This window comes from Paenibacillus sp. PastM-3 (genome assembly GCF_029893965.1).
Lineage (GTDB): Bacteria > Bacillota > Bacilli > Paenibacillales > Paenibacillaceae > Paenibacillus_AQ.
Genome location: NZ_JARXXP010000012.1, coordinates 1 through 115,343 on the forward strand (window position 1 = coordinate 1; position 115,343 = coordinate 115,343).

The following is a 115,343-nucleotide window of genomic DNA, read 5'->3' on the forward strand; positions in this document are numbered from 1 at the left end:
AAGACCCCTTGAAGACGACGAGGTAGATAGGTTGGAGGTGGAAGTGCAGCAATGCATGGAGCTGACCAATACTAATCGGTCGAGGGCTTATCCAACAAACTACCCCAAAAAGTGAAGAAGAGGCTGACGAAGCCGAATCCGAATACTTTCCGGGGGCCCCGTAACAAGGGCAAACGCATCTTCGTTTCGGATTCAGTTTTCAGGTGATCAAGCCTGTAACGCAACGACATTTATTCGCACTTCTGGTGTTGAACCAAATGTCTAGCGGCAGCGTCTGTTTCACAGACGCATGTTTGGTGGCGATAGCGGAAGGGTTCCACGCGTACCCATCCCGAACACGACCGTTAAGCCTTCCAGCGCCGATGGTACTTGGACCGAAGGGTCCTGGGAGAGTAGGACGCCGCCAAGCACGAAAAAAGCATCCCTTAATGGGATGCTTTTTTGTTTTTCCCGAAGATGTCTACAATAGCATAACTCTCTCATTCACTTACTACTTACCTGCCGGGATCTCTAGACGGTTCAAGATTGAGACTTACTGCATTAGGCATTACAAAAACCGGGGATCTCTCCCCGGCTGAATGCTACACTTTGAATTTATTGATCTGTTCCTGCAGCTCTTCTGCCATCTTGGACAATGCGCCTGCAGATGTGGAAATCTCTTCCATGGAGGCCAGCTGTTCTTCTGTTGCAGCAGATACATTGTGTACTCCGCTTGATGATTCCTCAGCAATCATGGAGATCTCACTCATATACCGGACCGATTCATCCGTAGAAGCTGTCATTTCTTCCGAGCCGGCGGATACTTCTTGAATTTCACCAGCAACTTTGTTTACTACTTCTGAGATTTGCTCGAAGGCTTGACCTGCTGCAGTTACCATCTCAATTCCCGCTTCCGTTTCACTGCTGTTCACTTGTACAGCCTCTACAGCCTGGTCCGTGTCACTTTGAATGAGTTGTACCAGATCAGTGATTTTCTGTGCAGACAATGAGGATTCCTCGGCCAGTTTACGTACTTCTCCGGCCACAACCGCGAATCCCCGGCCATGCTCACCCGCACGTGCAGCTTCGATGGCCGCATTCAAGGCAAGCAGATTGGTCTGACGGGCAATATTATTAATGACCCCGGTGATACTGCCAATCTCTGCAGAGCGTTCTCCCAGCCCGGTTACCAGCTCTGTCAGTGATGCTATGGATGTACGAATAGATCCCATTTGTTCTACAGCCTGACGGACAATCCGGTTACCCTCCGCCGATTGGTTCGCTGCATCCACAGCAGAGACAGATACGCTTTGGGCCAGCTGGGCAATTTGTTCAGAACCAAGGGACATCTCGTTCATCGCCTGGGAGGAACGTTTCACTATGTTCACCTGCTCCGTTGTACCGGCCGCCAGCAGCTCGACTGTTTCAGAGATTTGCTCGGATGCTTTGGTATTCTGCTCTGCACTCGCCAGCAGCTCTTCCGAGGAAGCGGCTACCTGTTCGGAAGTCGTGGAAACAGACTGTATCATCGCACGCAGGTTGCCAGTCATGGTATTGAAGGAGGCCGCCAGTGTGCCCAGCTCATCCTTATTTTTAAGCGTAATGGTTTCACCGGTCAAATCCCCGTTTGCAATCAGCATCGCCGATGTATTCAGCTTCTGGATGGGTCTGGAGATGATGCCTGCAATGAAGAAGGCGATAAATACAGCAAGCAGCAAGGAAATAACCGTTACAGCCAATATAATATTAAAGGCTCGTTCTGCGGATACCAATGAATCAGTAGTCGCCTGCTTTGATAGCTCATTGACTAGTGTGATCAGCTGGGAAATGTTATCGTTGGCAGTAAACCATAATGGATAGGACTCCGCGTGCAGCTTGCTGGCTCCGCTGAAATCGTTAGCCATACCACGTTCGATAAATGCAGGCTTCTTAGCCAGGTAGGCATCATAATTCGTGCTGAAGGTATCGTATAAGGCCAATGCTTCAGTGTTGCCCTCAAGAAGCGAAATCAGCTGTTTGCGTTCCCCCTCAATTTTGACTTCAAGCTGCTGTAAAGACTCATTCATCTTTGCAATCTCATTAGTATCTGTTTCGACAATTATGCCAAGAGCCAGACGTTCTATGTCCGAGATATCACCGTTCATCATCCCCAGCAGGCTGACACTGGGCATTCGGCTCTGGTCAATTTCTTCCGCACTTTTGGACATATCCTGAATCTGGGATAGGGCAAACATGCTTACGAAGGCAAGCAGTGCTCCTACGACCAGAAACCCGGCCAGCAATTTCATCCGGATGGTAAGCTTCATTCTTCCCGTTACATTTCCCCATCTGTCTCTCATTTCCCCACTCCTCAACTTTGTGCAAAAAATTAATGTCTGTATAGTATATCGACACCTTTCCCTATGAATTGTAGCTATGTAAAATTGATATATTTAAATTTATTTATGACAGAATGATTTGACATTCCATCAAGCTATCAAGCATTGTATAAAAGGACATGTGCGGGAAGGCAAGTTTGAGACCCGGATTCAAATCCGCAGCAGGGATGAGCTGGGTTTATGACCGCCGTGGTCAATGCCCGTGCCAAGAACCTGGAAGCCATTATGGAATATATTGATTCTCTGGTTAAACCGGAGACCGGACGAACCTTCCGCTACGGTATTGAAGGCGTGCACTAGTGACTTCTACGAGATTTTTGAACAGCAGCAGGCAGCGTTAAAAGCTTTTTTTCTTTTCTTTCATTACGGTAGGCTCGATTTTTACAAATGCAGAGCTCTTTTATCTATTCATGGCCGGGGTCTGGCGTGATACTATTTTTTTGTTCCGTTATTCTGAAGCGATGCGAGTGGAGAGCTAATACCATGCTGAAAACCAATTTCTACGGAACCCCTTTTGAGATGGGGGAAATCCCGGAGCGGTCTTTCACGGAGGGCTTGTGATCGGCAGCGGAATGTCCGGCGGAGTCCGGAATGTGTATGCCCATAACTGCACCATCACGGGCAAGTATCGAATTTGTGAATGTGGAGCATTTGCGGGTGGAGGGCTTTAGCGTAGATTGATGCGTCTAACAAGAAGGTTCCTTTAATAGATGTTACAGTGCCCATGCCTATACGGTATGGGCTTATATATTTGAATCCTATACAAGCCGGATGAATTGTGATTGTACATAGGATGACGAATAATGGGAAATAGAGGTAAACTAAACGGGGAGCAGTTAATGTGGTATTGATATTATAATTTTAAGGAGATCAATCAAATGGCTAACTTATTTCATTTTGCAACAAAGGAATTAGCACAGGATGCCTTTCTATGCTGGGTTTTCAGGCATGCGGATAGTGAGGCTGAATCATCTGTCAGAACGATTTCAAGAAAGCTGTTGGACCAGATCATACAAAACTATAGAGAATTGAATAAGAACGATTTCGCCGCTGAATCATGGGACAGCTATACGCTTACTATTCAGCAGCAACTCAAGAATATTGATATTTTACTTACTTTTACATCTAAAATAACCGGCGGGCAGTTTCAAGTGTTGATTGAAGACAAAACCTGGAGCGACGAGAACCGGTTTGAACAGCTAGAGCACTATCTGGCAAAGCTTAAGGATATACATTCCGAAATGATAGTGATCCCGGTGTTTTTCAAAACAGGATATGTTTCGGACAAGAAACTTAACGAGCTACGTAACCGTAAAATTGTCACTGTTGTTCATCGGGATATTTGCACTCTTCTGAAGGATCATATTGATCCGCAGAATCAGATATTAGTTTCATGGTGGGAATATTTTCAGGAAACATTCTATTTGCCCATTCAGGAAGCGATTGATGTTCCTCTACAAAACGTTTTAGGATCGCCAGCACAGTGGAGATCAAACCGGCTTGCCAAAGAAATATTATTTGACCGGATAACTGACTATATTTTTAGCGGCTCAATAACAGGGCTTCTAACACAGCGGAATGTCGAGAACAAAAAGGCAGGCATCCTGCACGAATACATCCTCTATGTACCTGAATGGCGCAGACCGGAGAGGGAATTTGATATCGGTATATATTTTTCATGGGGAAACGACTTATCTTTGGATATAAAAACGATCCCATCCCCTTATCTGGTGGAAAAGAAAATGCCGGATATCCGTTTGTCCAGTTATAGAAATGCTCAAACGAACGTTAAACAGAAATTAGTTCTTCCCGAAAATTGGTCGTTAAGTCATACTTATCTTCAAATAGCTAAACTGAAGAAGAGAGAGATATCTTCATTGTCTTTAAAGGAGCTAAAGTCTAAAGTCCTGTCCGATCTATCACTAGTCACAGAGAAAATAAACCATGCCTTGGCTTCAGAAATCTAGGATTTTACTTATAGAGCATCAATGGGTAGGCCTGGCTCAAAACATCTGAGACAGGCCTATTATTTATATACCGATTTTATATAGTCAAAACTATCTATGGAGAAAAGAACATACATTCCCTGGCAAATAAGTGACTCACTGCTATGATTTAATATATACAAGAAGAAACCAACAAAAGGAGATCAACTATGGCCACAGAAGCTCAAGAAAACGTTGAAGAAACAATTGATTCAGAGGTTTGGCTGGAAATGATCTATAAGCTGCTGAGTGAAAATGAAGTGCGCCGGATGGCTGCAATCGTGCAGCCGCCAATACAAGGCTTCAAAAATCCGGTAAAGGCCCCGCCAGCCATGCTGCGCAAAAAAACAGTGGAGAAAATAAAGAAATTTACCAATCCGGTTTCCTGGATGGAGAAATGGTATGACCCCAATATAACGAAGGTAAAGGAAGCGAAAATAGATTTTGAAGAATTTTGTCATACATACAGGATCGGGGATACCGTTACTCCCGCAGAAGCTGTTGCAGTAACCGGCATATTATTCCCGGCGCTCTTTAATGAGAGTGTGGTCAAAATGCAGCAGAACATAGAAGAAAAGAAGCATCCCCTGGAAGAGCTGGGGACAAAAAAGCTGGCCTTCAAGAGGCAGCTGCAAATAAAAGCTCTGGCCTGGGAAGATCCTCCGGCATCAGATGCCGTCCGTTTTCTTATGGAAGAAGCGCTGAATCTGAATCCGGAAATAGAGGGCAGTTTGAAGGAGTGGCTCCAGGAAAAGGGCTCAGTTGAGAGCGGCGAAATTGCCTTGCTAGCTTCTACTAAAATGGGCGAAATCAGCAAATGGACGGAAGGTGAGAAGGCCGCCTTTTTTCAGATGGCTTTTCATGACAGCCAGAAGGCAGTCTGGAAAATAATGACCGACCTGCTGAAGGAAAAGGGTGATCTGGAAAGGGAAGACAAGGCCAAGGAGCGCAGGCTCAAAAGGCTGGAAAAGCTGAACACAGACAGAGAAGAGGCTGATGCTGCGCTAAAAAAGGAGATTGGCGGGCTTGAGGGCAAGCTGGCAGCTGCTGAAGCTGAACTGGAAAAGACGCGCACGTCAATGCAGGCGGAAAAGGATTCACTCATGCAGCAGCACATCTCCTTAACGCAGGCTGCCGCTGCCCGGGAATCGGATGATTTCCGGCTTGTCAAAGAGTCGGATTTTGTACTGATTACCCGTTCTGACCGGGAGGACTACGCTAACCTGCTCCCTGCAGAGCAGATTATTACGATCCGGGATACGCAGGATTTGCTGGAGCATCAACTGGAATCCGGCATTAAATATATATTTGTTCATTCCGACAGCTTTTCGTCAAAAGAGCAATTTTACCTGGATGAGCTTATAGAAGCTTATGATCGTCCCTTTAAATCGGTAAGCGGCGGCGTAAGCGCGGTAACAAGACAAATCATCTATTATTTCGAAGGAGCAATGATAAATGAAATTAACACGTGAGCTTACAAGTGACATTGATGCACGCTTGAAGAAGGCTGTTTTTGTCGGAAGATTAACAACAGAAGAAGAGCTGGCTTATTCCATGCTGGAGCCGGTGAAGGTGGACAGTTATGATTTTATTACTTTTCATCTTAAATGCCTGTCGGATCTTCCGGATGAGATTGCCCAATATTTTGCCTACCAGAACAGAATCTTCCGCGGCAGCACCCGAAGCCCCAACAATCTGCAGAAAATAAAGTCTCAGCTCGTCAACCATTTCAGCAATTTGAATCCGGAGGACCAGAGGAAAAAGCTGCAGCAAAGCCTGGAGAACAAGCTGGTGCTTTTCTCGCTGTATTCAAGCAGTACGAACCTGTTTCTGGATATTCTGAAGGTTGAAGAGGCTGATGAGCAGGCAGCAGATGAAAAATATGAAATCATCCCGGGCCCCTTATTAGGAGTGAATGAAAGAGGCGGAGACTTTGAAGAGCGTCTGAAGCAAGGAAGACCTTTTGTATTGCCGCACCACCCTGATCTTTTACGAGGCCCCTCCTTCCTTTATCTCGACAAGGTGCTGTACAGCAATCTGAAACTGAGAACATCGGGCAATCCTACTACATACTATTTGCAAAATCCGGATGAGGTCCGCTGCCTGGAGGTCTCCCATGAGTTCTTTAATAACGTGCTGATCAGACAGGCAGATCAGGCATACATTGTGACCTCCGGATATCTTGCCAGTCTGCAGAGAGAAATGAACGCTAATAGTTTCTCCTTGCATGAGGCTAAGGACAAGCGGCTTGAGCGGAAGAAAAAACAACTGCTAACAGGCACAATTGAGACGATGAATATAGAGCATGCTCCGGTAGTGAATGAACCTGCTGACGAGCCGGCTCATGTACTGACCCATGATGCGGTACAGAACTTAACGGCAGTGCGGGAAGTCAGTGAAGCTGAATTTTTAGATCACTTGGCAGATAACGCAATCTCCGAGGGGCTGTATTTTGACCAGGCGGACCTTATAAATTTACATTTGAGCTTAAAAACAAACATGCTGACGATTATCGGCGGAATGTCCGGCACTGGAAAATCACAGCTGGCGTTGTTGTATGGGGAGACGCTTGGTCTTGAGTACGGTAAGAATCTGAAAATGCTGCCGATTTCGCCCTCTTATCATGAGCCCGGGGATATATTGGGGTTCTTGAATCCGGCTACAGGTGAATACCTGGAGAGTGAAACGGGGCTTGTCAGCCTGCTGATGGAAGCAGAGGCTAATCCTGAGCAAATGTATATGTTTATTTTTGACGAGATGAATCTGGCGCAGGTTGAGCACTGGTTCAGCCCGTTTATCTCATTACTCGAAGTAGAAGCAAGCAAACGTCTGCTTCGTTTGTATCATTCGCAGAAGCAGTGTACTAATGCTTATCCGCCTGAAGTAAAGATCGCCGATAATGTCATCTTTGTGGGTACGGTGAATTTTGATGAGACGACCAAAGCCTTTTCTCACCGGCTGCTCGACCGGGCCAATATCATTACACCGCGGAAACTAAGCTTCAGAGAGGTGCACAGCATGCAGCAGGATCAAACCGCCGCTCCATATACGGCAGCTCCTGTTTCCAGAACGGTGTTCCGGGAGGGATGGATGAGGAGTCTTGACGGAAACATCTCTGATTTGACGGATGATGAGATCTCACTGATGGACGAAATTCATGAAACGATGCAGCAGGCTGACAGCCAGCTGGGAATATCCTTCAGGGTAGTCTGTGCCATTGCCCATTACATCAGTAATATTCCTGTTTTGGCTGACGGCTCGTTAGCAATAAGTAGGGAGACGGCTTTGGATATCCAGTTTAAGCAGCGGGTCTTATCCAAGATTTCCGGAATGGAAGCAACAATCGGCAGACTGGTCGGGGAATTTCATGGCGATGTTTACCAGGAAGGCGAACTGGTTCGTATTCTTCAAGCGCTGTCCAGCCAGAAAAGCTCGGCATTTGAGCAATCGCTTCAATTGTTGAAGAAAAAAGCGAAAGAGCTGACGGTACATGGTTATGCCAACTGATTTGCCGTTTCTTCTGACTTTATGGGAAGGGGAAGGTGCATCCGTCAAACGGATTCCCCTGGATAATCTTATGCTGCAGCCGGCAGACATTAGCCCTGTTCGGGTTACCGAAAATCTGCAGCTAAGTGTGGAGCTGACGAATGGCCGGGAAGATGATGAAGTTATTCTCCTGTGGGATCAATTAGTCGAACGAAATGAATCTGCGGCGGAACAACCGGTTATTTTGTCCAGGGAGCATAACAGGCATCTGTTGAACCGCAGTACTGAGGAATATCCTTGGCGTTGCGGATTATATCAGTACCGGGTTATCCATCAGGGGCTTACGTATTATGGAACCTTCGAGGTCCGGCCCAGAAACGTTGATGAAGCACAGCTGATCTCGATGCATGATACGTTGAACCAGACACTGGAAGGCCTGATCCAGGACTATCTTAAGATGAAACGGGCTGTTGCAGATACAGAAGTGCTGAAGCAATATGCGTCATGGAGATATTTTACCTGGTATGAGGGGGTCGAGAAGCAGCTGCTTCAGGCTCTGAAGGTAATTGAACTGAATCATGAAGCGGAACTGAAACAAATCTATCTGGTCGAGTCGGCCCAGCGCAGGCAAACGTTAAAGAGTGTACGCTGGGGCGCGGCAGGTCATGGAGCAAAATATGAGGGCGTTAAGACCTTAAACCGGCGTATGGAGCTGCATGCAGATTCGGAATCTAACCGTCTGATTAAATACTGGGTGCGGTCGATCCTGGCTACGATGGGACAAGTCATCACTGCGCTGCATGCAGACTACCATCTCCTTTCCTTACAGCATGACCGGCTGGAGAATATCATTGAGCAGGAGGAAAGAAGCCTCCAGGAGCTGAGACAGCGTAAAGTGGTAGCGAGGAATCATCTGGATCAAACCGCTAATACGCTTTACGGAAAAAAACAGAATCTGGCCCTACTAGCCAAGCAGCTGAGTGAACTGCAAAAGTTTGAAGAGAAGTGCAAGTATAATTACAGTACATTACGAAAAACGGTTCTATCGGTATTTTGGCGGGGAATCCAGGATCAGGCACCCCGCCGGCTGCTGCTGGGCCATCATCATGCTTATGGTGTTATTTATGAAATCTGGAAGGGTTCCGCTTCATGGAATAAGTCAGAAGGGCGTCAGGGCAAAGAGTTGCTCGTTCCTGTTGTTAAACCTACATCCCTGCTTTACGAATATTATGTGCTTTTTAAGACGATCGAAAGCTTTGGTTATCTTGGATATGAGCCTTATCATGATACGATCACTGAGCAGTTACAGCAAAATTATTATATGGGCGGCCTGCAGGAGGGGACAGCAGTGAGGCTGAAAAAGGGCAGCAGTCTCATCGTCATTACGTATGACCAGCAGGTAGAAGATGTTGACCAGATGGCCTTAACGAAACAGACCCATTTCTTTAGTTCGGATACCAGACGCAAACCGGATATCCGTATTGATTTATTTGCAGATCATTCAGCAACCAATGAAACACGTTTTGTGTCTTCTATGATCCTGGAGGTAAAGTACCGTCCTGTCCGGAATATTTATGCAGATCAGAGTTATACCGATACTATGCTGCAGATGTCGGGATACTTTATGTTCAGATATGTAAGCATGGAGCAGGGCAGAAAAAGATACGAACGGACCCCTGTGCATAATGTCCTTTGTATCTATCCTGGAGATGAGCAGCATGAGCCGCTGATGGAAACTGGCTGCGGAACGTTTCTGCAGCTATATCCGGGAGAGCATAGCAATACGGTTGGATTGGATTTGTTAGTTTATACTTTCCGGAACTGGATAACTGCAAAATGAGAAAAAAACGATCTGGACACTTATTGGGTGCTTAGATCGTTTTTTGTTTTTACGATGATTTGGCCTTCCGGGCTTAACTCAAAATATTCTGCGGATTTCTCCAGTGCTGCTCTAATGTCACTTCCAGAGACCCGCAGCACCTTCAGCGTGTTGGGATAGCATTGAGTATTTCTCTAACCGGGTCCGTGCGAAGCTGGTTAAGGGATAATGCAGCAAGCCCGGCGCTAATCCGCCGGGCTTGTCTTTTTTTGCACATTGCGCGTGATTCCCTTCGCCTTCACAAACCGCTCCAGCACCCGGAAATCCTCGGTCACTGTCTTGAACGGCAAAGCCTCAAGTACTTTGGAACGGTAGTCCTTCCGGGCGGCAGCGGACAGGCGGGAGTCAATGATGCTGAGCACACCCAGATCGGTTTCACTGCGGATCAGCCGTCCCGTACCCTGTCTCAGGCGGAGCAGCATGTCCGGTACGAAGACCTCTTTTAAAGCGTTACCGGCCATGGATGCCTTGTATTCGTATACGGGATCGGCCGGAACTGGGAAGGGCAGGCGGAACACGATCACCTGCGACAGGTCGGAGCCCTCGATATTGATCCCTTCCCAGAAGACGCCGGTGCTGAGCAGAACACCTTTGCTGGCCCGGAACTCGGCGATTACGCCATCCTGGGAGGAGCCTTCCTTCTGCATATGCAGCGCCCAGTTCAGCTTCTCCGACCGCAGCTTCTCATGCACGTACTTCATATCCTCTTTGGCCGAAAACAGCACCAGTGTCCGCCCTTCCGTTACATTGCATAGCCGGAGCATTTCCTTGTAAGCTGCTTCCAGATAATCCTTGCGGTTCTCGTGGTTGTAGTAGGGAACACTGCCCGAAATGTACATCATCGTGTGGCTGTCGTAATCAAAAGGGGAGGGCTGGCGCTCCATATAATCTCCACGGTAGCCAAGGGATTGGGTCAGATAAGCGTATTGCTCCTCCAGCGTATCGCCGCCCTGGCACATGGTTGCAGAGGTCAGGATTACGGAGGTTTTAGCATTAAATAAGGTGTGTTTGAGGAACTGGCTGATGTTTTTGGGGCAGATGCTGACTGTGGCTTCCCGCTTGTTTTTGCTTGCCCAGATCAGGTAGTTATCCTCCGCGCCGGACAGGACATCCAAAAGAGCAATGAGCCCGTTCACCGCTTCAAAAGCATTATCAATCTCCCGCTCATGCCGTGACGTTAACACCGAAAGGCTTAGACTGAATTCCTTCAGCACCTGCACTGCCCGGCTAAACGGAACCCCTTGGATCTGAGATACTTTTACCCGGTCCGTATCCTGTTTGGCGGTACGCAGCAAATCCGTTTCAACCTGCTTGAAAATGCTGCTCAGGCAGCCTTTGATAACTTTCACTTGCGTCATCAGGCTCTTATCCCTGGATTGCTTAAAAAGAATCTGCAGCGTATCATCCAGCACACGGCCGGCTCCCCGGAAGGTGAATTCGAGTGTCATGGCATCCCGGACCTTGGCCTCCAGATTATGCGCCTCGTCGATGATGATCAGGGCCGGCCGTTCGGTGATGAGCCCTTTTGTGCCTTCCTTTTTCTTGATCAGATCGCGGATCAGCAGGTCCTGGTTAACGATGATGAAGTCCATATCGCCGGCTCTGGCGTTAATTTTGGCTCTCATCTCATAGAAGGTGCATGTGCTTTTGTAGCGGCATTGTTCAAATTTACAGTCATTCACGCATACTTCAGACCATACAGCATCGCTGATGCCGCCCTGAATATCTGCCCGTTCATCTATTTCATAGTTTAGAATCTGCTCTACCAGCTTCGGCAGAGGGGAGTTTGCATCTTCAGGCTTGTTCAAGCCCCCGGCCCTGTAGCGGCAGGCGTATTGGCCCATGCCTTTGCCGACTACGGAACGCACCGTGGTAAATCCGAGCCGGCTCCCGATCACCCGCAGATCCTTATGAATCTGTTCGGAGAGCTGAATGGAGGAGGTGGCGATAATGACCGGCTGCTGCGAGATATGGTTAATCAGCAGACCGGGTATAAGGTAGGCAAAAGATTTACCGATGCCAACCCCGGCCTCGATCATCGCATTGCGTCCGCCCATATAAGCCTCCGCGATATCCAGCGACATATCCTGCTGCCCGGTCCGTTCCCTCAGGCCGATTCTGGGAAAACGGTCATACATCCGGAAAATGGCATTGACCAGAGCGGGTTCGATGTCCTTCTTCTGCTCCCGTTTCTGTAATTTATAAAGATCACTTAACCAGCTGATGACAATCGCCCCTTCTCTGTTTCAATGCGCCTCTGCCGGCAGCTTGATTATTTGGGTCAAACTGTAATTATCTCTGATAGGGGCTTGGGAGTCAAGGCTAATTCAGGAATGAGAAGACCATTTGCCGCCGTTGCTGATGCTGTATCCCCATGAATGTCCTGCATATTCCGCTGATAGGATACCCTCTGAAAGAACCCACGTTATACCTTCATACTGATCCTGTTTATGATCCAGAAATGGCTTCCAGGTGCTCCCGCCGTCACTAGTAATGTATAGCAGAGAATGAGCTTCGTCTTCAGGACGGGCGGGTAAAATTCCTAGCTTCTCTGTAAAAAATAACGGGGGATACACATAGATTTGAGAGGACTCCAAAATAGACGGAACTTCCAGCCGCTCTTCAGACCAGGTAACCCCGCCATCGGTAGTAATGAACAATCCTACCTTGCCTTCCCACGGTGCATTTGCTGTGAACCAGCCCTTCTGATCATCCACAAAAGTTAATCCCGATTTGACCCCGCCGGGCAATGTGCTGCCTTCCTGGCTGCTGTCAGCAATCTTGATCCAGGTACTGCCGCCATCCGTCGTTTTGAATAGCTCCGTATCCTCGCTGAACATTCCTTTATAGCGGTAGACAGACTTCCATCCGATCGCAGTGCTGATAAAAACGGTATCTTCCCTCACTGTTCCTTCTGAAGCATCAGACGCGGGGATATTGGTACTTCCTTCGGACACTTGGGGAGCTGCTGTATGCCTCTCTGGTGACGGTCCTGAGCATCCTGAGAAAACGAACACTATGGCTAATAACGCTGAAATGAGTTTTTTCAAGTGATAGCCCCTTTGTATAAGAATTGAGAATAACCATATTCCATGTTAACCCTTTTATTGTAGAGCTGTATTCGTCAAAATAAATTACCGCAGGAAACCACTTTGGTAAAGTGGCTTCCTGTGCCCGCCAGTTGAAATGGTCCCTCCAATACGCTATAAGATTCCTCCATCCTACCAGTTGTATTTTACGAATATAGTAAACTTTATTGCCTTGATATGTATTATTATGGAATAAAAAAAGAAAAAATCATACCGTAATATATAACCTGGGGGGAAGCCGCCTTGATTAAGCATGCAGAGAGAGTGGTTGTCTCCTATCCGATTGCGGAGCCGGTAATGGAGTTCATCAGGCATAACGAGAATATGACCTTTAAGGTAACCGATGCATCCAGCGGCTGGAGTGGTTTGAAGGCTCGGTACTGACTGGTAATGAAGAAAATATCGGGTTGATCGCGTATGCGCTGGGCGAGACTTTGTGTACTGGGCCAATAAATACAAGGATACCCCGCTGAAAATTAACACGGTGCATCCCGGACTGGTAAAAACTCGGATGGGCGGGGACAAGGCCGAGCTGACGCCGGAGGATGGCGCCAAGACAGCCTTCCGTTACGCCACTCTGCCGGCGGATGGGCCAACCGGAGGTTTCTTCTATATGGAAGACCGGCTGCCCTGGTAAGCCGGGGGCCGAATATTATTTCATTATAAGCCGGGCAGCTACAATAATCAGGAAGACCGACAGCAGCCGCAGGAGCAGCTTGGCCGGCAGGCGTTTGGCAAGCCGGGCGCCGAGCTGGCCGCCGATAATGGCGCCGGGAGCCAGGCACAGCACCATGATCCACTCGATATTGTGCAGATAGGCATGTGTAGAGGTGCTGACGATTGCCGACAGAAAGATCTGCAGCATTGAGGTGGCGACGGCAATATGCGTGGAGAAGCCGAGCAGCAGCGTCATTGTCGGCACCATAAGGCTGCCGCCGCCTACACCAAACAGGCTGGCCAGGAACCCGACAAAAAAGCTGATTGTAACGCCGGTAGGCATATGATAAGCATATTCAAACCGGCTGCCCCCGGCATCCGTAAAGCTCCGCTTGATCGTTGGATGAAACGGCAGGGTCAGGGGCTTTTTGGGCTTGAATAGAAGCAGCAGCGCAATCAGGATCAGAAAAATGCCGAAGCTGACAAAAAAGGCTCTGCCCTCCACCTGTTCAGAGAACAGTGCCCCGATTACCGAACCCGGAATGGAGGCGGCTGCGAACCAGAGCGCTGCCTGATAATCGATTCTTTTTTGCCTGGCGTATACGTAAGTGCTGGAAATGGAATTGAACAGCAGCATGGCCATTGAAGTCCCGGCCAAATGGGCGGTTGGCATATCCGGATACATAAAGGCTAATGCAGGCACGACGATAAATCCGCCGCCAAGCCCGACCAGCGAGCCGGAAATGCCGGCAGCAAGTCCGAGAAGGAATAGAAGCAGGTAAGTTAGCACTTGGCAGTTCCCTTTCTTTTGTGAAGATAATCATTATTATACTTCCCGGATTTCCGCGAAAGTAATGAATATTCTTTTGTACCCATTTTGACGCGGGAAGAATACTCAGACCGGTAATGCCCGAAAGGGCAGCCCTTTTGTACAGTACGCCGTCTGCCGGACAAGATATGATAAATAGAGTAAAGTGCTTATAATAGACCGTGGGAGGGTAGCATGTGTGAAACGGAAACGGGAGAAGCAAGTGAAGAAGGACGGAATGCTGTTAATTAATGAACTATTCGAATCCAGGCTGACGGTTTTGATCTGGGTATCGATTGTATATGTATCGGCGGTCATGATGCAGTTTATCCATGATCCGCAAATTCTGACCAGCGCGGTGTTTACAGGCGTCTTTACGGTTCATGTGCTGCTGCACTGGAATTTTTACCGGGTTCCGAACAGGCACTTCTGGCTGCATTTTGCCGTGCAGGGCATTCTGATCTATCTGTGTGCAATTCTGATGCCCCGGGGTTATCAGGCTGTGCTCATTGGACTGCTTCCGGTACTGGTTGCGCAGAGTCTGGCCTTTTCGTACCGGATCCGAAATGTTGTGATTGTTGCGGTGGTCTGCCTGATAATCTTTTTTGATGCGGCACTGACTTTAAGCGACACGGAAGAGGTGCTTTTTATTCTGCCCTTTTTCGCACTGATGCTGATCGTCGTCGTGGCTTACGCGCTGCTGTTCTTCCAGCAGGTGGAGGAGCGGCTGCGGATTCAGACCTTTCTGCGTGATCTCTCGGAAGCGCATACGAAGGTCGAGGAGCTTACGCTGGCCAATGAGCGCCAGCGGATGGCCCGTGATCTGCATGATACGCTGGCCCAGGGCGTGGCCGGGCTGATCATGCAGCTGGAAGCGGCGGATGCGCATCTGTCGCAGGGTCGTACCGAGAAGGCGCAGGAGATTACCAGAATGTCGATGACACAAGCCCGCCGGACACTGGCGGAGGCCAGGCTGGCTATTGACAATCTGCGGCTCAGGTCCGCCCCGGAGCTGGATTTCAAGGAAGCGGTGCAGGTGGAGCTGCAGCATTTCCAGGACGCGACGGGGATCGAAGCGGTTACCCGGCTTAACCTTACAAGACGGTTGTCCAGAATGATTATGGAGCACAGCCTGCATATGGTCAAGGAATGTCTGACGAATATTGCCAGGCATGCCCGGGCCGGCAAGGTATGGGTAGAGCTGTCCGATGCAGACGGACGGCTGTTCATGGAAATCCGTGACAACGGGGTTGGCTTCAGCATGAATACAATCGGCAGGGAGCCGGGCCATTACGGTCTGCTGGGCCTGCAGGAGCGGGTAAGGCTGATCGGCGGAACGATGACGGTGGACAGCAGTCCGGCAGGTACACGGATAACCATCGAAGCAGAAGTTACCGGAGGAGAGTAGACAGCAATGAATCCATATCAAATTCTGATCGTTGACGATCATTTTGTAGTCCGTCAGGGCCTGAGGCTGATCCTGGAGACCAGCGAGCAGTTTCAGATTGCCGGGGAGGCGGAGAACGGCCAGCAGGCGCTGAGCCTGGTCGATGAGCTGCAGCCGGATGTGATTCTGATGGATCTGAATATGCCGGTGATGAGCGGGCTGGAAGCGATGCAGATACTGAAAGACCGGAACAGCCGGGTGCCGGTTCTCATTCTGACGACTTACAACGAGGATGAGCTAATGGTGAAGGGTCTTGCGTTAGGGGCAAGGGGGTATCTGCTCAAGGATACGAGCCGGGAAAATCTGTTCCGGGGCATTGAATCCGCCATACGGGGAGAAACACTGCTGTCGGCGGAGATCATGGCCAAAGTGATCGCTGCAGGGGAGCAGGCCTCAACTCCGGTACCTGGCAAGGGTGAGGGCTCTCTGCTGAGCGACAAGGAGCTTCAGATTCTGAGAAGCGTCGCCCGGGGCTTCAAGAGCAAGGAAATTGCCTTTGATATGGGAATGGCCGAACGGACGGTAAAAGCGCATCTGACGAGCATTTACAATAAGCTTGGCGTGGATTCCCGGTCACAGGCGGTGGCAACGGCGCTTGAGCGCGGCATTTTATAGCCCCGGGTACCTGATTGTTTGTATAGTTTTCCGTTCCTGCGGGTAATAACTAACAGCGCAACTATCCATGAACGGCGGGAAAGGAGCTGGTTCACCGTGAAACGGAAACTGCTTGTAACAGGAGCATCAGGCAGGATAGGCAATACAATTTATCAAGGACTCAGGGAAGACGGACGGTATGACGTTATTGGAGCGGATATTGAGGAGGATGCTGAACAGGGCATTGTTCAGATGGATATTGCCGATGAAGCACGGATAGCGGAGCTGACGCGGGGTATTGATACGGTACTTCACTTTGCCTGGATCAAGGATGAAGAGGATTTCCTCGGCAAGGTGCTGCAGGGGAACGTGGCCGGAGCGTACAAGCTGTTTGAGGCTGCGGTGCAGAGCGGCGTAAAGCGGATTATCTTTGCCAGCTCCAATCATGCAACCGGATTCTATAAGACGGACGAGCAGGTTGAACCGTCTGACCCTTACCGGCCGGACAGCTTCTATGGCTTGAGTAAATGTTATATTGAGCTGCTCGGCAGGCTATACGCCGATCAGGGCAAGATTTCCTCCTTCAACATCCGCATCGGCAACTTTCCGGGTGATGACCGGCCTCATTCGGAGCGTGCGGGCCATATCTGGATTTCCGAACGCGATATGCTTCAGCTGGTTATCTGCTGCATTGAGGCGAAGGAAGAAATGCAGTATCTGAACCTGTACGGAACGTCTGCCAATAGCGATAACTATTATGATATCGCTTACCTGGAAGAGCTGATCGGGTACAAGCCGAAGGATGACGGAGCCGAGTTGCTCGGGCAGGCCAGGGCGCAGGGCCGGGAGATACGCCAGGACGAAACCGTCTACCAGGGAGGGCAAAAGGAATAAAGCAGGCATAAAGGGAAGGGGCTCCGCATGGCGGGGCCTCTTTTTTGCCGTGCCCGGCGGGCTGCCCGAAAGGGCAGGCAGACTCCGCCCCTTTGGACGATGGCGGAAGGCTGCCTGTTCTATAGGATAAGGTCATAGAGAATGATTTAGCAAAGAGGAGACGATACTGATGGCAAAATGGTTATACCGGCTGGGATTCTGGTCGGCAAAAAACCGGATCAAGGTTTTGGCCGGAAGCTTTACTCTGCTCATCGCAGCGGCTATTGTGGCCCTGTCGATGGGCGTCCATTTCGGGGAGGAGACCACGATTCCCGGACTTGCCTCACAGCAGACGCTGGAGGTCATGGAAAAGGAATTCCCCAATCCGCAGGGAGCTGCCGCCAAGACTCAGCTGGTGTTGCGGGCTCCGGAGAATAAGACGTTAACCTCGGAACCTGTACAGCAGCTGGTTAATACCAAGCTCAAGGAATTGACCGCTGATGCGGAGGTTGCTTCGGTTATAAGCCCGTATGACAACCATTCCCTGAATGCGGACAGCACGATCGGCTATGCTACCATTGCTTATAAAGTGGCGGGTGATGAGGTTACCGCTGATTCGAAGAATATGGTGGAGTGGGCTGCTGACAGCCTGCGTGACGCAGGCCTGCAGGCCGAGCTGATCGGGGACGGCTACGTGCAGATGGCTACAAGCAGTCCGACCGAAGCGCTCGGTGTGCTGCTGGCACTGGTTATCCTGGCAGTAGCATTGGGCTCAATCCTTACCGGTGTGCTGCCGGTACTGACAGCAGCCCTCGGGCTGGGCTTCGGCATTATGCTGATTATTATCGGAACGAGCCTGTTCGATGTTCCTTCGTTCGCACTATCGCTGGCCGGAATGCTGGGTCTGGCTGTAGGCATTGATTATGCCCTGTTCATTATCGCCAGATACCGCCAGCAGCTTGGCGAAGGCTATGAGAGAAGGGAAGCTATTGCTATTGCGAACGGAACAGCCGGAAGTGCGGTCGTGTTCGCCGGAGTGACGGTCATTATTGCGCTTGTAGGGTTCTCCTTTGTCGGCGTACCGTTTCTGACCGCGATGGGCATCGCAGGAGCGCTTTGTGTATTTACCGCCATCCTGATGACTATTTTCGTAGTACCGGCCATTCTGGAGCTGCTGGGCAGCCGGATTAAGCCGCCTGCGAAACGTGTCAAAGCTGCAGCAGACAAGCAAAAGGCAAAACGCGGCAATCTGTGGGGCAGATTTGTTACCGGCCGCCCTCTGGTAGCTGTAGTCCTGGGTGTAGCATTGCTGGCAACCGTTGCCCTGCCGTTCTTCCACATGGAAACCGGGCTTGGCAATGACGGGCATAAATCGCCGGATAAAACCGAGCGCCGTGCCTATGACCTTCTGTCCGAGGCTTACGGTGACGGCTACCACGGACCGCTGGTCCTTCTGGCTGAAACGGACGGCGGAGCTGAAGCGGCAGGCAATTTGAATAAAGTAATGGAAGAAGTGAAAACTTACCCTAACGTCGTTGCAGTCAACCCGCCGGTAACCGGACCGTCCGGCACCATCTCACTGATTACCGTAATGCCGGCAACAGGACCCAATGATTCGCAGACGATCGATCTGGTTCACCTGATCCGGGACAAGGCTCCGGAAATAGAGCGGCAGGATCAGGTGAAGATTGGCGTAACCGGCAGCACAGCCGTCAATATCGACATCACGCAGAAGCTTAACCAGGCTTTGCCCAAGTTTTGCCTGATCATTGTCGGCCTGGCCTTTGTTCTGCTGATGCTGGTGTTCCGCTCGATTCTGGTGCCGGTCAAAGCCGTGCTCGGATTCATCCTGTCACTCGGCGCAACCTTGGGGTTCGTTACCTATGTTGTTCAGGATGGACATTTCCAGAAGCTGTTCGGATTCCATGCAGAGGCGCCGGTATTCAATTTCCTGCCGATTATCGTAGTCGGTGTGCTGTTCGGTCTGGCGATGGATTATGAGGTTTTTCTGGTCAGCCGGATGCGTGAGGAGTTCAAGAAAAGCGGCGATGCCCGCAAATCCGTACTTGCCGGTATCCGCCACAGCGGCGGAGTGGTAACGGCAGCCGGGCTGATCATGGTCGCCGTCTTCACCGGCTTCATTCTGGCCGAGGAGCCTATGGTCAAGGTGATGGGGCTGGCGCTGGCCTTCGGGGTGCTCTTTGACGCTTTTGTCGTCCGGATGCTCATTGTCCCCGGGGTGATGACCCTGCTCGGCAAGTCTGCCTGGTATTTCCCGAAATGGCTGGACCGGCTGCTGCCCAACCTCGATGTGGAAGGTGAGGAAGTAATGAAGCAAGTGGAAATGAAGCGGCTGGAGGCAGCGGGGGAGACCCGGATTAGACGTCTTGGCTGAAAAATGGAGGTGATGCCTGTGGTCTGTCTGTCGGTTGTCGTACCGGTCTATAACGAAGAGAGAAACATACAGGAGCTCTACCTGAACGTTACCGAAGCGTTGCGGGAAAAAGTCGAAAGCTATGAGCTGGTGCTGGTGAATGACGGCAGCAAGGACCGGAGCTCCTTATTGCTGAATGAGCTGGCCCTGCTGGACCCGGCGGTAAAGGTCGTTCATTTCAAGCGGAATTACGGGCAGACTGCCGCAATCTCAGCCGGAATCAAACATTCACAGGGCGAATTAATCGCCCTGCTGGATGCCGGCCTGCAGACAGATCCCCGGGATATTTTCAGGCTGATGCCTTTTATCGGAAAAATTGATTTTGTAAACGGAAGACGCACGGGCCGTACGGGTCCAAGGCTGAAAAGAATAGCTTCGCGGCTCGAAAACGGGATCTGCAACTGGATTACCGGCGAAGCGATTGCGGATACAGGCTGCCCCCTGAAGCTGTTTACCCGGGAGGTGGCCGACAGTCTGCATTTATATAACGGGATGCACCGTTTTTTGCCTGCTCTGGCCAGGATGAACGGATTCTCGGTTGTGGAAGTCACAGTAACGCATCAGAAAAGAAAACACGGCATCTCCTTATACATTGTCCTAAGGAAATGCTTCACCGGTCTTATGGATGCCATGCTCATCGGCTGGCTCAAGAAAAGAGGAATCATGAATCACATCAAAGAAGGACGCTGAGCAGGCGATGTTCTGGTATTATAAATTTCAAGGGGAAAGTCTTGACTTTAAGATAAAAAGAGAGTAAATTGAAATCAAGGAATTATCTTAACTTAAAGATAATTTTCCGGAATATATCTTAAAGTTAAGAATCTTTAAATCATAATATCGTATGAAAATGAACCTCTGAAATCACACTATCCTAAAAGGAGTCGGTTATAATGACTAATGTAGCAGCAAAGCAAACAATGGGGATTCACCATATTACAGCGATTGTCGGTCATCCTCAGGAGAACATGGATTTTTATGCGGGCGTGCTGAGCTTGCGTCTGGTTAAGCAGACAGTCAACTTTGATGATCCGGGCACGTATCATTTCTACTTCGGCAATGACGGCGGGAAGCCGGGGACAATCATTACTTTCTTCCCTTGGCCTGGAGCTTACAAAGGTAAAATCGGCGGCGGACAGGTTGGTGTAACAACTTACATTATCCCGGTAGGGGCGATGAGCTTCTGGAAAGAAAGACTGGCAAAGTTCAAGGTTGCTTTTACGGAGCTGGAACGGTTCGGGGAGCAGGTGCTTGAATTCGATGATCCGCACGGGCTGCATCTGGAGCTGGTGGAACGCGAAGCCGGGGAGCCGAATAACTGGACCTTCGGAGGCGTTACTCCTGAAGTGGCAATCAAAGGCTTCGGCGGGGCCACGCTGCTGTCCACTGATCCGGAAGCAACGGCTGAACTGCTGGAGCAGGTGCTGGGTCTTACCTTTACCGGCCGGGAAAATGACATCGCACGCTATCGTTCTTTGGCTGACCTCGGCAATGTCATTGATCTCAAAATGACCGCTGTACAGCGCGGTGAAATGGGTGTCGGCACAGTGCATCATATCGCCTGGAGAGCAAAGGATGACCAGGATCAGCTGGATTGGCAGAGCTATGTGCATGATCACGGATATGGGGTAACCCCCGTGCAGGACCGGAATTATTTTAACGCGATTTATTTCAGGGAGCATGGGGAGATTCTGTTTGAGATTGCTACAGATCCTCCGGGTTTTGCCCACGATGAAACACCTGAAACCATGGGCACGGAGCTGAAGCTGCCTGCCCAGTATGAGCCGCACAGAGGACAGATTGAGCAGGTTCTGCTGCCGTTCCAGATCAGAGAGCTTGACTAAATTTAATTATGGAAAGGGATGAACGGTGTGCTGAATATAGACCCGGCAGACAATACGGAGAGGGATAATTATAAGCTGCTTGTTGGCAGCATCATTCCGCGGCCGATTGCATTTGTAACGACGTTATCCCTGGGCGGGGTGCTGAACGGTGCGCCTTTCAGCTATTTCAATATCGTATCGTCGAATCCGCCGATGATCTCCTTATCCATCCAGCATGCGGCAGGCAAACCGAAGGATACGGCACGGAACATTATGGAACGTCAGGAGTTTGTCGTGCATATTGTGGACCGGGACAATGTGGAGCAGGTTAATATGACTGCAGCTCCCCTTGCGCCGGATCAGAGCGAGGTTTCGCTCGCCGGACTCACGCCTGTGCCAAGCTCGGTGGTCTCCGTGCCGGGTGTCAGGGAAGCGAAGATAAGAATGGAATGCGTGCTGGAACGCACAGTAGAATTCCCGGGCTTCGAGCTGCTGATCGGCAGAGTCGTCCGGGTTCATATTGCCGAAGACATCTATGAGCAGGGCAGAATTGATCCGCTCAAGCTTGGGGCGGTCAGCCGTCTGGCCGGTAATCATTATGCCGGGATCGGGGAGATTTTTGAGATTGAGCGGCCTGTCTGAATCATAGGTTAAACCGAAAAAGCCGGTTGATTCCCGGCTTTTTTCGTATAAAAGCAAAGCGTTTTGGGTTTAGCTACTCCATAATATATCGCGGCAGCTCAACAATCACTGAGGTTCCTATCGTGAACTCACTCTCTATCTTGATCCGGCCACCGTGCAGCCCGATGATTTCCTTGCAGATCGCCAGCCCCAGACCGCTGCCGGACTGGCGTGAGCGGCCCTTGAAGAATTTGGTGCCGAGCTTCTCCAGGTCAGCCGCTTCAATGCCTTCTCCGGTGTCCGTTACCGTGACAATGATCAGCTCCTCCTGCAAAGCGGCGGTAATGCTTACCGCCCCCTCGGCCGGAGTGAACTTGAAGGCATTATCCAGCAGATTGACGAACACCTGCTTCAGCCGGTTGAAATCACCGTTAACCGGCAGCGGCTGGTCGGGAATATCGGCGTAGAGCCGGATCTGCTTCGTCTGGCCACGGTACCGGAACTGCAGCAGCAGGTCCTCCAGCAGCCCTCTGAGATCATACGGCTGCAGATCAACCGTAATCTCCCCGGCCTGGAATTTGGAGAAATCAAGCAGATCCTCCACCAGCCCGATCAGCCGGTCCGTTTCGCCGGTCATCACCTCGAGACCCTGCAGGGTCTCTTTTTTATCGGACAAATCACCCATAAGCAGCGTCTCGCCCCAGCCTTTGATTGAGGTCAGGGGAGTGCGCAGCTCATGCGTGACGGAAGAGATGAAGTCGTATTTGATTTTTTCGCTCTTGAGGATTTCCTCGGACATATAATTGAGCGTAACGGCAAGCGTTCCGATCTCGTCGTTATGCTGCTTCGCCGCCTTAGCCGAGAAATTTCCCGTCGCCATCTCTTTGGCAACCGAGGTCAGCTGCTGAATCGGCCCGACAATCCGTTTGGCAATAATCAGGCTGAGCACAAAGCCGAACAGGATGACGAGCAGCCCGACCCACACCGCGTTCAGCACAATCGTGATGATGACATCGTACAGCGGCTCTGCTGATACGGAATACCGCAGCACACCGATGTTGGCACCGGCCTCCTTGATCGGAACGGAGACAGCCATAATCCGTTCTCCGCCCACCGGGGTTAGACTCTGGTAAATCCCCTTGCCGCTGCTCAGTGCAGTCCTCACATCCGGTGTATCAATTCTCTCCGAGCTGGAGAAGCCGAACGAGTTGATAATGACATTCCCTTCAGTGTTAAGAACTTCGACCTTGCTGCTCTCTTCCGTTGAGAGGTTCTCCAGAATGTATCTTGCCCGCTCGTTGATCGAATAGCCCCCCAGATACTTGTTGAAAAAGGTAGCGGAGGTCGTGGCCCGTGAAGATAGGGTCTCCATTGCACTGCCCAGGTAATAATAGTGGACAGCTACAATAAACACCCCCTCCAGCAGCAGGACGATCAGGAGCAGGACAAGTGTTATATAGGTAATGAGCCGTGCCCTGATCCCTCTCAGCAATGTTGTACCCTCCATAAATATCCGAATCCCCACACCGTTTCCAGATATTGCGGCCCCGTGGCGTCCTGGCCGATTTTTTGGCGGATCCGGCTAATATTTACATCCACGATTTTGAGCTCCCCCATAAAATACTGCCCCCAGACCGAAGTCAGAATGTCATCACGGTTAACCGCCTTATTGGGCTGCTAGCGGCTGCGGTGTTCCGGCCAGCCGCCGGACCTCTTCCAGGGGCAGCTTGAGCTGGTTATACTCCTGCAGCCCGGTGCCGCTCAGCTTGCCGGCTGCATCTGCCGGAGGCAGCACAGCAACAAGCACGGTGGGAGCCGCAGCATCCTCTGTATTTTGCAGCTCATAGAGCACGGTATAAATGCGGTTCTCCGCCTTCAGCTTCGCTTCTGCGCTTTGCCATTCCTGCCTGGTCAGCAGCCGCAGCTCAAGCAGCGCTGCCCGGGAACCTGAGCCGGCTTCCTTATAGCTGAACCGGATGTTTTTCCAGGGCTCGGGAGATTCCTCTGCAATTTCAAGCGCATATCTACCCTTCCAGCTCTGCGGAATATGGAAGTTGAAGCCCCATCTGTCAAACTGCTCTGCCGTAAATTTCAGGCCGGACTGTCCGTCCCATTGATAATATTTGGTAATGAACGGAGTGGCCAGCGGGGCCATGCTCTCCGTACCTGCAGGAGGCACCAGGAAGCCGATTTCCACTATGCCGTCGCCATTCACATCTGTGCTGTGCAGCGGATAATCCTTGATCGCCATATTGCTCCCGCCAAGCTTGCTGTCAGCTTGGGGATTCAGGGGCGTGAGCGTAATATCCCGGCTGTCCGCAAGCTCCCTGTGATGATAATCATCTGCTGCAAGTATATCAATAAATTGGTCATTTTCCCAAGTCAGAAGGGAGGTATAGGAAGAATGTGCGCCGATTGCCACATCTACGAACAGAGCGCTGGTGCCCGGAGCCGCCTTGGCGAACTGGGCCTGAATGATGGCCCCGTCAAAAGTCTGGTCGGACAGGCTTTGCTGCTGCCCGCCCGCCAGCCGGAATAGCTGCAGCCTTGCACTTGGCTGCATATCGGTAGTAAAGGTAGTCTGGAACAGAGCGACATCACTTTGCCCGCTGCCGGTCAGGTCACCTACGGCCAGATGATCATAAGACTGCTTGAGGATTTCCGACATGGTACCATCCTTCAGACTATAGACCGCCAGCTCTTTGCTCAGGCCTTTGCCGCCGCTGAAGCCCAGCAGCACATCCAACTGCCCGTCTGCTGTGACGTCAACGAACTGCACGTAATCCAGCTCGCTGCCGACACCGGTAATAGCAGTCAGCTTGTTCCATTCGCCGCTGGACTGTGACAGGACAAGGGTGTTGACTTCAAAATCGGTTTTGTCCGTTTTATAAAAAGCGAGAATTTCATCGTGGCCGTCCTTATCCAGGTCCTGAAGCTGAATGGCGCTTCCTGACTCGGAATGAACGGGGACGGTCAGATGGGAGCCAGCCGGAAGGAAGGATTTTACGATGCTGGTAATGGTTCCGTCGGCATTGCCCTGGGAAGGGGCGCGGAGCAGATCACTGGGCGTCTTGGGCGCGCCGCAGCCTGCTGTTATCAGGGTTAATAATAGTACGGCGCCGATGCTTAAGCCGGGTTTATTCATAAGATATAATCTCCTTTGCTGTCTCTGAGGCTAGTATATCCCAACCTTCAGGCAAAGTAGTTGCAAAATGGTAAAGGTTGCGTTGTCTGCCAGGCGGAAGGCTTGGTATGATTAAAGAATATAACAGTTGTGCGGGTTAAAAAGGACAGAGGGGGAAAAGGATGCGGAAATTTTTCATGACTGATATTCATGGGGATCTGGAGGGACTGAAGCTGCTGCTCAAAAAAGCGGAGGTGAAGCCTGGCCGGGATCAGCTGGTATTCGGGGGAGATATGATCAACCGGGGAGCGGATTCAGCCGGTGTTGTTAAGCTGATTAGACATCTGATGGAGCTGTATCCGGAGCATGTCCATGCAGTGATTGGCAATCACGAGGAAATGATGGGCGATTATATGGTGCGCGGGGACAAGCTGTGGCTGAGCCACGGCGGCAGGGAGACGCTGAAAGGCTTCGCTTCCGTGTTTCCGGATGAAGACATCCGGCAGGAGCATATGGTGTGGGCCTGTTCTTTACCTTTGTATTATGAGGACGACGAATATGTATATACCCATGCCGGACTGAATCCCGGTCAGCCGCTGGATCAGCAGGACCGGGATATCCTGTGGATGAATGAGCATGATTTCTATCATCAGCCGCGGGCGGAGCTGCTTGCCTTAACAGGCGGAAAGCCCGTCATACACGGGCATACTCCGGTAGAGCGGATTTATTCGGACGGAGCCAGAATGAATTGCGATCTGGGCTCGAATACATACTCCGTGCTGGATGAACGGGCGCTCGGACTAATAAATCTGACGGAAATGACGTATCTGGTCTACAAGCAGGCCGGGAAGAAGCTGGAGGAGCGGCGGGTTGGGCGGTATTAGGCCGATTTATTGCTTAAATTCCGGCGTCGATTCTCTGATAACAGGTCTGGTATTGATATGGGTGACCTGATAGGGCTGCTGCGGACTTTCGATCCGCGAGAGCAGCATTTCGGCGGCCTTGATCCCCATTTCCGTGCTGTAAATATGGACCGTGGTCAGATGAGGCTCGATGATCCACGCCTCAGGACCGTCATCGAACCCGCAGACGGCAACATCCCCGGGAATGGAATAGTTCGACTGCTTCAGGGCCTTCATCATATTAACGGCGATATAGTCATTGGCACAGATAAAGGCCGAGGGAAGCTCCGGCATGGCCTGTAATTTCGCGGCTGCCCATTCAGGTGTTGCGAAGAACAGGCGGTCATCATCCAGGATACAGTGCTCCGCCTGAAGAGGAATTCCCGCCGCCGTAAGGGCACGGTTGAAGCCTGCCCACCGTTCATTAAAGCTCATGCAATGATTGTAATCACCAATAAACCCGAGGGTTGTGTAACCGCCATCAATTAGCTTTTTGGTAAGATGATAAGTGCTGTGTTCGTTCTCCATCAGCAGAATATCCGCCTGGAATTCAGGGTAGCAGACATGTGCGGAGCAGTCGATGAAGATCGTCGGAACGCCGAGGTCCGTGATCAGCCTGCTGTATTCCAGATTGAACAGCTCGATACAAATGATACCGTCTACATTATCCACATCAAAATTGTTAGGGAGCGTCAGAGACTTCTGCTCGATTTCCCGAATGATGTGAATGGACAAATTGTAGCCCTCTGCACTGATGTGCTTCTCCAGGCCGCTAATCAGGGTTGAACCGAAGTGGGAGGTATTAGGCAGATTCTCCGTTAACAGCGCAATATTCCGGGAGCTCTTTGGCAGGACATTCTCCGGCTCCATCAATGAGAACTGTTTATACTTTAACTCAATCGCCTTCTTGATGACCTTGTTTCTGGTTTCTTCGGGCAGGCCTTCTGTGCCGTTCAAGGCTTTGGAGGCCGTATTTCTGGAGATGCCCAGCGCATCGGCGATATCCTGGATCGTTACTTTTCCCCGTGCCATATATGTAAGTTCACCTCTATATTAATGATTCTCTTCGTCTACTCCATTAAATGTATAATAGTTTTAGCAAAATAGCAAATTAAATTTTACAAATGCACAAATTAGTTTACAAAATAAATAGAGTGGCTTAAGCGATATTTTGATTTATTCTGTATTAATGCTGTTTTTCGGCTTAAAAGCGGAGTTTTTATAAAAAAAATCAGCTTTTCTTGATTTTTGTCAAAAGAAACAGGGCAATAAAGAACAAAATAGTAGTCAAATGAACAAATTTATTTTTACAAAATGTATTGACTGATGGTTTTTCATTTGATAAATTGTAAAGGAACCAGAGGGCATTTGCACTGAAAAATGTAAGCCTTTCAACAGTGTCCCCGGAGCTTTGAACTATAAAACCATGTACATGAATGGAGGTAAAGGCATTGCATAATTCAATAGAAGCGGATCCCCGGCGCGTGACAGCGGTGAGGAGGAGCTCCTTCCCGGAATATTTGAAGAAGCATTATTTCCTGTATCTCATGCTGGCACCGGCGCTGATCCTGACCCTGATCTTTAAATACGGTCCTATGTATGGTGCGGTTATCGCCTTTAAGGATTTCAGCCCGATCAAAGGGATTCTGGGCAGTGAATGGGTGGGACTTTACAACTTTGAGAAATTTCTGTCTTCCCCAAACTTCGAGGTCATTTTTATGAATACGCTTAAATTGAGTTTTTTCGGCCTGATTCTGAGCTTTCCTGTGCCGATTCTGCTCGCCCTGATGCTTAATCAGGTCCGCCGCGCCGGGGTTAAAAAGAACATCCAGCTTTTCCTCTATGCCCCTAACTTTATATCGGTAGTGGTGGTTGTAGGGATGCTGTTCATTTTCCTGTCTCCGACAGGGCCGGTTAACCAGCTGTTCAGCTGGATTAACGGTGAGCCGGTGATGTTCATGTCCCGTCCTGAGTATTTCCGCTGGATCTATATCCTGTCCGACATCTGGACGGGGGCGGGCTGGGCTTCCATTATCTACGTGGCGGCGCTCGCCAATGTGGACCCTGAGCTGCATAACGCGGCCAACCTGGACGGTGCCAATCTGCTGCAAAGAATCCGGCATATCGATCTGCCGACCATCAGGCCGATTATGGCGATTGTCTTCATTCTTGCCGCAGGCGGCATCATGTCCATCGGCTTCGAGAAGGCTTATCTGATGCAGACGGCCACGAACCTGCCGACCTCTGAAATTATTCCAACCTATGTATACAAAATCGGCCTGCAGTCGGGCGACTATGCTTACTCAGCCGCAGTGGGGCTGTTCAACTCGGTTATCAACGTCATTCTGCTGATTACTGTGAACTTCACCGTGAAGAAGCTGAATGAGGGCGAAGGCCTTTATTAGGAAAGGAGCAACCATTCATGTTCGTAAAACATTCCCGGCTGGACCGCCTGATGCTCGCGCTGAACGCTGCCTTTTTGACACTGGCCGTGCTGGTGGTCATTCTTCCGCTCATCTATGTCGTAATTGCCTCCTTCATGGACCCGTCCGTTCTGCTGAGCCGGGGGATCTCGTTCCGGATAACCGACTGGTCTGTTGAAGGCTATAAGATGATCCTTACCAATCCTGCGATGCTGCGGGGATTTGCAAACGCTGTTTTTTATGCCTCCGCCTTTGCGCTGCTGACCGTTACGGTTTCAGTATGTGCCGGGTATGCCTTGTCGGATGACCGCTTGAAAGGGAAGGGCTTGTTTATGACGGTGTTCCTGTTCACGATGTTCTTCGGCGGCGGCCTTGTCCCGACTTATCTGCTGGTCAAAAATCTGGGGCTGCTGGATACGGTCTGGGCTGTCATTATCCCCGGAGCGGTCAATGTATGGAATATTATTTTGTCCAGAACCTTCTTCAAAGGGGTGCCGAAGGAGCTGAAGGAGGCGTCCAATGTGGACGGGGCCTCGGAGATGAGGATTTTCTTCAGCATCGTATTGCCGCTCTCCAAACCGATCATTTTCGTGCTGGCGCTGTATGCCTTTGTCGGCCAGTGGAATTCGTACTTCGACGCTATGATCTATCTCGATAATCCCGCTCTTCACCCGCTGCAGCTTGTGCTGCGTTCGATCCTGATCCAGAACCAGGTGGACCCGGGCATGATCAGTGACCAGCTGGCTGCGGCGGAAATGAAGCGTCTGTCTGAAATCATCAAATACGCGGCGATCGTAATCTCCAGCCTGCCGCTGATCATTATGTATCCGTTCTTCCAGAAATATTTTGAAAAAGGTGTCATGGTCGGCTCCATTAAATAGGAAGCAGGCTGCACATAGATAGGTTCTTTTCATTCATTTTACTTTGGAGGTCATATCCGATGAAAAGCTCAACACGTTCAAAAGGTTTGTCAAAAGCAGCATCAGCCTCTGTCCTAGCTTCCTTCATGTTCCTGGCTGCCTGCAGCGGCGGAGGCGGGGGAGGAAGTGCTGCCAGTGAACAGCAGGACCCAAGCGGCAAGGTTACCTTAAACTTCATTACGCAAAGCTCTGCCCTGGCCCCGGCCGATCCGAACGATAAGCTGATCAATAAACGTCTTGAAGAAAAAACGAATGTGCATATCAACTGGAAGAACTTCACGAGTGATGTATTTGTAGAAAAAAGAAATCTGGCTGTAGCCAGCGGCGATCTTCCGGATGCTATTTTTAACGCGGATTACAGTGACTATGAGCTGTTGAAGCTGGCCAAGGACGGCACGATCATTCCGCTGAATGATCTGATCGAGCAGAATATGCCCAACTTTAAAAAGGTGCTTGAGGAAGCTCCTGAGTACAGAAGCATGATCACAGCGCCTGACGGCAATATCTACGCATTCCCCTGGATTGAAGAGCTGGGGAACGGCAAGGAAAGAATTCAGGCAGTGGACAGTATGCCGTGGATCAATGTGGAATGGCTGAAAAATCTGGGCCTCGACATGCCGACGACTACCGAAGAATTGAAGCAGGTGCTGATTGCTTTTAAGACTCAGGACCCGAATGGCAACGGCCAGGCCGATGAAATTCCGCTTTCCTTCATTAATAAGCCTGGTGCGGAGGATCTGGTGTTCCTGTTCGGATCATTCGGACTCGGGGAGAATCCCGACCATGCGGTGGTAAGCAATGACGGCAAAGTGGTCTTTACCGCTGCCGAAGAAGGCTACAAAGCTGCCGTGAAGTTTATCAATGAGCTGTACAAAGAAAAACTGATTGATATTGAAGCCTATACCCAGGACTGGAGCACTTATCTGGCCAAAGGGAAGGATCAGAAGTACGGCCTTTATTTCTCCTGGGATAAGGCGAATATTTCCGGTGCCAACGATGCCTATGAGGTGATGCCGCCGCTGGCCGGACCGGACGGTGAAGTGAATGTAACCCGGACGAACGCCCTGGGACTGGGCCGCGGAAAAATGGTCGTAACCAGTGCCAACAAAAACCTGGAAACCACGGCGAAATGGGTCGATCAGCTGTATGATCCGATCCAGTCTGTACAGAACAACTGGGGAACCTACGGGGATGACACTCAGCAGAACATCTTTGAATTCGATGAAGCCGCAGGGATGCTGAAGCATCTGCCGCTGGAAGGCACCGCTCCGGTTGAGCTCCGTGAGAAAACAAGCATCGGCGGACCGCTGGCGATTCTGGATTCTTATTATGGCAAGTACACCACCATGCCGGATGATGCCAAGGGCAGAATGGATATCGTCAAGAACATCATGGCTCCGAACATGAAAGCGGAAAATGTTATGCCAAGCGTGTTCCATTCCATCGACGAGCTGGACCGGCTGACGACCATTGAAACCGACCTGTTCGCCTATGTGCTCAGAATGCGTACTGAATGGTACCAGAACGGCAAAATTGATGCCGAGTGGAATGACTATCTCAAGGAGCTGGACCGCCTTGGCCTGCAGGAATGGCTGGAGATCAAGCAGGGCGGATATGACAGAGCGACGGGAAAGTAATATAAAAATAAAAATAAAGATTGAACGGGAATCTTGAGAAAAGGGAGCAGAGCAGCGGAGGATGAGGCTGGAACTGAAGACTGGCATCGGAAGGATAGGCTAATTGGATTGAACTTGGATATAGTTACAGGGGGGAGTGGCGGAGGAGAAGTTTGGAGCTGTAGGAACGATAGTGTCCGCCTGAAAGCTTTCCGTAGGAAAGCTAGCATCGGAAGCATAGGCAGTGTCCGGATTTCAACCGCGATCAGCGGACTAAATTCAAGAAATCTGGACACAACAGCGGCCGGAGGCCCAAACATTCTCTGCAGCTACGGCTAATCCCCGAAACAAATCACTAGTACAGTCTAAATCCAATCCTTACAGCTGGCGAAATCCAAGCCTAGCCCACAGCGGAGCCAGACCCTTTCTCTGAATTCCCGGTTCAATCTATCCGGGAGAAAAGGAGAAATCATATATGTCAGCAATCACAGAGCAAAACTACCGGGGTGCCTATCACTTTTCACCCCAGAAGAATTGGATGAACGATCCGAACGGGCTCGTATATTTCGAGGGAGAATATCACTTGTTCTTTCAGCATCACCCGGACGGTATGAGTATGGGCGAGATGCACTGGGGCCATGCCGTCAGCAAGGACCTGATCAACTGGGAAGAGCTGCCGGTTGCGCTGGTTCCGGATGAGCTGGGTATGATTTTCTCGGGCAGCGCCGTTGTGGACTGGAAGAATACAACGGGCTTTTTCGGGGAAAAGCCGGGCCTGGTGGCCATCTTTACGCATCACCTGAATAGGCCGGAAGGACAGCCTGCTGTTCAGTATCAGAGCATTGCGTACAGCAAGGACAACGGCAGAACCTGGACGAAATATGCCGGGAATCCGGTGCTGACCCATGACAGCTTTATTGACTTCCGTGATCCGAAGGTGTTCTGGGATAAAGAGCGGAGTCGCTGGGTCATGATCGTGGCCTGCGGCCAGACAGTATGCCTGTATCACTCGCCTGACCTGATTCACTGGACCCTTGCCAGCGAATTCGGTGCCGGGATCGGCTCGCATGATGGTGTATGGGAATGCCCGGATCTCTTCCCGCTGCCGGTTGATGGTAACAAGGATAACGTTAAATGGGTGGTGCTTGTGAGCATCGGCGCAGATCCGGCCTTTGAGGAAGGCTCCAGAACACAGTATTTCACAGGCAGCTTCGACGGGGCCGTATTCACGCCTGACGAAGCCTCGCAGCGCATCCGCTGGATCGATTATGGAAGGGATAATTATGCCGGGGTGAGCTGGTCCGATCTTCCCGAGGAAGATGGAAGACGCCTGTTTATCGGCTGGATGAGCAACTGGATGTATGCACAGCAGACACCGACGGAAGGCTTCCGCGGAGCGATGACGATTCCCCGTGAGCTATCACTGGAAACGAGAAACGGGGAAGCGACGCTCATCCAGAAGCCTGCCAAAGAGCTGGAAGCAGCGCGTATCCCGGTCCTGTCCCTTAAGAATGCTTCGGTGCAAGAAATTAATGCGGCCTGCGCCGGGCTTGAGCTGGACGCCTACCTCATAGAGGCGAAGCTTCCGCGCGGTACATCTGCCGGCTTCCGCTTAAAAGCAGGTGCCCAGGAGCAAACGGTTGCCGGGATTAATGCGCAGACGGAACAATTGTATGTGGACCGCAGCGCTTCCGGGAAGGCAGATTTCCACAGCCTGTTTCCGGGGGTTCATTCTGCGAAGCTTGCGGCACCGGCTGAAGTCTGTGATCTGAGTATTTATGTAGACCGTTCCTCGGTGGAGGTGTTCGCGGGCGGCGGTCAGGCGGTTATTACGGATCTTATTTTCCCTGGGCCTGCTTCCGCCGGTCTGGCTGCCTTTACAGAACAGGAAGAGCAGGTATTCCTGTCGCTGGAACTTTATGAGCTGAATTCATCTGCTGCAGCCGGCGGCAGAAAGTAAGCGGAGGTGCAGCCTACATGCGTATAGGAGCTATAGAAGCAGGCGGAACGAAATTTATCTGCGGCATTGGGGACGAGCACGGACGGATTGAGGATCAGATCAGCTTCTCAACCGGTCATCCGGATCTGACGATGCCCCAAGTGATTGAATATTTCCGGGGCAAAGGGGTGGAAGCCATCGGGATCGGGTCCTTTGGTCCGATAGATATCCGCCCGGATAGCCCGGCCTATGGTTACATTACGACCACGCCCAAGCCGGGATGGGCAAATTATGATCTGCTCGGGACCCTGAGGCAAGCTTTTCAGGTTCCGCTGGGCTGGGATACCGATGTTAATGCTGCAGCCTATGGCGAGGTGAAATGGGGGGCGGCACAGGGACTGTCCGGCTGCCTGTACATCACCGTGGGTACGGGGATCGGTGTCGGTGTCTATGCTGAGGGCCGGCTGGTACACGGTCTTGTGCATCCTGAGGGCGGGCATGTTCCGACGAGACGGCATCCGGAGGATCATTATCCGGGAAGATGCCCCTATCACGGGGACTGCCTCGAAGGAATGGCGGCAGGGCCGGCCATCGAAGCCAGATGGGGAAAGAAGGGTCATGAGCTTCCTGCCGGGCACCAGGCATGGGAGATGGAAGCCTTCTATATTGCCGAGTCCGTAACCCAGGCGGTCCTGCTGCTCTCCCCGGAGAAAGTCATACTCGGCGGCGGCGTAATGCAGCAGTCCCAGCTGTTCCCGCTGATCCGTGAGGCTGTGCGCCGGAACCTGAACGGCTATGTCAGTGCGGATGCTATTCTCACGCAAATGGATGAGTATATTGTGGCTCCGGGTCTCGGACAGCAAGCCGGATTATGCGGTGCGCTGGCCCTGGGTCTTGCAGCAATGGACAAAGTCTGGAAGTAGTTCAATCTATTATTGATTTAACAGCATACAAGGCCGGAGTGATGCAGATGCAGCAAGCCGGCCTTGTGTTTCAATATGGACTATTATTTAGAGGAAAAGAGGTTGAAGGATGAACCGTAAAGCGAAATTTGGGCTGAATATTCTGTTGGCCGCAGGAATCATATTCACTTCAGCAGGGATAACACCATTTCATTCTGAGGCAGGCCGGGCTGCAGCGGCAGATTTGACGGCAGGCCAAGGACCCGAGGGGGAGATAAAGATTTTTGAAACCGCTACCAATCTAAATAGCAATTTGACGGGATGGTACACAGCCGGAAAAGGCAGACAGGAGAATACGGCGGAAGGACTTTTGCTGACCTCGGACCTGCGGGAAAATGTGCTGGCTCTATCGCAGACATCTGCGGAGGATCTGATCTATGAAGCGGATGTGATGATCAAGGAGGGACAGCCCGATGCGTCCCTGCTGTTCCGCTCAAGCAGGGACGGGAAACAGGCCTATATGCTGCAGATAGTACCGCAAGCCGGTGTGATCCGTCTGAGGGATGCGGCAGACGGGGCCGGCAGCCTGCAGGAGGAGCGTCAGGTTCCTCTGGCTCAGGGCGAAATCTATCATCTGAAGGTGAAGGCTCAGGGCTCCTCTCTGAAGGTATACTGGGGGAATCAATACAAGCCGGTAATTGATATTGAGGACCATACCTATACCTCCGGCCAGCTCGGACTCCACGTCTGGGATGGGGCTGCATTGTTCCAGAACATCCTGGTGAGTGACCTGCAGGGGAATCTCGGGACTGTAATAACCAGTAAAGGCCATTGGCAGCCGGATCTGAACGGTAAAAAAGGCTCCTCCGGCAATCAGGGCAAAGCGCTGCTGCTCTATGACAGGCCGGCTGCCGATTTCGTATATGAAGGCCAGATATCCCTTCCTTCGGATGGAAATGCGGGCCTTGCTTTCCGGTCGGCTGCCGACGGCACGGGCGGATATGAAGCGGCTTTGGTCAAGACAGGCAATCAGCTCCGTGTCCGGTTAACCAAGGCGGATGGTAAGGTCATTGCTACCTCAAGCCGTACTTATCCTGGTGTAGCCGGGGCAAAACATGCGGTGGAGGTGCAGGCGAAGGGGAGCCGGATTCAGATTTTTGTGGATGGCTATACTCCGGCGGCCATTGATGTCACTGACAGCTCTTACGTGTCCGGGAGTACGGGGCTCGTCGTAAACAGCGGAACCGCCTATTTTCAGAAGACTTATGTTACGGATGCCGCCAGCTATAATAATGAAAAATACCGGCCGCAGTACCATTACACCCCGATGCGCGGTTCCGTAAGTGATCCGAACGGGATGGTCTATTTTAACGGAGAATATCATCTGTTCCATCAGGACGGCGGTACCTGGGCACACGCAGTCAGTACAGACATGCTGAGCTGGAAGCGGCTCCCGATTGCCCTCCCGTGGAATGATTACGGGCATGTCTGGTCCGGGTCTGCCGTAGCCGATTTAAATAACACCTCGGGTTTGTTCGGGGATTCAGGCGGCCAGGGGCTGCTCGCCTACTATACGTCCTATAATCCGGATGCCCCTAACGGCAACCAGCGGATTGGTCTGGCTTACAGCAAGGATCAGGGGCGTACCTGGGTGTATTCCAAAGAACGTCCAATAGTGATAGAGAATCCCGGGAAAAACGGGGAGGACCCCGGAGGCTGGGATTTCCGCGACCCCAAGGTAGTGCGCGATGAGGCCAATAACCGCTGGGTAATGGTTGTATCGGGCGGAGACCATATCCGTTTTTTTACCTCAACCAATCTGCTCGACTGGACGCTAACCGATAATTGGGGATACGGGAGCTATGTCCGCGGCGGGGTGTGGGAATGTCCCGATCTATTCCCGCTTACGGTGCAGGGAACCTCAGAGAAGAAGTGGGTGCTGATGATCAGCACAGGAGCGAATCCGGCAACGGGCGGATCGGATGCGGAATATTTTGTCGGGAATCTGACGGCTGAGGGAAAATTCGTGAATGATAATCCGCCCGGAACTGTGCTGAGAACCGATTTTGGCAAGGAGTTCTATGCTTCCATGTCCTTTTCGGATATGCAGGATGGACGGAGAGTGCTGCTGGCGTGGATGTCGAACTGGGATTATCCGTTTGCCTTTCCGACAACGGGCTGGAAGGGGGAGCTGACGGTTCCGAGAGAAGTTACACTGGTCAAGACAGTTGACGGGTTCCGGCTAACCCAGAGCCCGGTTAAAGAGCTGGAATCGCTGCGCAGCCTGCTTTATTCGGCATCAGGGAGGACAGTATCCCCTTCTTCGCAGAATCTGCTGAAGGGCATCACGGCCGGAGCGTACGAGCTGGAAGCCGAGGTGGAGATTCCCGCCGGCAGCAGTGTGTCGGAATTCGGATTTAATGTGCGTGAGGGGAATGGCGGAAAGACGGTTGTTGGTTACAAGGCGGCTGCGGGCACAGTGTTTGTGGACCGTTCCCTTTCCGGAGCGACGGATTTCTCCAGCCTGTTCAGCACCAGACATGAGACACAGGCGGCAGCGGAGAACGGCCGGATCAAGCTGCGCATTCTGGTAGATGAATCCTCGGTCGAGGTGTTTGTGAACGGCGGGAAGGCTGTGTTCTCGGATGTCATTTTCCCGGACCCGGCCAGCCGGGGAATGAGCTTCTACACCAAGGGCGGCAATGTAAAGGTGGTTTCACTAAAGGCCTACAAGCTGGCTTCCGTATGGAATACCGGGGCTGGTCTCTCCACCCAGATCATGATGGATATCAGCGAACGTGAGCTGAGTGCAGGTCAAAGTGTGACCCTGCAGGCAGCGGTAGAAAATGGGCCCGGCAACGGAACAAATCCGCTGAAGTGGACATCCAGTCATCCCGAGATTGTTACGATACAGCAGGCCGGTAATTCCGGGGCGGTGATTAAGGCGGTAAAAGCAGGCACAGCTGTTATTACGGCAGCTACCCCAAATGGAAAGGCGGCTGCAAGTGTCCATGTGCAAGTCTTTGGAGGGGAATTCCGGACCAGCCTCAGCGGCTGGACGAAGGATCTGTCCATGGCCTCTTGGCTGGCTGGTGAAGACGGCATTCGCGGAAGCTACTCCGGCGATGCCCAGTATATCGCCGCAGAACAGGCGGGAGACTTCACCTATGAAGCTGACATGAAGCTTGGCACAGCCGGGGGAGCAGGCTCTCTTCTGTTCAGGGCAAGCGCGGACGGGCGCAGCGGTTATTATCTAAATCTGGACCCGAATATGAAGTCGGTCCGCTTGTTTTACAAGATCGGCGGGCGCTTTGAAGAACGGCAGGTGCTGGCAAAGGTGCCGGCCTTCATTCAGCCGGACCGGATTTACCAGCTGAAGGTACAGGCGGACGGCCCTCATATTTCAGTGTACCTGGACGGGCAGAAACTAATGGATGTGCAGGACGGTACCTTTGCCGAAGGGCATTTTGGGCTGCATGTATTCGGGGGAACTGCTTCGTATCAGAACGTAAATGTAAGCGGGGCTGCACCGGCGAAGCTGCAGGCTTCAAGCCTGGTAAACGAAGCGTCCCGTAAATCCCTTTATACGGGCAGCCAGATTAATGGTGAACCGGTAACAGTTAAAGCGGCGGATGCAGCGTCAGACCAGAAATGGATATTTGTGCCGACCGGAGATGAAGCAGGCTCTTATTCAATCCGTACAGCCTCCGGCCAGGCTCTTGACCTGAATACAGGACAGAATGTAATCCAGCTCTATTCCTATCTGGGTTATAACAATCAGCGCTGGATTATACAAAGGAATGAGGATGGCTCTGCAGCTATTCTCTCTGTTCACAATCATCTGGCGCTGACGGTTTCCGTAGCCGGATCAGGTGTAAGTCTTGCAGCTCCGCAGACTGATGCTGCAGACCAGAAATGGCGCTTGGGCTTCTGAACCGCTAATAACTAGCTCATTGCCGCCGAACCTTTATAGAAATAAAGCAGTTCCGGTGTAGTTTCATTGCACCGGGACTGCTTGTATGTTGAGGCTGTGCTTACAAAATTTCTGTATACCTTTAAATTTTCCGCCCGTCCTCACTCTTAATTTCCTTGCGGAGCAGCAGGGCTTCGGCATAAGTTACCATGGCCTGCAGGAAGATAAGCAGGATCCGGTTAAGCAGGCTTATCTCGGAGGCGATAATAATAGCCAGTGAGATAAAGCCGGCCACAAGCGCCAGCAGGATCAGCCCTTTGGATGCAGAGCGGTTCGCCCTCATCCGGAAGACATTCACCAGGGTAATAAAGACGCCTTGGGCAAGAAAACAATTCGTAAGTAAAGTGAACCTGGCCCACATCATGGAATCCAGCTCAGCGCCGAATATATTAATGAGTACAAGAGCTGCGATTAGAACGAAGAGAGAAATACCATCCTTTTTGCTAAGCATGGCACACATCCTTTCATAGCAGTTTGATATCCATTATTACCCAATGTCCAGCGGAATCAAGCAGCAGTTATGCGCTCTGTACAGACGGTGTTACCGGAAACATTCTGGTGAAAAGCAAGCGGGTCAGCGGACCGACAACCAGCAGCTGCAGCGGCAGTGCACAGATGAAATTAAGGCCCAGAATGGACAGATAATGGCGGAGGAAGTTGTCTCCGAAACCATAGTGTGCTAGTGTGCCATATAGGGACATGCAGATGACCATACCGCAGACCATGAAGATGGAAATGGTCATGACTTTTTTGATCATGGGATCGGAGGGCTTAACGATTTTGAAGGCCAGTCCCTTGGCAATCCGGCTGACGACGACAATGTCGAGGAACAGTGCAACAACCAGTGCCGGCAGCAAGCCGATGGCAACCTGAATGAATACCTCGCTGTTTGCACCGTTAAATAGGAGTACATTATAAAAGCTCATGCCGACGACCATCATGAAGCACATCATACTGGTGAAGACCAGTGCTTCTTTTTTGTTTCTGCCCATTGTTCAAGCTCCCTTAACATTAAGTTTTTTTGCTTCACTCATATTAGCAGTGGGTCGGAATATTGTCAACTTAGTTGACGATATTCCTGATAAACGTTCAAACTGAATTTGGAACCTGATAACGGGAGGCCTTTTGATGAAGGATTATATCCGCGGCTTGAATCTGATTGACCTGGTCAGTGAAAAACATAAAGTATTGCGTGAAAAGGTAAGTGCGGGCAGCGGTGATCCGCTTAACCATACAGAGACGCATATTCTGGCTAAGCTTGAGCTGCACGGAAGGCTGTCCATCTCGGACATTAGCCGGAGGATCAGCATATCCCGCCAGGGGGCGCAGAAAGTGGTCAATTCCCTGCTGGAGCAGGGCTATGTCGAAACCGTCCAGGTGGAGGGGAACAGCCGTGACAAATACATCTCCCTGACCGCCGATGGGCTGGAGGTGTGCCGCAGAATGCTGGAGATCAAGCAAAAGATCGAGCAGGAGATTGCTGCCAAAATCGGCGCGGAACAGGTGAAGCTGCTGAAGCAACTGCTGGCGGAGGACTGGCTGTAGGGGGACCTGAAAGGTACAGGTGTCAAAAGAAAATAAAGTATTGGACTGACAAGGTATTATTAATTATGATACGCTTCACGCCTTAAAAGGCGAAAAGAGCCCTGTTCAACCAGGACTCCGCTTCCCCTTAAGTCATTAAGAAAAACAACCGCATAGAAGAGCGAACACCTTAGGTGTGTCCGCCCAAGGATAAGTTGTGTATTGGTGCCCAATTTACACCAGAGGATGCGGTACATAAAGTTCCTCTAAACTCGAGATTTCTTCAGGTGTCAATTTAACCGACAATGCCGAAACCGCATCCTCGAGATGGCTGATCTTGGTCGACCCGATAATTGGTGCTGTGACCTCTTCTTTTTGTAATAACCACGCAAGTGCAATTTGTGCACGTGGAAGACCTCGGTTTGCGGCAACTTCCGCAACTCTTTCCACAACTTTGCGATCAGCTTCTTCCGTTCTTGAAAATAACGCCTTTGCTACCTGGTCAATCTCGGATCGCGAGGTCTGCTCATTCCAATCTCGGGTTAACCGGCCTGCAGCCAAAGGCAAGTACGGAGTGATGCCAACTCCCTCATCTTTGCAAAGAGGAAGCATTTCCCTTTCTTCTTCCCTATAGAGTAAGTTAAGTCTATTTTCCATGGAAACGAACCGTGTCCAACCATTGCGCTCCGCGACATGCTGAGCTTTCGCAAACTGCCATGCCAGCATGGAGGATGCTCCGATGTATCTGACCTTGCCTGCCTTAACCAAATCGTGAAGAGCCTCCATGGTCTCCTCAATTGGCGTATTAGGATCCCAGCGATGGATCTGGTACAAATCGATGTAGTCCGTTCCAAGCCGTTTTAGACTGTTATCAATTTCGGCCATGATGGCTTTACGGGAAAGTCCCATCGCATTCGGACCTTTGCGCATCGGAACAAATACCTTTGTAGCAATGACGACTTCGTCACGACGAGCGAAGTCCTTTAAGGCGCGTCCGAGAATTTCTTCGCTTGTTCCATCGGAATACATATTGGCGGTACTGAAAAAGTTGATGCCCAATTCCTGTGCTTTTTTAATGATCGGTCTGCTTTGCTCTTCATTTAACGACCACGGGGTATTGCCACGTTCAGGTACTCCGAAGCTCATGGTTCCAAGGCTTAACTTTGAAACTTCCAACCCGCTGCGTCCAAGTTTTACATATTCCATTTGATAACACACTCCTTAAGTTTATATAGGGAAGGGTCACGCCTTCAGGTTGTTCACGCATTTTCTGGCGTGCCAGTGCTCGAGATTGAATCACCAAGGGAGCTCGCGTCTCTCGTTTGAGAATGTTCCCGTCGGACCGTCCTCGCCGAGCATTGCAAGGCGTACAGGATGACGGGCAGCCTGCTCGACGGTGCCCGTGCCTTCAAAGTTGTTGAGGTCCGTCGCGGTGAAGCCCGGGCATACCGCATTGACCTTGATGCCTGTCGACTCGAATTCGATGGCGAAGGCGAGCGTAATCGCGTTGAGAGCCGTCTTCGAAGGGCTGTAAACGGCGCCGAACATCTCGCGATGCGAATTAGTCGGGTCCGCGTTTAACGTCAGTGAACCCGAGCCGCTCGATACGTTGACGATACGTGCGGCTGACGCTTCACGAAGGAGCGGCAGCATCGCTTGCATGACGGCGATGACGCCGAACACGTTCGTCTTGAACACCGCGCGCACCTCGTCTAAAGACGCGATGCTTGGGCGCCCTGACTTCCCGGCCTCCTCGAGAGTCTTGCCCGGCTGACCCGCGTGCGATATGCCCGCATTGTTCACGAGCATGTCAAGACGGCCGGGCTCGCTGCGGATGCGCTCTGCCGTGGCGGAGATGGAATCCTGATTTGTAACGTCGAGCTGGAGGGCGCGGGCATCTGCTCCGACGCTCTTCGCGGCCGTCTCCCCTTTCTCGAGATTGCGCGATCCGACGAGCACAGTGAAGCCGTGCACCGCGAGATCCTTCGCGATTTGAAGACCGATTCCTTTATTGGCCCCGGTGACCAAGGCGACGGGTTTATCCTGCATAGTAATACCACTCCTTTCATTCTTGTATCCACTGCGACCTTTGTAATACTGTCATCCGTCTGGGTTGACGTATCAACCTGAGAACACAGTAACATCTTGAAGTTGATACGTCAACCATGTTATTATGTTCCTATGGATAAGAACGAACTAAACGAAGATGAAATGCGAATATGGAATATGTGGAAAGGTTCCTTTAAGAGAATCTTCGGTCGTGTTGTAAAGGACATGTCCGAACACACAGGTCTATCAGAGGGCGACTTTGGAGTATTAGATCGGTTAGTCCAATTTGGGAACGGTAAGCTTCGCCAACAAGAATTAGCCGACTCGATGGACTGGGATAAGAGCCGATTATCACATCATCTAACGCGGATGGAAAAACGTGGACTTATTCAGAGAAATCCATTAGATACGGATCGTGGAGTTCAAGTCATCATTACTTCCACCGGAAAGTCAGCCTTAGATAAGGCCCTTCCCTTAGTCTCAAAGGCAATCCGCAAACATTTTCTAGATCAATTAACCGATCAAGACATTGAGTCGATTACTAAGCTGGCGGAAAGAACAAAGACAAGGTCTTCATCGTCTTGTAAAGACTCGTCACCTTGATCGCTGTTTTTAATATTACTCATGAGATATAAGCGTGGCCCATGCCCCAATTACCGCAATCAGAACGCCAAACGGATGAGTTAGCTGATGACGATGTCTTATACCAAAATACGGCAGCCCGGGACATAATTTTCTCGTCCTGGGCTAGGCTTGATTCAAGGGAAGCTACCACCATCTTTGGGGCAGCGGTTGTAGACGATGTGCTACTTACAAGCTTGATATTGAGAATAAAATCGAGGCCATATCTTACTCCATCTTTGTCCCTGTTTTCTTTGTAAGCATCGGTCTTAAAGTGTCTTTCGATGATGGCCATTTCAAAGCAGTTTCTCCATAATCATCACATCAATAAACGCCCCATCCATAATCCCCTGCTTCTCAAATACACCAACCTGCCGGTAACCCATCTTCCGGTACAGTCCCTGACCGCTCTCATTGAACGGAAAGGTAAAGAGGACGATTTTATAAAAGCTGTTGTCCTTTGCGGCTTTGTGTAACGACTCCAGTAGAGAGCTGCCTACACCCTGCCCGCGAAAGCTGCGGTCAATGTAAACGGATAGGTCAGCCACCCCGTTATAAGCGCAGCGGTGCGAGTAGGGGTTCAGGGAGGCCCAGCCAATGACTTCATCTTCTCGTTCAGCGACCAAAACGCTAAAGCGGCCTTGGTGATCGTTGAACCATGCTTCCATATAGGAGGAGTCTTTCGTCTCTGTTTCAAGGGTGGCGATCCGGTCCTCGATCCCCTGATTGTAAATACGCAGGATACTTCCGATATCCGCTGGTGTGGCCTGACGAACAGTTAATGTACTGATCATATGAACATCTCCTTAAGATTACTTTCTCGCCTTAATGACAGCAGACACGATGTACTCGTCAACGTTCGCGCCGGGAACCCAATCTTTGATAAATGTTCTGGATTCGTCTTTTGGCTCAATACGGATCTCGGTAAAGCCGCTTTCGTGAAGCATCTGCTCTACATCAGCGATGGAAGAGGCTCCAGAGATACAACCGGAATATAATTCGTCCAAATCATTTTTGATCTCAGGAGGAAGCTCAGCTGTAGTTACGATGTCGGAGATGGCCAGACGACCGCCCGGCTGAAGGACACGGTAGGCTTCATGGAATACTTGCTGTTTATCCGGTGAAAGGTTAATTACGCAGTTGGAGATAATGACATTCACCGAGTTGTCGGCGACAGGAAGATATTCAATTTCACCCAATCTGAATTCGGTGTTATTAAACTTACCCTTTATGGCATTTTCTCTTGCGCGGCTTATCATCTCAGGTGTCATATCCACCCCGATAACATGGCCTTGGTCACCTACCTGCCGGGAAGCCAGGAAGCAATCAAATCCGCCGCCACTCCCTAGATCCAGAACATGCTCACCAGCCTGCAGTTCAGCAATAGCCTGGGGATTACCGCAACCAAGGCCTAAATTTGCACCCTCAGGAACTGCAGCAAGATCACTACTGGAATAACCCAGCTTAGCGGATATGGCATCGAAATCAGCCGGGGTGTCACAGCAGCTGCTGTCGGCGGGTGTGCAGCAGGAGGAGGCTTCGATCTTTTTTACAGCAACCTTTTGGTAATGCCCCCGTACATTTTGACGAATCTGATCATTAGTAAGTTTGGTCATGCTTATACACTCCTTAGTTAAAATTATTTGCAACATGCAAGTATAAGTGAAGAGAAATCACCCTCTTACAGGTGCGCAGCAATTGCTGGATTTCCCCATGGCTTCGTTGAAAAGCTTAATGGATCGCAGTAATGTTTCTACTTCAAACTCACTCATATGGGAGAAGGCTTCATTCAGATATTCATTCATTTGTTGATCAATAGTTGTAGCTACCATTTTCCCTTCAGGAGTAAGTGAGAGGTTATAAATTCTCCGGTCGGCGGGATCGGGCGTCTTTTTAACCAGGTTCATTTTGACCAAAGATTGAACTTGTCTGCTGAAGGTTGTAATATCAGTGCCGAGTGTTTCGGCGACTTGTTGCATGGAAGGATTATGGCTCCGGTCTATCTCATACAGCAGGTGGCTTTGGGTCGCGGAAAGATTACACCCTCCTACACTGCAGCAGTCCTTATTGAGTAGTCCTAAACGCCGGGTCATGATTTGGAGTAGTTCTCGTGGAGTTTCCATTGTTTTCACCTCTTGCACTAGTTATATCGTATTTAATTGCAAAATGCAAATATTTAATTTGCTTGGTTGATAACTGATCATCAAGGCCTTAGAATATAAGTGTCGTCTTATATAGGGAGAGAGGAGATTTGAAATTGGACATATTAAATGATCTTGCAGAAGATTTTAAGCTCCTTGGAGATAAGACACGTCTAACGATTCTTACACTTCTAAAAGAGCGGGAGTGTTGTGTATGTGAATTCGTGGATCTCTTTGATATTTCTCAGCCAGCCGTTAGTCAGCATCTGCGCAAATTAAAAATCAGTGGATTGGTAAAGGAACAGAAGAGGGGGCAGTGGGTGTATTATTCTTTAAACATTGAAGATAAGCCTCATGTTAAGGCGATTTTAGATCTTACCCCTGATGCTAATACCGTTTTATCGCAATTGAACAAGCCGTCTAAGGCTGTTTGCTGCGAATAACATTTTGACGTTGAATATATAAGCATATGATTATATAATGATGCCTGAGATTTAGACATAAAATGGGGGAATTCATCTGGTAGCTCTGGCAAGTCTGATATTTATAGTCACCTTGATTTTTGTCATTTGGCAGCCTAAAAATCTGTCCATTGGATGGTCTGCCTGCGGCGGAGCGTTACTCGCTTTACTTGTCGGTGTAGTCAGCTTTAATGATGTTCTGGATGTTACGCTGATTGTATGGAATGCCACACTGGCCTTTGTTGCAATCATCCTAGAAAAAGGTTTTTCCATTCATCATTGCCAGAGTGGCCGGTATCATCGCGATCTTTTTCCTGCTCATGGCAAGAAAAAGTCCTGCTGTACCGACCATGGAGGTAGTGAAGGGCGCACCTTGGGCGATCGTATTCTTTTCCATTGGTATGTATGTCGTTGTGTACGGATTACGAAATGCTGGACTTACGGATGTATTAGCTGATGTAATTCAAGCTGTTGCGGATCAAGGACTGTTTGCCGCAACAATGGGGATGGGATTTATTGCCGCGGTGATCTCTTCCGTTATGAACAGGCATTATCCTGACGATCCCTACGCTGTTCATAACACTGCTTGGCCTATATATAACATTAACCCTATTTTAAACTTAAAGGAGATTGCAACTCATGGATAAGAAGACGATTTACTTTTTATGTACAGGAAACTCCTGCCGGAGCCAGATGGCTGAAGGCTGGGCCAAGAAATACTTAGGTGATGAATGGAATGTATACAGTGCAGGTATAGAAGCTCACGGTTTGAACCCGAAAGCTGTTAAGGCAATGAGCGAAGTGGGAATTGATATCTCAAATCAAACATCTGATATTATTGACCCGCCGCTGCTGAATAGCTCCCATCTCATCATTACCTTGTGTGGAGATGCGGCAGATAAATGCCCTGTTACCCCTCCTCAGGTGAAACGTGAGCACTGGGGATTTGATGATCCGGCAAAAGCGCAAGGAACAGATGAAGAGAAATGGGCGGTCTTCCAGCGGGTTCGTGATCAGGTGGGCGAGCGCATCAAGCAATTCGCTGAAACAGGAAAATAATGAGGAATAACAATAAGGAGAACTATAATGGCAAATTATCATGAACTGATCGAAGGTAAAGTATATATCGGCGGAGAGAATGCACTGCTTGATGCCATTGGGGAGCAAGAGATTTCAGATGTGTTTGATCTAAGAGACACCGGTACAAGAGCAGAAGGGTTTCCGGATAATGTGACCCGTCATCATTTTCCGATTGTTGAGGATGAGAGCGGTCAGGAGGATTCCGTTCAAGCAGCAATCCAGGCGGTTACAGCAGCAGTGAACAACGGGAAGACGGTCTATTTCCATTGCGCTGGCGGACGGAATCGGACAGGAACGGTTGCCACTGGCTTATTGCTTGAATTAGGTCTTGCTGCAACTGTAGAAGAGGCTGAAGCCTTGGCCAAACAAAAACGTCCGGATATCAACATCAAGCAGGATATGCGTGAGATGCTGAAAGGCTTTTATCCATCCAAATAAATACTCAACATCGTGGGCTATTTCCTAATGGAGATAGTCTTTTTTGCACGGCGGATGTATATTATGGATTGAATTTAATGACGGCTTCCATGGGCAATATAACTTTAAAAAAAGTCGGGTGAGGCAGAAGATGATTTCGGTAAAAAGATTACTGATCGGACGGCCGCTGAAGTCGGAGCAGCTGGGCGAACAGAAATTGAACAAGACGAAAGCGCTGGCCATTCTCTCCTCAGATGCTTTATCCTCGGTTGCCTATGGACCGGAGCAGATTCTGCTTGTGCTGATAACAGTCAGCGCTGCAGCCTTCTGGTATTCCATACCCATTGCTATCGGGGTGCTTATACTGTTGACTGCACTGATCTTATCCTACAGGCAGATTATTTATGCTTATCCGCAGGGCGGCGGAGCTTATGTGGTTTCCAAGGAGAACCTGGGCAAATATCCGGGGCTGATCGCTGGGGGCTCGCTGCTGGTCGATTATATCCTGACGGTAGCGGTGAGTGTATCGGCGGGTACGGATGCGATTACTTCTGCTTTTCCCAGTCTGCATCCGTATAATGTGCCGATCGCCATTCTGTTTGTACTGCTGATCACAACCCTGAATTTACGCGGGTTAACCGAATCGGCGTCGTTTTTGGCTTATCCGGTGTATCTGTTTGTGCTGGCGATCTTTATTATGCTTGGCGTGGGCCTGTTCCGGATTGTGGCCGGCGATGTCCCGGCAGAGATGCATACTCCGGTTGGGACACCGGTCGCGGGCATCAGCCTGTTTCTGCTGCTGCGGGCCTTCGCCTCAGGGAGCTCGGCGTTGACAGGGGTCGAAGCCATATCCAACGCCATCCCCAACTTCAAGGCGCCTGCCCCGAACAATGCGGCCAAGACCCTCGCTGCCATGGGTATTCTGCTGGCGGTACTGTTTTCCGGTATCGTTCTTCTGGCTTATTATTATGGTGTGACCCCGAATGAGCAGGTTACCGTGGTTTCGGAAATTGCCGAACAGGTCTTTGGCCGGAATATCATGTACTTTTTTATCCAGGGCACGACTGCGCTTATTCTGATCCTGGCGGCAAATACGGGCTACTCGGCCTTTCCACTGCTGGCGGTCAATCTGGCCAAGGATAAGTTTATTCCGAGAATGTTCACCGTCCGCGGTGACCGGCTCGGATATTCCAACGGCATTCTCAGCCTCGGCGTACTGTCTATCCTGCTGATTATTGCCTTTGAGGGCCGCACGGAGCATCTGATTCCGCTGTATGCGGTCGGTGTGTTTATTCCCTTTACCCTGTCCCAGACCGGCATGATGGTCAAGTGGATCCGGGAGAAGCCACCGGGCTGGGCCGGCAAGCTGGCCATTAACACAACGGGAGCACTAATCAGCTTCGTCGTCACCATCATGTTCTTCCTGACCAAGTTCACGCAGGTTTGGCCGGTGCTGGTCTTCCTGCCGCTGATTATTCTGCTCTTTTACCGGATCCGCAAGCATTATGAGGCTGTGGCCGACCAGCTGCGCCTCTCCACCTGTGAGGAGAAGCCGCTGGCGATTGAAGGGAATGTGATTATCCTGCCGGTAGCCGGAATTACGCATGTCGTGGAGAACTCGCTGCGCTATGCACAGTCGCTGTCCGCCAGCCAGATTATTGCGGTCCATGTGCCTTTTGAGCGGGAGGAAGAGCATATTTTCGAGGGAAAATGGAAAAAGTTCCACCCCGAAATCAGGCTGGTGTCGCTGTACTCGCCGTACCGCAGCATCATCCATCCCTTGATCAAATTTATTGATACGGTCCAGCGCAAGGCGAGCGAATCGCATTATCAGGTGACGGTGATCGTGCCGCAGTTCATTCCCAAGAAAGGCTGGCACAACATCCTGCATAACCAGTCCAGTCTGCTGATCCGCACGCATCTGCTGTACCGCAGAAATGTAATTATTACTACAGTGCCCTATCATTTGAAAAAATAATCAGACAAAGGGGCAGAGCGGGGCCTTTCCCGGCTCTGCCTTTTTGTGCGGCGGGGGAGACGGAGCCGTAAATCAGGTATAATGGACAAGAGACGGGGAAACTGGAGGGATCGGATTGAATAAGACGGATCGTCATGGTGCCGGTTCTTTCCGGCTGAAGCTGCGCATTTCCGGCCTGATTATGCTGCTGCTGTCGGCACTATTGCTCGGCGGCTGCGCCAGCGGAACAGCCCATATGACAGTGAAAAAGGACGGGAGCCTGGAGCTGGCGTTCAGCATGCTGCTCAGTGCCCGGGTGGAGTCGCTGGCAGGCGGCAAGCTGGAGGAAGTGTTGTCAGACAGGCTGGCGGCTGCAGATATTGAGCTGGACAAGAGTCAAAGCGGCAGTTCGACGGAGTACAAGTTCCTGAAGACTTACCGGTCGTTTGAAGAGCTGCAGCAAAATGCCGGCAGTCTGGATATTATAGATACTGAGGTTGCCCAGGCAGACAAATGGCTGTTCACGCGATATGAGGTCACAGCTCAGCCGAAGCTGAATGCCTACACGGATGAGATTATTGACAGCATCGGCAGCCTGAATGTGCCGGAATCGCTGGTCCGCCTGATGCTGCAGAATCTGGCGGTCCATTTCAAATTGACGCTGCCATATAACCTATACGGGCCTAACAATGCGGACACCCAGGAAGGCAACACCCTGACCTGGCGGATCAGCATGGCGGATACGGAGCCTGTCCGGCTGGTGGTCTACGTGCCGCAGGTTCAGAACCTTGCCATAGCAGGCGGAGGACTGGTACTGTTGCTGGGCGCAGCGGCAGTCTGGCTAGTCCGGCTAATCCGGGCAAGAAAAAGCAGACAGGTAAAGCAGTAACATTACCGGCCCCGCCGGTAGCAGAAGCCGCCGGCGGCAGCAGCATTCGTGCTGAAATGCCGGCGGCTTAGTCTGTTCAGGCTCAATAATCATCCGGCACTGCGCGCGGCCGGGAGACGGCGTTATCGCGGTATTGGCCCGGGGTCATGCCCTCCTGCTTGCGGAAGGAACGGATGAAGTTCTGCGAGTTGTTGTACCGCAGACGGGCGGCAATGTCCTTGATTGGCATATCGGTTTCCTCCAGCCATTTCTTGGCCATCTTGAACCGGTACATCGCCAGATATTCGCTGAAATAATACTGTGTCTCCTTGCGGAAGACACTGCTGATATAGTTGGCATTGTAATGCAGGCGTGATGCACATTCCTCAAGCGTCAGATCTTTATCATAATCATGCTGCACAATATCAATGATTTTCTCGGAAATGTTATGATACTGCGCATTCTGCCGGCTGTGAAAAATCCGGATCATCGGCAGAATCACAATACTCCAGAACCAGTCCTCGATTTCGGCAACGATATGCAAATCCGTCAGCTCCTCGAACAGCGAGCCGTTCACATGGTAGATCTGATTCAGGCTGATCCCCGACTCCTGCATCATAATCAGGATATTGCCGAGCAGGCGGTTGAGCGGGATCTGGTACTCCTGCGGCGACAGCCCCGGCTTAAAAATACAGCCGAACAGCTTATGCAGTAGCTCCTTCGCCTTATCGGCATCCGCCAGCTTGATGGCATCCATCAGATCATTTTCGGTATGCACCGGATAGTTCAGATTGAGATAATGATTGCCGGAGTTGATGTTTTCGTATTGGATGATGATGCCCTTGCCGAGCGTAATCCGGTATTTCAGCGCTTCCAGGCTCTCCTTGTAGGCGATAGGCAGCTTATCAATGTTGTGGAACGGCAGACTCATCCCGATGCTCACCTGCAGCTTGAGATAATTGTTGATCTCCTGCTGCAGACTCTCCGTTAAGGCATAGAGCGTCCGGTGAAAAGCCTCGGCATTGCCCTCCGTGCTTCCGATCAGCGTAACGACAGCATGGTCAATAATGACCGGAGCCAGCCGCTCTCCCGGCGTCACCAGCTCTTCGATCATATTATGGGCGGCGAACAGCAGCAGATGGAGATCCTTTTTGTCATAGCTGCTTTCGGCTGAATAGTCGATGCTGAGTGTTATGACGGCCATTGTCCCCCAGTCGTCTACTAACGGCCGGTAGCCGTATTGCTCCAGCTCTTCGAGCAGCTCGCGCCTTTTCATATTGCCCTGAAAGGCTTTGATCAGAAAAAAGGTGCGGACCTGCCGGATATGCTGGTTCAGCTCCTTCTCAAGCTGCGACTTGGACTGGAACAGATGGTGCATCTGCTCGCCGATTGACTGGAACTCGTCCGTGAACCGGGCCTTGATCCCGGGCCGGCGCAGCCCCATCTGATTGAGCAGCCGCTCGATCGGAGAATACATCCGCCGCGAACCAAGCCACGCTGTCAGGACCGACAGAAGCAGCATTAAAGCGCAGATCAGCAGGGTATAGGTTCCGATTTTGGAGGACTCCTTGGTAAGTCCTTTGATGGATGTGACCGACAGATAGGTCCAGCCGTTCAGCTGTGAACGCAGATAGGATACGGAATAATCCTGTTTGCCGATAACCGTCTTGAATTGTCCGTTTGTTTGGCTCATGCCGGATACAAGCGCAAAATCATTAAAGCCGCCTGCCTCAGCCGGACTGCCGATCAGTGTCTTGTCGGGATGCAGCAGAATGCGTCCGGATTCATCCAGTATGATGATGCTGTCCAGCGGGTCAATCTCCGAGTTGATGAAGTCCTGCAGGCTGCAGGCCGGAATGTTGGCAAGCGCCAGCCCATATTTTTGCAGCTTACCTGCCGGCAGCTTCTTGATCAGACTGATACTGTAATCGCAGCCGGTAACATTGACGCTCTCCTCACTGTAGAACAGGGAAGAAGGATTCAGCACCCAGGAGGCCGAGTCAGATACGTTCATCAGATTGGCCAGCTGCTCATAATTCCGGTATTCGTTCAGGCGGTAGAGCCCGGAATTTTTGATCATCCAGTTCTCCCGCTGATTCAGCAGAATAACATCCTCCAGCTTCGTATCAAAGGACTGCATGTTGCGGATTTCGGTTCTCAATTCATTATATAAAATGAAATCGGTTACATTTAATGGGTTATTCAATGCTTTTTTGAGCACTGAGGAGTTAACGACCTGGTTTAAAGTCTGATTGACAGTAGTCAGCTTATGCTCTACATTGGAGTTAATTTGTAAAATGAGTTCCATTTTGCTTTTGTTAACATTTTTTTGAATTTCGCTCGAGGATGTGAGATAAGAGAATGAACCGATAAACAGTACCGGAATCGTGCTGATCACAAAGGTAAACAGCGTTAATTTACTCAGAAAGCTTAAGTGTTTCACATCATTCAACACCTTTTCTTTAATAGAAGCAGTCTGCTTTAAGTGTATGCATCACGGAGGATAATAACAATAATCATCTGGTGCCGCAATAATCATTTTCTCTAATAATGACTGCTGTTTGAAGATTATTCAATAATTAGCAGTTATATTAAACCATACATAACTTATGATTATTATGATTTTATCTTAAATTACCGGGCCGGAGATTGTCCGGGTTATAATTAAGAAAGCGATTACATGTTGAACTACACTATAAAGTCTGTTTAGGAGGATGCGGGAATGTTCGGAAGACTCGTACGGGGAAAAGCTATCCGGTATTGCTGTCTGTTTGTCTTGCTCCCGGCAATATGGTTAAGTGCATGCAGTGATGCAAATCCGGTCCGGCCGGAAACGGGGGAGGCTCTGCCGCTGATCTCCATTCTGGCCCCGCTGCATTTTCCGTCACAGCCGTCCAAAGAAATTGTGAGTGAGATTGAGCGGCTGACGGGTGTGAAGCTTGCGATTACCTGGGTACCTGAGGGTGTCTACACCGATAAAATGAACACGGCTCTGACAACCAATTCGCTCGGCAAGGTTACCTTTGTCAAATTTACCGACTATAATCTGGTCAAAAATGCGGTCCGCTCCGATGCCTTCTGGGAGATCGGCCCTTATCTTGCGGAATTCCCGAATCTGAAGCAGCTGGACCCGGCCATTCTCAGCCAGACTGCGGTAGACGGCAAAATTTACGGCCTGTATACGGAGCGCCCTTCGTCAAGACAAGGGATCATTATCCGCCAGGATTGGCTGGACCGGCTGCAGCTGGACAAACCGCAGACGCTGGATGAGCTGTATGAAGTGATGAAGCAGTTCACCTACAACGATCCCGATGGCAACGGCAAGCAGGATACGATCGGGCTGGTGGACCGCAATGACCTCGTCTATGGCGTCTTCAAAACACTAAGCTCCTACTTCGGTACACCAAACAACTGGAAGCTGGAGAACGGTCAGTTCATTCCGGAGTTTGCCACGCCTGAATATATGGACACGATGAATTTCATGCATAAGTTATATGTAGAAAAAATAATTAACCAGGATTTCGCCCTGACCAGCAAGGAGGTACAGCGCGACAAATTTATCCGCGGCACCGCCGGGATCTTCATCGGCAGTATGACGGATGTGCAGCGGCTCTCGATTGAAGCGAAGGCGATCAATCCGGAGGCTGAGCTTACGCTGATTAACCGGATCAAGGGCCCGGACGGGTACAGGGTATGGTCCATTCCCAACTACAACGGGCTGTATCTGTTCTCCAAAAAGGCGATAGCGACCGGGGATGAGCTGAAGGAGGTGCTGCGCTTTTTTGACCGGAGTATGGATAAGGATGTGGCCAATCTGATGATGTACGGAATTGAAGGCCGCCATTACAAGCTGGAGAACGGCAAAGTCATTCTGCCTGAGGAAACCTCGCAGCTGCGGGTCAATGAGGTCAATCCGCTCTATTCCCTGATGATCGCTGATATCAGTAACAAGAACGTTCTCGAGGTCGCGCAAAAAGAGCAGCTGACCGCCCTGGCCGAGCAACTAAGCCGTGACAATGAGCAATTTGTAGTGGATGATCCGACATTGACGCTCAGCTCCCCAGCCTATGACGAGAAAAACGTCGAGCTGTCTACGATTATTACCGATGCCACCTACAATTATATTATCGGAAATATAAATGCGGCAGAGTTTAATGCAGAAGTGGAGAGATGGAAATCGAGCGGCGGCAGCCTGATTATGGAGGAATATGCAGAGGCTCAGGCCAGGGCGGCGGCGAGCAGCAAATAAGGTTGCCCGAATCAGACGGCATAGGCTAATTTGTCATGGATTCGTCTAGTTTGCAGGTACCTTGGCTGGACTATAATAGTAGAGACAGGAGGATGATGAATCCATGAAAAAAACAGTCTTGCTGACTGCCGGATTAGCAGTAGTCATCGCGGCAGGGGCTTACATCTTCGCGGAAAATAGCAGCCGCGAAGGTGCAAATCCGGACGCAGCAATCGATACAGCAGCTCTTAAACAGATGGTGCAGGATTACAGCAGCCGCAGTCTGAGCGCTGAATCAGCGTCCATATCATCGACGCAGCTGATCGTCAAAGAAACAGACGGCAAGTCCGCCAGCTACAGCCTGCCGGAGGACGAGTTTTTTGTCTCTATTGCACCTTATGTAACCAAGACGCATCCGTGTGCCACTCATAGCCTGACTGGCTGCCAGGGGGAAATGCCGGAACAGGATTTCAGCGTATCGGTCCAGGATGCCGAGGGCAATCAGGTGTTGGACAAGCAGACCATTCAATCCCAGCCTAACGGCTTCATTGATTTATGGCTGCCGCGGGACAAGACTTATAATGTAACGATCGAACAGGACGGCAAAAAGGCAGTGTCGGAAATTTCTACCTTTGAGCAAAATGATACGTGTGTGACTACGATGCAGCTGGGCTGAGATTAGGCGAGTCAATATATAACACATATTGATTTTGAAATTCGGCTGGGCCCCATTCTTCTTGTGGGAAATGCGCAGAAGTATGGGGCCGGTAAGTAACATTAAAGATTAGCAGAGCGAGGGTGCTCCCTTTATGGGAGTGGCCTTGTTCTGCTTTTTTTGGTTTTGAGGGCAGGGAACAAACTTGCTTTCGTGCTCTTCTATTTTTTGTCTTAGCCTCATCGCCCCGCCCGCAGCATTTCTCCGCCGCAAATGCTGTGTGTTTTGGCAGGGCGGATGCCAAGGATCTGAAAGGCTGACATGGGCGCGCCTGCGCTGTTGATTATTTAGAGCGTTACGAGTGGGCTAATGGAGCGGGAGACTATTATGGAAGCATCAGGCTCTGTTCCTGGGAGCTTCGCTAAATTCTAAACGGACTCAGGAGACGTTATCCGGTGCTCTGCGCACGATTTGGGTTTCTAACGGACTCAGATGACGCTATTCATGCTGAAAAGCAGCAATATGGGTGATTCGGCAGCAGATAACGCCTCTGGAGTCCGTTAAACTCTGCGAGAGCCCGAAATCCCGGAATTAACGTCATCTGAGTCCGTAAGAATGGTTGAGTGAGTGCGAGCGTCGGGGGTACGAGATGTCACAGTCACATTGGCTCATACTCTGAGCAGCACCAGGGCGCTAATGGATCAATAGCCAAAGGATTAGTGTGTTCAACACACTTATAGAGCAGCAAACCTAGTCCTCGCACTACGTAACTGTATATCGCACAACTATTGCCGCAGATCAGTTAAACAAACTTGCTTTCGTGCTCTTCTATTCTTTGTCTTGGCATCATCGCCCCGCCCACAGCATTTCCCCGCCGCAAATCCAAGCGGCGGGCCTGCTCTGCCCCCTTTCACCCGGATAAGGTGAAAGGAAGCTTCCGGGCAGGCGGGAGCAGCGGAGGGGAAGTTTGGAACTGTAGGAGCGTTAGCGTCCGCCTAAAAGCTTTCTGTAGGAAAGCTAGCATCGGAAGCATATGCTGTCTGCGGATTTCTACCGCGAAGAGCGGTTTAAATGAGGAAATCCAAACCTAACAGCGGCCGGAAGTCCAAACATTCCCCGCAGCAGCGAATACCGCCACCCAATAGCTTTTAAAAAAAACCTTATCCGCCCCATCACCCGATAATCATTTCCCCAGACTCCCGTCCCAAAGCCCCCATAATGAGTAAATGATTGTTTTCGTAACCTGGCCGGGGCTGTAGAGTGTGGCATGTAACCAATTACAAGCCAAACGGAGGTCAAAAAGGTATGACAAAAAAATCCTTCACCCTGCTTCTCAGCTCACTGCTGACATTCAGTATGCTGACGGCAGCGTGCGGCAACAACAGCGGAAATGAAGCGGCGGCTACTAAAGATCCAGGCACGAGCGGCGGGAACACAACCACAACCGCAACTACAGAACCGGCACCAGAGCCGGAGAAGCCGACAGAAATCAAAATCATGCTGCCGCTGAATACAGCGGAAACCCCGCCGGATACGATCAAGACAGAGCTGGAGAAGCTGACCAATACCAAGCTGACCTATCAGTTCTTCCCGGCGGATACGTATGAAGAGAAGCTGAATTCCTCCTTTGCCACCGGCTCGCTGCCTCAGGTAACGTACCTGAAGAATCAGACCACGTTCGTACAGATGAGAGAAGCGATCAAGGACGGACAGTTCTGGGAGATCGGGCCTTACTTAAGCGAATTCCCGAACCTCAACAAGCTGAAGCCGGAAATCCTGAACAATACGAAGGTAGACGGCAAGCTCTACTCCCTGTACATCGGACGTCCGCTGGCCCGCCAGGGTATCATCTACCGCAAGGACTGGGCGGATAAGCTCGGGCTGCAGGCTCCGGCTAACGTGGATGAGCTGTTCGCGATGGCGCAGGCTTTTACCGAGAAGGATCCTGACGGCAACGGTAAAAAAGACACCATCGGAATCGTGGACCGCAACGAGCTGGTATACGGGGCGTTCAAAACCGTCTCCGCCTGGTTCGGCACACCGAACACCTGGGGGGAGAAGGACGGCCAGCTGGCACCGGATTTCACCTTCCCGCAATACATCGATACGATGGACTTCTTCAAAAAGCTGCGTGACGGCGGCTACATGAACAAAGACTTTGCAGCTACAAGTAAAACGGATGCCGTAAACATGTTCGTCAGCGGCAAAGCCGGGCTGTACATCGGCGGCTCGATGCAGGACATCGATACCCTGAACAAGGACCTGATCAAAAACTTCCCGGATGCCGTGCTTGATACACATAGTATGGTTGCCGGACCGGACGGAAAGTTCGCCCAGTGGATGATTCCAGGCTACAACAACGTCGTGCTGTTCCCGAAATCTGCGGTTAAGGACGAAGCCGAGCTGAAGAGCATTCTCGCCTTCTTCGATAAGATGATGACCCCTGAAGTATCGAACCTTATGTACTGGGGCATTGAAGGCAAACACTATACCGTTGTAGACGGCAAGGCTAAACCGACTGACGACAAAGAGCTGATCGAACGCGAAGTTAAAGGCTACAAGGACAGTGTAATCGGTGAGTCCGAAACCAACGGCATGTATCAGAGCTATAACGTGCTGCCTGGCCGTATTCATGCGGAAGAGCTGATTCTTGAAAATGTGAAGGTAGGCGTCGCTGATCCGACTGCAGCCCTGGATTCTGCTACCTACACGTCGAAGGGCGTAGAGCTGCAGCAGATTATTACAGATGCCACGTACAACTATATTTATGGCCAGCTGGATAAAGCCGGTTTTGAAAAAGAAGTAGAAGCGTGGAAGAGCCGCGGCGGATCAGCCATTATCGAAGAATACAACGCAGTCTATAAAAAATAAGCGGAGCTCCTGAATAGCGCCCTGCTTAGGTAACACCGGATACAGAAGGCTGGCGAAGCCGAGCCGCTTCGGCAGCCTTCTTTTATACGCACACAAACCCGCAGTCAGATGCGGAATCAGGAAACAGAAAGGGAGAGAACTATGCAGGATGTCACCGCTCAGCCTGGTACAGTCTCCAAGCTGAAGCCCAAAAGATACAAGAGCAGCAGTGAGCTTAAAAAGCGGCTGTGGAGAAACAAATATCTGTACGTCATGCTTATACCGGGTATATTGTTTTTCGTTCTTTTTAAATATTTGCCGATGTACGGCCTGATTATTTCCTTTCAGGATTATAAGCCTTACCAGGGAATTACGGGCAGTGAATGGGTAGGCATGGAGCATTTCAAGCGCCTGTTCACCGAGCCGGACTTCCTGAACATTCTCGGCAACACCCTCATATTGTTCGGCATGAATATTCTGTTTTATTTTCCGGTACCGATTATATTGGCTCTGATGCTGAATGAGCTTAGAGGCAGCTTTTTCAAAAGATTGTTTCAGACGCTGGTCTATCTGCCCCACTTCATGTCATGGGTTATTATTGTCTCGATTACCTACGTTATGGTTACGATGGACGGCGGGATTATTAACGAGCTGCTCAGTTATTTCGGCTTCGAGCAGGTGAATTTCCTGCTGAATCCGGGCTGGTTCCGGCCGATGTACATCATCCAGATTATCTGGAGAGAAGCGGGCTGGGGCACGATTATCTATCTGGCTTCGATCGCTGCTATTGACCCCGGTCTGTATGAAGCTGCGCGCATGGATGGAGCGGGACGGATGCGGCAGATCTGGCATATCACACTTCCGGCGATCCGGAGCGTTATCATTACCCTGCTGATTCTGAAAATTGGTTCCGTGCTGGATTTGGGCTTCGAGCATGTCTATCTGATGCTGAACTCCATGAACCGGAATGTTGCGGAAATTATCGATACGTATGTCTATACTGCAGGACTAAGACAAGGCCAGTTCAGTTACAGTACGGCTATCGGATTCTTCAAGTCGATTATCGGGCTTATCATGGTTATGTCCGTTAACAAATTGTCCAAGAAAATGGGCGAAGAAGGCGTTTATTAAGCGAATTGAGAGACTGCGGGAGGAATAGAAGATGGTAGAGGACAGATCGCTGGGCGGCAGAGTGTTTGCCGCTGTTAACTTTACGCTGCTGGCGCTGATTGCGCTCATTACCGTGCTGCCGTTTGTGCATGTGGTCGCGGGTTCTTTTACGACAAGTGCAGAGATTGCGGCGAGCAAGTTTGTGCTGATTCCGAAGGTGTGGAGTCTGGAGGCTTATAAATTTATTTTTTCCACGGATACGATCTTCAAAGCAATGGGTGTCTCGATCGGCGTTACGCTGATTGGAACGCTGTTCAGTATGTTTATCACGGCGCTGATGGCCTATGGCCTGTCCAGAAAAGATCTCGACGGACGCAATGTGGTTAACTTCCTGGTTGTCTTCACGATGCTGTTCCATGGCGGCATGATTCCGACGTTCCTGGTGGTAAAAGAGCTGGGGCTGATCGATTCCTATGCGGCGCTTATTTTGCCGTCGGCGATCAGTGCGTTCAATATGATTATTCTCAAAAACTTTTTCCAGAACATCCCCGAAGGCCTTGAGGAATCCGCCAAAATCGACGGCTGCAACGACTTCGGCATCCTGTTCCGGATCGTGCTCCCGCTGTCGATGCCGGCGATTGCAACGATTTCCCTGTTCTACGCGGTGACTTACTGGAACACTTACATGAGTGCGATTCTGTATCTGGATGACAGCGCCAAATGGCCGATTCAGGTCCTGCTGCGGCAGATCGTTGTCCTGGCCAGCGGGATGGATCACAGCTCCACACTGGATGCGGCTGTTCCGCCGCCGGACCAGTCAATCAAAATGGCGGTTATCGTAGTAGCAACACTGCCGATTCTGATGGTGTATCCGTTCCTGCAGAAGCATTTTGCCAAGGGGGCTATGCTCGGTTCCATGAAAGGATAAGGCTTCTCAGACATTCGGAAGGGATACTAATGTTGGAAGGGGTATGAAGGATGATAGGCAGTCTGCCGGCAACACCGATAGAATGGGCCCGCAAGGCCTGCGATTCATTAATGGATACTTACCAGGCGGGAGAGCTTCCCCCCGCCCACCGCTGGCATTACCATCAGGGCGTATTCCTGTGCGGAATGGAGCTGCTGTGGTCTGCTTCAGGCGACGGGCGTTACCTGACCTATATTCAGGAGTATGTGGATGATCTGGTGGATGAGCACGGCAATCTTTATTTTGCCCGTGACGAGCTGGATGCGGTTCAGGCGGGGCTGCTGCTGTTCACGCTGCATGAGCGGACCGGTCTTGAGAAATATAAGACGGCCGCAGACAAACTGCGTAATCTGCTGCGGACCGTGAACCGGACGGCTGAGGGCGGGTATTGGCATAAGGACAAATATCCTTATCAGATGTGGCTTGACGGCCTGTATATGGCCGGAGTGTTCTCGCTGAAGTATGCCGATGCCTACGGTGAGCCGGAGCTGCGCCAGACGGTGCTGCACCAGGAGCGGCTGATGCGCAAATATATGAAGGATGAAGCAACAGGCCTGCTTTATCACGCCTGGGATGAGAGCAGGAATATGCCTTGGGCCAATCCGCAAACGGGCTGCTCCCCGGAGTTCTGGAGCCGCTCACTCGGCTGGTACGGGCTGGCGCTGTCACAGTTTCTTATGCTGCTGCCTGAGGAGGAGCCGGGGCGGGCGGAGCTCGCTGCTGCGCTCGGCGAATTCGTGCAGGCGCTGATCCGTTATCAGGACAAGGAAAGCGGACTCTGGTATCAGGTTGTTGACAAAGGAGATGAGCCCGACAACTGGCTGGAGACCTCGGGTTCATGCCTGTTCGTGTATACCATTGCCAAGACGGTAAAGCTCGGGCTGGCTCTTGACGAGGCCGGGGCTGTTGCTGCTGCCCACAAAGGGTACGAAGGCCTGATTGAGGTACTGCAGGAGGATGAACAGGGGCGGCTGATTCTGCCGGACATCTGTATTGGTACCTCGGCAGGGGATTACGAGAATTACGTGACCCGTCCGAAAGTAAGCAATGACCTTCACGGCGTTGGGGCGCTGGTGATGGCCTGTGTGGAGATGGAGTCTTTGTACCAGATGCAGGAAGTGGCGGCTGGCGGCACGGAGTAAGCTGCTATTGGCAGGAAGTGCAGGAATGACGCTATTGACAGTTCACTGAATTCCCTTGCGAGCAGTGGTATGAGTTGAAAAGTAACAGCAATTAACAGCGGCCGGAAGTCCAAATATTCTTTGGATTTTCTGCCAGAGCTTTAATAGTGATATTAATATTACAAATCGGGCATCAGTTTTGCGAATTAAGGAAGGGGGAGATAGAAGTTGTATAATATTGAGGAATTTGGAGCGCGGCGGGACAGCGGCACGGCGGTGACTGAGGCTATTGCGGCTGCGGTTGCAGCCGCAAGCCGGGAGGGAGGCGGAACGGTCTACGTTCCGGCAGGTACCTTCCATACCGGATCGGTGCGGCTTGGCAGCAACATTGAGCTACACCTGAGTCCCGGATCGGTGCTGAGCTTCAGCACCGATCCGGCAGACTACCCGGCGGTGGAAGCCCGCTGGGAAGGCGTGGGACGACAGGTGCATTCCCCCTGCATTTATGCGGAGGATGCAGTGAATGTGTCCATTACCGGAAGCGGGACATTGCAGGGGAATGGGGCTCCCTGGTGGAGGAAGCACCGGGAGCAGCCGGAGGAGCTGGAGTACCCGCGTCCGACACTGATCGGCCTGAACCGCTGCCGCCGGGTTACGGTGAAGGATGTAACCCTGCTCAATTCGCCGAGCTGGACGGTGAATCCGATTGTCTGCAGCAATGTGACGATCGACAATGTCTACATTCTGAATCCGGCGGATTCGCCTAATACGGACGGGATTAACCCGGAGTCCTGCTCCGGGGTACGGATCAGCAACTGCCATATTGATGTAGGCGATGATTGCATAGCCATCAAGGCAGGGACTGAGGATACAGCGGAGCGTATCCCCTGTGAGAATATCTCCATAACAAACTGCACTATGGTGCACGGGCATGGAGCGGTCGTGCTGGGCAGTGAGATGAGCGGAGATATCCGCAATGTAACGATCAGCAACTGTGTGTTTAAGGAGACCGACCGCGGTATCCGCATGAAATCACGGCGCGGGCGCGGCGGAATCATTGAGGATATCCGGGTCAGCAATATCGTAATGGAGGGCGTGATCTGCCCGTTTACGATGAACCTGTACTATTTCTGCGGGCCAAGGGGCAAAGAGAAATACGTCTGGGACAAACAGCCTTATCCGGTGACAGCGGAGACGCCTTGCTTCCGGCGGATCCATTTTGCCAATATCACCGCCCGCAAGGTTCATGCCGCCGCAGGATTCCTGTATGGTCTGGCCGAGCAGTATGTCTCGGACATTAGTTTTACCGATGTTGATATCTCTATGGCAGAGGAGGCTGTGCCGGGGCAGCCGGATATGATGGCAGGGCTTGCGGATATGAACAAGCGCGGTTTTTTCCTTGGCAATGTACGGGATGTGAGGTTTCAGCAGGTGACGGTTGCGAATCACGAAGGACCTGCTTTTTATATTGAAAATGGTGAGGACGTAGAGATCCTGAACTGCCGTTCCCGGAACACGGCCAAGCCTGAAAAGCTGGTCGAGCAGGTTGAAGTTGTACCAGCGGAGATATAAACGTCTTAGCGGGGTTGAGCTGATTATTTTTCAGGAGCATAAAAGAGGATTACAGGGACTGTGACCGCCAAGGCGGTCATGGTTCTTTTTGCTGGAGAAGAAAGCTGGAGGGGCGGGAAGACGTATGGCGCATATGGCGGACAGGGAGTTCAGGATACAGGCGGGTGCAAATGAAGAGGTTGTAGCTAAGTGTAGAATAGGTGGAAGATAAGATGCAAAGAATGGGTAAATATAAGCTATACCAGCCTTATATCCGCATGTTTTCCGGAAATAAAGCCAATCTAATCTCAAAGCCCGACATTTCCTCTTATAGATTATAGAGGAATACTATTCCTTTGCATTATCGGATTTATTCGCATATAATTAGTACCAAGTACTAATACCAGATACTATAATAAAATATTTATTTGCAAATGGCGTTGAACAAAATGAAATATGAGGTGATCAGAAAATGAAGGGTGCCAAAATTACAGCCATTGGTTCTTATGTCCCGGCCCGCAGACTGACTAACAGCGATCTGGAGCAATTGGTCGATACAAATGATGAGTGGATCGTGCAGCGTACGGGGATCCGTGAGCGCAGAATCAGCCGTGAGGATGAGTACACCAGTGATCTGTGCATAGCCGCTGCCTTGAATCTGCTGACCCGTTACGGAAAATCTGCAGCCGATATTGATATGGTGCTTGTGGCTACCAGCACGGCGGATTTTTCTTTTCCCTCGGTAGCTTCGATAATCCAGCACAAGCTGGGTATTCCGCTGACGGCCGGAGCGGTGGATCTGAGCGCAGCCTGCGCCGGATTTGTATATGCGCTCCATACTGCCCACGCCTATGTAGCGTCGGGCCTGCACCGTAAAGTTCTGGTTGTCGGAGCAGATGCACTTTCCAAAATTACCGATTACACGGACCGCAGCACCTGCATCCTGTTCGGTGACGGAGCCGGGGCGGTGCTGGTGGAAACAGATGAGCAGCAGGACCGTTTCCTCGGCTATCATCTCGGCAGTGACGGCGGAGGGGCACATCATGTCTACCTTACCGGATTGTCACATACGGTTAACGGTGTGGAGCTTGGAGATTCAGGCAAGCTGGTGCAAAACGGGCGGGAAGTATTCAAATGGGCAGTCCGGACGGTACCGCAGGGCGTGCAGCGGGTACTGGAGAATGCCGGTGCAACGCTTGAGCAGGTGGACTGGTTCATTCCGCACAGTGCCAATCTGCGGATGATTGAGCCGGTCTGTGAGCGGCTGAACTACCCGCTGTCCCAAGCTCTGTACAGCCTGGAGTATTTCGGCAATACCTCTGCAGCCAGCATCCCGCTGGCGCTCGACCTCGGTATCCGTGAGGGAAAGGTACACAGCGGACAGCGGGTTCTGCTCTACGGCTTCGGCGCCGGGCTGGCGCATGCCGGAGTTCTGACTGAACTTCAGCTGGACGAACAGGTGGCTCCGCCTGATGTTTTATAAGCTAAACAGATGGTTATTCACGTGATATAAGGCTGGCTGACCTCTTGCATGGGGCGGCTGGCCTTTTAAGCTTGCTCTCCGGTTGTTTAGAAGCCGCGTGTTGTGTTTCGCGCTGCGGGCTCCAAGCACAAGCACCAAGTACCGAGCACAGCTCCAAACTCCAAGCACCGAGCTCCGAGCACCAAGCACCAAACTCCAAGTACCAAGCACCAAGCACCAAGCACCAAGCACCAAGCACCAAGCTCCAAGCATCAAGCACTAAGCACCGAGCACCGAGCATCAAGCATCAAGCACAGCTCCAAGCTCCAAGCACCAAGCACTAAGCACCGAGCACCAAGCATCAAGCATCAAGCACAGCTCCAAGCACCAAGCACTAAGCACCGAGCACCAAGCATCAAGCATCAAGCATCAAGCACAGCTCCAAGCACCAAGCACCAAGCACCAAGCACCAAGCACCAAGCACCAAGCATCAAGCATCAAGCATCAAGCATCAAGCACAGCTCCAAGCTCCTTTTCCCTATGCTCCAGCCATTATGCTTATGCGGCTTCCTCCCTCTTTTTTCAGCGGCATAACCGAAAAATCGTACCCGAAACCAGAAAATCCACGCCTTGTATGCCTCCATAAAATGAGAGATTATATTATCGAAAGCGTTTTCGTTTTCACGTGTGATCCTGTTGTAGAACGTAACCATTTTCGGTATTTGTGCTGGCTCAAAGCTCGAAAGGATTCGGAGTTTGCCGGCTGCGGCAGGAATAAGGGGGGAGTCAAGGCCTGCGCAATGATCTTGGTGATAACCTGAGAAAAAGCAAATGTAAAGGTAAAGGTAAAGGTAAAGGTAAAGGTAAGAGCTTAAACTCAGACTCTAACGGGGATTGGGGAGTAGAGGTCAGCAGGGGATTTCTGAATATAGTCTTTGAGCCGGGTGTGTGATTTCATTCAAGGATTAGTTGGAATTTCGCCACCTAAATTTGCTGTTTTTCATCTTCTGAGATCATTAGTTGGAAAAAGCACACCTATTTCGGCCCATTCTGCCCGCAAACGGTGAATTTGGAACAATTAAGGGGAGTTTTTCCAACTAAATTGCTGTTTCAGGTTCATTCATTAGAATTAAGTGTACAATTTCCACTTAGTTCGATCAGTACATGCGGAGAAGAGGCTGTAAGAGCGAATTCCCCCGCTAAGCGGGGGAATGCCGGTGCTGGCAGTGATGCTGCCCAGAGTCGCCGGCCTTAGCCCCGCAGCTTGCCGCTCGAGGCCACCGGGTCAGCCCCGCAGCTTGCTGCCCGAGGCCCCCGGCGTCAGCTCCGCAGCTTGCCGCTCGAGGCCACCGGGTCAGCCCCGCAGCTTGCTGCCCGAGGCCCCCGGCGTCAGCTCCGCAGCTTGCCGCTCGAGGCCCCCGGCGTCAGCTCCGCAGCTTGCCGCTCGAGGCCACCGGGTCAGCCCCGCAGCTTGCTGCCCGAGGCCCCCGGAGTCAGCCCCGCAGCTTGCCGCTCGAGGCCCCCGGAGTCAGCCCCGCAGCTTACCACTCGAGGCCACCGGGTCAGCCCCGCAGCTTGCTGCCCGAGGCCCCCGGAGTCAGCCCCGCAACTTGCTGCCCGAGGCCTCCGGCCTCAGCTCCGCAAACCGCTGCCGCAGGATTCGCGCACGATCAGTGCGGGCTCGACGACAAATGAGCCGCCCTCGGACTGGTTGTTAATCAGGTCGAACAGCATGTGGGCAGCGAGCACGCCCAGGCGCTCCTTGTTCTGACGGATCGTGGTCAGCGTAGGAGTGGTGTATTTGCAGGCCTCGATATCATCGCAGCCTACCACGGCAATATCCTCGGGCACACGCAGCCCGTGCTCCTTCAGGGCGCGGATGGCTCCGAGAGCAAGCAGATCCGAAGCGGCGAACACCGCCTTTGGCAGGCTGCCCTGCTCAATCAGCCGCTGCATCGCCCCATAGCCGCTAGGCTCGAAGAAGTCATCGCCGTGAATGAACCAGTCCATATTCAGGGATAAGCCAAAGCCTTCAATCGCCTTGATGTACCCGGCTTCCCGCTGGTTGGAGATGTCGGAATCGCCGGTGCTGCCGATGAAGCCCAGCTCTCTGTGCCCAAGCAGATACAGATGCTCCACAACCTTGGAAGCGATCTGATAATTGTCGGACATCACGTATCCCGACTTCTTGCCTTTAAGCTCCAGATCTACGCCGATGCAGGGGATGCTGCTCATGTCCAGGTCACGGATGGCCGGCTCCATTTTCTCCCCGGAGATGATGACACAGCCGTCCACATGAAAATGCACGCAACGGGAGAAGTAATCGCCGCCGCTGACAAACTTTTCGTTGGAAAAGAAAATCAGATCGTAGCCCAGCACCCCCATCTGCTTCTTGAAGGAGTTCAGCACCTCCACGAAGAACGGGTGCGTAATTTCCACGTTAAGCTCACCGGCAAAAATAACACCGATCAGATTGGATTTCTTGGTAGCCAGTGTTTTGGCGGAATTCGAGGGCGAGTATCCGGTTTGTTCGATGATTTCCAGGACTCTCTGTTTCGTTTTTTCGGAAACATCATTGTAATTATTCATTATTTTCGAAACAGTGGATACGGAAACTCCAGCCATTTCGGCAATCTTTTTGATATTCACCTGCATGTTTATCGACCCTCCGCTTGATATGGCCCAGACCAGGAAAACGGCCAAGCTGACGTTATTCATTGAATTACAAGCCTTGTCCGGTACTCCAAATAGTTACAGTTAAGTCTATTCAACTTCTCCAGGCAAGTCAACGCTTTATGCAGGCCCTTTTTAGGATTGGATCGAAACCGATTTCGAATATTCTTGATCAGCAATTCCGATACCCGAGGAGGAGAATAGAGGATGAAAAAGAATGTGTCGGCAGCGCTCGCTGCCGTAGTACTTGCGACAGGCCTGCTGACGCCAATGGGAGGCGGAGCCCTGTCAGCAGCATCCGCATCCGCCCCACCGGAAGACAATATACAGCAGTCTGCCTCAGCCGGCAATTTGAAAGCGTTTACCGATTTGAAGGCGGATCACTGGGCAGCCCGGTCACTGCAGCGCTGGAGTGAGGCCGGTGTTATGAGCGGATACGGGGATGGAACGATCCGGCCGAATAAGCAGATTACAAAGGCGGAATTCGCAGTAATGATTAACCGCCTGTTTAATTACAAGACGGAGGCAGGGGCGCTTCCTTCCGATGCGGCCGACAATCTCTGGTTCACCAGTGATATTGCCAAAGCGGTTGCCGCCGGATATTTGAGTGCTGATGCGGACAACCGGATTCATCCGTACGCGAATTTGTCCCGCGGCGAGGCGGCTGTGGCGCTGCAGAAGCTTTTTAAGCTGGAAGCAGGCAAGCAGCCGCCAGCGTATACAGATCTGCCGGCAGCCGGCAGTGAATTGAGCGAAGCAGTTGGGGCGCTTACTGCTGCAGGCTATCTGAAGGGCTATCCGGGGGGCTTGTTCAAGCCGGACGGGGCCATCACCCGCGCTGAGCTGGCCCGGGTTGCTGACGTGATGATTGCAGGACTGGTAACCTCTCAGGGAGAGGTGAATCTGGGAACTGTGCAAGGGAACGTACTATTAAGCAGTTCGGATATTCTTTTGCAGAATACAGTTATTGAAGGAAATCTTTATCTCTCTGAAGGTATCGGTGAGGGGAATGCTTCACTGGACGGGACAGAGGTGAAGGGAACCACTTACATCCGCGGAGGCGGGGCTCATACCGTAAGCCTGCAGAACAGTAAGCTGGGTAAGGTGGATGTGACCAAGCCGGGAGGCAATATCCGGCTGTATGCCAGCGGCAGTACGGCAGTTGGGGCTGTACAGCTGGGTTCCGGGGCAACACTGGAGGAAGGCAGTCTGACCGGAACAGGCTTCACGGATATTGAGCTCCGCTCTGGAGCCAAGACGGTAGCCCTGAAAGGAGAATTCAATGCTGTCAGCACGGCGGATGACAAGACAGGCGGCCTGGTGCTTAGCCTTTCCGGCAAGCTGGCTAAGCTTAATTTAAGGACTCCAAGCCGGGTTACACTGGCAGACAATGCCCGGGTAGCGGAGCTGCTGCTCTCCGCTAATGCCTCGGGAACAGCGATTCAGGGAAGCGGAAGCTTCGGCAAGGTAACGAATAATGCCGATGGCGTTACCAGCGGCGGCATTGCCGTTGCCAAAGGCAGCAGCAGCGAGCTGAAGGCTGCGGCGGCTACTCTGGCACCGGTAAGCAGCGGCTCCCCCGGTGCTACCGAAGCGCCGACGGCAACCGCAACACCGGCACCGACGGCAACCGCAACACCAGCACCGACGGCAACCGCAACACCAGCGCCTACAGCGACCCCGACACCGCAGCCGACAGCTGCACCGACGGCGACGCCAACACCGGCCGCAGACCTGTGGACGATGGTGTGGAGTGATGAATTCAATGATGGCACCATTGATCCGGAGAAGTGGACCTATGATCTGGGCGACGGCACTGCAGTCGGCAATCCCGGCTGGGGCAATAATGAGCTGGAATGGTACACGGACGATGAGAAGAATGTAAAAGAAACTGACGGCAACCTGGTCATTACCGCACACAAGGAGTCAGTAGGCGGCAAGGATTATACCTCCTCGCGGATCAAGACCAAGGGGCTGTTCAGCAAGAAATACGGTAAATTCGAGATCCGGGCGAAGGCGCCGACCGGCAAGGGCATGTGGCCGGCGATCTGGATGCTGCCGGAGAATTACGAGTACGGCAACTGGGCTGCTTCCGGTGAGATTGATATTATGGAGGGCTGGGGCAGCCGGCCAAATACCGTTGCCGGAACGATTCATTACGGCGGATTCTGGCCGGATAACGTGTATTCCGGCAAAGAATATGTATTCCCGGATAACGGAACCATTGCCGATTACCACACTTATTCCATTGAATGGGAGCCGGGAGAGATCCGCTGGTATGTGGACGGCGTATTGTTCCAGACCAAAAATGACTGGTACAGCATCAGTGTCGGCCAGCCGGCGAACAATGCCTATCCGGCACCGTTCAACCAGGAGTTCCATCTCCTGATGAATCTGGCTGTAGGCGGCAATTTTGACGGTAATCCCACTCCGGAGACAAAATTCCCGCAGTCGATGTCTGTCGATTATGTCCGTGTGTATGAGCTGACCGGGCGGGAGTACCGTGAGCCGGTGCCGGTGACGATTGCGAAGGAGGCATATCTGGAAGGCTCGCTTGCTCCGACAGAAGACGGCAACTTCATTCATAACAACGGCTTCACCGAGCAGAAGGAAGGGGATGCCGGCATGGGCATTCCGAACACAGCGCACTGGGTGCTGTACAAGGAAGCCGGGGCTGCCGCAAATGTATCCCTCGAACCTGTCGGCGGTCAAAATTTCCTGAAGGTGGATATCAGCAGCGCCGGCGGGAATTCCTATTCGATCCAGCCGCAGGCTATTGTATCGCTGGCTAAAGGAAGGTTCTACAAGCTCAGCTTCGATGCCAAAACCGATACGGAGCGGAGCATCAATGTAAGGCTGACGGGCGGAGAGTCGCGCGGCTATCAGGCGTACTCGCCGGGGCTCAAGGCCGAGCTGACCGGGACGATGACCCATTATGAAACGATGTTCCAGATGAAGGAGAATTCCGATATTGCGGCGCGGGTTGAATTCAATCTGGGCACGAATACCTCTCCGGTGTGGCTGGGCAATGCCCGGCTTACGGAGATCGACAGCATCCCGTTCGATCATGACAGTGCCAAAACACCGCTGGGCAGCGGCAACCATCTGTACAACGGTACCTTTGACCTCGGTGGTGTCGACCGCCTGGGCTTCTGGCACACGGCCGCATCCGGAGGGGCGGAAGTCAGCAGCACAGTGGACGGTGATGGGCATCTGCGGCTGCAGATTACAGGCAGCGGCGCAGCAGGGGCTGATGTGCAACTGCTGCAGAAAGGGATATTCCTGGTGAACGGCCAGGATTATAAACTGACCTTTGACGCGGAGGTCTCTGCCGCACGGACAGCCGTAATTGAGCTGCTCGGCAAAGACGGTACGCTGTATGCATCCAAGGAAGTGCAACTGGCAGCAGGGGCACAGAGCATCACTGCCGAGTTCAAGGGGCTAGCCGGAGCTACCGACCAGGAAGGCCAGTTTGTTCTCCGGCTCGGCGGCGCATCAGGCACCGTGCAGCTCGATAATTTCGTGCTGCTGCGGACCAGCACGTATTACGATCCGTCGCTTGTGTATTACCCGCTGGTGAACGGGGATTTCGGCTTCGGCTTCAGCAGCTGGGAACGCCTGCTGACCGAGCAGGGCGGACAGAGCACGGCTGCGGTTACAGACGGAGCAGCCAAATTCAGCATTACCAATACCGGCAGCCAGAACTACTCCGTGATGCTGTTCCAGAACGGGCTAAAGGCATCAGCCGGTGCGGAATATGTCATTGAGTTCGATGCCAAGTCCACTGTTGCCCGCAAGATCGGCGTTAACGTAGAGAATGCGGCATATTCAGCTTCCTTCACGAAGCTCGTTGAGGTGACGCCCGAAGGCGCCCATTACAGATACGAGTTCCGTCAGGGCATAAAGGATACGCTGTCGCTGAAATTCCTGCTTGGTAAAGTGGACGGTGTAAGCATTCCGGGCGCACATGATATCATCATTGATAATGTGAAATTTGAGATCAAAGGGGCTCCGGCCAAGCCTCAGGAGCTGCTGGCGGACAGCAGCAATAACCGTGCCGGACAGCCAATCCAGCTCCAATATAATGACAATGCGGCCTGGCGCAGCAAGATTCAGGCGGTTAAAGTAAACGGAACAGCATTAACCCCGGAGCTGTACAGTATTGAGCCCGGCTTCATTACGATTAACGCCGCTGCCTTCCCGGCGGAAGGCAGCTACGCCATTACGGTGGAGGCGGAAGGTTATGTCCCTGCGGGGGTAACCCAGGTGATTCTGGCAGGCGGCAGCAATCTGGTGGTAAACGGCTCGTTCGCCAGCGGAACGACAGGCTGGAATACGTGGTCCGGTGAAGGCGGAGCGGCTGTGTTAAGTGCAGTGGACGGTACTGCGAATATTGAAATTAATGCAGCCGGCAGCCAGACCTGGGCTAACCAGTTATTCCAGGAAGGCATCCAGCTGCAGGCCGGCAAAACCTATGAGCTGAGCTTCAAGGCCAAATCGACGGTGCCGCGGCAGATTATTGTAGAATACAGCGGCACCTCTGCCGCCTCCCAGCAGGCTAAATTCGATGTTACAGCAACCTGGGCGACCTACAGCGCACAGTTTACGGTGGCAGACGGCAGCCCGCTGAAGCTGAACTATCTGATCGGTGCCACTGCAGGCACGGATAAAACAGCCAACAGCACAGCGCATATCCTGTCACTGGACGATATTTCGATTACCGAAGTGTCTGGCGGCACACCGGGTGAGCCGGCAAGCGGCACTTTGGACAACGGAACCTTTGAGGCCGCGAAGGGGCTGGCCGGCTGGACACAGTATTTTGACGGAACCGGCTCTGCCCAGGCGCTGAACGGAGAACTGGCTGTCAGTCTGACCGGAACAGGCAACGCGAGCTACAGTGCACAGGTGGATTATGCGAACCTGAAGCTGGAACAGGGCAAAACCTACAAGCTGACCTTTCAGGCCCGCTCCGATATTAACCGCCTGATTGAAGTTGCGGTAGAGCATAAAGGCGGGGATTACACCAAATATCTGCCTGCCGTCAGTGTCGCCTTGACCAGTGAGATGAAGGAATACAGCTACACCTTCACCATGAGCGGCGGAACGGACACCCTGGCACATCTAGTGTTCCTGATGGGGCTGGTTTCCGGCAACAGCCAGGAGACTAACAGTGCCATCAGCGCAGGCAATCAGATTGTGATTGATAACGTAACGTTGACCGAGCAACCCTGAATTTAAGCGCCTAAACCAGCTGGGCACCGGCAAAAAGCAGACAGCACAAAAAGGCCGTGACCCCTTTATTAAAAAGGGGACGCGGCTTTTTTACCTTTTGCAGCAGCTCAAAATAAGCGTTTAAGTTTCCTTAGGAATCAGTTCAAAGATTTTGCCGGTTTCCAGCGCCTCAATCAGCTTCAGCAGCCAGCGGTAATATTTGATCGCTTCTATAATCTTTGCTTCATCATTGGTCAAAAGGTGCAGCACTTCGTCATTCTCCGCATACTCCGTCTTCATGTCGCTGATTTCGGCAAGCGATTTCGACAAGGCGCTCATGTTGCCTTCGACCGCTTTTCTCCACTTGATCGAGAAGTAATCGCTGAAGTTCTGGTGCCAGTCGGGGACGACCTCGAACAGGTCCTTACGGGTTCCTTTTCCCCAAACCTTGTCAATCATCTTCAAATCCAGCAGTGTGCGTACGCCGGTACTCATGGATGTCTTGCTCATCCCCATGGTGCGGCTTAAATCATCCAGCGTTACAGGACCTTCATTAAAATACATATAACCATATAAATGTCCGATAGACAGCGTAATTCCGTATAAGTCCATATTTTTGCCGATGGAATCAATCACCCGCTCGCGGGCCTTGCTGATTCGCTTTATCTGCTCGGGCTCAAGCCCCTCTAAATCGTTCATGGTGTCCCTCCTGAGGAATAGGCTGATAGACTGCAAACCTCTCAAATGTATTGTAAACAAATCCTCTTCTATAAGTAAAGAATGCATCTGAAACGGAATACGGAGAAAAACAGAGTATTCTTTATATAAAGTACGTAAAGTTAAAACTGTACACTAAATTTTTAGCGTATACGGACTTTGCCTAATTTTTCACAACTCCGCTACACTTATTGAGGAGCAACTGCCTGAATAACGATAAGGGGAAAAGGAGGTCACCATGGCGATTATAGAGGTGAAACAACTAACCAAAGTATTCGGTAACGATGCAGGACGCGCCCTTCCATTACTGGAGCAGGGGTGGTCCAAAGAGAAGATTGCCCGTGAGGCCAAGCTGACCGTAGGGGTCAATAAGGCTGAATTCAGCATCAGTGAAGGTGAAATTTTTGTCATTATGGGCTTGTCGGGGAGCGGCAAATCGACGCTTGTCCGGCTATTGAACCGTTTGATTGAGCCTACCGGAGGCCAGGTTTTATTTAAAGGCAAGGATGTCGTCCAGATGAGCTCAGAGGAGCTGCGGACGTTCCGGCGTAAAAATATCGGGATGGTATTCCAGAAGTTCGGCTTATTTCCGCACCGCAGCGTGCTGGCGAATGCCGAATACGGACTTGAAGTACAGGGTGTAGATAAAAAAGAGCGCACCCGCCGTGCCATGGAGGCACTGGAGCTTGTTGGACTGAAGGGCTGGGAAAACCACCGCCCCGATCAGCTCAGCGGCGGTATGCAGCAGCGTGTGGGCCTGGCCAGAGGGCTCGCCAATGATCCCGACATTCTGCTGATGGATGAGGCGTTCAGTGCGCTTGACCCGCTGATCCGTAAGGATATGCAGCAGGAGCTGCTGGAGCTGCAGGCTAGAGTGAAGAAGACCATTGTGTTTATCACCCATGATCTGGACGAGGCGCTGCGGATCGGTGACCGGATAGCCCTGATGAAGGACGGTGTGATTGTACAGATCGGCACACCGGAAGAAATCCTGATTCAGCCGGCCAACAAGTATGTGGAGCGCTTCGTCGAGGACGTGGATTTGTCCAAGGTACTGACCGCGGCACATGTGATGCGCCAGCCGGAAATGATCCGGCCGGAGCGCGGACCGCGCGTGGCCCTGCAGCTGATGCGGGACAGCGGCGTGTCCAGCCTGTATGTAGCGAACAATGAAATGAAGTTGCAAGGGGTTGTGACGGCTGACGATGCGTCCAGAGCGCTGAAAGAAAATCTGAGCATTCTGGAGGTTATGCAGCGGGAAATTCCCCGTGTACGTCCGGAAACACTGCTGAATGATCTGTTTGAGCTGATGTCAGCGACGCATCTGCCGGTGGCAGTGGTCGATGAGAATGACCGGCTCAAAGGAATTGTCATTAAAGGGGCTGTGCTGTCGGCACTGGCCGGCAACGCTGTTCCGGAAGGAGGTATACAATCATGAACATTCCCAAAATTCCTATAGGTCAGGGCGTAGAGTGGATTGAGGACTGGCTGATGACTTATTTCGGTCCGGTGTTCAGCTTCATCCACATGATTATCGGCGGTATGGTCACCGGGATTGAAACGGCCCTGACCTTTCTTCCGGCGATTGTGCTGACTATTGTTATAGCCGCGCTTGCTTACTGGATCGGCAAATGGCGGATGGCGCTGTTTGCCGTAGTCGGGCTGCTGCTGATTGACAATCTCGGCCTGTGGGCACCGTCCATGCAGTCGCTGGCGCTGGTGCTGACCGCCTCGGTGCTTGCCGTATTAATCGGCGTGCCTGTCGGCGTGCTCTGCGCCCAGAGCAAGACTGTACAGAATATTGTGACTCCGGTGCTTGACTTTATGCAGACGATGCCGGCGTTTGTCTATCTGCTGCCTGCGGTATCCTTTTTCTCGCTGGGGGTCGTTCCCGGAGTCATCGCTTCTATTATATTTGCGATTCCGCCGACCATCCGGCTGACCAATCTGGGTATCCGCCAGGTGTCGGAGGAGCTGGTCGAGGCTGCAGATGCCTTCGGCTCCACGCCGGGACAGAAGCTGTTCAAGCTGCAGCTGCCGATTGCGATGCCGACCATTATGGCCGGGATTAATCAGACGATCATGCTGTCGCTGTCCATGGTGGTCATTTCCTCCATGATCGGTGCCCAGGGTGTCGGTGCTTATGTCTACCGGGCCGTATCACAGGCCAAGACGGGGGCAGGCTTTGAAGCGGGGATTGCGATTGTTATTATTGCCATTCTGCTCGACCGTTTGACCCAGAAGCTGTTCAAAACCAAACAACAAAACTAATAAACCCTAGGAGTGTGAGTGATTGATGAAGAAGAAAAGCATAGGAATACTGTTGACTGTTCTGCTGGTGGTGGCTGTCTTAGCCGGATGTTCGTCCGGGGCAGGCGGAAACAAGCCGGTGAAGCTGGCTTATGTCGCTTGGGATTCAGAGATTGCGAGCACTTATGTTGTAAAGGAAGTCCTTGAATCGAAGCTCGATAAGTCTGTAGAAATGCTGCAGGTGGATGCCGGCCCGATGTGGGCAGGTGTTGCTGACGGAAGTGCTGATGCGATGGTTGCCGCCTGGCTGCCAAGCACGCATGCTTCTTACCTGGAGCAGTATGGCAGTAAAATAGAAGACCTGGGTGCCAACCTTGAAGGTACCAAGACAGGCCTTGCAGTTCCAACCTACATGGATATTAATTCCATTGAAGATTTGAAGGATGCTGAGCTGGCGGGAACGCTGCAGAACCGGATCGTCGGCATTGAGCCGGGAGCAGGGATTATGATGGCCACCGAAAAAGCGCTTGAGGCCTACGGCCTGAGCGATTACACGCTGCTTGAGAGCTCATCGGCGGCAATGGTGCAGGAGCTTGAAAAAGCCTACCAGAGCAATGAGCCGATTGTAGTAACCGGATGGACTCCGCACTGGATGTTTGCCAATATGGACCTGAAATATCTGGAAGACCCGCAGGCGGTATACGGCGGTGCTGAACAGATTCATACTATGGTGCGTACGGGCCTGAAAGAAGATATGCCTGAGGTGTACAGCTTCCTGGACCAATTCAGCTGGACTCCTGAAGACATGGAGCAGGTCATGGTTGATATTGCAGGCGGCCAGTCTCCGGAGGAAGCAGCAAAAAAATGGGTTGGCGAGCATGAAGATCAGGTCAACGCCTGGGTTGCCGCGGTACAGGAGTAACGGACTGCATCAAGGTGATTTTTGCAGCAGTAAATAATGTGTGCTATGATGAAAAGAACACAAGGCTACAGAATTGTCATTTTTCTGCCGGCAAGTATTCTTTACTTATATTTTCATACGTAAGCCACAATCCGTAATAAACACCCCGTAAGGGGTGTTTTTCTTGACAAATAAACCATATATAAATACTCAGCAGAGCTGACACTGCAATGAGCCGGGAAAGGAGACAGCTCCATGACAGAGGTAATTAACGGCTGGATCGATTGGCTGCTGCAGAGTCTGGGTTTGAGCGGACCCTATATTTTGCTGGCGACAGTCCCGCTTACACTGCTGCAAAGCTTGTTCGGATTTTTTCCGCTGGCCATCTTAATTGTGCTGCATGTGTCCGAGTTTGATATCATCGGCGGTATGGCAGTCAGCTGGATGGCCTGCAATCTGGGTTCAATTCTCATCTATTTCCTGTTCCGCAGATACCTGTATGGCTGGTTTGACCGCAAATGGAGAGCCAAGCTGAAGCGCTACGACAAGTGGCAGCGTTACCTGGACCGGTACGGCATCTGGACGCTGGTGCTGCTGCGTACGGTCCCCATTATGCCCAGCAATATTATTAATTTTATGGCAGCTGTCTCCCCGATCAAGGTATCATCCTATATCTGGGGTACCGTTCTCGGCAATCTGTCCTATATCTGGCTGTTCGGGACGATCGGTTCATCGCTGATTGTGCCGCGTGAGGAGTGGCGCGGATTTCTGGGCTGGTATGCGGTGTTCATCGCTGTTCTGCTGACAGTCTTCGTGCGCCGGCACTGGGGACATCTTCAGGAGGATAAGCGCAGCAGAATGCAGTAGGAAGATTGATTCGGGGAAAAGAATGATAAAAAAAGGAAGAACGCTATTCGCAGTGACAGCACTGGGAATAGCGTTCTTCTTTTTTGTCCCATGCCTGAATACCCTATAGTAATGAACGGGCGGCTTGGCCGCGGTGATACCGGGAGGGGACTTATGAGCATGGGCAGAATTCGAAAATGGGGGGGGCGCAGGGTGGCGCTGCCGGGCTCACGGCGCTTGGGCCGTCTGCGGCTGCCCAAGATCAGCTGGGATGGCTTGCCGCGGCCTGCCTGGAGGAGTCCGGCCTTTAAAGCCAAGCCGTCACGGGCGGGCAGCCTGCGGCCGGCAGCGCGGAGCGCGGGGTTCAAGGCCCGGCCGTCCAAGCCGGGGCTGGGATGGCCGGCGGGGCAGAAAGCGCGCAGTAAGCAGGGGGGCATGTATGAGGGCGGGACTACGGCAGAATTGTGGATGCAAGGCAGTGTCCGGAGCGCGGGAGGATTATCCGTAGCGCCGGGAAGCGGCGGCACCAGGGGCAGAGGGAAGCTGTTTGGCCAAAGCGGCGGTAACGGAAGCAGTCCGGCACGTCCGCGCAGACGGGGCCGCTTTTGGCTCATTTTAAGCCTGGTGCTGGTTATCGGTATACTGCAGGGGGTGCGATATGTGGAGCAGCATCTGCGCCCGCCGATTATTCATCTGGCGCAGATCCGGGTAAAGCAGATCGCTACCGAATCCATTAACAAAGCGATTACCTCGCAGGTTGCGGACGGCGGAGATGCAGAGGCTCTTATCGACTGGAAAACGGATAATAACGGCAAAATCTCCGGCTTTATGCTCAATTACAGGGAGCATATGCGGATCACCTCGCAGGCTGCGGAGGTCATCCAGACTACCCTGCAGGATCTGCACAACCGGACGGAGCATATCCCGCTCGGCCAGGCGCTGGACAGTCCGCTGATCGCCTCCTTCGGGCCTGATGTCCCGATAAAGATTGAACCGCAGGGGGCGGTTAAGGTAGAACTCAATACCCGCCAGAAAAATGCCGGAATCAATATGATTCTGGTCGAGGTGTATATCCATATTGTCACAGAAGTGGCTGTCGTCGTTCCGTTCGACATGGAGCCCCAGGTAGTCGATACAGAGATTCCGGTCTCCTACCTGATGGTGGTCGGAGATGTGCCGATGTACTATTACGACAACCAGGGGAACCCTGTCGGCGAGAACGGCAGCAGTGCACCTGGCATCGCGATACCGGCCCCAAGCCAGAGCGGGGACAAGAGCGGAGCAGCGGACAGCGGCACTGGTGGGGGAGCGGGCAACGGCTCCGGCGCAGACAGCGGTGCCGGAAACAGCGGAAAGGATGCTCCCGCCGGCAGCGGCAACGCCGTCGAGTCCTCCGGCGCGGACAATGCCGGAAGCGGCGGGAACGCGGGGAACAGAGGCAACGCGGGCGGGGGGACCGGGGAGTAAAGGATTGGAGACGGATGGCACCGGTGCTCCTAGTAGTAAGCGCCGAGCAGCGCCGGGCAAGCGAGTAGAACACCGGGCGCGTGGCACCGGGCGCTGTGCACTAAGCGCAAGACTTCGGGTAACCGAGGAGCAAGCAGCAAACCGAGCATCGAACCAAGTACTAAACCAAGTACTAAACCAAGTACTAAACCAAGTACTAAACCAAGTACTAAACCAAGTACTAAACCAAGTACTAAATTGAGCACCAAACCAAGGACCAAACCAAGGACCAAACCAAGGACCAAACCAAGGACCAAACCAAGGACCAAACCAAGGACCAAACCAAGGACCAAACCAAGGACCAAACTAGGCGCTACACACCGGGTCACCAAAAAAATTAAGTTCCGAGTCGCTTAATGCCAGCCTCACCGGTGCTAACGGACCGTACAGCCCTTATTTATTCAATATTGTCCGACTACCTAGTCTTACGGACTCAGATGCACTTATTCGTCGGCTGACAGAGCTTTTGGGCGGGAAAACGGGCAGATAAGGGCACTGGTGTCCGTTAGCCTTTAGATGGCAAGGTACAGGAGCCGGATAAGGTCAACTCTGTCCGTTAGGTTGTTACAGTAGCGGATTTCCACTGTGAACGGCGGTAGTGGATTATGATAGCTGCAGATTACAGCGGCCGGAAGTACAAATATCCACTAAAAAGCGGCCAGTCCATAAACACTACAATCATAACGTCAATGTAAATAGTTAGAGCTGCATATTGCTCCACTTGAAGAAAACAGGGATATCCCCATAACCGGTTCATACACTATAGGTAGCAAAGTTTTTATGTGAAGGAGTGTGAATCAGGGATGCCTTATGATGCTGAAGCTGATGCGGTCAGCCCGGAGCGGCTGGAAAGTCTTGAACAGCTACCAGATGGCGCCTAGCAGCTTTTCACAGGCGTTTACAGGCAGCATTATTGTGCCTCCCGGCAGCTCTTTGAGTACGAGTGTAACCTCCTCCAGCTCAGCGGTGGGATTGGTCATCACTTCAGCCCTTAGCCTGACATGGTGGGAGAGCTGACCCCGCTCAGTCTGCAGGTTGTTCATCCTGCCTGCACGGCTTAAGCCTTGACGATTGAATCGTTAAGGCTTATTTTGCATTTATTGGATACAATGAAAGCATAAGTGCAGCTTCGCTGTATATTCCCATAAGAAAAGAGGCCTGTTATGGACAGCTGTTTATTCATTCACGGCTTTACCGGCGGAGAATATGAGATTTCCCCGTTGTCACAGTATATGGAGCAGCATGATTACCGTTCCCGGACTTTTACGCTCAAAGGACACGGAGGCGGCAGACGGGAGCTCAGGCAGTCCGACAGATTTGGCTGGCTTAGAAGCGCCGAGGATGAATTGAACAAGCTTCTCGAGGAGCAGGAGTCCGTACATTTGGTCGGATTTTCGACCGGTGCGCTGATTGCTTCCCATTTGTCTGTGCAGTACCGTGCCGGCGTCAAGTCACTTACCCTGCTGTCGGCACCTGTGTTCCCGCTTAATCCGCTGGAGATTGTGAGAACACTGGGCAAGCCGGCTATGCTCAAAAATTATATCAGCAAGTTCAGCTCCACACCGCCCAAAGCCACCCGGGAGTTTCAGCGTCTGGTCCGTGAGAGCTTTGATATTTATCCGCAGATAACAGCCCCCACCCTGATTGTGCAGGGAACAAGGGATCATCTTGTAAAAACCAAAAGCGCCGGGTTTCTGGAGCAGACGATTCCGTCCGGACAGAAGCAGGTGCTGATGGTAGAACAAAGCGGCCATATGGTCTGCCATTGCGGCGATCAGGCGCGGGTAATGGAGGAGGTTCTGCATTTCATCAGACAAGCAGGTGCTTCATGAACCTGCGGCTGAAGGGAATTGACAACGTATACAGCAGATGGTAACTTCAATTTAGAGAAACCGGTTTCCCTGGCGCAAATAAGGCTTTTAATTAGCCGTGACTAGCCATGGCCACATTCACTCAGGAATCCGGACGATTTTACCTAAATAAGGAGACTGTATAATATGCCGACACGCTGGTTTTTCCACCATACTGCTGAGGATCCGTTTGCTTTCCCGGACGGAAAAGGGGCACTGAAACTGCGCTTGTTCGTGCCTGCCGGCCTGCAGCTGTGCTGCACCGTCATTCATTCGGACCGCTATGATTCACCCGGGAGTGAGCAGCCGCTTCTGATGGAGCGGATAGGTTCAGCCGGAGCTTATGAGCTTCACGAGGCAGTCATTCGGACCGCGACCGGCAGATGCCGCTATGTGTTCCACGCTTCTGATCCGGCTGGTAATTATGCGTGGTATGGGGAGAGAGGGGTAGCCGGAAACCGCGAGCATGCCGGAGCTTTTCAGTATGCCTACATGCACCGGCCCGAAGCGCTGGCAGTGCCGTCATGGACCAGCGGGACGATTGTATACCAGATTTATCCCAGCAGCTATAATCAGGGGACCCTGCGGGGCATTACGGATAAAATCCCGTATCTCCAGGAGCTTGGCGTAACAGCCGTCTATATGACGCCAATTTTTGAATCCCCATCCGAGCACAAATACAATACTTCCGATTATTACAGGATTGACCCTGCCTTCGGAACCGCAGAGGACCTGAAAAAATTGGTGGAGGAAGCTCACAGGCACGGTATCCGGGTAATGCTGGATGCGGTGTTCAATCATGCCGGCGATACTTTTTTTGCTTTTCGGGATGTGCTGGAAAAGGGGGAGCAGTCGCGTTATAAAGACTGGTTCTTTATCCGTTCCTATCCGGTCAGCCAGCTGCCGGCCCCGGCCTATGAAACCTTTGCCAAAGCCGAAGCGCATATGCCCAAGCTGAACATGGATAATCCCGAAACCGCTGATTATATGCTTGCCGTGGCGAAGCACTGGATTCGTGAGGCGGGAATTGACGGCTGGCGGCTTGATGTGGCCAATGAGGTGAATCCGCAGTTCTGGACACGGCTGCGCCGCGAGCTCAAGGCGGAATTTCCCGACCTGCTGCTGATCGGCGAAATCATGCATGCTTCCGGGTCCTGGCTAAGGGGGGACCAGTTCGACGGCGGGATGAATTATGTGCTGCGGGAGGCGGTACTGGAGTTTTTCGCGCTGCAGTCAGCCGGGCCCGTACGCTTCATGGAGCAGCTGCTGCATATAGAAGCGCTGTATAATGACCAGGCTAATTCAGCCATGTTCCAATTGCTGGGCAGCCATGATACCGAACGGTTTCTGACCGCCTGCAAGGAGAACGGGCGCGGCTGGAACAGGCAGGGGACAGCGCTTGCCCGGATGAGGCTGGCTGTTTTTTTTCAGATGACCTATATCGGAATTCCAATGATCTACTACGGGGATGAAGTCGGCATGGAGGGGGCGACCGACCCGCATTGCCGCAAGCCGATGCTGTGGCTGGAACAGGAGCAAAACAGGGAGCTCTATGAGTGGTACAAGACGCTGATTGCCTTGAGAAAACAGCATGTAATCCTGCAAAAAGGCGCATTCCGCCCTTGGTTCACCGATGAGGTCCGCGGTGTCCTGGGTTTCGTGCGCCGATGGGAACAGGATAAGGTCGCTGTTCTGATTAATAATTCTCCTAATGCCTACCAGCTTGAGCTGAACAGTTTCCGGTCAGATAAAAAAGTGCTGACCGAGCTGCTCAGCGGACTGACCATCCGCAATACCGGGAAAATGCTTGTTGAGCTTGAGCCGTTCGGCTGTATGCTGCTGTATTGAGCCCTTATTTATTTTTCTTGTTTTTCCGGGCCCGGTACTCCTGATTCTCCCACTGCTTCAGCAGCGGATACGGGTCAAAAGCCCATTCTGTAATGCCGCGGTCACGATAGATGCCGTAGTGCAGATGCGGAGGGAATTTGCCTTGTGTTCCCGGGTTGCCGTAGCCGGAGCTGCCAACCCAGCCGATTTGTTGGCCAGGCGTCACAATATCCCCGCGTCCTACAGATTTATCATAACCGGATAAGTGGGCGTAGTAGTGGTACCGGTTTTCGATATCCCGGATACCGATCCGCCAGCCTCCGTAACGGTTCCAGCCTTTGGTCTCGACAATGCCGAAGCAGGTGCTGCGTACAGGCATCCCGTGCGGGGCGAACAGGTCCGTCCCTTCATGAATGCGTGCCCCGCCCCAGCTTCTGCCTGTTCCCCAGGTGCTGCGGTAAGAATAAGAATTGCTGATCGGCAGCGGAAAGGCGCTGCCGGCCAGATCAAGCCGTCCAAAATACTCGTACAGCTTGGCGAACTGTCCAACCCGCTGGGCAGCGCGGCCGTTATGGTAATATTCCCAGACGGCGATGCTGAAGTCATTAGCAGAGGTACCGTATTTCAGTAGATGTCTGGCTATGCTGTAGAGCAGATCGGCGTCGTTGTCAGGGTCGGCCAGGCCGTCTCCGGAGCCGTCATGACCCATCCCGCCAAAAAAGCGGATGGAATCGGGAGACATATCCTCCTGATCCGGATTCAGCGGTCCGGCCCACACCGGGGCAGGAATCTGGATGCCGGTAAGACGGGATTTGAGCGGAACTTTGGTGCCGGACTTCTTCTTGGCAATGGTCCGCTCGTATTGATCAATAGCAGCGAAACGGAACCAAGGTATCCCGGTCGCTGCGCTCATCTGCTCATACAGTTCCTTCCGTGCAGCTGCTACATCTGCTGTGCCGGTTGAGGAACTTCCGGATTGCGTTGCCGGGGCAAAGGCGGCGGCAGCAGCTTGTTGTACCGGACTGCATATCATAACAGCTGCGCTCAGGCATAAAAGGGCTCTCCATTTTGCTTTTCTTTTGCACAGGACCAGCATGATAACTACCTCCTACATAAAATGAAGCCTTGACCCGGAATGGTCCGCTGCCGGATGCTTACGTTATAGATTGAGGCAAATGGCTGCATTTTATCCGCATCTGTCTAGAAGTTCCAGCTTGTCGGGATATTTCGGTCAGACAAATTTCACAAAAACAGGCAAATGCACAGTCCGCATGCTATAATATGAGGCAACGGCTATACACATTGAAACTTTTACAGTTGAAAGGCAGGCGACACACGCTTGATCGTTATAGGTGGAAAAGGCTACGAGCTAATGCTCGATCATAAAGACGGCTGGAACCCGGAGGCATTCCGCGGGCGATACAGCGAGGTGCTGGACCGTTATGATTATATTATTGGTGACTGGGGCTACAGCCAGCTTCGGCTGAAGGGCTTTTTCCGGGACAATCACCCTAAGGTGAACCGGGATACGGCCATTTCCGGCATGGTGGATTACATCAACGAATATTGCAACTTCGGATGCGCTTATTTTGTGCTGCATAAATTAAAGGAAATGCCCAAAGAAGGAGAGTTCAAGGATATTCTGATCAAAGAAGCTCCTGAGCCGGCATCGGCTGACTCCCAGGCGGAGCAGATGGAGCAGGCCGAACCCGCGCCTCAAGTAAGAGTGCACCGGGAAGGTCCCAAAAAAGACCGTAACAAGGACGGGGGTTCGTCCAAGGAGCATGGCAAGGAACGGCCTGTGCGCGAGCATCAGAGCCGGAATCACCGGAATAAAGAGGCGCAGGGCAAGAAGCATCACAAGGATTCCCAGAGCAGACAGCACAACCAGAATCAGCAGCATAACCAGAGTCAGCCGCAGAATAAGAATCAATCCAATCCTCCTGCCAATTAACCGGTGCTTGCCGGAATGATTGAAGGACATGAACAAAGAGCATCCCGCTAACCATGTAGAATGGTTGCCGGGATGCTCTTTTGATTAAAGCGCAGCAAGTATTATTTTACAGATAATTTCAACTGATTGGTTGCTGCATTATAGCTCCAGGTAAGAGCAGGGAACTTCTTCGCGAACGCACTTACATCAATCAGGGTTTCGTTGTCCTTGGATACCGCCTCTTTGGAGGCCAGTGTAAATCCGAAGACTTTGCCGGCTCCGTTCGTGAACAGGGCTTTCTTGTTCTTGGAATCCCAGGTAATGTCGCTTTCCACGAGTGCAGCGAGTACGCGTGCTGATGCGTATACTTTGTTATTCTGCTTCAGCAGACCGAGGTTTCCGGCAAAAGCATGGCCGTTAACGTCCAGAATGTGGTTATCGCCAGCCAGTGTAATTGTGGTCAATCCGGCGATCCGCAGAGCGGTAACCAGCTGTGCTGTTTTACTGCCTTGAACCTCGATGTCAGGAGCAAGCCCGATGTGATTAAAATCCTCTTTATTCGGTGTCAGGTACTTCATCGTAGTCAGCTTAAGCATATCGCCATTGGATACCGGCAGCAGGCTCTGAATACGGGCTTTGCCGTAGGAGCGTGTACCCACGATGGTTGCCAGCTTGTTGTCGCGCAGGGCGCCGGTCAGTGCTTCTGAAGCACTGGCTGTGTACTCGTTGGTCAGGACAACTACAGGCACGCCGATCTTGGTTCCTGACGTAATGGTAACCGGTGTAAGTGCACCGCTCTGGTCAGAGGTGTACATCATGATACCGGAATCCATAAACATGGAAGCAATGTTATATGCGGAGTCCATGTAGCCGCCGGTGTTGTCACGCAGGTCAAGAACAAGTGATTTCATACCCGCAGTCCGCATATTGGCCAGGACCTTGGCGAATTCCTCGTCAGCGCTCTGGCTGAAGCCGGTAAGGGCAATATAGGCCGTATTAGCGCCGATAATCTGTCCTGTGACCGAGGCGCTGGTAATGGAATTTCTCGTTACGACGATCGTTTTGCTGGCTCCGTTTCTGCTGATCAGGAGGGTAACCTTCGTTCCGGCAGCTCCGGCGAGCTCATCGCCTGAAGTGTCGCTGATTGCAACACCGTTGATCTTCACAATCGTGTCACCACGCTTTAGACCCGCCTGTTCAGCCGGTGAGCCGGCCAGAACCTCTTCAATATAAAGCTCCTTGGAAGAAGGGATATACATCATTCTGATGCCGATTCCTACATACTCCAGGTCCACCTGATGCTCGAATTCTGCAGCTTCTTCTTTGGTAAGGTAGGTGCTGTAGGGATCTTCCAGCGTGTTGACCATCCCGTCAATAGCGCCGCGGATCAGCGTGTCCCGGTCAACGCCTTCCACGTTGTAAGCTTCAAGATACTGCATGATTTCGTTGATCAGATCCATATTAGAGGCAGCTTGCGCATTATCCGCCGCCTGGGCTGCAGGTGAGAACAGGAGTGACATGGCCAGACAGCCGCTCACCACAGCAGAGATTAATTTTGTCGGTTTCATAAAATAGATGCACCCTTTGAGTTTATTTATTGGCGCTGCGTGCAGCAACTAGTCAAGATAGTAGAAATCATCAATGGTCCAGCCGCCGGTCTCTGTCTGATAGAAGATGAACAGCATCGGCTGCTCCACGTTTTCCCCGGTTTTTGCATCCTTGATATTGGTTTCTGCATAGACGGCCGCTTCACCTGCAGCAGCATCGTAGTAATAAATATTGGAATTGTTCAAGGTATAGCTCAGATCAAGCTGGTTAAAGAATTCCTGAAGGGATTCCTTTCTGGCTGCATTGTATTCTTCACTGTAAGAGGACATCTGGGCCAAAGTGGCATCGACATTCTCAGCGGACATAGCCTGGAAGTATTTGGAGAGGTTATCCTTGATAAGGGCTGCATGGCCCTGGGGAATATCTGTGGTCTTCATGGCCTGCTCTTTGGTTAACAGTACAGTGCTGTCCTGATTGGTGATCTCGGATATTTTCCAGGAGCCGTTGACACGTACAAGACTGTACAGATATTCGTTGCGCTCGTCAGGGAGATAATATCCGCCGGCCCGGACCTCTTTTTCAACTGTGTAAGCTGTAGCTTCATCGCCCTGGACATTAAGCACCTTGAGGGTTTCGATAGTTGTTCTCATGTCATAGTTCTTAAAAAAATAATTGAGTGAGGTAACATCGTCACTAAAGCTGTCTGCATCATCAATAAGGCTGTAGTAGCTGACGGCTTTCTCTTCATTGTAATACTGGATCGCCTGTCTGATCAGCGCTGTGATCGCTTGCTCGTCGCTTGCCGCGGTGGATACGGCAGTAGTGATCTGCACACTTCTGCTGGAAGCATCCCAGACTGCCGAGCCCCCGGTTGCTTCAGCTACAAAACGGAGCGGAATGTAGGTCGTGCCGTTGCTGGATACAGGGGCGACTGTCAGTTTCTTGACTGTGCCGTTGACGGTGGCCAGCTTGCTGCCGATCTTCAGGGTAATCGTGAGGTTATCGCTTGTTCCGGTTACAGTACCGGTTGCGGCATCCCACAGCACCTGCATTCCAAGCTTTTCGAATACAACCCGGAAGGGCACCAGTACGGAATCGTTGTCCAGGTAAGGGGTACCGGCCGGGAAGGTAAGATTGGTCCCGTTAACGTACACGGAAATAGGTTTTTCTGCTGCAAATGCAGGAACCGAAAGGGCGAGAGCCAGCAGACTGGTCCCTAGTATAGCAGATATTTTTTTCAAAAATGATCTCTCCTTTGTGAGTTACAAACTCTATGTAAAATAGGTTCATTATACCATTCGATTTTTCTCTCTGTCTACCAATTCGTGTCAATAATAATAGAAAAGTTTGTAAAAATCCTGTGCATAAAAAAGCCGGGACTGCTGTTGTTTCCCGGCTGCTCAAATCATGCTGAAACCAGCTGCTCTAGATCAGAAAAGCTTCACGAACCCGGTTCCAGAAAGGGAAGGGACGGTATCTGGCAAAGCTGATTTTTTTGTCTGACACCTGGCACCGGACGGAAATCAGATCATCAACGGGAATGTTGATATGGTCGACCGTCAGCAGCAGGCGCTGATTCTTGCGTGAGTAAATGTCGCAGTGATGGTGCTTGGGCAGCAGTAGCGGCGAGCCCATCGTGCGGAACACGCGGTTGTTGATGGAGGCGATCTCGGAAATCTGCAGCGCATCAATCGAAGGATGCATCATGGCGCCGCCAAGGCTTTTATTGTAAGCCGTGCTGCCCGACGGTGTGGAGACGCAAAGACCGTCGCCGCGGAACATCTCGAAGTTATCATCATTGATGTCCACCTGGATGACCACTGTCCCGTCAACACCTTTGAGCGTGAATTCATTCAGTGCAATATGGGAAGTGGACCCCGATTTCTTATGGATCTCCAGTTCAAGCAGCGGATACCGTACGATACGGGGCTTGTGGGGCGGAAGATCGGTGGTTCCGCACATATGGTCGATCAGAGTAGGCAGCTCCTCTGCCTGCCAGTCGGCATAAAACCCCAGATGTCCGGTATGCACGCCTACAAAAGCAAGATTGGGAATCTGGTCAATAAAGGTGTGAAAAGCATGCAGCATGGTTCCGTCTCCGCCAATCGAAATGACGATTTCCGGGGACTCGGCATCCAGAACGAGGCTGCGCTCCGCCGCCAGCTTGTGAAATTGCTCCGCAAGTTTGATGGACAATTCGTCTCCGCGGTCCAGAACATAATATCTCAAGATGTACAGGCTCCTTTGTATGTTTCAGTCATACAACGATCATAATCAATCTTGAACCGGAACACAATATAAGGGCCTGCAAAGAATCACAGCCGGCGGTGCGAAGAATCACGCCAAGGGACGTTCATGAGTCAGGACTGCAGCAGGCGCCGTGCGAAGCTCCGGAGCAGCCAGACCAGCAGCGACAGCAGCAGGGCGGCTCCGAGCAGCAGGCCGAGCAGGACAAGACTGGCTGCAAAGGCTGGCCCAGGCGCTGACGTTAGCCCGGCAGCCGCCGGCAAAGCGCTGAAGCCCGCGGAGAGCCCCGGGCTGGTGACAGGCTTCCAGAGCACCAGCAGCAGAACTGCTGACAGCAGGCCATGGACGAGCCTCGCAGCCAGGAAGGGCACATAGCGCAGTCCGGTGCCGTTCAGAATGCTTGCCACCTGTGCATGAACGGACAACCCTCCCCAGGAAAGGATGAATGCGGCGGCTGAGGCCTTGTACTGCAAGGGGATAGAGGAAGCCGCTTCACCGGCGGAACGGGCACCGATCGTAACTTCAAAGAACCCGCTGGCGAGCGCTGCCGACAGCTGCTGAGGAAAGCCGGCCAGGGATAGCACGCCGCCCAGCATACTGAACAAGGCAGACATAATGCCTGCCCGGGTCAGCAGCTCCATCAGAACATTAAAGAATACAACCAGTCCGCCGACAACAATTATAAGCTGCAGCGCGGACTGGATGGCACCCTTCAGCAGCTCCCCGAAGCTCCGCCCGTCCCTGCGCCGGGCTTCGGCCATGGAGCTCAGCGCCAGGCGGAGCCGTCCCCTGGGCTGCGGAGACTCCGCAGTATGGGCTGCTGCCGGAGGAGGGTCAGCGTACTGGTCCCCGCGTCCGTGGAAGGACATTAGCAGTCCGACAATTAAGCCGCCGCCATAGTGGGCGAGTGCCAGCACCAGTCCTAAAGAGGCGTCATGGAAAAAACCGACGGATACAGCACCCAGCAGGAAAATCGGGTCAGAGGAAGTGGTGAAGGCAACCAGACGCTCCCCTTCGGCCCGGCTGATCAGCTGCTGCTCGCGCAGCTTGGCGGTTAATTTGGCGCCGACGGGATACCCGGAGACATAACCCATCGCCGCAACAAATCCGCCGCTGCCGGGGATATTAAACAGCGGGCGCATCAGCGGGTCCAGCAGTGCCCCGAACAGATGAACGACCCCGAAGCCCAGCAGCATTTCGGAAATGACGAAGAAGGGAAACAGCGAGGGGAAGAGCACGTCCCACCAGATGGCCAGCCCGCGCAGCGCAGCAGCAAGTGTGCCGGCAGAATATACGAGCATCAGCAGCATACAGCCGGCCAGAGCAAGGCCCAGAAACGGACCGCCAAGCTTTTTACGAGTCATCAGCAACGCCTCCCGGTCTATGATTAGTTGTATGCGGAAAGCAGGACAAACAGCACAAAAAAAACCGGAAAGCGTTTGCAATAACTTGTGATTTTCAGCCGCGGTTATGGTATTATAAAAAGGAATACAATTAGGGATGGAGTGATGGTGATGAGTGTGGTTGCCGGAGTTCTGGTCTGTGCTTTTGTATATGTAATCCGGGTCTCGCTCGTCCCTCCTGGTGATGAGGAGTTCAGGACCTATTAAATAATTTACAGGGCGCTAAACCTGGTTTAGTGCTCTTTTTTTGGCATGAGCTTTCGGCTCAGTAAAGTACCTGAATCGGCATCCGTGTCAAGGCCCCACTTTGTGGGGTTATTTTGTTATAATGAAAAGGACATACACTAAAAAGGAAGAAAGCTGGTAACCTCCATGAATCCAAACCAAAGCCTGTATGACAACCTGGGAGGCGCTGAGGGGCTTCACCGGCTGGTGGAAGTATTTTATGCCAAGGTGCAGCTTCATCCGCAGCTCAGCCCGTTATTCCCTGCTGATATTACTCCTGTTATGGAGAAGCAGTTTCAATTTCTAAGCCAGTTTTTTGGCGGACCGGCGTTATTTTCGGAGCAACACGGACATCCGATGATGAGAGCCAGGCATATGCATGTCCCTATCACACCCGAGCGGGCGGAGGAATGGCTGGACTGCATGAAAGAAGCGCTGGAAGAGTCGGGGGTCAGCGAGCCGCTCCGCTCCTTTGTGCTGAGCCGTCTTTCCGGACCTGCACATCATTTTGTCAATATGCCCGAGGAATAAAGAGCTGCTGATTGTGAAAGGATGAGGGCATTTGTCGGAATTAATCCCCCTGTATTCAATAAAAGTAATCTGTATTCATTGTGAAAATGAATTTTTTACCTCGAGGGTGCGTCCGAGCCTGAAGCGGGCCATCCGCCGGGATGCTGATTTCTGCTCCTACTATAAAGACGAGAATCCGGACTATTATGTGGTACGCATCTGTCCGAATTGCGGGTTCGCTTCTACCGAGAATTCAGCTGACAAGCTGGCCGACTGGCAGAGGAAGGCTTTTAAGGAGCAGGTGGCAAGCCGTTGGCAGTCCCGTGATTTCGGCGGGAAACGCAGCTGGGAGACTGCCCTCGAAACATACAAGCTTGCGCTGATCTGCAGCCAGTGTATCAACGATAAATCGCGGATTGTCGCCAGCCACCTGCATCATATCGCCTGGATGTACCGTTACAAAGGAGATACAGAGCAGGAACAGCGATTCCTGCGCTACTCGCTTGATGAATACATTAAAGTGTTTGAAAATGACGGGATGGGCGGCAATGATGCGAGGCTGATGTTCCTTATCGGCGAGTTGAACCGCCGCGTAGGCGAGTATAACAAAGCGGTAAGATGGTTTTCGCGCCTGATTAACGACCAGAGAATTATGGATGCCGCGATGATCCGGTCGGCCCGTGAGCAGTGGGCCCTGCTGCGGGAGCAGATGCGCGGGGAAGATACTGAACCGGACGGAATGCCGGAAGGCGCGAATCTGTAATGCTTTGGAGAGCGTGGTTATAACGGACATAAATAAAGCGCAATACAGGATTCCCTGTTTGCGCTTTATCCGCAGTGCAAGACTGCGGTTCTGTCTAACCGGTCAGCGGACGGCACGGTCGAACAGCAGGTAATCGGCATCATTGTCGATGACCGTCGGGCTTGTGCTGCAGCAGGGGAACACCAGGAGCTTTTTTTTGCCGTCGCGTACAAGCTGCAGTTCCTTTGGTTTCATCGGCAAAAGTACGTTCTCCTTGCTGCAGAACGGGCAGGTCTGTACATACAAGTCCCCGTAAATAATGTCATAAGGCCAGGTATGGCTGAACGGAATCATTTCTGTTCCTTCTCAGGCGGACTTTCAGGACCGGCGGTCTCGCTCTGTTTTTTGGATAATTCGGCAATCTTCTGCAGCAAAATATGTTGAGGCATATGCATCAAGTGTTCCAGGGGAACGCCGAGCTGTTTCGATAAGGCAATGGCCGTTTCCGGCGAAATTTGCAGTGGCTTCATGTTGCAGCCCTCCTTAAAAATGTGATGAACTGCTCCTTTTCGTATTCACTTTACCATGGCTTAGAGTCAAATACAAAGAAAACCCAATATGTGCAAAGGATTGGTGAAACGCGATGAAACAACCTATCTCAGTAACCTGGAATCTGGACTCCATTTTTCCGGGGGGATCCTCTTCCGCCGAGTTCGCAGACTTCCTGAATAAGCTCGAAAGCGATATCGCTGCTCTGAGTGAGCAGGTTAACAGCGCTGTATTTCCTGTCAATGCCTACGATACGGCTGCCCTGGATGGCGTGATCGAACTGCTGCAGAGCTGCGCCGCACGTCTGACCCAGGCTTCGGAATTCGCCGGCTGTCTGGGCGCCCAGAACCAGCAGGATAAGGGAGCTGTCCGCCTGTCCGCCAAGGTAACAGGACTCCGTGCCGGGTTCGAAGGAATCAGCTCCCGGTTTGACAGCATCCTGCGCCAGACCTCTGATGAGGTATGGGCACAGTGGATGTCCCGCACCGAGATTGCCCCGCTTACGTTTGTGCTCAGTGAACGCCGCGCCCAGGCCCGGGAGAAGATGAGCCCCGAGCTGGAAAGCCTTGCTCTTGAGCTGGCCGTCGACGGATATCACGGCTGGAGTGAGCATTATGAGACCATTGTCGGCGCAATCGAAATCCCTTTTGAAGACAAGGACGGGACCAAGCTGCTGTCTGTCGGTCAGGCGTTCAACAAGCTGAGTGATGATGATGCCGGTGTCCGTGAAGCCATGTTCCGGAAATGGGAGGCTGCATGGACGGCTGCCGAAGATTATAGTGCCGATACACTCAATCATCTGGCCGGCTTCCGGCTGAACCTGTACAAGGGACGCGGCTGGGAGGATGTGCTGAAGGAGCCTCTTGCCATCAACCGCATGTCGCGGGCTACTCTTGATATGATGTGGGAAGTAATCACCAGAAATAAGCCGGCGCTTGTTTCCTACCTGCAGCGTAAAGCCAAGGTTCTCGGCAAGGATTCACTGTCCTGGGTTGATGTAGATGCACCAGTCGGCAAATCCTCCGGCAAAATTCCTTACGAAACGGCAGCACAAGACATTGTGACGCAATTCCGCAAATTTAGTCCGAAGCTGGCTGATTTTGCCGAGCAGGCTTTCGACAATGACTGGATTGAGGTTGAAGACCGTCCGGCCAAGCGCCCGGGCGGATTCTGCGTATCGTTCCCTGAGAGCAAGGAATCGCGAATCTTTATGACATACAGCGGCACACCTGCTAATGTGTCGACACTGGCACATGAGCTGGGCCATGCCTACCATTCCTTCCTGCTGGATGATCAGCCCTTCTTCAACCAAAATTACGCTATGAATGTGGCGGAGACTGCCTCCACCTTTGCAGAGGTAATTGTGGCTGACGCTCAGGTAAAAGCTTCTTCTGATGCGGAGGAAAAGCTGGCCCTGCTTGAAGCGAAAATTCAGAACAGTGTAGCCTTCTTTATGAATATCCATGCACGCTTCCTGTTCGAAACGCGTTTCTACGAGAAACGCAAGAAGGGTCTCGTCAACGCCGAGGAGCTGTCGGTGCTGATGGAAGAAGCGCAAAAAGAAGCATTCTGCGGCGTGCTGTCCGAATATCACCCGCATTTCTGGGCTTCCAAGCTGCATTTCTACATTACAGATGTTCCGTTCTACAACTTCCCGTATACTGTGGGTTATATGTTCAGCACTGGCCTATACCGTCTGGCTCTGCAGGAAGGACCGTCGTTCGCGGATAAATATGACAGCCTGCTCCAGGATACCGGGGTGATGACGCTGGAGGATCTGGTCATGAAACACCTTGGAGTCGATCTCACGAAGCCTGATTTCTGGCAGGGTGCGGTAGATCTTATCGTTGAGGATATCAACGAATTCCTGCGTCTGACTGAACAATTTGCTTGAATGTTTGTCAAAAATGAGACAAATCATAATATTGCAGAATGAATAGTATGGTTTAATGTACGTGTGAATGCGCAAAAGCCTCTTTTTAGAGGCTTTTTTTGTCTGGAATGTTGTCGAAATTGGTCGTTATTTAGAGTTATATTCAAAAAATACATTGTGAACTGCGCATATTTAGGAATATTAACCCAATTATGTTGAATAATGTTGAAGCTCTGAAAACTGTGTCCTATAATGAGTCTAAAGCCTTATAAAAGACCTGCTAGGCATAAATGTGAAGGTGAAATTGCATGAAAATAGGGAGAACTAAACGAATTAGACGCTTTTGAAATGAAATTTGTCGAAGCAAGTTTTGCGAAGAGTAATCAGGAAGCTATGCTAACAAAACGAAGTGTACGCTTCCGAAGCAAGTTTTGCGAAGAACAAACAGGAAGCTATGCTAACAAAACTTTTAGGGGGAACAATATGCTACGGACAGAACAATTATCTCTGGCAAGACAGGTGGATTTGGTATTCAAGGAACTGCAGGAGGAATTGTCCGGGCTAAGCTCAGGTACTGTATTCATACAGATCAGAAATAATGTCATCGGAAAGTTCGGTATCCGCCATAATCCCTTGTCCGGCCGCTGCGGCAGCTTCAATGAAGAACAGGACGGGTTAACCTCTGCCCAGCAATCCTCTTTTCGCCTTATGGCGCTGGAGAGCCTGAAATACAAACGCCGCTGGACGCATGGTGAAATCAGCTATGAATTTGCTGTCCGCCAGGGCATGGTGGCGGTTGACGCGGTACTGGAGTCCAACTACAATATGGCAAATCTGATGATCCGGGCTCCGCGAGGCCCGCACGCCGGCGAAATTGCCGACAAGTACTTAGGCTGAGCTCTTTATACATAGTGCCTGCAACAGAATCATCAAAAAAGCCCGCCCGCGCTTCGGCATGAAGCGTAGGGCGGGCTGATAACCAGCCCGGCAGGGAATGAACCCTGCCGGATAAATCCGTTTAAAAATAGATACTACGCACGACCCGACAGTTGTTGCTCTGCCAGTTGTACCAGACGTTTTGTGATGTAACCTCCCAAAGAACCGGTTTCGCGGGAAGTGTAGTTACCGTAGTAACCATCTTGAGGAATCGTTACGCCAAGCTCCTGTGCTGCTTCGAATTTCAACTGCTGCAGCGCTGCATTCGCTTGTGGAACGACCAGGTTATTAGAGCGGCTTCCACGACCTTGTTGACCTGCTTGACCCATGTTTGTCACCTCCTTCGTCCGTTGTGAAGATAGTATGGGCGCGGGGAGGGGAATTCATGCACGGATTCAGAAGTTTTGAAGGATGGAAATTATATGAAAATCAGAGCGTAGGATAAAGGATTTCAAGTGTGCTCGGCAGGGTCAGGGTTTCACCGGGATTCAGGATAATCAACCCTGTAAAAGAAGCATCCCGGTCAAGATTGGGCGCATCCGGCAGCCAGGTATACGGCTCGGCACACAGGTACTGCTCGGCCAGGCCTTTGGTGTAGATAACCCAATGGCGGAAATAGTCCTTATCCGCTGTATAATGGATGCCGTATCCGTCATCACGCATCAGCAGGGCTTCGGACGGCTGTTGTCTGCCTGTTCTCAGCACGGTGTCCAGATCCTTGCCTGAAAGGCTCATGCCATGATGCAGGGAGTCCAGCGAACCCAGAGGAAGCAGATTGCCGCTCGGCAGCAGCTCGTCATTCAATTCATAGATGCTCTCTGCGGGCAAAGTCAGCTTCCAGCGCTGCGGCTGCCCGTCAATCATGAACCAGGTGTGGTAGCCGATCCCGAAAGGAATGCTTGTGTCTCCTAAATGGGTGACCTTCAGCGTCTGCTGCAGTCTGGCATCCTGCAGCCGGAACGTCATTTCCAGACGCAGCGGAACAGGGAACTGTGCCATCCAGCTGTCATCGTCAGCGGTATTAAATTCAGTCGTTACCGCACAGCCGTCCTCATCTTCTTCAATGTCGCTGACACACCAGGACTGGGTCCGGTGCAGGCCGTGAATGTGATGGTCTCCTGCCGAGTTCTGCTTGAACTGATAGCTTGCACCCCCGAACCGGAACTGTCCCTTGCGTATACGTCCTGGAGGAACTAACAGCGGGATGCCGAAATGATAGGGCTTCTGCATATAAAAAGCCAAGTCGCTTTCATCAGGCGTGCGCAGGATTTGCCGCTCTTCCTTACGGTCCCACAAGGAAATCACGTTGTTCCCCAGACGCGGCAAAAGCGTGACTTCCAGTTCACGGCTATGCAAAATGTAGGTATCATAACCGCCCCACTGTCCTTTGGTCACCTGTTTCATAAGAGATATGCTCCTTTAATTTACTTGATTGCATAGAACACGAATATCTTTATCATAACAGATTTGGGCAGGAGTAGTTAAGCGATTTGACAACATCCGGGGTTCGCTCTATGATGAATGCATTAAGAATTGATTACAATGTGATGACAGGGATAAGTAAGCAGAAAGTGCGCCTTCAGAAAACCGGTGGTTGATGCGAACCGGCAGGACACTCCTGGCCGAATGGACCCTTGAGCGCCGCGTTTGAACAGGCAGCAGGCCTTAGTAGACCGGACGGCTCTTCCCCGTTACCGGAAGCTAAGGCTGATTTGTGCACTGTTCCTGCGGGGACTCCCAATCAGCGAATAAGGGTGGCACCACGGTCTCACGTCCCTTGCGGATGCGGGGCCTTTTTGCGTTCGCGTATTGCGTAATTAATGAATGGAGGAATCATTAACATGGCTAAAAAAGTATTGTCGGGCATTCAGCCCAGCGGTTCCCTGACCCTCGGTAACTATATTGGCGCGATCAAAAATTTCGTGAAGCTGCAGCAGGAGCATGAATGCTTCTTTATGGTGGTGGATCTGCACGCCATTACAGTGGCCCAGGATCCTGCAGCGCTGCGTGAGAACTCGCGATCCGTTGCAGCACTCTATCTTGCAGCAGGGATTGACCCGAAAATTTCCAATGTATACATGCAGTCACATGTACCCCAGCATGCTGAGCTAGGCTGGATTCTCACTACATTGACTGCCATGGGCGAGCTGGAACGGATGACGCAGTTCAAGGACAAATCTTCCGGCAAAGATTCTGTAGGCGCAGGGCTGTTCGTATACCCGTCACTGATGGCGGCGGACATCCTGGTCTACAATGCTGATCTGGTACCCGTAGGAGAAGACCAGAAGCAGCATCTGGAGCTGACCCGTGATCTGGCGGGACGCTTTAATCACCGGTTCGGTGATTTCTTCACTGTTCCTGACCCGTATATTCCGGAAGTAGGTGCCCGGATTATGTCGCTGGACGATGCGGGTAAAAAAATGAGCAAGAGTAATCCTAATGCAGGCAGCTACATTGCACTGCTGGATCCGCCGGATGTAATCCGTAAAAAAATCAGCCGGGCGACTACCGACTCGGGGCGTGAAGTGGTGTACGATCCGGCGAACAAGCCGGAAATCAGCAATCTGATGAGCATTTATGCAGAGTGCTCCGGCCTGAGCCTGCAGCAGATTGCCGACCAGTATGAAGGGCAGATGTACGGGGGCTTCAAGAAGAATCTGGGTGAAGTGCTGGTGGCTACACTGGAGCCGCTGCAGCAGCGGTATCATGAAATCCGCAGCTCAGGTATGCTTGAGGATATTCTGGCTGAGGGCGCGGAACGCGCCCGCAGCGTAGCCTCCCAGACACTCACTGAAGTGAAGGAACGGATGGGCTTCCTGCCTTACCGTTAAGAAGAACGCTGCGCAGCGGCTTCCGCTTTGCGTCTCAGTCTGGCTTTGAGGATAAAGCCAAAGCCGATATTAAGGACGCAGAGCAGGCCCAGCAGCAGTGCCAGCCAGATATTGTAACTGATGCAGATTGAAGCGGCTGTAAGAATCAGTATTGAAGAAGTTGCGAACCAGAGCGACAGACCTTTACCCATGCCAGCCAGCCTTCCTTTCTATAATAGCGAGTTAATTGATCCTGCCGGCTTCCGCCGGCGGGATTTTTTGTCTGTGAAGCAGGGAATATTTTCAAGGATGAAGAATTGCTGCTGAAAACGCTTTATGGAAATTGTGCCCCATGCCGCCTCTTGCGTCAAGAGGGATAATATCCAAGGGGGTGAAGCCAAACAGGCAGAGCGGCTATCCCCTGACTAAGGGGTGTTGCCGTCCTGCCTGTTGTTAAAGATAGCATATAGGCTAGAGCTTCATCGAACCTGGATCGATGGCGAACCGTTCATCCAGCTTTTCGCTGCTGAGCCAGCCGACATAAGTGTTGAGCACATGATATTCGCTGTCCATAGCCAGCACTGCCACGAAAGGGAATTGCTTGCGGTGTAAATAACGCACATCTCCCCAGCGTACAATATAACCGGAGGGAAGCTCCTCGACCTCGGCCACGGCATAGGAGGTAAAATACAGAAAGGCCTGAACATCCGGATGTGACTTGGAATGCTCTACCGCAGGGTGGGTGGAGCATACGGCGTGCTTAAACCATTCCAGCCTTCCGCCGTTTAGCACGCCTACATTATAACTGCCGTCTGTCTTCGCTTTGACCACATTCCAGCGCGTAGGCGAGATTGAAGGGATGACAATGTAGCGGTCTCCCGGATCATGGTGCATATCCTTGTTTTTGATATGATGTGTAATCCGGGCATGCACAACCGTCCGCCAGACGTAGTAAGCTGCTACGCAGATATACAGGATGGTGAACAGCGGAGCCGGAGGCACGATACCGCTGATCCAGAGTATAATCGCAGCTGCGTGGCTGCCGAAGATAAACGGATCAAAGATATGGATAATGTTCCAGGCGATCCATTTCTCCGTGAACGGCCGGGCGGCCTGTGTGCCGTAGGTGTTGAACAGATCCGAAAAGACATGGACGGCAACACCGATAAAGCTCCAGAGAGCGATATGACTTAATGCCTGCAGGTCTGTAAAGCCGAATAACGGGCCGATGACTATGGTAATCAGAGCCGGCCACAAGAGCAGAAAGGGCAGGGAATGGGTAATCCCCCGGTGGTTGCGGATATACACGGCATTGTTTTTGAGGCGCAGCGCCGTGTCGGCATCCGGAGCTTGAGAAGCCAGTACAGTGGCGATCATGACGGCTCCTGCCAGGGACGGCTGCGAGGCCACGACAGGATCAACAAAAGAAAGTCCGGCAAGTCCGAGGCCCATTACAAAATGTGTTGCTGTATCCATTGGTCAGATCTCCTTTGTACGGAAGTTCTCTATTAATAACTACCCATTTTTAAGCTGACTTATTTAGACGGACGGGAAATAAATAAAGTCACGTAATTGTCGAATTGATGAACATCCAGGCCAATGATTGTCAAAGTCTTTTACGGTTTGATATGATAAAGTTAACAGCGGAGTGAATATTTTTCTCAATTGAGAACGATGTAAAATGATCGGAAGCTCCGATAGAACGCTTAGAAGTCCCTTAGAAGGAGGAACGCCACACGTGGACAATCAATTGAGATATCAAGCTTCTACCGATTCCGCAGCAGCAAAAGCCAAATCACCCCCGGAGGGTGCCGGCTGGCGTGATTTTATTACAGTAACGAAGCCAGGCATTATCCGCTCCAACCTGATCGCAGCCTTTGCAGGCTACTGGGTTGCTTCCGGATGGGATGTGCAGTACGGGAGATTAATTCTGACCCTTCTGGGAACCATGCTGGTGATGGCCTCTGCCTGTGTATTCAACAACTATTTCGACCGTGATCTGGATATGAAAATGGAACGCACACGCGAGCGAGGTCTGCCGACCGGCAGGCTGAAGCCTAATGTGGTGCTGATGTACGCCATCGTGCTCGGTATAGCCGGCCTGGCTGTACTGTTTGCCTTCTGCGGCGTCCTGGCCGGAATTTTTGGCATTATCGGCATGTTCGTTTATGTGGTTATCTACACACTCTGGCTTAAAAGAACCTCGACCTGGAGCACTTCGGTCGGTGCAATCTCCGGTGCAATGCCGCCGGTTATCGGATATGTTGCCGTTACAGGTACAGTAGATCTTGGTGCCTGGCTGCTGTTCGCCATGCTCTTCCTGTGGCAGCCGCCCCATTTCTGGGCTCTTGGTATCCGCCGCAAAGAGGAGTACAGGGCCGCAGGCTTTCCGCTGCTACCGGTTGTCAAGGGAGTACGGCGCACCAAGTTCCAGATGATCCCTTATGTAGCGCTGCTGCTGCCTGTACCGGTGCTCATGTATGCATATGATTATGCAGGGATTTTCTATCTTGTCATATCGCTTGGCTTGTCTGTAGCCTGGCTTTACCTGACTATAATCGGCTTTAAGGCAAAGGATGATGATGCCTGGGCCAAGAAAAATTTCTTTTTCTCCATTAATTACCTCACTGTCAGTCTGATCGCGCTTGTATTGAATACAATCCACGGTTAAGAGGGAGAGAAGCCTGTGCAAACCTTGAAACGCTACAAATGGACCTGGCTGCTGTTGCTGATTGCCCTGTGTCTGGCAGCTTTTCTGGCAGTCAACTCAATGGGCCTGGCCAAAAGCAAACTGCCGGTCATCGGGAAAGTACAGGACTTCTCTCTGGAGAATGTCGACGGTAAGCAGATTACGCTGGCCGACACGCAAGGGAAGGCCCGGTTGGTCTACTTCTTTTTCACTGAATGTCCGGACGTATGTCCGATCACCACGTATATGCTGTCTGAAACCCAGGATTTGCTGGTCAAGGACGGCAGCTTCGGCAAGGATACGGCGTTTGTCTCGATCTCCTTTGATCCGGAAAAGGATACCCGCGAAGCCATCAGGACATTCGCTGACCGCTTTCAAGCGAATTATGACGGCTGGTATTTTTTGCGGGGGGATCAGGAGCAGGTACGCAAGCTGGCGGCAGATTCTTTCAAGGTTCTCATATACGGGGACAATAAGGATAACTTTGCCCATGCCAATCTGATCGGCCTGGTCGACCGGAACAATCAGCTCCGCGGCCTTTACGATGCCGGGGATACGGAGAATGTAACGCCGGAATTCCTTGCGGATTCCCTGAAGAAGCTGGCCCGTGAATAAACCTTATTCTGCACAAAAGAAGTCTTGTCCGGTTCCGCGCTGGTCGCGGATCCTGAACAAGGCTTCTTTATGTATTACCGCTCCGGATAAGGAAGCGGCTGCGGATAGATGATGAACTCCTCAAGGCCCGCTTTTTCGAGCTGGGTAATGCTGTATTCATCCGGTGTGCCCTCGACACCGGCATAACCTCTGCGGGTATAGATATGAACGGCGTCCGGAAAGGCATCGCGCAGAATGCCGCGGATTTTTTTGCCAGAGCTGTCATTATCCATGTAGAGGTACACTTCCCCGTCTCCGATTTTACGCCGCAGTGAATCCAGCTTCAGCGTATTAAGCGTACCAAAGGTGCACAAAATGTCGACCTCGGGGCTAAGCACGCGGCGCAGACGGCTCTTGTCGTTTTTGCCTTCAACAATGATTGTAATGGACATAAGCGGGTCACCTCTGGCTCTGAAAATGTCTGATAAGAGTGTGGATGCTTAAGCGGATTAAACATTAATGCAGGTACGTATCTGTTATTTTACCTAAGCTTCGCCATTTTTAACAGCCATATACGACAGGAGTGCAATCATTACCCGGGAAATGTCGTAAAAAGAAAGATCACCCGGCGGCGGCCGGGTGATGAAATGACTTTTAGCAGCAGTATGGCGCGGACTTTAGCGGCTTTTGCTTCACTGCAAAAGTGTTCAGGTTAGACTGCACCCTGCGGTGTTTTTTTATGCGGCTGGACTGTTTAAGCCGGGATGATATGCGGATCGCAGGCTGTCCCCTTTTGGCGGGAGCAGGAGGATTGCGGTCATCAGCAGCACAAAGGCAATGAAATAAGGGGAGACATATCCGCGAAGCTGTCCTGCGGCAACAGGGCCGGCAAAAGCGCCAAGCGACATGGCAATCGACTGCAGTGAGAAGGTGCGGCCCAGATGGCTTCCGTTCCCCAGACTGATGAAGAGGGAGGCCATGGCCGGGAACAGCACGCCTTTAGCGGCCCCGAGCAGGAACAGGACTGCGCCTGCAGGAATGCCTGTAAATGCGGCAAGAGTAAAGAAGCAGAGCGCCATTGCCAGCAAGGCTGCGGCAATGCGGATGGCTGGTGACAGGCGGTTAAGGAACATCAGACTTAGTGTGGCCAGCGCCCCGAGGCTCATCAGCGAGAGAAGGACTCCTGTGGAGACCATCCCGTCCTGCCCCTGCGACAGCGGTAGCTCGAAGAACAGGACACCCTGTGAGCAGGAGATGAAGAAAGGCAGCAGGTAATAGCGCCGCCTGGTTTTGGCTTCCTTACGGATGGCAAGGGAGGATTCGGCCGGAGCGGGCAGGGCTTTCGGCACATCGGCACGGACACGCGCAGGCGAATGCTTCGGTACGCTGACTAAAGCCATGATTCCGGTGGCAATCAGCAGCCAGCCCAGTGTGCTGAAGGTGCCGGAATAACCTGCCCTGTGCACAATATAGGCACCGGCTGCGGGAGAAACTACGGAGGCGAGGGTATGGACAATGCCGTGACCGGACATGTATTTACCCTGCGTTGCCGAATCATCCGACAGCGAAGCCAGCAGCGTCATGCAGGCGGGGGAGAGAAAGGCCAGCGCAAAGCCGCTGGCCGCCCGCAGCACGAGCAGGTGCCAGGGAAGCTGGGCGTAAGCCTGCAACAGCAGCAGTGCGCCGGCTGCCACGAGGCTGAAGACAATGTAGCGCCGGCTGCCGTTCTTATCGACAAGTACGCCTGCCAGCAGATTGCCTGGCAGATGGGTCAGTGAATACATGCCCATCATCCAGCCGATGAAGGCAGGACCCGCACCGAGTGACATGGCAAACGGGGTCAGAATCGGATACTGGGCATGCAGGTCAAAGAAGGCCAGAAACAGAAACAGATACAGCCACAGTGCGGTTTTCAAGGTCTACACCTCCGGTAGGGCCGGTCATAAGCCCGGAAGGCCATGCCGGTTTTCTTTTTTAACAGCGGAAATCGGACGACAGCAGGCGGCAGCTTGCAGTATAGCCTACTTGTACTTTACGTGTGCATCAGGGGGCTTATACCATTTTATTCGTCTAACCTGCATACCTTCAGGCAATCATGAATTATATGGGGCATTCATGTATAATAATGAATATGAAATTTTGGATAGGGGTGTTGTGAAATTGATGGATCCGGCAGTATGGTCACAATTTATAAGAGAGAATTGGCTGGTTATTGTTATAGCACTTGTTATTCTGTTTGCCGTAATCAACCTGGTCAAAACGATGCTGAAATGGGCAATCGTCATCGTTATTGTCGCCGGCCTGTTCATTTACAGCGGGGTTACGATGGAGCAAATCGGTGATGCCGTAAACAAGGTGGCGGACAATACGGTAAGCACGCTGAAGAGTGAAGCGCAGGAAGTGATGCTGAGCGAAGCCAAGGAGGCGAAATATACCTCGGGCGGGGACGGCACCTTCACGATTACAACACCGAATCTTGAGGTGAAGGGTACGGCTGGCGAGGATAAGGTTGAAGTCACTTTCCGGGGTGTCAGTCTTGGAAAGTGGAGCATCACGGATACGACCAAGACCTTTATAGAAGAAGCGCGGAAGAACGGAAATTAACATAGAGGGGGATGGAAAATGCTCGACAGCTGGATAGCAAGCTTAACAGAAGCGAATCTCATCTCGATCCTGCTGCTGCTGGTTGTGCTTTTCTCCGTCCTTCAGGGCTGGGTCCGCGGCTTCAGCCGCGCTGCGGGCGGGCTGTTCGGGCTGCTGGGCACGGGCCTGCTGACTGCGGCAGCGCTTGTCATCGCCGTTCCGGCAGCGCTGTATTTTTCTCCAGCAGTCCAGGCATGGGCTGCATCGGTCGTGCTGCCGGACAGCAGGCTCAGCGGGTGGCAGCAGCTGTATTATACTGCTGTCTCCGTGCTGGAGGGTTCAACGCTGGTGCGTTTTTGTCTGCTTCTGCTGATAGGCTACAGCCTGATCCGCCCGCTGCTTGGCCTGCTGTTCCTGTTTCTGCCCTTCCGTCTTTCAGGGCGGAAGGAGCGGCCGCGTGACCGGAAGATTACCCAGATCAGCAGGCTAAGCGGTGCGGCTGTCGGTTTTGCTGTAGGTCTGGTGCGCGGTCTGCTGCTGGTCTTCGTCCTTTATCTGGGAGTCGGGCTGAACCCGGACAGCAGCTTTAGCCGTTATGTTGAGTCCTCTCCTATATACAGCCAGAGCGCGGCGGCGGTATTTGAACCGATTGCCGGTGAGAATGTGCGGAGCAGACTGCCTGTACTGACCAAGGCGGTAGCCGCCGAGATGAATGATATCCTCCGCCGCAAATACGAGGTGATTGATCATGACATCTCGCCGGACATCGAGGAGGCTGCAGCAGATATTGCCGGACAAGCTTCTGATCCCGAGGAAAAGGCCAGGCTGCTGTACGACTGGATTGGTTCGCGGATCGTCTATGATTATGCCAAGGCAGATCATTATGAGCAGAACGGGATCTGGCACGAGCAGACGCCGCTGGACACATTCGGTACACGGCTCGGCGTCTGTATTGACTATGCCCGCCTGTATGCCGTTATGGGCCGTTCCCAGGGGCTTCAGGTGCGAGTAGTTACCGGCCGGGGCTATGACGGACAAGGAGGGTACGGCGCTCATGCCTGGAATGAGGTCTATATTCCTGCCAGGGAAGCCTGGATTCCGCTCGACTCCACCTGGGCCTCAAGCGGAGACTGGTTCAACACCACGGATTTCGGAGAAACGCATATTAAAGAGGACGTACTGTGACAAAGAGGAAGTCGGACCTTGTTATATGGTACAATTCGGGGGAAGTACTGTTGTATTGTGGCAAGGTTTATTTAAGATGTAAAGGAGTGAAAAACTGTGAGTTTTTTCCGTAAGCAGGCCACCCCGCCGGATGAAAATACCTCGAAGAGCTCGCTCGGCCTGCGGATTAACGTGTTCTTTTTCAGCACGTTCGTTATTTTCTGTGTCATTATCATCCGTCTTGCCGTTTTACAGTTTGTTGAAGGGCCTACCCTGACTGAAGTGGAAACCAGCCGCGATACCAAAAATGTGCCGCTGGCGGCGATCCGCGGTGTAATCCGGGCAGCGGGGGGCGAGGAGCTTGCTTATTCAACGTCTGTACAGTCGCTATACATTACGCTGACTAAGGAATACACTGCTAAAACCACGGATAAAGCGACTGGTAAAACCACGCTGACTCCGGAGGCCCAGGCCAAAGGCGAAGAGCTTGCGGCGCGGCTGGTTGAGGATTTCAATAAATATGGTGACCCCGCTGGTCCGCAGCTGACACAAGAGGATGTCATCGCTTCACTGGACTTATATTTCAAGAAATATTCCGGATTCATGGCCCGCAGAATCAAGGCAGGGCTGACTTCGCAGGAAGTGGCCTACTTTATGGAGCACAAGAATGAATATCCGGGTCTGGAAATTGTCGAGGAGAGCAGCAGGCATTATGACAAAGACACAGTAGCCGTGCAGACGATCGGTTACATCAAGCCGTTCAAATCCTCCAGCAGTCTGGATATTTACAAGAACATTCAGGCGGCGATGAAAAAAATAGATGCAGATCCCGGCCTGAGCTATAAAGATGATGAATTTGTCGGCTTTGACGGGCTTGAGCTGCAATACCAGCGCGAGCTGCGCGGCAAAAACGGCTATCAGGTCATCTCGGTCAATCCGCAGAATATGGCTGAAAAGGTTGAAGAGGTTGTGCCTCCCGTCAAAGGCAATGACATCTGGACTACCATTAACAAATCCATACAGATGAAAACGGAGCAGGCGATCACCGATCAGATCAACTGGCTGCACACTCATGCTGTCCAGGGTAAGACCCATCCTGATGCCCTGACCGGCTATGCAGTGGCGATGGAGGTCGATACCGGAAATATCGTTGCGATGGCGAGCATGCCGGACTATGATACCAATGTATGGACAGCCGAGAAGATGGATACTGAGGTATGGAATGATATAATGGGTAACTATCAGAACGGGACCATCACACCATACTCCTCGGGCATGTCAGGCCATGAGTTCGGTTCTACCGTGCTGCTGGGCTCAACCATCAAGCCGCTGAGTGTGCTCATCGGGCTGAATGAAGGCTTTTTCACCACTTCAACGGTTTATCAGGACAGAGGGATTGCCTACTTCGGTAAAAATGACAATGCCTCCGTACGCAACTCTTCCGGTCACGTGTACGGTTCGATGGACCCGGCCAGAGCGATTGAGAAATCGTCCAATGCGTTTATGGTCGATATGGTCGGCAAGAAGCTGTGGGAAAAGTATCAGAGCGGCGGGATTGATGTCTGGGATAAATATATGAAGGAATTCGGCTTGGGCGTCTCCACACAGAGCGGACTGCCGCGGGAGTTCCTCGGACAAATCAACTATACCGATACCAAGGCAGCAGGTAGTGCACAGGCCGCGCTGGTCTATGCTTCCTTCGGCCAGCAGGGGCGTTACACCGTGCTTCAGCTCGCCCAATATACTTCTACTCTGGCAAATGAAGGCGTGCGGATCAAACCGCAGCTGGTGAGCAAAATTACCGATTCTCAAGGGAATACCGTTAAGCAATTCGGCCGCGAAGTGCTGGATGAGGTGACAACCTTTGATAAGTCGTACTGGAGGGAAATTAAAAAGGGGATGAACAGTGAGGTTTCGGCATTCTCTGACTTCTCCTATGATTTTGCCCGCAAAACGGGGACCTCGCAGCAGACGGACAGAACGAATACGAACCGCGATAACGGGGTGTTCATTGCTTTTGCCCCGCGTGAAAATCCAAAACTGGCTGTAGCCGTAGTGATTCCGGAAGGCGGATTCGGTTCTAACAGTGCTGCTCCGGTAGCCCGTAAGATTTTTGATGCGTATGACTGGGAGTACGGCCTGGACGGAGTACCGAAAAAATCACTGAAATCTGCGGACAGTGATGCAGCTGCAACAGATGGAACGGATGCTGCAGCTGATACAGATGCGGCGGATTCAACGAACTAGACAATATTAATCAGCTCCTCATGTTGAGGGGCATACAAGAAATGGAGGGGTGGCTATGACTGCCAAATACCGCCTGCTTGCACTGGATATGGATGGAACCCTGCTGAATGATGAACAACTGATTACCCCCAAGACAGTAGAATGGATTCAAAAAGCGGTCGATGCCGGCGTTCACGTCTGCCTATCGACAGGGCGTGCTTTCCGGAGCGCCATGCCTTATGCCGAGCAGCTTGGCCTCAAGACACCTATGATTACTGTGAACGGAAGTGAAATCTGGCGTGAGCCGTATGAGCTGTACCGCCGCTCGCTGATGGACCCGGCGCTGATTCAGCAGCTGTACGAGATTGCTGAGGAATACGGCATCTGGTTCTGGGCGTATTCCACAGAGCAGGTTTACAACCGCAATAACTGGGACGGGGACATTATGGGCAGGGAGTGGCTTAAATTCGGCTACTCCACAGAGGACGACGAGATCCGCCATAAGCTGCTGATGCAGCTTCAGGATTTGGGCGGCCTGGAGATTACCAACTCAACCCCCACTAACCTTGAGATTAACCCGCTCGGAGTGAACAAGGCTTACGGAATTGGCGAGGTCTGCAAGCTGCTGGGTATTGAGATGTCCCAGGTAGTCGCTGTAGGAGACAGCCTGAATGACCTGGCAGCCATCCAGGCGGCAGGTCTGGGCGTGGCGATGGGCAATGCCCAGGAGACGGTGCAGCAGGAAGCGGATGCGGTCGTTGCCTCAAATAACGAGGACGGCATTGCTGAGGTGATTGAGAAATATATATTAAGTGAGGCGGAAGTGACGCAGGGCACTGACCGCTAATTGCGAAGCTTGGTTCCCGGCAGATGCAGGAGAGCGGAGGAGCGCAAGCTGTTGCTCTTTCTGCAACAGAATACCGTCAAAGCAGGCTGAAAATAAAATCTGTACTTTTTAGCGGTTAAGTACAGGTTTCTATTGCACAAAGTACAATCAGTTTGTGAAATAGTTGCAGAATGTGCACTTAAATTGGGCGAAAATTTGCCTGCGCGACTAATAAGTGTATTTTGTACAGCTAAATCTGCCCAAATGGCCCAAAATCCGCTTTATATGGCTGTATAGTTGTACAAAGTGCAGCTAAAACAGGCAATGTGGTGAAAAACAGTTGTTTTAGTTGTATAAGGTGCAACTAAGTGTCTGCGACTAACTACCGGCCGAAGAGTATCTGACGTGGCTGGGGAGGCGCCTTAAAGAATGGCAGCAAACGGCTGATTATTAGTGCATTTATGTGTTCGAACGAGTTGTTGCCGCAGATGTACTATGCCCTGAGTAAGTGCTCATGGTTTGAGTCAGCTAAGAGTATCATTGGCATTACCGAGAAGTAACAAGAAATTATGCTAACAAAACGGAGAGTACGCTTCGAAGGAAGTTTGCGAAGGAATTCGGAGAAGCGGATGCTATCAAACAAAGCGTATGCTTCCGAGGCTGTTTTGCGAAGTATGTTTCACAGAAGTATATGCTAACAAAACTGGGGGATGAAGGAATGGCAATCCTGGGTTGGATTTTGATCATTGCTTTGTTTGCGGTAGGGCTGGCGGGGGCGGTGTATCCGATCCTGCCTGGTGCGCTGGCGATTTATCTGGCCTTTTTTGTATATGGCTGGTTCTTTTCTTTCGGATCGTTCGGGGCTTGGTTCTGGACGATCCAGACCCTAATCGTGGTTGTGCTGTTCGTTGCTGACTATGTGGTCGGGGCATGGGGTGTTAAGAAGTTTGGAGGGTCAAGAGCCTCGGTTATCGGCAGTACAATTGGCTTAATTGTTGGTCCATTTATTAATCCTATTGGCTTGATTCTCGGTCCCTTTATCGGTGCATTCGTCGGAGAGCTGATCGCCGGCTCCCAGCCGGGTAAAGCGGTTAAGGTCAGCTTCGGCTCCCTGCTCGGTTTGTTCAGCAGCACCGTAGTCAAAGTAATTCTGCAAATTATGATGGTGGTCCTCTTCTTTATCTGGATCAGCGTAAATTAACAGCGAAGAAGGCGAAACAGTTTGTCGAAGAAAGAGTCTTTTGTCAAAGGCACGCTTATTCTGGCGGCAGCCGCGCTTATAGCCCGCGTGCTCGGGCTTGCCCAGCGGGTGCCGCTGGAGCATTTATTGAATGTTACCGGAAATGCTATATTCGCACAGGCCAACCAAGTGTACCTGCTGCTGCTACCGCTGGCTACCGCCGGGATTCCGAGTACGTTAAGCAAGATGGTATCCGAGCGTTATGCCCTAAACCGGCCGGATGAGGCGCAGCAGGTGTACCGGGCGGCCTTGATTTTTGCTGCAGTTGTAGGTGTGCTGATGAGTACGGCGCTCTACATAGCGGCCCCTTATTATGCGGAATATTCCAAGGTTCCCGAGAGTACACTTGCCATCCGGGCTATTGCACCGGCGCTCCTGCTGTTCCCCACCATCGCCATGATGCGCGGATATTTCCAGGGCCGGAATAATATGATGGCCGGCGGGATTTCGCAGATTGTTGAGCAGATTGCGCGGGTATCCACGGCGATCCTGCTGGCCTATATTCTGCTAAAGCAGGGATATGATAATACATGGATAGCGGCCGGCGCTTCGTTCGGCAGTGTGCTTGGCAGTGTCGGCGCATTCGGAATTATGCTCTATTATGCAATAAAAATGCGCCGCACTGAAGAAAAGGCGGCATTGTATGATTCAAGCGCAGCCAGACTTCCGCTGCTCGGTATTTATAAGGATATTTTTAAATTATCCATCCCGATTGTATTATCTTCTGTAACTGTACCAGTCGTAAGCTTTATCGACACAACGCTAATTGTACCGCTGCTCAGTGGTCAGATCGGTTTAGAAGAGGCTATACGTGCACTGGGGATCTATGGAAACCGTGCAATCAGTGTTGCCGGTATTCCTCCGGTGCTGGCTATTGCGCTGAGCACTTCACTGATTCCGATCATTTCAGCCGCTTATGCCCGGAAGGACGAGCAGCATCTGCAACGCCAGGTCACACTGGCCATGCGGATTTCCATTCTGACCGGGACGCCGATTGTAGTCTCGCTGGTGGTCGCTGCCTATTCGATTAACGGCCTGCTGTTCAGCAGTCTGGACGGCAGCGGAATAGTCGCCATGCTGACGGCAGGGACAATTTTCCAGATTACAATGATGACGACGAACTCCATTCTGCTGGGCATGGGGAAATCACGGATCTCTATGTACTATGTGTTTGCTGGCATCGTGACCAAGCTGGTGGCAAGCTTCCTGCTAAGCAAGGTGTTCGGCATTTACGGAATCATCGGGGCAACGGCACTTTGCTTTATTGTCATTACGCTGCTTAATCTGCGTATGCTAAAGAGTATTGTTGCCTTTACCATCATGGGCAAACGCTGGGGCGGCTTCGCTGTTGCCGTGCTGGCCTCCGGAGGGATCGGTTACGGCCTGAATGAAGCGGGTATTATGCTTGCCCATCTGATGCCGGACCGGCTTGCGTTTCTCATTACCTGCCTGGTAGTGGGAGCGGCGGTTGTCATCATCTATCTCGTGCTGCTGATTGTACTGGGCGTGCTCGGCCGTCAGGAGATTGCCGGTTACCCGCGTGTTCTCCAGAAGGTATTGAACCCGCTAATGAGACTGCAGCCTGCCAAGGTGCGTGCAAGCGAATAATGTTGTGATTTTTGTCTTATTTTGTTCCTTTTTATTTGACTTCCTGTGCACAATTTGCTTCACTTAAGAAGAGTAACATACAGTTTAACCTAGAAAGGATTGACCCTAACATGGATAAAATTTCTTCCGCTGCGGAGTTTCAGGTTGCGATTCAATCGCCGCGTTTGACGGTTGCCGTATTTAAGGCAGACTGGTGCTCTGACTGTAAATTTATTGATCCGTTTATGCCTGAGGTAGAAACTAAATATGCGGATCGCCTGACATTGGTTGAAGTCGATGTTGATGCTGTGGGCGAGGTCAGCCAGGAACAGAACATTCTGGGCATTCCCAGCTTTGTCGCTTACAGTGACGGCCGGGAGCTTGTACGCTTCGTCAACAAGCTGCGCAAATCCCGTGAGGAGATTGAGAATTTCCTGAACCGGGCGCTTGAGGTATATCTGAGTATTCACAAATAAAGTAATGCAAGTAAGGTAACAGTCCACTAACCAAAGCACCGCCTCCGCCCAGCCAGAGCAGAAGCGGTGCTTTTTTTAAAAGATAATGAATAAGGCAAGCTGTAATCATAAATATCCTTCCATTCATTCCTATACATGCGGGTGATCTGATGACAACAGCTCATTTGAAATGGCTCAGCTACATAACCTGCCTCGTGATGTTTCTCGCCTTGTTTGGAGGCGCTGTAGTGACCAAAACAGGCTCAGGACTGGAATGCGGGAACGAATGGCCGCTATGCCATGGCAAGCTGATCCCGGCTTATACGCTCGGCTCCCTGATTGAATATACCCACCGTGTGTTCAGCGGCTTAGCCGGCCTGCTGTCACTTGCCTCGATGTTTGCGTTCTGGCGTTATGCGCGTCAGCGGAAGGATCTGCTTACCTATGCCCTGTTAACCCTTTTGTTTGTAATTGTGCAGGGAGGAATGGGAGCGCTTGCGGTCGTCCGGTCGCAGTCTGCGGCGGTAATGGCGCTGCACATGGGATTCTCGCTAATTGCTTTTGCAAGCTCGCTAATGCTGGCTCTCGGGACGAAACGGTGGCATGATTCTGCCGGTCAGCAGGATGCTGCCGGAGCATCAGTGAGCAGGGGGTTCCGCAACTTAACCTGGATTACAGCGTTATATTCGTATATCGTCGTTTATATCGGAGCCTATGTCAGCCATACAGATTCACAGGGAGGCTGCTCCGGCTGGCCGCTCTGCAACGGCGAATGGATTCCTGAGCTCAGCGGCGGCGTGGGCATTGTGTTTATGCACAGGGTTGCAGCGGCACTATTGTTTCTTTTGACAGCTGCACTTGGGCATCTGGCGTTCTGGAGATATACCAAGCTTCCGGAGCTGCGGATGCTGGGAGTAGCCGCGGTTACGCTTTGCCTGCTGCAGGTCTTCAGCGGTGCGGCTGTGGTCCACACGCTCTATAACGATAAATTGTACATATTTGCCGCGCTTTCCCATATCGTGCTGATTGCCGGATTATTCGGAATCCTGAGCTACATGAGTGTACGCGTTTGGCAGCTAAGCATGAATAACAAGTAATCTGTGTGTGTTAGGAGGTACAAGATAGTGGGATACGGAAATATACGCCAGTGGATCGAGCAGCTGCGTAAGGATAAAGAGCTTGCCGTTATTGATGCTCCGGTGGATCCTTATCTGGAGCTGCCGGAGATTCACCGGCGTGTGGTCCGGGAGGAAGGGCCGGCACTGCTGTTCACCAATGTTAAAGGAACCCCGTTCCCTGTTGCGACCAACCTGTTCGGAACAGCCAGGCGAGTGGACAGGGCTTTTGGCCAGAGACCGGAGCAGCTGCTGAAAGCGGTAGCCGGGGCAGCTGATACCCTGCTTCCGCCTTCGCTCCCCAACATGTGGAAGGAGAAGAAGCTGGTTGTCAATCTGCTGAAAACAGGCATAAAGCATGTACCGCAGGGTGAAGCTCCCGTTCTTGGGGTCTGCCGGACCCGTGAGCCGCTAAGTGAGCTGCCGCGTGTGACAAGCTGGCAGGAAGCAGGCGGGCCTTATATCACACTTCCGCTTGTCTATACCGAAAGCCAGACCGCTCCGCAGAAGCACAGCCTCGGAATGCACCGGCTCCGCTTCATCGACCACAGTACTGCCGCGATAGACTGGAATAGACACCAGGGGGCGGGGCTGTACCATCGGGAGGCTGAGGCCCGGGGGGAGGCACTGCCGGTCTCTGTATTTATCGGAGGCCCGCCTGCACTGATAGCGGCAGCCAGCGCCTCCCGCACAGCCTGGCTGCCGGATCTGGTGCTGGCTTCGCTGATACTCGGCAGCCGGCTGCCGATGGTCAAGGACCCGCTGGGCGGTCACTCCATTCCGGCCGAAGCGGAATTTGCGCTGCGTGGGCTTGTGCCGCCAAGGTCCGCACTACAGCAAGCACCGGTTATGCATGTACAGCGGATCTGGCACCGCAAAGATGCCGTCTATCCGGCGACCATTGCCGTTACGCCGCAGGAAGAAAATTTCTACCTGGTCGATTATCTTCAGCAGCTCCTCTCCCCTGTACATCATCTTGCGATACCTTCGGTGAATGCCTTCTGGACTTATTCCGAATCGGGCCCGAATGGTCTGGCCGCAGCGGTCGTGCAGGACAGCTCTCCGCGTGAGGCGCTGGGTACTGCCTTCCGCATATTAGGCGATCGCCAGCTCTCAGGCAGCAGACTGCTGCTGCTTACAAGCGAGCCGACTGCTTTTTCTGATTTACCCGCTATTCTGGAAAATGTTCTGGAGCGCTTCAATCCGGCGACCGACCTGTATGTATTTGGCAGCGGGGCGCGGCTTGGCGAGGAGCATACTGAAGGCAGGCCGCGTCCTGACAGCCAGGCTGTGCTGCTGGGTGTTGGACGTGCTGTAAGGGAGCTGCCGCGTACCTATTCAGAGGGCGTATTGCCAGGAATTAACGAGGTCATTCCCTATTGCGGGGGATGCTTAGCCGTTTCCGGTGCATCCTATGAAGAAGACCCTGAGCTTCCCGTCCGTCTGGGCGCCCAGCTCCGCGGGCAGCAGTCAGCCTGGCCGCTGGTTATTCTGACAGATCATGCTGCAGATGCAGTACGAACCCAAAGCTCCTTTTTGTGGACGGTATTTACCCGGTTTAATCCCGCCGAAGATATCTATGCCGAATCTGAAATCAGGCAGCATCAGCTCGGTTACAAGCTCCCTATCGTAATTGATGCACGCATGAAGCCGGGATACGAACAGGAGCAGACACCCTGCAGCAGCACACTGGATCTGGTCGACCGGAATTGGAAGCATTATTTTCAGCAGTAAAGTTCATGGTATCATTCAAGACTGAAATTATACATTTTCGTTATGTTAAGGGGGACAAGTCATGCTGCGGATCTTACTGGGGGAGCCACCGCGCCGCAACAGCGGCGTGCTGGCTGAAGCAATGGACAACATGGCGGAGGTAGCGTCCATGCTGCGCAAGGAAATGAACGCCCATGAAGACCATGACCATGAATTCCGCAAGCTGGAGATCTGGACCCGCGGTCTGATCTCATCGCTGGATGAGCTGGAGCAGAGCTGCTTCGCAGCAGGCTTTTACCGTAAACGCGTGGTTGCAGGGTATATGGATGATATGTCCACCCAGGAACAGGGGGATTATGCGCGTTATGTCTATTTTTACAAAAACGGCTTTATCCGCGTCTTCTCGCTGCTCGACAAGCTGGGAACGGTGCTGAACAGCCTGTACAATTTGAATACAAGCCAGAGCAAAGCCCATTTCTCCTATTTCACGGTGCTTCGGCAGTTCCAGCTGCTCAAAGAGCATGTTCCGCTGTCTGAGGAGCTGGAGCGTATCAAGGATTCTTACCGTGAGCCGCTGCAGAATCTGCGCAAGCGCCGCAACGCCGAGATTCATTACATGAACGCTGAAATGCAGGATGACCTGTGGCAGAGACACCAGGGGCTGCATGACAAAATAAGGCTTGAGGATCTGGACAGCCATCTGGAGGACTTGAAGCAGGGGCTGGAAATGGTCTGCAAATCCTTATGCGCAGCCTTCCGCTATAGCAATGAGCAGTGGCATAAGAACAAGGCTATGACTTCGAAAAACGCCGGGACAGAGTCACGTTATTAGGGCAAAATCTTCCTTTGACAAAAAAGCGGAAACTCACTATACTTAGGCTTGCATTATATTCTTACATTCTGCGACAGCTAGCTTCATATTTTTCTTATCGAGAGCGGCGGAGGGATAGGCCCGATGAAGCCCGGCAACCGGTTTGTGTTCAGCATTTAATCTGTGCTGCATGCAAATGTCATGGTGCTAATTCCTACAATGCGGCAAGCTCCGGGCATTGGCAGATGAGAAGGCATTGTAAATATACGCACAGGGCCTCTTACGATCTGCAATGATCGAAAGAGGCTTTTTTTGATTTTGGCATCAGAATAAAGGGGGAACGACGGAAATTGATAGAGCTGAAAGAGTTGACCAAGGTGTACGGAAAGGGCAGCAAGGCTGCTACAGCGCTCTCGGGCTTGAATCTGTCCATTAAGAAGGGCGAAATCTTTGGTGTAATCGGACACTCCGGCGCCGGAAAAAGCACGCTGATCCGCTGCATCAACCTGCTGGAGCGCCCGACTACCGGCGAGGTTTGGGTGGACGGTGTCGAATTGACTGCGCTCAGCAAGGGGCAGTTGCAGGAAAAGCGGCGCAAAATCGGAATGATCTTTCAGCACTTCAATTTGCTGTCCTCCGCCACGGTATATGATAATATCGCCTTCCCGCTGCGGCTGGCCGGAACTGCGAAGGCAGGGATTGAGCAGAAGGTCAAAGAGCTGCTGGTACTGGTCGGTCTGGAGAACCATGCGAACAAATATCCGGCCCAGCTCTCCGGCGGACAGAAGCAGCGTGTGGGGGTAGCCCGGGCGCTGGCCAGCGACCCCGATGTGTTGCTCTGCGACGAAGCGACCTCGGCGCTTGACCCGCAGACAACCGATTCGATCCTGAGGCTGCTGCTCGATATTAACCGGAAGTTCCATCTGACCATTGTGCTGATTACCCACGAAATGCATGTCATTCAGAGCATCTGCGACCGGGTGGCGGTTATTCACGGCGGCGGGATTGTGGAGCAGGGGAAAGTGGCCGAGGTATTCCTGAAGCCCAAGCATGAGGTGACCAAGGACTTTATCCGCAGTGAAACCCAGCAGGACGGCCCGTTGCGGGCGGCACTGGAGGCGGGAAGCAGGGATAATGCCCAAGCGGTCAAGATTACGTTTCTGGGACAAAAAACATACGAATCCACCTTATCCGATGTGGTTCGCAGTACGGGCGTCAGCTTTGCCATTCTACAGGGGACAATCTCGACGATCAAAGATGTGCCCTACGGCCAGCTGATTGTGCGGTTTGAGGGAGAGCCCGGCGCTATTAACGCCACGCTTACCGAACTGGCGGCGCAAGGACTTGATGTGGAGGTGATTTCGTAATGGGCGGTCTCAATTTTAATGATATTAACTGGCAGGAAATGGTGGAGGCGTCGGGTGCTACACTAAAAATGTTGGCTTATTCCGGAATTTTCACAATTATTCTTGGTTTACCACTCGGAATTGTGTTATATTTATGGGGGAGATCAAATAACAGTATTATCAGAGTAGTTTACTCGGTATTATCGTTGGTTGTTAATATCCTGCGCTCTGTCCCGTTCCTGATTCTGATGGTAGCCCTGATTCCGCTGAGCAAGACGATTATGGGGACTTCGATTGGTGTACTCGGAACAATTCCGGCGCTGGTTATCGGTGCAGCCCCATTTTTTGCCAGACTGGTGGAGACATCGCTGCGCGAGGTTGACCGCGGGGTGATTGAAGCGGCGCAGGGCATGGGGGCATCAACAGGCCAGATTGTCATGCGGGTGCTTTTGCCGGAAGCCCGTCCGGGTCTTTTGGCCGGAGTAACGATTACGCTTGTAACCCTCGTCTCTTATACAGCAATGTCAGGGATGATCGGCGGCGGAGGTCTTGGCGACCTTGCTATCCGATACGGTTATTACCGTTATGAGAAAGAAGTTATGATTATCTCTGTAGTGCTGATGGTAATACTAGTTCAGCTGCTGCAGATGGCCGGCGACAGGCTGGTTCAATATTTCACCCGGAAATAAGGTACTACCAAATATAGCCTTATTCATAAACACATTTAGAGGGGGATTTACAGATGAAAAAAGTACTACTGACGCTATTCAGCCTGACCTTGGTAATGGTACTGGCTGCTTGCGGCAACAATAACACCGCCAATAACGCTGCGAACTCTGCAGCAACTAACGCTCCGGCAGCTGATGCTTCCGCTGAGCCGACTACAGAGCCTGCCGCTGATCCGGTAACACTTGTTGTGGGTGCTTCTCCTGTACCGCATGCCGAAATTCTGAACGCCATCGCTCCGCTGCTTGAGGCACAAGGCATCAAGCTGGAGGTTAAGGAATTCACTGACTACATCCTGCCTAACACACAGCTGGCTGAGAAAGCACTTGATGCGAACTTCTTCCAGCACAAGCCTTACCTGGATGACCAGAACACCAAGAACGGAACAGATCTGGTATCTGTAACTGCTGTTCACGTTGAGCCGTTTGGCGCTTACTCCAAGAAGATCAAATCGGTCGACGAACTGGCTGATGGTGCAAAAGTGGCAATTCCTAACGATGCAACCAACGGCGGACGCGCGCTGATCCTGCTGGCCAAGAACGGCCTGATCACACTGAAGGATGACACTAACATCACTACAACCAAAGCAGACATCACCGAAAACCCTAAGAACCTGGAAATCATCGAACTGGATGCAGCTATGCTGCCGCGCCAGCTGGACGAAGTTGACCTGGCTCTGATCAACACCAACTTTGCGCTTGAAGCCGGCCTGGTTCCAACCAAGGATGCCCTGTTCATCGAAGGTGCTGATTCCCCTTACGCCAACCTGCTGGTTGCCCGTCCTGACAACAAGGATTCCG

At 51.9% G+C, this 115,343-nt stretch carries 96 protein-coding genes, 2 rRNA genes, 2 pseudogenes and 1 riboswitch (1 of these 101 running past the window's edge); of the genes and pseudogenes, 67 read left to right on the forward strand and 33 right to left on the reverse strand.

Annotated features, from left to right (window positions below; translation table 11 throughout):
• Nucleotides 1-95: ribosomal RNA gene (locus tag M2108_RS17260) — 23S ribosomal RNA — on the forward strand; the annotation flags it as partial.
• Nucleotides 96-292: 197 nt separating this feature from the next.
• A 5S ribosomal RNA gene (rrf, locus tag M2108_RS17265) occupies nucleotides 293-409 on the forward strand.
• A 172-nt stretch (nucleotides 410-581) separates the two neighbouring features.
• Here the strand turns inward: rrf and M2108_RS17270 are convergent.
• Nucleotides 582-2,318: a methyl-accepting chemotaxis protein gene (locus M2108_RS17270; RefSeq protein WP_277470760.1), complete on the reverse strand. Its 1,737-nt coding sequence runs from the start codon at nucleotides 2,316-2,318 to the stop codon at nucleotides 582-584.
• A 917-nt stretch (nucleotides 2,319-3,235) separates the two neighbouring features.
• Here M2108_RS17270 and M2108_RS17275 point away from each other — a divergent pair.
• The 4 genes from M2108_RS17275 (at nucleotide 3,236) to M2108_RS17290 (ending at nucleotide 9,668) form a co-directional block, all read left to right on the forward strand.
• Nucleotides 3,236-4,324, forward strand: coding sequence for a hypothetical protein (locus M2108_RS17275; protein WP_277470759.1), 1,089 nt, complete (start codon nucleotides 3,236-3,238; stop codon nucleotides 4,322-4,324).
• Between the two features lie 188 nt (nucleotides 4,325-4,512).
• Nucleotides 4,513-5,814 (forward strand): hypothetical protein, encoded by a 1,302-nt coding sequence (locus M2108_RS17280; RefSeq protein WP_277470758.1) that lies wholly within the window; start codon nucleotides 4,513-4,515, stop codon nucleotides 5,812-5,814.
• Nucleotides 5,798-7,849, forward strand: a complete 2,052-nt coding sequence (locus M2108_RS17285) for an McrB family protein (RefSeq protein ID WP_277470757.1) — start codon at nucleotides 5,798-5,800, stop codon at nucleotides 7,847-7,849. The genes M2108_RS17280 and M2108_RS17285 overlap by 17 nt, the downstream gene beginning before the upstream one ends.
• On the forward strand, nucleotides 7,833-9,668 hold the full coding sequence (locus tag M2108_RS17290) for a hypothetical protein (protein ID WP_277470756.1): 1,836 nt from the start codon (nucleotides 7,833-7,835) through the stop codon (nucleotides 9,666-9,668). Before M2108_RS17285 ends, M2108_RS17290 begins: the two co-directional genes overlap by 17 nt.
• 224 nt (nucleotides 9,669-9,892) lie before the next feature.
• On the opposite strand, the gene M2108_RS17295 is transcribed toward M2108_RS17290, so the two are convergent.
• Complete coding sequence (locus tag M2108_RS17295) at nucleotides 9,893-11,845, reverse strand: ATP-dependent DNA helicase (protein ID WP_277470755.1); 1,953 nt, start codon at nucleotides 11,843-11,845, stop codon at nucleotides 9,893-9,895.
• 189 nt (nucleotides 11,846-12,034) lie between these two features.
• Nucleotides 12,035-12,664 (reverse strand): WD40/YVTN/BNR-like repeat-containing protein, encoded by a 630-nt coding sequence (locus M2108_RS17300; protein WP_277470754.1) that lies wholly within the window; start codon nucleotides 12,662-12,664, stop codon nucleotides 12,035-12,037.
• A 375-nt stretch (nucleotides 12,665-13,039) separates the two neighbouring features.
• Between M2108_RS17300 and M2108_RS17305 the strand changes: the two genes are divergently transcribed.
• Both M2108_RS17305 and M2108_RS17310 read left to right on the forward strand, forming a co-directional pair.
• Nucleotides 13,040-13,180 (forward strand): hypothetical protein, encoded by a 141-nt coding sequence (locus tag M2108_RS17305; protein WP_277470753.1) that lies wholly within the window; start codon nucleotides 13,040-13,042, stop codon nucleotides 13,178-13,180.
• 52 nt (nucleotides 13,181-13,232) lie between these two features.
• Nucleotides 13,233-13,433, forward strand: a complete 201-nt coding sequence (locus tag M2108_RS17310; protein WP_277470752.1) for a Rossmann-fold NAD(P)-binding domain-containing protein — start codon at nucleotides 13,233-13,235, stop codon at nucleotides 13,431-13,433.
• A gap of 15 nt (nucleotides 13,434-13,448) precedes the next feature.
• On the opposite strand, the gene M2108_RS17315 is transcribed toward M2108_RS17310, so the two are convergent.
• A complete protein-coding gene (locus M2108_RS17315) occupies nucleotides 13,449-14,243 on the reverse strand; it encodes a sulfite exporter TauE/SafE family protein (RefSeq protein ID WP_277470751.1) in 795 nt (264 codons plus the stop codon).
• Between the two features lie 217 nt (nucleotides 14,244-14,460).
• Between M2108_RS17315 and M2108_RS17320 the strand changes: the two genes are divergently transcribed.
• The 7 genes from M2108_RS17320 (at nucleotide 14,461) to M2108_RS17350 (ending at nucleotide 22,071) form a co-directional block, all read left to right on the forward strand.
• The gene (locus tag M2108_RS17320) at nucleotides 14,461-15,669 is read left to right on the forward strand and encodes a sensor histidine kinase (RefSeq protein WP_277470750.1); all 1,209 of its coding nucleotides are present in this window, start codon (nucleotides 14,461-14,463) and stop codon (nucleotides 15,667-15,669) included.
• A 6-nt stretch (nucleotides 15,670-15,675) separates the two neighbouring features.
• Nucleotides 15,676-16,323: a response regulator gene (locus M2108_RS17325; RefSeq protein ID WP_277470749.1), complete on the forward strand. Its 648-nt coding sequence runs from the start codon at nucleotides 15,676-15,678 to the stop codon at nucleotides 16,321-16,323.
• 96 nt (nucleotides 16,324-16,419) lie between these two features.
• Nucleotides 16,420-17,196 carry an NAD-dependent epimerase/dehydratase family protein gene (locus M2108_RS17330; protein ID WP_277470748.1) on the forward strand — a complete coding sequence of 259 codons (777 nt, stop codon included), beginning with the start codon at nucleotides 16,420-16,422 and terminating at the stop codon, nucleotides 17,194-17,196.
• A 169-nt stretch (nucleotides 17,197-17,365) separates the two neighbouring features.
• Nucleotides 17,366-19,570, forward strand: coding sequence for an MMPL family transporter (locus tag M2108_RS17335; protein ID WP_277470747.1), 2,205 nt, complete (start codon nucleotides 17,366-17,368; stop codon nucleotides 19,568-19,570).
• An 18-nt stretch (nucleotides 19,571-19,588) separates the two neighbouring features.
• Complete coding sequence (locus M2108_RS17340) at nucleotides 19,589-20,299, forward strand: glycosyltransferase family 2 protein (protein ID WP_280768014.1); 711 nt, start codon at nucleotides 19,589-19,591, stop codon at nucleotides 20,297-20,299.
• 200 nt (nucleotides 20,300-20,499) lie between these two features.
• On the forward strand, nucleotides 20,500-21,450 hold the full coding sequence (locus M2108_RS17345) for a ring-cleaving dioxygenase (RefSeq protein ID WP_277470745.1): 951 nt from the start codon (nucleotides 20,500-20,502) through the stop codon (nucleotides 21,448-21,450).
• Nucleotides 21,451-21,477: 27 nt separating this feature from the next.
• On the forward strand, nucleotides 21,478-22,071 hold the full coding sequence (locus tag M2108_RS17350) for a flavin reductase family protein (protein ID WP_277470768.1): 594 nt from the start codon (nucleotides 21,478-21,480) through the stop codon (nucleotides 22,069-22,071).
• A gap of 73 nt (nucleotides 22,072-22,144) precedes the next feature.
• Here the strand turns inward: M2108_RS17350 and M2108_RS17355 are convergent, their stop codons facing one another.
• From M2108_RS17355 to M2108_RS17365, 3 genes and pseudogenes are all read right to left on the reverse strand, one after another.
• The gene (locus M2108_RS17355; RefSeq protein WP_346780569.1) at nucleotides 22,145-23,542 is read right to left on the reverse strand and encodes a sensor histidine kinase; all 1,398 of its coding nucleotides are present in this window, start codon (nucleotides 23,540-23,542) and stop codon (nucleotides 22,145-22,147) included.
• Nucleotides 23,536-23,721, reverse strand: a pseudogene (locus M2108_RS17360) (winged helix-turn-helix domain-containing protein); the annotation flags it as partial. The gene M2108_RS17355 and the pseudogene M2108_RS17360, both read right to left, overlap by 7 nt.
• Nucleotides 23,717-25,195 (reverse strand): FG-GAP repeat domain-containing protein, encoded by a 1,479-nt coding sequence (locus tag M2108_RS17365; RefSeq protein WP_277470744.1) that lies wholly within the window; start codon nucleotides 25,193-25,195, stop codon nucleotides 23,717-23,719. The pseudogene M2108_RS17360 and the gene M2108_RS17365, both read right to left, overlap by 5 nt.
• A gap of 161 nt (nucleotides 25,196-25,356) precedes the next feature.
• Between M2108_RS17365 and M2108_RS17370 the strand changes: the two genes are divergently transcribed.
• A complete protein-coding gene (locus M2108_RS17370) occupies nucleotides 25,357-26,058 on the forward strand; it encodes a metallophosphoesterase family protein (RefSeq protein ID WP_277470743.1) in 702 nt (233 codons plus the stop codon).
• Between the two features lie 6 nt (nucleotides 26,059-26,064).
• On the opposite strand, the gene M2108_RS17375 is transcribed toward M2108_RS17370, so the two are convergent.
• Nucleotides 26,065-27,108, reverse strand: coding sequence for a LacI family DNA-binding transcriptional regulator (locus tag M2108_RS17375; RefSeq protein WP_277470742.1), 1,044 nt, complete (start codon nucleotides 27,106-27,108; stop codon nucleotides 26,065-26,067).
• A gap of 515 nt (nucleotides 27,109-27,623) precedes the next feature.
• On the opposite strand from M2108_RS17375, the gene M2108_RS17380 reads away from it, so the two are divergent.
• The 6 genes from M2108_RS17380 (at nucleotide 27,624) to M2108_RS17405 (ending at nucleotide 37,810) form a co-directional block, all read left to right on the forward strand.
• Nucleotides 27,624-28,481: an ABC transporter permease gene (locus tag M2108_RS17380; RefSeq protein WP_277470766.1), complete on the forward strand. Its 858-nt coding sequence runs from the start codon at nucleotides 27,624-27,626 to the stop codon at nucleotides 28,479-28,481.
• A gap of 17 nt (nucleotides 28,482-28,498) precedes the next feature.
• Entirely contained in the window at nucleotides 28,499-29,380 is an 882-nt protein-coding gene (locus tag M2108_RS17385) for a carbohydrate ABC transporter permease (RefSeq protein ID WP_277470741.1), read from the forward strand.
• 59 nt (nucleotides 29,381-29,439) lie between these two features.
• On the forward strand, nucleotides 29,440-31,056 hold the full coding sequence (locus M2108_RS17390) for an ABC transporter substrate-binding protein (protein ID WP_277470740.1): 1,617 nt from the start codon (nucleotides 29,440-29,442) through the stop codon (nucleotides 31,054-31,056).
• Between the two features lie 454 nt (nucleotides 31,057-31,510).
• Complete coding sequence (locus M2108_RS17395) at nucleotides 31,511-32,995, forward strand: glycoside hydrolase family 32 protein (protein ID WP_277470739.1); 1,485 nt, start codon at nucleotides 31,511-31,513, stop codon at nucleotides 32,993-32,995.
• 17 nt (nucleotides 32,996-33,012) lie between these two features.
• Complete coding sequence (locus M2108_RS17400) at nucleotides 33,013-33,897, forward strand: ROK family protein (protein WP_277470738.1); 885 nt, start codon at nucleotides 33,013-33,015, stop codon at nucleotides 33,895-33,897.
• 109 nt (nucleotides 33,898-34,006) lie between these two features.
• Entirely contained in the window at nucleotides 34,007-37,810 is a 3,804-nt protein-coding gene (locus M2108_RS17405; protein WP_277470737.1) for a GH32 C-terminal domain-containing protein, read from the forward strand.
• 121 nt (nucleotides 37,811-37,931) lie between these two features.
• On the opposite strand, the gene M2108_RS17410 is transcribed toward M2108_RS17405, so the two are convergent.
• Nucleotides 37,932-38,300: a hypothetical protein gene (locus M2108_RS17410; protein WP_277470736.1), complete on the reverse strand. Its 369-nt coding sequence runs from the start codon at nucleotides 38,298-38,300 to the stop codon at nucleotides 37,932-37,934.
• A gap of 67 nt (nucleotides 38,301-38,367) precedes the next feature.
• The gene (locus tag M2108_RS17415; RefSeq protein ID WP_277470735.1) at nucleotides 38,368-38,841 is read right to left on the reverse strand and encodes a DUF2798 domain-containing protein; all 474 of its coding nucleotides are present in this window, start codon (nucleotides 38,839-38,841) and stop codon (nucleotides 38,368-38,370) included.
• Between the two features lie 136 nt (nucleotides 38,842-38,977).
• On the opposite strand from M2108_RS17415, the gene M2108_RS17420 reads away from it, so the two are divergent.
• Nucleotides 38,978-39,394 carry a MarR family winged helix-turn-helix transcriptional regulator gene (locus tag M2108_RS17420; protein ID WP_277470734.1) on the forward strand — a complete coding sequence of 139 codons (417 nt, stop codon included), beginning with the start codon at nucleotides 38,978-38,980 and terminating at the stop codon, nucleotides 39,392-39,394.
• 213 nt (nucleotides 39,395-39,607) lie between these two features.
• On the opposite strand, the gene M2108_RS17425 is transcribed toward M2108_RS17420, so the two are convergent.
• Both M2108_RS17425 and M2108_RS17430 read right to left on the reverse strand, forming a co-directional pair.
• On the reverse strand, nucleotides 39,608-40,579 hold the full coding sequence (locus M2108_RS17425) for an aldo/keto reductase (protein WP_277470733.1): 972 nt from the start codon (nucleotides 40,577-40,579) through the stop codon (nucleotides 39,608-39,610).
• A gap of 90 nt (nucleotides 40,580-40,669) precedes the next feature.
• The gene (locus M2108_RS17430) at nucleotides 40,670-41,422 is read right to left on the reverse strand and encodes an SDR family oxidoreductase (RefSeq protein ID WP_277470732.1); all 753 of its coding nucleotides are present in this window, start codon (nucleotides 41,420-41,422) and stop codon (nucleotides 40,670-40,672) included.
• 225 nt (nucleotides 41,423-41,647) lie between these two features.
• On the opposite strand from M2108_RS17430, the gene M2108_RS17435 reads away from it, so the two are divergent.
• Nucleotides 41,648-42,025 carry a MarR family winged helix-turn-helix transcriptional regulator gene (locus M2108_RS17435; protein WP_280777128.1) on the forward strand — a complete coding sequence of 126 codons (378 nt, stop codon included), beginning with the start codon at nucleotides 41,648-41,650 and terminating at the stop codon, nucleotides 42,023-42,025.
• A 19-nt stretch (nucleotides 42,026-42,044) separates the two neighbouring features.
• Here the strand turns inward: M2108_RS17435 and M2108_RS17440 are convergent, their stop codons facing one another.
• From M2108_RS17440 to M2108_RS17455, 4 genes are read right to left on the reverse strand one after another with little or no spacing between them, the layout of a single operon-like run.
• Nucleotides 42,045-42,338 (reverse strand): hypothetical protein, encoded by a 294-nt coding sequence (locus tag M2108_RS17440; protein WP_277470730.1) that lies wholly within the window; start codon nucleotides 42,336-42,338, stop codon nucleotides 42,045-42,047.
• Between the two features lies 1 nt (nucleotide 42,339).
• A complete protein-coding gene (locus tag M2108_RS17445) occupies nucleotides 42,340-42,834 on the reverse strand; it encodes an arsinothricin resistance N-acetyltransferase ArsN1 family A (RefSeq protein ID WP_277470765.1) in 495 nt (164 codons plus the stop codon).
• Nucleotides 42,835-42,855: 21 nt separating this feature from the next.
• Nucleotides 42,856-43,659: an arsenite methyltransferase gene (locus tag M2108_RS17450; RefSeq protein WP_277470729.1), complete on the reverse strand. Its 804-nt coding sequence runs from the start codon at nucleotides 43,657-43,659 to the stop codon at nucleotides 42,856-42,858.
• Nucleotides 43,660-43,716: 57 nt separating this feature from the next.
• On the reverse strand, nucleotides 43,717-44,166 hold the full coding sequence (locus tag M2108_RS17455; protein WP_277470728.1) for a MarR family winged helix-turn-helix transcriptional regulator: 450 nt from the start codon (nucleotides 44,164-44,166) through the stop codon (nucleotides 43,717-43,719).
• 134 nt (nucleotides 44,167-44,300) lie between these two features.
• Here M2108_RS17455 and M2108_RS17460 point away from each other — a divergent pair, with 134 nt between their 5' ends.
• The 6 genes and pseudogenes from M2108_RS17460 to M2108_RS17485 all read left to right on the forward strand — a co-directional run bounded on the left by M2108_RS17460 (nucleotide 44,301) and on the right by M2108_RS17485 (nucleotide 48,988).
• A complete protein-coding gene (locus M2108_RS17460; RefSeq protein ID WP_277470764.1) occupies nucleotides 44,301-44,627 on the forward strand; it encodes an ArsR/SmtB family transcription factor in 327 nt (108 codons plus the stop codon).
• A gap of 76 nt (nucleotides 44,628-44,703) precedes the next feature.
• Nucleotides 44,704-45,190, forward strand: a pseudogene (locus M2108_RS17465) (ArsB/NhaD family transporter); the annotation flags it as partial.
• A gap of 94 nt (nucleotides 45,191-45,284) precedes the next feature.
• A complete protein-coding gene (gene arsC, locus M2108_RS17470) occupies nucleotides 45,285-45,704 on the forward strand; it encodes an arsenate reductase (thioredoxin) (protein ID WP_277470727.1) in 420 nt (139 codons plus the stop codon).
• Nucleotides 45,705-45,731: 27 nt separating this feature from the next.
• Nucleotides 45,732-46,163, forward strand: a complete 432-nt coding sequence (locus M2108_RS17475; RefSeq protein ID WP_277470726.1) for a protein-tyrosine phosphatase family protein — start codon at nucleotides 45,732-45,734, stop codon at nucleotides 46,161-46,163.
• A gap of 130 nt (nucleotides 46,164-46,293) precedes the next feature.
• Nucleotides 46,294-48,120 carry an APC family permease gene (locus M2108_RS17480; protein ID WP_277470725.1) on the forward strand — a complete coding sequence of 609 codons (1,827 nt, stop codon included), beginning with the start codon at nucleotides 46,294-46,296 and terminating at the stop codon, nucleotides 48,118-48,120.
• A 115-nt stretch (nucleotides 48,121-48,235) separates the two neighbouring features.
• Nucleotides 48,236-48,988 carry a hypothetical protein gene (locus tag M2108_RS17485; RefSeq protein ID WP_277470724.1) on the forward strand — a complete coding sequence of 251 codons (753 nt, stop codon included), beginning with the start codon at nucleotides 48,236-48,238 and terminating at the stop codon, nucleotides 48,986-48,988.
• A gap of 82 nt (nucleotides 48,989-49,070) precedes the next feature.
• Here M2108_RS17485 and M2108_RS17490 read toward each other — a convergent pair whose 3' ends face one another.
• Nucleotides 49,071-51,410, reverse strand: coding sequence for a helix-turn-helix domain-containing protein (locus tag M2108_RS17490; protein WP_277470723.1), 2,340 nt, complete (start codon nucleotides 51,408-51,410; stop codon nucleotides 49,071-49,073).
• Nucleotides 51,411-51,689: 279 nt separating this feature from the next.
• Here M2108_RS17490 and M2108_RS17495 point away from each other — a divergent pair, with 279 nt between their 5' ends.
• The 8 genes from M2108_RS17495 to M2108_RS17530 all read left to right on the forward strand — a co-directional run bounded on the left by M2108_RS17495 (nucleotide 51,690) and on the right by M2108_RS17530 (nucleotide 62,932).
• On the forward strand, nucleotides 51,690-53,216 hold the full coding sequence (locus tag M2108_RS17495) for an extracellular solute-binding protein (protein ID WP_277470722.1): 1,527 nt from the start codon (nucleotides 51,690-51,692) through the stop codon (nucleotides 53,214-53,216).
• A 103-nt stretch (nucleotides 53,217-53,319) separates the two neighbouring features.
• Nucleotides 53,320-53,871 (forward strand): CueP family metal-binding protein, encoded by a 552-nt coding sequence (locus M2108_RS17500; protein ID WP_277470721.1) that lies wholly within the window; start codon nucleotides 53,320-53,322, stop codon nucleotides 53,869-53,871.
• Nucleotides 53,872-55,155: 1,284 nt separating this feature from the next.
• Nucleotides 55,156-56,721 carry an extracellular solute-binding protein gene (locus tag M2108_RS17505; RefSeq protein ID WP_277470720.1) on the forward strand — a complete coding sequence of 522 codons (1,566 nt, stop codon included), beginning with the start codon at nucleotides 55,156-55,158 and terminating at the stop codon, nucleotides 56,719-56,721.
• A gap of 141 nt (nucleotides 56,722-56,862) precedes the next feature.
• Nucleotides 56,863-57,831 carry an ABC transporter permease gene (locus M2108_RS17510; protein WP_277470719.1) on the forward strand — a complete coding sequence of 323 codons (969 nt, stop codon included), beginning with the start codon at nucleotides 56,863-56,865 and terminating at the stop codon, nucleotides 57,829-57,831.
• Nucleotides 57,832-57,862: 31 nt separating this feature from the next.
• Nucleotides 57,863-58,738 carry a carbohydrate ABC transporter permease gene (locus M2108_RS17515; RefSeq protein ID WP_277470718.1) on the forward strand — a complete coding sequence of 292 codons (876 nt, stop codon included), beginning with the start codon at nucleotides 57,863-57,865 and terminating at the stop codon, nucleotides 58,736-58,738.
• A gap of 50 nt (nucleotides 58,739-58,788) precedes the next feature.
• Nucleotides 58,789-59,919: a glycoside hydrolase family 88/105 protein gene (locus M2108_RS17520; protein ID WP_277470717.1), complete on the forward strand. Its 1,131-nt coding sequence runs from the start codon at nucleotides 58,789-58,791 to the stop codon at nucleotides 59,917-59,919.
• A 207-nt stretch (nucleotides 59,920-60,126) separates the two neighbouring features.
• Entirely contained in the window at nucleotides 60,127-61,470 is a 1,344-nt protein-coding gene (locus tag M2108_RS17525; RefSeq protein ID WP_277470716.1) for a glycoside hydrolase family 28 protein, read from the forward strand.
• A gap of 451 nt (nucleotides 61,471-61,921) precedes the next feature.
• A complete protein-coding gene (locus M2108_RS17530; protein WP_277470715.1) occupies nucleotides 61,922-62,932 on the forward strand; it encodes a ketoacyl-ACP synthase III in 1,011 nt (336 codons plus the stop codon).
• A gap of 1,611 nt (nucleotides 62,933-64,543) precedes the next feature.
• Here the strand turns inward: M2108_RS17530 and M2108_RS17535 are convergent.
• Nucleotides 64,544-65,560, reverse strand: coding sequence for a LacI family DNA-binding transcriptional regulator (locus M2108_RS17535; protein ID WP_277470763.1), 1,017 nt, complete (start codon nucleotides 65,558-65,560; stop codon nucleotides 64,544-64,546).
• 231 nt (nucleotides 65,561-65,791) lie between these two features.
• Here M2108_RS17535 and M2108_RS17540 point away from each other — a divergent pair, with 231 nt between their 5' ends.
• Entirely contained in the window at nucleotides 65,792-70,816 is a 5,025-nt protein-coding gene (locus tag M2108_RS17540) for a carbohydrate binding domain-containing protein (RefSeq protein ID WP_277470714.1), read from the forward strand.
• A gap of 120 nt (nucleotides 70,817-70,936) precedes the next feature.
• On the opposite strand, the gene M2108_RS17545 is transcribed toward M2108_RS17540, so the two are convergent.
• A complete protein-coding gene (locus tag M2108_RS17545) occupies nucleotides 70,937-71,494 on the reverse strand; it encodes a GbsR/MarR family transcriptional regulator (protein ID WP_277470713.1) in 558 nt (185 codons plus the stop codon).
• Nucleotides 71,495-71,750: 256 nt separating this feature from the next.
• Between M2108_RS17545 and M2108_RS17550 the strand changes: the two genes are divergently transcribed.
• From M2108_RS17550 to yunB, 5 genes are all read left to right on the forward strand, one after another.
• Entirely contained in the window at nucleotides 71,751-72,950 is a 1,200-nt protein-coding gene (locus M2108_RS17550; protein ID WP_277470712.1) for a quaternary amine ABC transporter ATP-binding protein, read from the forward strand.
• Complete coding sequence (locus M2108_RS17555) at nucleotides 72,947-73,783, forward strand: ABC transporter permease (RefSeq protein WP_090718211.1); 837 nt, start codon at nucleotides 72,947-72,949, stop codon at nucleotides 73,781-73,783. Before M2108_RS17550 ends, M2108_RS17555 begins: the two co-directional genes overlap by 4 nt.
• Before the next feature lie 25 nt (nucleotides 73,784-73,808).
• Nucleotides 73,809-74,684: a glycine betaine ABC transporter substrate-binding protein gene (locus M2108_RS17560; RefSeq protein ID WP_277470710.1), complete on the forward strand. Its 876-nt coding sequence runs from the start codon at nucleotides 73,809-73,811 to the stop codon at nucleotides 74,682-74,684.
• 234 nt (nucleotides 74,685-74,918) lie between these two features.
• Nucleotides 74,919-75,530: a TVP38/TMEM64 family protein gene (locus tag M2108_RS17565; protein WP_277470709.1), complete on the forward strand. Its 612-nt coding sequence runs from the start codon at nucleotides 74,919-74,921 to the stop codon at nucleotides 75,528-75,530.
• A 153-nt stretch (nucleotides 75,531-75,683) separates the two neighbouring features.
• A complete protein-coding gene (yunB, locus tag M2108_RS17570; RefSeq protein ID WP_481856924.1) occupies nucleotides 75,684-76,976 on the forward strand; it encodes a sporulation protein YunB in 1,293 nt (430 codons plus the stop codon).
• A 902-nt stretch (nucleotides 76,977-77,878) separates the two neighbouring features.
• On the opposite strand, the gene M2108_RS17575 is transcribed toward yunB, so the two are convergent.
• Nucleotides 77,879-78,058: a hypothetical protein gene (locus tag M2108_RS17575; RefSeq protein WP_277470708.1), complete on the reverse strand. Its 180-nt coding sequence runs from the start codon at nucleotides 78,056-78,058 to the stop codon at nucleotides 77,879-77,881.
• Nucleotides 78,059-78,178: 120 nt separating this feature from the next.
• Here M2108_RS17575 and M2108_RS17580 point away from each other — a divergent pair, with 120 nt between their 5' ends.
• Both M2108_RS17580 and M2108_RS17585 read left to right on the forward strand, forming a co-directional pair.
• The gene (locus M2108_RS17580; RefSeq protein WP_277470707.1) at nucleotides 78,179-78,847 is read left to right on the forward strand and encodes an alpha/beta hydrolase; all 669 of its coding nucleotides are present in this window, start codon (nucleotides 78,179-78,181) and stop codon (nucleotides 78,845-78,847) included.
• 165 nt (nucleotides 78,848-79,012) lie between these two features.
• The gene (locus tag M2108_RS17585) at nucleotides 79,013-80,713 is read left to right on the forward strand and encodes an alpha amylase N-terminal ig-like domain-containing protein (RefSeq protein WP_277470706.1); all 1,701 of its coding nucleotides are present in this window, start codon (nucleotides 79,013-79,015) and stop codon (nucleotides 80,711-80,713) included.
• A 4-nt stretch (nucleotides 80,714-80,717) separates the two neighbouring features.
• On the opposite strand, the gene M2108_RS17590 is transcribed toward M2108_RS17585, so the two are convergent.
• Nucleotides 80,718-81,788 (reverse strand): M23 family metallopeptidase, encoded by a 1,071-nt coding sequence (locus M2108_RS17590; RefSeq protein WP_277506266.1) that lies wholly within the window; start codon nucleotides 81,786-81,788, stop codon nucleotides 80,718-80,720.
• A 243-nt stretch (nucleotides 81,789-82,031) separates the two neighbouring features.
• Between M2108_RS17590 and M2108_RS17595 the strand changes: the two genes are divergently transcribed.
• Nucleotides 82,032-82,646: a YutD family protein gene (locus M2108_RS17595; protein ID WP_277470704.1), complete on the forward strand. Its 615-nt coding sequence runs from the start codon at nucleotides 82,032-82,034 to the stop codon at nucleotides 82,644-82,646.
• A gap of 101 nt (nucleotides 82,647-82,747) precedes the next feature.
• Here M2108_RS17595 and M2108_RS17600 read toward each other — a convergent pair whose 3' ends face one another.
• From M2108_RS17600 to ylbJ, 4 genes are all read right to left on the reverse strand, one after another.
• The gene (locus M2108_RS17600; protein WP_277470703.1) at nucleotides 82,748-84,193 is read right to left on the reverse strand and encodes a S41 family peptidase; all 1,446 of its coding nucleotides are present in this window, start codon (nucleotides 84,191-84,193) and stop codon (nucleotides 82,748-82,750) included.
• A gap of 48 nt (nucleotides 84,194-84,241) precedes the next feature.
• Complete coding sequence (locus tag M2108_RS17605; protein WP_277470702.1) at nucleotides 84,242-85,414, reverse strand: copper amine oxidase N-terminal domain-containing protein; 1,173 nt, start codon at nucleotides 85,412-85,414, stop codon at nucleotides 84,242-84,244.
• Between the two features lie 184 nt (nucleotides 85,415-85,598).
• A complete protein-coding gene (locus tag M2108_RS17610; RefSeq protein WP_277470701.1) occupies nucleotides 85,599-86,402 on the reverse strand; it encodes an NAD kinase in 804 nt (267 codons plus the stop codon).
• A 131-nt stretch (nucleotides 86,403-86,533) separates the two neighbouring features.
• The gene (ylbJ, locus tag M2108_RS17615) at nucleotides 86,534-87,784 is read right to left on the reverse strand and encodes a sporulation integral membrane protein YlbJ (RefSeq protein WP_277470700.1); all 1,251 of its coding nucleotides are present in this window, start codon (nucleotides 87,782-87,784) and stop codon (nucleotides 86,534-86,536) included.
• A gap of 411 nt (nucleotides 87,785-88,195) precedes the next feature.
• Here ylbJ and M2108_RS17620 point away from each other — a divergent pair, with 411 nt between their 5' ends.
• Nucleotides 88,196-88,579 (forward strand): globin domain-containing protein, encoded by a 384-nt coding sequence (locus M2108_RS17620; protein ID WP_277470699.1) that lies wholly within the window; start codon nucleotides 88,196-88,198, stop codon nucleotides 88,577-88,579.
• A gap of 31 nt (nucleotides 88,580-88,610) precedes the next feature.
• On the forward strand, nucleotides 88,611-89,321 hold the full coding sequence (locus M2108_RS17625; RefSeq protein ID WP_277470698.1) for a DUF2225 domain-containing protein: 711 nt from the start codon (nucleotides 88,611-88,613) through the stop codon (nucleotides 89,319-89,321).
• A 102-nt stretch (nucleotides 89,322-89,423) separates the two neighbouring features.
• Here the strand turns inward: M2108_RS17625 and M2108_RS17630 are convergent, their stop codons facing one another.
• Both M2108_RS17630 and M2108_RS17635 read right to left on the reverse strand, forming a co-directional pair.
• Nucleotides 89,424-89,654, reverse strand: coding sequence for a hypothetical protein (locus M2108_RS17630; protein ID WP_068726555.1), 231 nt, complete (start codon nucleotides 89,652-89,654; stop codon nucleotides 89,424-89,426).
• Nucleotides 89,651-89,830, reverse strand: a complete 180-nt coding sequence (locus M2108_RS17635) for a YycC family protein (RefSeq protein ID WP_277470697.1) — start codon at nucleotides 89,828-89,830, stop codon at nucleotides 89,651-89,653. Before M2108_RS17635 ends, M2108_RS17630 begins: the two co-directional genes overlap by 4 nt.
• Nucleotides 89,831-89,943: 113 nt before the next feature.
• Here M2108_RS17635 and M2108_RS17640 point away from each other — a divergent pair, with 113 nt between their 5' ends.
• Nucleotides 89,944-91,743 (forward strand): M3 family oligoendopeptidase, encoded by a 1,800-nt coding sequence (locus M2108_RS17640; RefSeq protein ID WP_277470696.1) that lies wholly within the window; start codon nucleotides 89,944-89,946, stop codon nucleotides 91,741-91,743.
• A 462-nt stretch (nucleotides 91,744-92,205) separates the two neighbouring features.
• Nucleotides 92,206-92,619, forward strand: coding sequence for an O-methyltransferase (locus M2108_RS17645; RefSeq protein WP_277470695.1), 414 nt, complete (start codon nucleotides 92,206-92,208; stop codon nucleotides 92,617-92,619).
• A 134-nt stretch (nucleotides 92,620-92,753) separates the two neighbouring features.
• On the opposite strand, the gene M2108_RS17650 is transcribed toward M2108_RS17645, so the two are convergent.
• Together M2108_RS17650 and M2108_RS17655 are read right to left on the reverse strand one after the other, a co-directional pair.
• A complete protein-coding gene (locus tag M2108_RS17650) occupies nucleotides 92,754-92,987 on the reverse strand; it encodes an alpha/beta-type small acid-soluble spore protein (RefSeq protein WP_039876911.1) in 234 nt (77 codons plus the stop codon).
• A 100-nt stretch (nucleotides 92,988-93,087) separates the two neighbouring features.
• The gene (locus M2108_RS17655; RefSeq protein ID WP_277470694.1) at nucleotides 93,088-94,062 is read right to left on the reverse strand and encodes an aldose 1-epimerase; all 975 of its coding nucleotides are present in this window, start codon (nucleotides 94,060-94,062) and stop codon (nucleotides 93,088-93,090) included.
• A 437-nt stretch (nucleotides 94,063-94,499) separates the two neighbouring features.
• Between M2108_RS17655 and trpS the strand changes: the two genes are divergently transcribed.
• On the forward strand, nucleotides 94,500-95,489 hold the full coding sequence (trpS, locus tag M2108_RS17660; RefSeq protein ID WP_277470693.1) for a tryptophan--tRNA ligase: 990 nt from the start codon (nucleotides 94,500-94,502) through the stop codon (nucleotides 95,487-95,489).
• Here trpS and M2108_RS17665 read toward each other — a convergent pair.
• Both M2108_RS17665 and M2108_RS17670 read right to left on the reverse strand, forming a co-directional pair.
• Complete coding sequence (locus M2108_RS17665; RefSeq protein ID WP_277470692.1) at nucleotides 95,486-95,680, reverse strand: hypothetical protein; 195 nt, start codon at nucleotides 95,678-95,680, stop codon at nucleotides 95,486-95,488. The genes trpS and M2108_RS17665 overlap by 4 nt on opposite strands.
• A gap of 259 nt (nucleotides 95,681-95,939) precedes the next feature.
• Nucleotides 95,940-96,944 carry a metal-dependent hydrolase gene (locus M2108_RS17670; RefSeq protein ID WP_277470691.1) on the reverse strand — a complete coding sequence of 335 codons (1,005 nt, stop codon included), beginning with the start codon at nucleotides 96,942-96,944 and terminating at the stop codon, nucleotides 95,940-95,942.
• A 262-nt stretch (nucleotides 96,945-97,206) separates the two neighbouring features.
• Here M2108_RS17670 and cyoE point away from each other — a divergent pair, with 262 nt between their 5' ends.
• Both cyoE and M2108_RS17680 read left to right on the forward strand, forming a co-directional pair.
• Nucleotides 97,207-98,139 carry a heme o synthase gene (gene cyoE, locus M2108_RS17675; protein ID WP_277470690.1) on the forward strand — a complete coding sequence of 311 codons (933 nt, stop codon included), beginning with the start codon at nucleotides 97,207-97,209 and terminating at the stop codon, nucleotides 98,137-98,139.
• A gap of 15 nt (nucleotides 98,140-98,154) precedes the next feature.
• Nucleotides 98,155-98,772, forward strand: coding sequence for an SCO family protein (locus tag M2108_RS17680; RefSeq protein ID WP_277470689.1), 618 nt, complete (start codon nucleotides 98,155-98,157; stop codon nucleotides 98,770-98,772).
• A 74-nt stretch (nucleotides 98,773-98,846) separates the two neighbouring features.
• Here the strand turns inward: M2108_RS17680 and M2108_RS17685 are convergent, their stop codons facing one another.
• Nucleotides 98,847-99,203 carry a DNA primase gene (locus M2108_RS17685; RefSeq protein WP_277470688.1) on the reverse strand — a complete coding sequence of 119 codons (357 nt, stop codon included), beginning with the start codon at nucleotides 99,201-99,203 and terminating at the stop codon, nucleotides 98,847-98,849.
• A gap of 285 nt (nucleotides 99,204-99,488) precedes the next feature.
• The gene (locus M2108_RS17690; protein ID WP_277470686.1) at nucleotides 99,489-100,667 is read right to left on the reverse strand and encodes an MFS transporter; all 1,179 of its coding nucleotides are present in this window, start codon (nucleotides 100,665-100,667) and stop codon (nucleotides 99,489-99,491) included.
• A gap of 247 nt (nucleotides 100,668-100,914) precedes the next feature.
• Here M2108_RS17690 and M2108_RS17695 point away from each other — a divergent pair, with 247 nt between their 5' ends.
• The 13 genes from M2108_RS17695 to M2108_RS17755 form a co-directional block, all read left to right on the forward strand.
• Nucleotides 100,915-101,355, forward strand: coding sequence for a hypothetical protein (locus tag M2108_RS17695; protein ID WP_277470685.1), 441 nt, complete (start codon nucleotides 100,915-100,917; stop codon nucleotides 101,353-101,355).
• A gap of 18 nt (nucleotides 101,356-101,373) precedes the next feature.
• On the forward strand, nucleotides 101,374-102,519 hold the full coding sequence (locus M2108_RS17700) for a transglutaminase-like domain-containing protein (RefSeq protein ID WP_277470684.1): 1,146 nt from the start codon (nucleotides 101,374-101,376) through the stop codon (nucleotides 102,517-102,519).
• 96 nt (nucleotides 102,520-102,615) lie between these two features.
• Nucleotides 102,616-104,745, forward strand: a complete 2,130-nt coding sequence (locus M2108_RS17705) for a peptidoglycan D,D-transpeptidase FtsI family protein (RefSeq protein WP_277470683.1) — start codon at nucleotides 102,616-102,618, stop codon at nucleotides 104,743-104,745.
• Nucleotides 104,746-104,800: 55 nt separating this feature from the next.
• Nucleotides 104,801-105,571 (forward strand): Cof-type HAD-IIB family hydrolase, encoded by a 771-nt coding sequence (locus M2108_RS17710; RefSeq protein WP_277470682.1) that lies wholly within the window; start codon nucleotides 104,801-104,803, stop codon nucleotides 105,569-105,571.
• A 697-nt stretch (nucleotides 105,572-106,268) separates the two neighbouring features.
• A complete protein-coding gene (locus M2108_RS17715; RefSeq protein ID WP_277470681.1) occupies nucleotides 106,269-106,751 on the forward strand; it encodes a DUF456 domain-containing protein in 483 nt (160 codons plus the stop codon).
• Nucleotides 106,752-106,772: 21 nt separating this feature from the next.
• Nucleotides 106,773-108,398 (forward strand): putative polysaccharide biosynthesis protein, encoded by a 1,626-nt coding sequence (locus M2108_RS17720; RefSeq protein ID WP_277470680.1) that lies wholly within the window; start codon nucleotides 106,773-106,775, stop codon nucleotides 108,396-108,398.
• A gap of 110 nt (nucleotides 108,399-108,508) precedes the next feature.
• Nucleotides 108,509-108,853 (forward strand): thioredoxin family protein, encoded by a 345-nt coding sequence (locus M2108_RS17725; protein WP_068726516.1) that lies wholly within the window; start codon nucleotides 108,509-108,511, stop codon nucleotides 108,851-108,853.
• A gap of 149 nt (nucleotides 108,854-109,002) precedes the next feature.
• On the forward strand, nucleotides 109,003-109,929 hold the full coding sequence (locus M2108_RS17730; protein WP_277470679.1) for a COX15/CtaA family protein: 927 nt from the start codon (nucleotides 109,003-109,005) through the stop codon (nucleotides 109,927-109,929).
• A 27-nt stretch (nucleotides 109,930-109,956) separates the two neighbouring features.
• Nucleotides 109,957-111,681, forward strand: coding sequence for a UbiD family decarboxylase (locus M2108_RS17735; protein ID WP_277470678.1), 1,725 nt, complete (start codon nucleotides 109,957-109,959; stop codon nucleotides 111,679-111,681).
• Nucleotides 111,682-111,742: 61 nt separating this feature from the next.
• Nucleotides 111,743-112,492, forward strand: a complete 750-nt coding sequence (locus M2108_RS17740) for a Cthe_2314 family HEPN domain-containing protein (RefSeq protein WP_277470677.1) — start codon at nucleotides 111,743-111,745, stop codon at nucleotides 112,490-112,492.
• Between the two features lie 91 nt (nucleotides 112,493-112,583).
• A riboswitch (SAM riboswitch) is annotated at nucleotides 112,584-112,723 on the forward strand.
• A 98-nt stretch (nucleotides 112,724-112,821) separates the two neighbouring features.
• Nucleotides 112,822-113,838: a methionine ABC transporter ATP-binding protein gene (locus M2108_RS17745; protein WP_277470676.1), complete on the forward strand. Its 1,017-nt coding sequence runs from the start codon at nucleotides 112,822-112,824 to the stop codon at nucleotides 113,836-113,838.
• On the forward strand, nucleotides 113,838-114,506 hold the full coding sequence (locus M2108_RS17750) for a methionine ABC transporter permease (RefSeq protein WP_068726507.1): 669 nt from the start codon (nucleotides 113,838-113,840) through the stop codon (nucleotides 114,504-114,506). The genes M2108_RS17745 and M2108_RS17750 overlap by 1 nt, the downstream gene beginning before the upstream one ends.
• 53 nt (nucleotides 114,507-114,559) lie before the next feature.
• On the forward strand, nucleotides 114,560-115,343 hold the 5' portion of the coding sequence (locus tag M2108_RS17755; RefSeq protein WP_277470675.1) for a MetQ/NlpA family ABC transporter substrate-binding protein. Its footprint extends 95 nt past the window's final position; 784 of the gene's 879 nt are visible here — the first part of the coding sequence; its start codon is at nucleotides 114,560-114,562; its stop codon lies off the right edge, out of view.

What these genes read in the sequence shown, in the direction of transcription:
- M2108_RS17725 (WP_068726516.1), top strand. Translation starts at nt 108,509, where the DNA reads ATGGATAAAATTTCTTCCGCTGCGGAGTTTCAGGTTGCGATTCAATCG.
- M2108_RS17665 (WP_277470692.1), bottom strand. Translation starts at nt 95,680, where the DNA reads ATGGGTAAAGGTCTGTCGCTCTGGTTCGCAACTTCTTCAATACTGATT.
- M2108_RS17530 (WP_277470715.1), top strand. Translation starts at nt 61,922, where the DNA reads ATGAAGGGTGCCAAAATTACAGCCATTGGTTCTTATGTCCCGGCCCGC.
- M2108_RS17670 (WP_277470691.1), bottom strand. Translation starts at nt 96,944, where the DNA reads ATGGATACAGCAACACATTTTGTAATGGGCCTCGGACTTGCCGGACTT.
- M2108_RS17290 (WP_277470756.1), top strand. Translation starts at nt 7,833, where the DNA reads ATGGTTATGCCAACTGATTTGCCGTTTCTTCTGACTTTATGGGAAGGG.
- M2108_RS17575 (WP_277470708.1), bottom strand. Translation starts at nt 78,058, where the DNA reads ATGAACAACCTGCAGACTGAGCGGGGTCAGCTCTCCCACCATGTCAGG.
- M2108_RS17390 (WP_277470740.1), top strand. Translation starts at nt 29,440, where the DNA reads ATGAAAAGCTCAACACGTTCAAAAGGTTTGTCAAAAGCAGCATCAGCC.
- M2108_RS17650 (WP_039876911.1), bottom strand. Translation starts at nt 92,987, where the DNA reads ATGGGTCAAGCAGGTCAACAAGGTCGTGGAAGCCGCTCTAATAACCTG.
- M2108_RS17295 (WP_277470755.1), bottom strand. Translation starts at nt 11,845, where the DNA reads ATGTATGACCGTTTTCCCAGAATCGGCCTGAGGGAACGGACCGGGCAG.
- M2108_RS17280 (WP_277470758.1), top strand. Translation starts at nt 4,513, where the DNA reads ATGGCCACAGAAGCTCAAGAAAACGTTGAAGAAACAATTGATTCAGAG.
- M2108_RS17685 (WP_277470688.1), bottom strand. Translation starts at nt 99,203, where the DNA reads ATGTCCATTACAATCATTGTTGAAGGCAAAAACGACAAGAGCCGTCTG.
- M2108_RS17325 (WP_277470749.1), top strand. Translation starts at nt 15,676, where the DNA reads ATGAATCCATATCAAATTCTGATCGTTGACGATCATTTTGTAGTCCGT.
- M2108_RS17415 (WP_277470735.1), bottom strand. Translation starts at nt 38,841, where the DNA reads ATGGGCAGAAACAAAAAAGAAGCACTGGTCTTCACCAGTATGATGTGC.
- M2108_RS17695 (WP_277470685.1), top strand. Translation starts at nt 100,915, where the DNA reads ATGGATCCGGCAGTATGGTCACAATTTATAAGAGAGAATTGGCTGGTT.
- M2108_RS17395 (WP_277470739.1), top strand. Translation starts at nt 31,511, where the DNA reads ATGTCAGCAATCACAGAGCAAAACTACCGGGGTGCCTATCACTTTTCA.
- M2108_RS17655 (WP_277470694.1), bottom strand. Translation starts at nt 94,062, where the DNA reads ATGAAACAGGTGACCAAAGGACAGTGGGGCGGTTATGATACCTACATT.
- M2108_RS17580 (WP_277470707.1), top strand. Translation starts at nt 78,179, where the DNA reads ATGGACAGCTGTTTATTCATTCACGGCTTTACCGGCGGAGAATATGAG.
- M2108_RS17275 (WP_277470759.1), top strand. Translation starts at nt 3,236, where the DNA reads ATGGCTAACTTATTTCATTTTGCAACAAAGGAATTAGCACAGGATGCC.
- M2108_RS17400 (WP_277470738.1), top strand. Translation starts at nt 33,013, where the DNA reads ATGCGTATAGGAGCTATAGAAGCAGGCGGAACGAAATTTATCTGCGGC.
- M2108_RS17370 (WP_277470743.1), top strand. Translation starts at nt 25,357, where the DNA reads ATGCGGAAATTTTTCATGACTGATATTCATGGGGATCTGGAGGGACTG.
- M2108_RS17505 (WP_277470720.1), top strand. Translation starts at nt 55,156, where the DNA reads ATGACAAAAAAATCCTTCACCCTGCTTCTCAGCTCACTGCTGACATTC.
- M2108_RS17710 (WP_277470682.1), top strand. Translation starts at nt 104,801, where the DNA reads ATGACTGCCAAATACCGCCTGCTTGCACTGGATATGGATGGAACCCTG.
- M2108_RS17435 (WP_280777128.1), top strand. Translation starts at nt 41,648, where the DNA reads ATGTCCGAACACACAGGTCTATCAGAGGGCGACTTTGGAGTATTAGAT.
- M2108_RS17480 (WP_277470725.1), top strand. Translation starts at nt 46,294, where the DNA reads ATGATTTCGGTAAAAAGATTACTGATCGGACGGCCGCTGAAGTCGGAG.
- arsC (WP_277470727.1), top strand. Translation starts at nt 45,285, where the DNA reads ATGGATAAGAAGACGATTTACTTTTTATGTACAGGAAACTCCTGCCGG.
- M2108_RS17405 (WP_277470737.1), top strand. Translation starts at nt 34,007, where the DNA reads ATGAACCGTAAAGCGAAATTTGGGCTGAATATTCTGTTGGCCGCAGGA.
- M2108_RS17380 (WP_277470766.1), top strand. Translation starts at nt 27,624, where the DNA reads ATGCTGGCACCGGCGCTGATCCTGACCCTGATCTTTAAATACGGTCCT.
- M2108_RS17385 (WP_277470741.1), top strand. Translation starts at nt 28,499, where the DNA reads ATGTTCGTAAAACATTCCCGGCTGGACCGCCTGATGCTCGCGCTGAAC.
- M2108_RS17640 (WP_277470696.1), top strand. Translation starts at nt 89,944, where the DNA reads ATGAAACAACCTATCTCAGTAACCTGGAATCTGGACTCCATTTTTCCG.
- M2108_RS17425 (WP_277470733.1), bottom strand. Translation starts at nt 40,579, where the DNA reads ATGGAATATGTAAAACTTGGACGCAGCGGGTTGGAAGTTTCAAAGTTA.
- M2108_RS17540 (WP_277470714.1), top strand. Translation starts at nt 65,792, where the DNA reads ATGAAAAAGAATGTGTCGGCAGCGCTCGCTGCCGTAGTACTTGCGACA.
- M2108_RS17635 (WP_277470697.1), bottom strand. Translation starts at nt 89,830, where the DNA reads ATGAAGCCACTGCAAATTTCGCCGGAAACGGCCATTGCCTTATCGAAA.
- M2108_RS17345 (WP_277470745.1), top strand. Translation starts at nt 20,500, where the DNA reads ATGACTAATGTAGCAGCAAAGCAAACAATGGGGATTCACCATATTACA.
- M2108_RS17520 (WP_277470717.1), top strand. Translation starts at nt 58,789, where the DNA reads ATGATAGGCAGTCTGCCGGCAACACCGATAGAATGGGCCCGCAAGGCC.
- M2108_RS17555 (WP_090718211.1), top strand. Translation starts at nt 72,947, where the DNA reads ATGAACATTCCCAAAATTCCTATAGGTCAGGGCGTAGAGTGGATTGAG.
- M2108_RS17420 (WP_277470734.1), top strand. Translation starts at nt 38,978, where the DNA reads ATGAAGGATTATATCCGCGGCTTGAATCTGATTGACCTGGTCAGTGAA.
- M2108_RS17630 (WP_068726555.1), bottom strand. Translation starts at nt 89,654, where the DNA reads ATGATTCCGTTCAGCCATACCTGGCCTTATGACATTATTTACGGGGAC.
- M2108_RS17750 (WP_068726507.1), top strand. Translation starts at nt 113,838, where the DNA reads ATGGGCGGTCTCAATTTTAATGATATTAACTGGCAGGAAATGGTGGAG.
- M2108_RS17335 (WP_277470747.1), top strand. Translation starts at nt 17,366, where the DNA reads ATGGCAAAATGGTTATACCGGCTGGGATTCTGGTCGGCAAAAAACCGG.
- M2108_RS17495 (WP_277470722.1), top strand. Translation starts at nt 51,690, where the DNA reads ATGTTCGGAAGACTCGTACGGGGAAAAGCTATCCGGTATTGCTGTCTG.
- M2108_RS17270 (WP_277470760.1), bottom strand. Translation starts at nt 2,318, where the DNA reads ATGAGAGACAGATGGGGAAATGTAACGGGAAGAATGAAGCTTACCATC.
- M2108_RS17375 (WP_277470742.1), bottom strand. Translation starts at nt 27,108, where the DNA reads ATGGCACGGGGAAAAGTAACGATCCAGGATATCGCCGATGCGCTGGGC.
- M2108_RS17450 (WP_277470729.1), bottom strand. Translation starts at nt 43,659, where the DNA reads ATGACCAAACTTACTAATGATCAGATTCGTCAAAATGTACGGGGGCAT.
- M2108_RS17600 (WP_277470703.1), bottom strand. Translation starts at nt 84,193, where the DNA reads ATGAAACCGACAAAATTAATCTCTGCTGTGGTGAGCGGCTGTCTGGCC.
- M2108_RS17700 (WP_277470684.1), top strand. Translation starts at nt 101,374, where the DNA reads ATGCTCGACAGCTGGATAGCAAGCTTAACAGAAGCGAATCTCATCTCG.
- M2108_RS17365 (WP_277470744.1), bottom strand. Translation starts at nt 25,195, where the DNA reads ATGAATAAACCCGGCTTAAGCATCGGCGCCGTACTATTATTAACCCTG.
- M2108_RS17510 (WP_277470719.1), top strand. Translation starts at nt 56,863, where the DNA reads ATGCAGGATGTCACCGCTCAGCCTGGTACAGTCTCCAAGCTGAAGCCC.
- yunB (WP_481856924.1), top strand. Translation starts at nt 75,684, where the DNA reads ATGAGCATGGGCAGAATTCGAAAATGGGGGGGGCGCAGGGTGGCGCTG.
- M2108_RS17550 (WP_277470712.1), top strand. Translation starts at nt 71,751, where the DNA reads ATGGCGATTATAGAGGTGAAACAACTAACCAAAGTATTCGGTAACGAT.
- M2108_RS17740 (WP_277470677.1), top strand. Translation starts at nt 111,743, where the DNA reads ATGCTGCGGATCTTACTGGGGGAGCCACCGCGCCGCAACAGCGGCGTG.
- M2108_RS17545 (WP_277470713.1), bottom strand. Translation starts at nt 71,494, where the DNA reads ATGAACGATTTAGAGGGGCTTGAGCCCGAGCAGATAAAGCGAATCAGC.
- M2108_RS17475 (WP_277470726.1), top strand. Translation starts at nt 45,732, where the DNA reads ATGGCAAATTATCATGAACTGATCGAAGGTAAAGTATATATCGGCGGA.
- M2108_RS17410 (WP_277470736.1), bottom strand. Translation starts at nt 38,300, where the DNA reads ATGCTTAGCAAAAAGGATGGTATTTCTCTCTTCGTTCTAATCGCAGCT.
- M2108_RS17590 (WP_277506266.1), bottom strand. Translation starts at nt 81,788, where the DNA reads ATGCTGGTCCTGTGCAAAAGAAAAGCAAAATGGAGAGCCCTTTTATGC.
- M2108_RS17585 (WP_277470706.1), top strand. Translation starts at nt 79,013, where the DNA reads ATGCCGACACGCTGGTTTTTCCACCATACTGCTGAGGATCCGTTTGCT.
- M2108_RS17455 (WP_277470728.1), bottom strand. Translation starts at nt 44,166, where the DNA reads ATGGAAACTCCACGAGAACTACTCCAAATCATGACCCGGCGTTTAGGA.
- M2108_RS17515 (WP_277470718.1), top strand. Translation starts at nt 57,863, where the DNA reads ATGGTAGAGGACAGATCGCTGGGCGGCAGAGTGTTTGCCGCTGTTAAC.
- ylbJ (WP_277470700.1), bottom strand. Translation starts at nt 87,784, where the DNA reads ATGACTCGTAAAAAGCTTGGCGGTCCGTTTCTGGGCCTTGCTCTGGCC.
- M2108_RS17285 (WP_277470757.1), top strand. Translation starts at nt 5,798, where the DNA reads ATGAAATTAACACGTGAGCTTACAAGTGACATTGATGCACGCTTGAAG.
- M2108_RS17620 (WP_277470699.1), top strand. Translation starts at nt 88,196, where the DNA reads ATGAATCCAAACCAAAGCCTGTATGACAACCTGGGAGGCGCTGAGGGG.
- M2108_RS17730 (WP_277470679.1), top strand. Translation starts at nt 109,003, where the DNA reads ATGACAACAGCTCATTTGAAATGGCTCAGCTACATAACCTGCCTCGTG.
- trpS (WP_277470693.1), top strand. Translation starts at nt 94,500, where the DNA reads ATGGCTAAAAAAGTATTGTCGGGCATTCAGCCCAGCGGTTCCCTGACC.
- M2108_RS17500 (WP_277470721.1), top strand. Translation starts at nt 53,320, where the DNA reads ATGAAAAAAACAGTCTTGCTGACTGCCGGATTAGCAGTAGTCATCGCG.
- M2108_RS17645 (WP_277470695.1), top strand. Translation starts at nt 92,206, where the DNA reads ATGCTACGGACAGAACAATTATCTCTGGCAAGACAGGTGGATTTGGTA.
- M2108_RS17715 (WP_277470681.1), top strand. Translation starts at nt 106,269, where the DNA reads ATGGCAATCCTGGGTTGGATTTTGATCATTGCTTTGTTTGCGGTAGGG.
- M2108_RS17430 (WP_277470732.1), bottom strand. Translation starts at nt 41,422, where the DNA reads ATGCAGGATAAACCCGTCGCCTTGGTCACCGGGGCCAATAAAGGAATC.
- M2108_RS17565 (WP_277470709.1), top strand. Translation starts at nt 74,919, where the DNA reads ATGACAGAGGTAATTAACGGCTGGATCGATTGGCTGCTGCAGAGTCTG.
- M2108_RS17560 (WP_277470710.1), top strand. Translation starts at nt 73,809, where the DNA reads ATGAAGAAGAAAAGCATAGGAATACTGTTGACTGTTCTGCTGGTGGTG.
- M2108_RS17440 (WP_277470730.1), bottom strand. Translation starts at nt 42,338, where the DNA reads ATGGCCATCATCGAAAGACACTTTAAGACCGATGCTTACAAAGAAAAC.